Annotated in this window: 116 protein-coding genes, 1 tRNA gene and 2 pseudogenes (1 of these 119 cut by a window edge); 61 read left to right on the forward strand and 58 right to left on the reverse strand. The window is 65.8% G+C overall.

What is annotated here, in order from left to right:
- Window positions 1-312: EF-Tu C-terminal domain-related protein (locus F9929_RS20500; protein ID WP_456236797.1), on the forward strand; the 312-nt coding region annotated here is incomplete at its 5' end.
- A gap of 226 nt (window positions 313-538) precedes the next feature.
- Here the strand turns inward: F9929_RS20500 and F9929_RS20505 are convergent.
- Window positions 539-1,213 (reverse strand): hypothetical protein, encoded by a 675-nt coding sequence (locus F9929_RS20505; protein WP_152048418.1) that lies wholly within the window; start codon window positions 1,211-1,213, stop codon window positions 539-541.
- Window positions 1,210-2,145, reverse strand: a complete 936-nt coding sequence (locus tag F9929_RS20510) for a hypothetical protein (RefSeq protein WP_152048419.1) — start codon at window positions 2,143-2,145, stop codon at window positions 1,210-1,212. Before F9929_RS20510 ends, F9929_RS20505 begins: the two co-directional genes overlap by 4 nt.
- Window positions 2,146-2,262: 117 nt before the next feature.
- Here F9929_RS20510 and F9929_RS20515 point away from each other — a divergent pair, with 117 nt between their 5' ends.
- The 14 genes from F9929_RS20515 (at window position 2,263) to F9929_RS20580 (ending at window position 19,011) form a co-directional block, all read left to right on the forward strand.
- Window positions 2,263-2,976 (forward strand): hypothetical protein, encoded by a 714-nt coding sequence (locus F9929_RS20515; RefSeq protein ID WP_152048420.1) that lies wholly within the window; start codon window positions 2,263-2,265, stop codon window positions 2,974-2,976.
- A gap of 44 nt (window positions 2,977-3,020) precedes the next feature.
- Window positions 3,021-3,710, forward strand: coding sequence for a glycosyltransferase family protein (locus tag F9929_RS20520; RefSeq protein ID WP_152048421.1), 690 nt, complete (start codon window positions 3,021-3,023; stop codon window positions 3,708-3,710).
- A gap of 61 nt (window positions 3,711-3,771) precedes the next feature.
- Window positions 3,772-4,644 carry a 3-deoxy-manno-octulosonate cytidylyltransferase gene (locus F9929_RS20525; protein WP_152048422.1) on the forward strand — a complete coding sequence of 291 codons (873 nt, stop codon included), beginning with the start codon at window positions 3,772-3,774 and terminating at the stop codon, window positions 4,642-4,644.
- Window positions 4,641-5,531, forward strand: coding sequence for a 3-deoxy-manno-octulosonate cytidylyltransferase (locus F9929_RS20530; protein WP_152048423.1), 891 nt, complete (start codon window positions 4,641-4,643; stop codon window positions 5,529-5,531). Before F9929_RS20525 ends, F9929_RS20530 begins: the two co-directional genes overlap by 4 nt.
- 14 nt (window positions 5,532-5,545) lie before the next feature.
- Window positions 5,546-5,621: transfer RNA gene (locus F9929_RS20535), tRNA-Trp, on the forward strand.
- Window positions 5,622-5,753: 132 nt separating this feature from the next.
- On the forward strand, window positions 5,754-5,954 hold the full coding sequence (secE, locus tag F9929_RS20540) for a preprotein translocase subunit SecE (RefSeq protein WP_152048424.1): 201 nt from the start codon (window positions 5,754-5,756) through the stop codon (window positions 5,952-5,954).
- A 23-nt stretch (window positions 5,955-5,977) separates the two neighbouring features.
- Complete coding sequence (gene nusG / locus F9929_RS20545) at window positions 5,978-6,517, forward strand: transcription termination/antitermination protein NusG (RefSeq protein WP_152048425.1); 540 nt, start codon at window positions 5,978-5,980, stop codon at window positions 6,515-6,517.
- 150 nt (window positions 6,518-6,667) lie between these two features.
- Window positions 6,668-7,096: a 50S ribosomal protein L11 gene (rplK, locus tag F9929_RS20550; protein WP_152048426.1), complete on the forward strand. Its 429-nt coding sequence runs from the start codon at window positions 6,668-6,670 to the stop codon at window positions 7,094-7,096.
- Between the two features lie 2 nt (window positions 7,097-7,098).
- On the forward strand, window positions 7,099-7,800 hold the full coding sequence (gene rplA / locus F9929_RS20555) for a 50S ribosomal protein L1 (protein ID WP_152048427.1): 702 nt from the start codon (window positions 7,099-7,101) through the stop codon (window positions 7,798-7,800).
- A gap of 397 nt (window positions 7,801-8,197) precedes the next feature.
- Window positions 8,198-8,716 (forward strand): 50S ribosomal protein L10, encoded by a 519-nt coding sequence (gene rplJ, locus F9929_RS20560; protein WP_152048428.1) that lies wholly within the window; start codon window positions 8,198-8,200, stop codon window positions 8,714-8,716.
- A gap of 50 nt (window positions 8,717-8,766) precedes the next feature.
- The gene (gene rplL / locus F9929_RS20565) at window positions 8,767-9,144 is read left to right on the forward strand and encodes a 50S ribosomal protein L7/L12 (protein ID WP_152048429.1); all 378 of its coding nucleotides are present in this window, start codon (window positions 8,767-8,769) and stop codon (window positions 9,142-9,144) included.
- 300 nt (window positions 9,145-9,444) lie between these two features.
- The gene (rpoB, locus tag F9929_RS20570) at window positions 9,445-13,584 is read left to right on the forward strand and encodes a DNA-directed RNA polymerase subunit beta (RefSeq protein ID WP_152048430.1); all 4,140 of its coding nucleotides are present in this window, start codon (window positions 9,445-9,447) and stop codon (window positions 13,582-13,584) included.
- A 132-nt stretch (window positions 13,585-13,716) separates the two neighbouring features.
- Window positions 13,717-17,919 carry a DNA-directed RNA polymerase subunit beta' gene (gene rpoC / locus F9929_RS20575; protein ID WP_152048431.1) on the forward strand — a complete coding sequence of 1,401 codons (4,203 nt, stop codon included), beginning with the start codon at window positions 13,717-13,719 and terminating at the stop codon, window positions 17,917-17,919.
- A 381-nt stretch (window positions 17,920-18,300) separates the two neighbouring features.
- The gene (locus tag F9929_RS20580) at window positions 18,301-19,011 is read left to right on the forward strand and encodes a DNA helicase (protein ID WP_152048432.1); all 711 of its coding nucleotides are present in this window, start codon (window positions 18,301-18,303) and stop codon (window positions 19,009-19,011) included.
- A gap of 212 nt (window positions 19,012-19,223) precedes the next feature.
- On the opposite strand, the gene F9929_RS20585 is transcribed toward F9929_RS20580, so the two are convergent.
- Window positions 19,224-26,123 (reverse strand): apolipoprotein A-IV repeat region-like domain-containing protein, encoded by a 6,900-nt coding sequence (locus F9929_RS20585; protein WP_193227852.1) that lies wholly within the window; start codon window positions 26,121-26,123, stop codon window positions 19,224-19,226.
- Window positions 26,124-26,520: 397 nt separating this feature from the next.
- Between F9929_RS20585 and F9929_RS20590 the strand changes: the two genes are divergently transcribed.
- Window positions 26,521-26,895: an Hpt domain-containing protein gene (locus F9929_RS20590; RefSeq protein WP_193227853.1), complete on the forward strand. Its 375-nt coding sequence runs from the start codon at window positions 26,521-26,523 to the stop codon at window positions 26,893-26,895.
- Between the two features lie 92 nt (window positions 26,896-26,987).
- Window positions 26,988-27,308, forward strand: coding sequence for a 2Fe-2S iron-sulfur cluster-binding protein (locus F9929_RS20595; protein WP_152048435.1), 321 nt, complete (start codon window positions 26,988-26,990; stop codon window positions 27,306-27,308).
- 169 nt (window positions 27,309-27,477) lie between these two features.
- Here F9929_RS20595 and F9929_RS20600 read toward each other — a convergent pair whose 3' ends face one another.
- Window positions 27,478-28,095, reverse strand: a complete 618-nt coding sequence (locus F9929_RS20600; RefSeq protein WP_193227854.1) for a DUF922 domain-containing Zn-dependent protease — start codon at window positions 28,093-28,095, stop codon at window positions 27,478-27,480.
- A 140-nt stretch (window positions 28,096-28,235) separates the two neighbouring features.
- On the opposite strand from F9929_RS20600, the gene folP reads away from it, so the two are divergent.
- Together folP and folK are read left to right on the forward strand one after the other, a co-directional pair.
- Entirely contained in the window at window positions 28,236-29,066 is an 831-nt protein-coding gene (gene folP / locus F9929_RS20605; RefSeq protein ID WP_235919479.1) for a dihydropteroate synthase, read from the forward strand.
- Window positions 29,063-29,560, forward strand: coding sequence for a 2-amino-4-hydroxy-6-hydroxymethyldihydropteridine diphosphokinase (folK, locus tag F9929_RS20610; RefSeq protein WP_152048438.1), 498 nt, complete (start codon window positions 29,063-29,065; stop codon window positions 29,558-29,560). The genes folP and folK overlap by 4 nt, the downstream gene beginning before the upstream one ends.
- A 9-nt stretch (window positions 29,561-29,569) precedes the next feature.
- On the opposite strand, the gene F9929_RS20615 is transcribed toward folK, so the two are convergent.
- The 4 genes from F9929_RS20615 to F9929_RS20630 form a co-directional block, all read right to left on the reverse strand.
- Complete coding sequence (locus F9929_RS20615) at window positions 29,570-30,106, reverse strand: hypothetical protein (RefSeq protein ID WP_152048439.1); 537 nt, start codon at window positions 30,104-30,106, stop codon at window positions 29,570-29,572.
- A gap of 75 nt (window positions 30,107-30,181) precedes the next feature.
- A complete protein-coding gene (locus tag F9929_RS20620) occupies window positions 30,182-31,282 on the reverse strand; it encodes a YcjF family protein (RefSeq protein ID WP_152048440.1) in 1,101 nt (366 codons plus the stop codon).
- The gene (locus F9929_RS20625; protein WP_152048441.1) at window positions 31,279-32,724 is read right to left on the reverse strand and encodes a YcjX family GTP-binding protein; all 1,446 of its coding nucleotides are present in this window, start codon (window positions 32,722-32,724) and stop codon (window positions 31,279-31,281) included. The genes F9929_RS20620 and F9929_RS20625 overlap by 4 nt, the downstream gene beginning before the upstream one ends.
- Window positions 32,725-32,803: 79 nt before the next feature.
- Entirely contained in the window at window positions 32,804-33,328 is a 525-nt protein-coding gene (locus tag F9929_RS20630) for a SixA phosphatase family protein (protein ID WP_152048442.1), read from the reverse strand.
- A gap of 262 nt (window positions 33,329-33,590) precedes the next feature.
- Between F9929_RS20630 and dksA the strand changes: the two genes are divergently transcribed.
- Complete coding sequence (dksA, locus tag F9929_RS20635) at window positions 33,591-34,007, forward strand: RNA polymerase-binding protein DksA (RefSeq protein ID WP_152048443.1); 417 nt, start codon at window positions 33,591-33,593, stop codon at window positions 34,005-34,007.
- 141 nt (window positions 34,008-34,148) lie between these two features.
- Here the strand turns inward: dksA and F9929_RS20640 are convergent, their stop codons facing one another.
- Window positions 34,149-35,735 carry a flagellar biosynthetic protein FliO gene (locus F9929_RS20640; RefSeq protein WP_152048444.1) on the reverse strand — a complete coding sequence of 529 codons (1,587 nt, stop codon included), beginning with the start codon at window positions 35,733-35,735 and terminating at the stop codon, window positions 34,149-34,151.
- 203 nt (window positions 35,736-35,938) lie between these two features.
- Between F9929_RS20640 and cckA the strand changes: the two genes are divergently transcribed.
- Entirely contained in the window at window positions 35,939-38,488 is a 2,550-nt protein-coding gene (gene cckA, locus F9929_RS20645; RefSeq protein WP_235919481.1) for a cell cycle histidine kinase CckA, read from the forward strand.
- A gap of 3 nt (window positions 38,489-38,491) precedes the next feature.
- On the opposite strand, the gene F9929_RS20650 is transcribed toward cckA, so the two are convergent.
- Both F9929_RS20650 and F9929_RS20655 read right to left on the reverse strand, forming a co-directional pair.
- Complete coding sequence (locus F9929_RS20650) at window positions 38,492-39,433, reverse strand: pseudouridine-5'-phosphate glycosidase (RefSeq protein ID WP_152048445.1); 942 nt, start codon at window positions 39,431-39,433, stop codon at window positions 38,492-38,494.
- Window positions 39,430-40,416 carry a PfkB family carbohydrate kinase gene (locus tag F9929_RS20655; RefSeq protein WP_152048446.1) on the reverse strand — a complete coding sequence of 329 codons (987 nt, stop codon included), beginning with the start codon at window positions 40,414-40,416 and terminating at the stop codon, window positions 39,430-39,432. Before F9929_RS20655 ends, F9929_RS20650 begins: the two co-directional genes overlap by 4 nt.
- Before the next feature lie 159 nt (window positions 40,417-40,575).
- Between F9929_RS20655 and recA the strand changes: the two genes are divergently transcribed.
- The gene (recA, locus tag F9929_RS20660) at window positions 40,576-41,646 is read left to right on the forward strand and encodes a recombinase RecA (protein ID WP_152048447.1); all 1,071 of its coding nucleotides are present in this window, start codon (window positions 40,576-40,578) and stop codon (window positions 41,644-41,646) included.
- 213 nt (window positions 41,647-41,859) lie between these two features.
- On the forward strand, window positions 41,860-44,535 hold the full coding sequence (alaS, locus tag F9929_RS20665; protein ID WP_152048448.1) for an alanine--tRNA ligase: 2,676 nt from the start codon (window positions 41,860-41,862) through the stop codon (window positions 44,533-44,535).
- 57 nt (window positions 44,536-44,592) lie between these two features.
- Here the strand turns inward: alaS and F9929_RS20670 are convergent, their stop codons facing one another.
- On the reverse strand, window positions 44,593-44,976 hold the full coding sequence (locus F9929_RS20670; protein ID WP_152048449.1) for a PRC-barrel domain-containing protein: 384 nt from the start codon (window positions 44,974-44,976) through the stop codon (window positions 44,593-44,595).
- Window positions 44,977-45,134: 158 nt separating this feature from the next.
- Entirely contained in the window at window positions 45,135-46,349 is a 1,215-nt protein-coding gene (locus F9929_RS20675) for an NADP-dependent isocitrate dehydrogenase (protein ID WP_152048450.1), read from the reverse strand.
- Window positions 46,350-46,475: 126 nt separating this feature from the next.
- Between F9929_RS20675 and F9929_RS20680 the strand changes: the two genes are divergently transcribed.
- Complete coding sequence (locus F9929_RS20680; protein ID WP_152048451.1) at window positions 46,476-47,255, forward strand: RNA methyltransferase; 780 nt, start codon at window positions 46,476-46,478, stop codon at window positions 47,253-47,255.
- A gap of 23 nt (window positions 47,256-47,278) precedes the next feature.
- Window positions 47,279-48,043, forward strand: coding sequence for a glutamate racemase (gene murI / locus F9929_RS20685; RefSeq protein WP_152048538.1), 765 nt, complete (start codon window positions 47,279-47,281; stop codon window positions 48,041-48,043).
- A 3-nt stretch (window positions 48,044-48,046) separates the two neighbouring features.
- Here the strand turns inward: murI and F9929_RS20690 are convergent, their stop codons facing one another.
- On the reverse strand, window positions 48,047-48,556 hold the full coding sequence (locus F9929_RS20690; protein WP_152048452.1) for a hypothetical protein: 510 nt from the start codon (window positions 48,554-48,556) through the stop codon (window positions 48,047-48,049).
- Window positions 48,557-48,656: 100 nt separating this feature from the next.
- Here F9929_RS20690 and F9929_RS20695 point away from each other — a divergent pair, with 100 nt between their 5' ends.
- The 4 genes from F9929_RS20695 to F9929_RS20710 all read left to right on the forward strand — a co-directional run bounded on the left by F9929_RS20695 (window position 48,657) and on the right by F9929_RS20710 (window position 51,451).
- Window positions 48,657-48,815 (forward strand): YqaE/Pmp3 family membrane protein, encoded by a 159-nt coding sequence (locus F9929_RS20695; protein WP_150969019.1) that lies wholly within the window; start codon window positions 48,657-48,659, stop codon window positions 48,813-48,815.
- Window positions 48,816-49,032: 217 nt separating this feature from the next.
- Window positions 49,033-49,650, forward strand: coding sequence for a 30S ribosomal protein S4 (gene rpsD, locus F9929_RS20700; RefSeq protein WP_152048453.1), 618 nt, complete (start codon window positions 49,033-49,035; stop codon window positions 49,648-49,650).
- Window positions 49,651-49,751: 101 nt separating this feature from the next.
- Entirely contained in the window at window positions 49,752-50,630 is an 879-nt protein-coding gene (gene ttcA / locus F9929_RS20705; RefSeq protein WP_152048454.1) for a tRNA 2-thiocytidine(32) synthetase TtcA, read from the forward strand.
- The gene (locus F9929_RS20710) at window positions 50,627-51,451 is read left to right on the forward strand and encodes an inositol monophosphatase family protein (protein ID WP_152048455.1); all 825 of its coding nucleotides are present in this window, start codon (window positions 50,627-50,629) and stop codon (window positions 51,449-51,451) included. The genes ttcA and F9929_RS20710 overlap by 4 nt, the downstream gene beginning before the upstream one ends.
- 7 nt (window positions 51,452-51,458) lie before the next feature.
- Here F9929_RS20710 and F9929_RS20715 read toward each other — a convergent pair whose 3' ends face one another.
- From F9929_RS20715 to purC, 11 genes and pseudogenes are all read right to left on the reverse strand, one after another.
- Entirely contained in the window at window positions 51,459-52,736 is a 1,278-nt protein-coding gene (locus F9929_RS20715; protein ID WP_152048456.1) for a multidrug effflux MFS transporter, read from the reverse strand.
- Window positions 52,737-52,927: 191 nt separating this feature from the next.
- The gene (grxD, locus tag F9929_RS20720) at window positions 52,928-53,266 is read right to left on the reverse strand and encodes a Grx4 family monothiol glutaredoxin (RefSeq protein ID WP_152048457.1); all 339 of its coding nucleotides are present in this window, start codon (window positions 53,264-53,266) and stop codon (window positions 52,928-52,930) included.
- Window positions 53,267-53,348: 82 nt separating this feature from the next.
- Window positions 53,349-53,585 (reverse strand): BolA family protein, encoded by a 237-nt coding sequence (locus F9929_RS24560; RefSeq protein ID WP_235919488.1) that lies wholly within the window; start codon window positions 53,583-53,585, stop codon window positions 53,349-53,351.
- A 174-nt stretch (window positions 53,586-53,759) separates the two neighbouring features.
- Window positions 53,760-54,053: pseudogene (locus F9929_RS24565) on the reverse strand (type II toxin-antitoxin system death-on-curing family toxin); the annotation flags it as partial.
- A 2-nt stretch (window positions 54,054-54,055) separates the two neighbouring features.
- Window positions 54,056-54,253: a hypothetical protein gene (locus F9929_RS20730; RefSeq protein WP_152048459.1), complete on the reverse strand. Its 198-nt coding sequence runs from the start codon at window positions 54,251-54,253 to the stop codon at window positions 54,056-54,058.
- A gap of 59 nt (window positions 54,254-54,312) precedes the next feature.
- Window positions 54,313-56,535, reverse strand: coding sequence for a phosphoribosylformylglycinamidine synthase subunit PurL (purL, locus tag F9929_RS20735; RefSeq protein ID WP_152048460.1), 2,223 nt, complete (start codon window positions 56,533-56,535; stop codon window positions 54,313-54,315).
- A gap of 22 nt (window positions 56,536-56,557) precedes the next feature.
- On the reverse strand, window positions 56,558-56,965 hold the full coding sequence (locus F9929_RS20740) for a hypothetical protein (protein WP_152048461.1): 408 nt from the start codon (window positions 56,963-56,965) through the stop codon (window positions 56,558-56,560).
- The gene (locus tag F9929_RS20745) at window positions 56,953-57,354 is read right to left on the reverse strand and encodes a hypothetical protein (protein ID WP_152048462.1); all 402 of its coding nucleotides are present in this window, start codon (window positions 57,352-57,354) and stop codon (window positions 56,953-56,955) included. Before F9929_RS20745 ends, F9929_RS20740 begins: the two co-directional genes overlap by 13 nt.
- Entirely contained in the window at window positions 57,351-58,031 is a 681-nt protein-coding gene (purQ, locus tag F9929_RS20750) for a phosphoribosylformylglycinamidine synthase subunit PurQ (protein WP_152048463.1), read from the reverse strand. The genes F9929_RS20745 and purQ overlap by 4 nt, the downstream gene beginning before the upstream one ends.
- Before the next feature lie 13 nt (window positions 58,032-58,044).
- Window positions 58,045-58,287: a phosphoribosylformylglycinamidine synthase subunit PurS gene (gene purS / locus F9929_RS20755; RefSeq protein WP_152048464.1), complete on the reverse strand. Its 243-nt coding sequence runs from the start codon at window positions 58,285-58,287 to the stop codon at window positions 58,045-58,047.
- A gap of 70 nt (window positions 58,288-58,357) precedes the next feature.
- Window positions 58,358-59,122, reverse strand: coding sequence for a phosphoribosylaminoimidazolesuccinocarboxamide synthase (gene purC, locus F9929_RS20760; protein ID WP_152048465.1), 765 nt, complete (start codon window positions 59,120-59,122; stop codon window positions 58,358-58,360).
- A gap of 231 nt (window positions 59,123-59,353) precedes the next feature.
- Between purC and F9929_RS20765 the strand changes: the two genes are divergently transcribed.
- Window positions 59,354-59,668: a DUF1476 domain-containing protein gene (locus F9929_RS20765; protein WP_235919483.1), complete on the forward strand. Its 315-nt coding sequence runs from the start codon at window positions 59,354-59,356 to the stop codon at window positions 59,666-59,668.
- A gap of 7 nt (window positions 59,669-59,675) precedes the next feature.
- Window positions 59,676-60,443 carry an HpcH/HpaI aldolase family protein gene (locus F9929_RS20770; protein ID WP_193227855.1) on the forward strand — a complete coding sequence of 256 codons (768 nt, stop codon included), beginning with the start codon at window positions 59,676-59,678 and terminating at the stop codon, window positions 60,441-60,443.
- Here F9929_RS20770 and F9929_RS20775 read toward each other — a convergent pair.
- Both F9929_RS20775 and cls read right to left on the reverse strand, forming a co-directional pair.
- On the reverse strand, window positions 60,430-61,017 hold the full coding sequence (locus tag F9929_RS20775; RefSeq protein ID WP_152048468.1) for an RBBP9/YdeN family alpha/beta hydrolase: 588 nt from the start codon (window positions 61,015-61,017) through the stop codon (window positions 60,430-60,432). The two genes, F9929_RS20770 and F9929_RS20775, sit on opposite strands and share 14 nt — an antisense overlap.
- A gap of 47 nt (window positions 61,018-61,064) precedes the next feature.
- Complete coding sequence (gene cls, locus F9929_RS20780) at window positions 61,065-62,504, reverse strand: cardiolipin synthase (RefSeq protein ID WP_235919484.1); 1,440 nt, start codon at window positions 62,502-62,504, stop codon at window positions 61,065-61,067.
- Between the two features lie 111 nt (window positions 62,505-62,615).
- Here cls and F9929_RS20785 point away from each other — a divergent pair, with 111 nt between their 5' ends.
- Window positions 62,616-63,389, forward strand: a complete 774-nt coding sequence (locus F9929_RS20785; RefSeq protein ID WP_152048469.1) for an endonuclease/exonuclease/phosphatase family protein — start codon at window positions 62,616-62,618, stop codon at window positions 63,387-63,389.
- A gap of 13 nt (window positions 63,390-63,402) precedes the next feature.
- Here F9929_RS20785 and purB read toward each other — a convergent pair whose 3' ends face one another.
- The 3 genes from purB to F9929_RS20800 form a co-directional block, all read right to left on the reverse strand.
- A complete protein-coding gene (purB, locus tag F9929_RS20790) occupies window positions 63,403-64,710 on the reverse strand; it encodes an adenylosuccinate lyase (protein WP_152048470.1) in 1,308 nt (435 codons plus the stop codon).
- 79 nt (window positions 64,711-64,789) lie between these two features.
- Complete coding sequence (locus F9929_RS20795; protein WP_152048471.1) at window positions 64,790-65,797, reverse strand: P1 family peptidase; 1,008 nt, start codon at window positions 65,795-65,797, stop codon at window positions 64,790-64,792.
- Complete coding sequence (locus F9929_RS20800; RefSeq protein ID WP_152048472.1) at window positions 65,794-66,888, reverse strand: ABC transporter substrate-binding protein; 1,095 nt, start codon at window positions 66,886-66,888, stop codon at window positions 65,794-65,796. The genes F9929_RS20795 and F9929_RS20800 overlap by 4 nt, the downstream gene beginning before the upstream one ends.
- A gap of 101 nt (window positions 66,889-66,989) precedes the next feature.
- On the opposite strand from F9929_RS20800, the gene F9929_RS20805 reads away from it, so the two are divergent.
- The 5 genes from F9929_RS20805 (at window position 66,990) to F9929_RS24835 (ending at window position 70,166) form a co-directional block, all read left to right on the forward strand.
- Window positions 66,990-67,475, forward strand: coding sequence for a flavin reductase family protein (locus tag F9929_RS20805; RefSeq protein ID WP_152048473.1), 486 nt, complete (start codon window positions 66,990-66,992; stop codon window positions 67,473-67,475).
- Between the two features lie 72 nt (window positions 67,476-67,547).
- The gene (locus F9929_RS20810; RefSeq protein ID WP_152048474.1) at window positions 67,548-67,877 is read left to right on the forward strand and encodes an XdhC family protein; all 330 of its coding nucleotides are present in this window, start codon (window positions 67,548-67,550) and stop codon (window positions 67,875-67,877) included.
- Complete coding sequence (locus F9929_RS20815; protein ID WP_152048475.1) at window positions 67,877-68,566, forward strand: XdhC family protein; 690 nt, start codon at window positions 67,877-67,879, stop codon at window positions 68,564-68,566. The genes F9929_RS20810 and F9929_RS20815 overlap by 1 nt, the downstream gene beginning before the upstream one ends.
- Entirely contained in the window at window positions 68,563-69,567 is a 1,005-nt protein-coding gene (locus F9929_RS24830; RefSeq protein WP_328596011.1) for a molybdopterin-binding protein, read from the forward strand. Before F9929_RS20815 ends, F9929_RS24830 begins: the two co-directional genes overlap by 4 nt.
- The gene (locus tag F9929_RS24835; protein WP_328596012.1) at window positions 69,564-70,166 is read left to right on the forward strand and encodes a nucleotidyltransferase family protein; all 603 of its coding nucleotides are present in this window, start codon (window positions 69,564-69,566) and stop codon (window positions 70,164-70,166) included. Before F9929_RS24830 ends, F9929_RS24835 begins: the two co-directional genes overlap by 4 nt.
- Here the strand turns inward: F9929_RS24835 and F9929_RS20825 are convergent.
- Window positions 70,151-70,345, reverse strand: coding sequence for a DUF2256 domain-containing protein (locus tag F9929_RS20825; protein ID WP_193227856.1), 195 nt, complete (start codon window positions 70,343-70,345; stop codon window positions 70,151-70,153). The genes F9929_RS24835 and F9929_RS20825 overlap by 16 nt on opposite strands.
- 150 nt (window positions 70,346-70,495) lie before the next feature.
- On the opposite strand from F9929_RS20825, the gene F9929_RS20830 reads away from it, so the two are divergent.
- On the forward strand, window positions 70,496-70,780 hold the full coding sequence (locus tag F9929_RS20830; protein WP_152048476.1) for an usg protein: 285 nt from the start codon (window positions 70,496-70,498) through the stop codon (window positions 70,778-70,780).
- A 4-nt stretch (window positions 70,781-70,784) separates the two neighbouring features.
- Here the strand turns inward: F9929_RS20830 and radC are convergent, their stop codons facing one another.
- From radC to phaC, 3 genes are all read right to left on the reverse strand, one after another.
- Window positions 70,785-71,531 carry a RadC family protein gene (gene radC / locus F9929_RS20835; protein ID WP_328596013.1) on the reverse strand — a complete coding sequence of 249 codons (747 nt, stop codon included), beginning with the start codon at window positions 71,529-71,531 and terminating at the stop codon, window positions 70,785-70,787.
- 28 nt (window positions 71,532-71,559) lie between these two features.
- Window positions 71,560-72,411, reverse strand: coding sequence for a type I methionyl aminopeptidase (gene map, locus F9929_RS20840; protein ID WP_152048478.1), 852 nt, complete (start codon window positions 72,409-72,411; stop codon window positions 71,560-71,562).
- Between the two features lie 91 nt (window positions 72,412-72,502).
- Window positions 72,503-74,344: a class I poly(R)-hydroxyalkanoic acid synthase gene (gene phaC / locus F9929_RS20845; protein ID WP_152048479.1), complete on the reverse strand. Its 1,842-nt coding sequence runs from the start codon at window positions 74,342-74,344 to the stop codon at window positions 72,503-72,505.
- A 205-nt stretch (window positions 74,345-74,549) separates the two neighbouring features.
- Between phaC and F9929_RS20850 the strand changes: the two genes are divergently transcribed.
- From F9929_RS20850 to recJ, 5 genes are all read left to right on the forward strand, one after another.
- Window positions 74,550-74,960, forward strand: a complete 411-nt coding sequence (locus F9929_RS20850) for a hypothetical protein (protein ID WP_152048480.1) — start codon at window positions 74,550-74,552, stop codon at window positions 74,958-74,960.
- 40 nt (window positions 74,961-75,000) lie between these two features.
- A complete protein-coding gene (locus tag F9929_RS20855) occupies window positions 75,001-76,221 on the forward strand; it encodes an LL-diaminopimelate aminotransferase (RefSeq protein WP_152048481.1) in 1,221 nt (406 codons plus the stop codon).
- A 32-nt stretch (window positions 76,222-76,253) separates the two neighbouring features.
- Window positions 76,254-77,558, forward strand: a complete 1,305-nt coding sequence (locus F9929_RS20860) for a homoserine dehydrogenase (RefSeq protein WP_152048482.1) — start codon at window positions 76,254-76,256, stop codon at window positions 77,556-77,558.
- Between the two features lie 76 nt (window positions 77,559-77,634).
- Entirely contained in the window at window positions 77,635-78,618 is a 984-nt protein-coding gene (glpX, locus tag F9929_RS20865) for a class II fructose-bisphosphatase (protein ID WP_152048483.1), read from the forward strand.
- Complete coding sequence (gene recJ, locus F9929_RS20870) at window positions 78,618-80,450, forward strand: single-stranded-DNA-specific exonuclease RecJ (protein ID WP_152048484.1); 1,833 nt, start codon at window positions 78,618-78,620, stop codon at window positions 80,448-80,450. The genes glpX and recJ overlap by 1 nt, the downstream gene beginning before the upstream one ends.
- On the opposite strand, the gene F9929_RS20875 is transcribed toward recJ, so the two are convergent.
- Window positions 80,447-81,220, reverse strand: a complete 774-nt coding sequence (locus F9929_RS20875) for an SH3 domain-containing protein (protein WP_152048485.1) — start codon at window positions 81,218-81,220, stop codon at window positions 80,447-80,449. The two genes, recJ and F9929_RS20875, sit on opposite strands and share 4 nt — an antisense overlap.
- Before the next feature lie 142 nt (window positions 81,221-81,362).
- On the opposite strand from F9929_RS20875, the gene F9929_RS20880 reads away from it, so the two are divergent.
- A complete protein-coding gene (locus F9929_RS20880; protein WP_152048486.1) occupies window positions 81,363-82,115 on the forward strand; it encodes a pyridoxine 5'-phosphate synthase in 753 nt (250 codons plus the stop codon).
- Window positions 82,116-82,443: 328 nt separating this feature from the next.
- Here F9929_RS20880 and F9929_RS20885 read toward each other — a convergent pair whose 3' ends face one another.
- Window positions 82,444-83,415 (reverse strand): hypothetical protein, encoded by a 972-nt coding sequence (locus F9929_RS20885; RefSeq protein WP_152048487.1) that lies wholly within the window; start codon window positions 83,413-83,415, stop codon window positions 82,444-82,446.
- Between the two features lie 380 nt (window positions 83,416-83,795).
- On the opposite strand from F9929_RS20885, the gene F9929_RS20890 reads away from it, so the two are divergent.
- Window positions 83,796-83,993, forward strand: a complete 198-nt coding sequence (locus F9929_RS20890) for a hypothetical protein (protein ID WP_152048488.1) — start codon at window positions 83,796-83,798, stop codon at window positions 83,991-83,993.
- Window positions 83,990-84,304 (forward strand): DUF3572 family protein, encoded by a 315-nt coding sequence (locus F9929_RS20895; protein ID WP_152048489.1) that lies wholly within the window; start codon window positions 83,990-83,992, stop codon window positions 84,302-84,304. The genes F9929_RS20890 and F9929_RS20895 overlap by 4 nt, the downstream gene beginning before the upstream one ends.
- Here F9929_RS20895 and F9929_RS20900 read toward each other — a convergent pair.
- From F9929_RS20900 to F9929_RS20935, 8 genes are all read right to left on the reverse strand, one after another.
- Window positions 84,297-85,190, reverse strand: coding sequence for a hypothetical protein (locus F9929_RS20900; protein ID WP_152048490.1), 894 nt, complete (start codon window positions 85,188-85,190; stop codon window positions 84,297-84,299). The two genes, F9929_RS20895 and F9929_RS20900, sit on opposite strands and share 8 nt — an antisense overlap.
- Complete coding sequence (locus F9929_RS20905; RefSeq protein WP_152048491.1) at window positions 85,187-85,564, reverse strand: hypothetical protein; 378 nt, start codon at window positions 85,562-85,564, stop codon at window positions 85,187-85,189. Before F9929_RS20905 ends, F9929_RS20900 begins: the two co-directional genes overlap by 4 nt.
- Window positions 85,561-86,388: an HIRAN domain-containing protein gene (locus F9929_RS20910; protein WP_152048492.1), complete on the reverse strand. Its 828-nt coding sequence runs from the start codon at window positions 86,386-86,388 to the stop codon at window positions 85,561-85,563. Before F9929_RS20910 ends, F9929_RS20905 begins: the two co-directional genes overlap by 4 nt.
- On the reverse strand, window positions 86,385-86,588 hold the full coding sequence (locus F9929_RS20915) for a hypothetical protein (RefSeq protein WP_152048493.1): 204 nt from the start codon (window positions 86,586-86,588) through the stop codon (window positions 86,385-86,387). The genes F9929_RS20910 and F9929_RS20915 overlap by 4 nt, the downstream gene beginning before the upstream one ends.
- A complete protein-coding gene (locus tag F9929_RS20920) occupies window positions 86,588-87,613 on the reverse strand; it encodes a hypothetical protein (protein WP_152048494.1) in 1,026 nt (341 codons plus the stop codon). The genes F9929_RS20915 and F9929_RS20920 overlap by 1 nt, the downstream gene beginning before the upstream one ends.
- 251 nt (window positions 87,614-87,864) lie before the next feature.
- A complete protein-coding gene (locus F9929_RS20925; protein ID WP_152048495.1) occupies window positions 87,865-88,332 on the reverse strand; it encodes a hypothetical protein in 468 nt (155 codons plus the stop codon).
- Entirely contained in the window at window positions 88,329-88,679 is a 351-nt protein-coding gene (locus F9929_RS20930) for a hypothetical protein (protein WP_152048496.1), read from the reverse strand. Before F9929_RS20930 ends, F9929_RS20925 begins: the two co-directional genes overlap by 4 nt.
- Window positions 88,676-88,969 (reverse strand): hypothetical protein, encoded by a 294-nt coding sequence (locus F9929_RS20935; protein WP_152048497.1) that lies wholly within the window; start codon window positions 88,967-88,969, stop codon window positions 88,676-88,678. Before F9929_RS20935 ends, F9929_RS20930 begins: the two co-directional genes overlap by 4 nt.
- 233 nt (window positions 88,970-89,202) lie before the next feature.
- On the opposite strand from F9929_RS20935, the gene F9929_RS20940 reads away from it, so the two are divergent.
- Complete coding sequence (locus F9929_RS20940; RefSeq protein ID WP_152048498.1) at window positions 89,203-89,883, forward strand: hypothetical protein; 681 nt, start codon at window positions 89,203-89,205, stop codon at window positions 89,881-89,883.
- Here the strand turns inward: F9929_RS20940 and F9929_RS20945 are convergent.
- The gene (locus tag F9929_RS20945; protein ID WP_152048499.1) at window positions 89,849-90,115 is read right to left on the reverse strand and encodes a hypothetical protein; all 267 of its coding nucleotides are present in this window, start codon (window positions 90,113-90,115) and stop codon (window positions 89,849-89,851) included. The genes F9929_RS20940 and F9929_RS20945 overlap by 35 nt on opposite strands.
- Before the next feature lie 69 nt (window positions 90,116-90,184).
- Here F9929_RS20945 and F9929_RS20950 point away from each other — a divergent pair, with 69 nt between their 5' ends.
- The 5 genes from F9929_RS20950 (at window position 90,185) to F9929_RS20970 (ending at window position 94,256) form a co-directional block, all read left to right on the forward strand.
- Complete coding sequence (locus F9929_RS20950; protein WP_152048500.1) at window positions 90,185-90,562, forward strand: hypothetical protein; 378 nt, start codon at window positions 90,185-90,187, stop codon at window positions 90,560-90,562.
- A 212-nt stretch (window positions 90,563-90,774) separates the two neighbouring features.
- Window positions 90,775-91,125: a hypothetical protein gene (locus tag F9929_RS20955; RefSeq protein WP_152048501.1), complete on the forward strand. Its 351-nt coding sequence runs from the start codon at window positions 90,775-90,777 to the stop codon at window positions 91,123-91,125.
- Between the two features lie 11 nt (window positions 91,126-91,136).
- The gene (locus tag F9929_RS20960) at window positions 91,137-91,544 is read left to right on the forward strand and encodes a hypothetical protein (RefSeq protein WP_152048502.1); all 408 of its coding nucleotides are present in this window, start codon (window positions 91,137-91,139) and stop codon (window positions 91,542-91,544) included.
- Window positions 91,545-91,932: 388 nt separating this feature from the next.
- Window positions 91,933-93,984: a hypothetical protein gene (locus F9929_RS20965; protein WP_152048503.1), complete on the forward strand. Its 2,052-nt coding sequence runs from the start codon at window positions 91,933-91,935 to the stop codon at window positions 93,982-93,984.
- Between the two features lie 74 nt (window positions 93,985-94,058).
- A complete protein-coding gene (locus F9929_RS20970; RefSeq protein WP_152048504.1) occupies window positions 94,059-94,256 on the forward strand; it encodes a hypothetical protein in 198 nt (65 codons plus the stop codon).
- A 173-nt stretch (window positions 94,257-94,429) separates the two neighbouring features.
- Here the strand turns inward: F9929_RS20970 and F9929_RS20975 are convergent.
- From F9929_RS20975 to F9929_RS21005, 7 genes are all read right to left on the reverse strand, one after another.
- Window positions 94,430-95,187 (reverse strand): IS5 family transposase gene (locus F9929_RS20975; protein ID WP_152048505.1). Its coding sequence is split into 2 segments (ribosomal slippage): window positions 94,430-94,851 and window positions 94,851-95,187, totalling 759 coding nucleotides; the frame shifts between segments, so codons are not numbered across the junction.
- Window positions 95,188-95,268: 81 nt separating this feature from the next.
- Complete coding sequence (locus F9929_RS20980) at window positions 95,269-96,492, reverse strand: AAA family ATPase (protein WP_152048506.1); 1,224 nt, start codon at window positions 96,490-96,492, stop codon at window positions 95,269-95,271.
- Between the two features lie 6 nt (window positions 96,493-96,498).
- Window positions 96,499-97,455, reverse strand: coding sequence for a hypothetical protein (locus tag F9929_RS20985; protein WP_152048507.1), 957 nt, complete (start codon window positions 97,453-97,455; stop codon window positions 96,499-96,501).
- Between the two features lie 43 nt (window positions 97,456-97,498).
- Window positions 97,499-97,843 (reverse strand): DUF6634 family protein, encoded by a 345-nt coding sequence (locus tag F9929_RS20990; protein ID WP_152048508.1) that lies wholly within the window; start codon window positions 97,841-97,843, stop codon window positions 97,499-97,501.
- Window positions 97,844-97,912: 69 nt separating this feature from the next.
- Window positions 97,913-98,041, reverse strand: coding sequence for a hypothetical protein (locus F9929_RS24770; RefSeq protein ID WP_268915685.1), 129 nt, complete (start codon window positions 98,039-98,041; stop codon window positions 97,913-97,915).
- Window positions 98,042-98,166: 125 nt separating this feature from the next.
- Window positions 98,167-98,460, reverse strand: coding sequence for a hypothetical protein (locus tag F9929_RS21000; protein ID WP_152048510.1), 294 nt, complete (start codon window positions 98,458-98,460; stop codon window positions 98,167-98,169).
- A gap of 615 nt (window positions 98,461-99,075) precedes the next feature.
- A complete protein-coding gene (locus tag F9929_RS21005) occupies window positions 99,076-99,375 on the reverse strand; it encodes an ArsR/SmtB family transcription factor (protein WP_152048511.1) in 300 nt (99 codons plus the stop codon).
- A 259-nt stretch (window positions 99,376-99,634) separates the two neighbouring features.
- Here F9929_RS21005 and F9929_RS21010 point away from each other — a divergent pair, with 259 nt between their 5' ends.
- The gene (locus F9929_RS21010; protein WP_152048512.1) at window positions 99,635-100,222 is read left to right on the forward strand and encodes a transglutaminase-like cysteine peptidase; all 588 of its coding nucleotides are present in this window, start codon (window positions 99,635-99,637) and stop codon (window positions 100,220-100,222) included.
- A 49-nt stretch (window positions 100,223-100,271) separates the two neighbouring features.
- On the opposite strand, the gene F9929_RS21015 is transcribed toward F9929_RS21010, so the two are convergent.
- The 3 genes and pseudogenes from F9929_RS21015 to F9929_RS24915 form a co-directional block, all read right to left on the reverse strand.
- The gene (locus tag F9929_RS21015; protein ID WP_152048513.1) at window positions 100,272-101,039 is read right to left on the reverse strand and encodes an EipB family protein; all 768 of its coding nucleotides are present in this window, start codon (window positions 101,037-101,039) and stop codon (window positions 100,272-100,274) included.
- 170 nt (window positions 101,040-101,209) lie between these two features.
- Entirely contained in the window at window positions 101,210-101,473 is a 264-nt protein-coding gene (locus F9929_RS24910; RefSeq protein WP_407922265.1) for a MerR family DNA-binding protein, read from the reverse strand.
- A gap of 6 nt (window positions 101,474-101,479) precedes the next feature.
- Window positions 101,480-101,626: pseudogene (locus F9929_RS24915) on the reverse strand (MerR family DNA-binding transcriptional regulator); the annotation flags it as partial.
- A 158-nt stretch (window positions 101,627-101,784) separates the two neighbouring features.
- Here F9929_RS24915 and F9929_RS21025 point away from each other — a divergent pair.
- From F9929_RS21025 to F9929_RS21055, 7 genes are read left to right on the forward strand one after another with little or no spacing between them, the layout of a single operon-like run.
- The gene (locus F9929_RS21025; RefSeq protein WP_152048515.1) at window positions 101,785-104,316 is read left to right on the forward strand and encodes a heavy metal translocating P-type ATPase; all 2,532 of its coding nucleotides are present in this window, start codon (window positions 101,785-101,787) and stop codon (window positions 104,314-104,316) included.
- On the forward strand, window positions 104,313-104,915 hold the full coding sequence (locus F9929_RS21030) for a methyltransferase family protein (RefSeq protein WP_152048516.1): 603 nt from the start codon (window positions 104,313-104,315) through the stop codon (window positions 104,913-104,915). Before F9929_RS21025 ends, F9929_RS21030 begins: the two co-directional genes overlap by 4 nt.
- A gap of 19 nt (window positions 104,916-104,934) precedes the next feature.
- Window positions 104,935-105,378, forward strand: a complete 444-nt coding sequence (locus tag F9929_RS21035; RefSeq protein WP_152048517.1) for a DUF411 domain-containing protein — start codon at window positions 104,935-104,937, stop codon at window positions 105,376-105,378.
- Entirely contained in the window at window positions 105,375-105,857 is a 483-nt protein-coding gene (locus F9929_RS21040) for a copper chaperone PCu(A)C (RefSeq protein ID WP_152048518.1), read from the forward strand. Before F9929_RS21035 ends, F9929_RS21040 begins: the two co-directional genes overlap by 4 nt.
- Window positions 105,854-106,468, forward strand: coding sequence for an SCO family protein (locus F9929_RS21045; RefSeq protein WP_152048519.1), 615 nt, complete (start codon window positions 105,854-105,856; stop codon window positions 106,466-106,468). Before F9929_RS21040 ends, F9929_RS21045 begins: the two co-directional genes overlap by 4 nt.
- A gap of 40 nt (window positions 106,469-106,508) precedes the next feature.
- Complete coding sequence (locus F9929_RS21050) at window positions 106,509-106,967, forward strand: disulfide bond formation protein B (protein ID WP_152048520.1); 459 nt, start codon at window positions 106,509-106,511, stop codon at window positions 106,965-106,967.
- The gene (locus tag F9929_RS21055) at window positions 106,964-107,617 is read left to right on the forward strand and encodes a DsbA family protein (RefSeq protein WP_152048521.1); all 654 of its coding nucleotides are present in this window, start codon (window positions 106,964-106,966) and stop codon (window positions 107,615-107,617) included. Before F9929_RS21050 ends, F9929_RS21055 begins: the two co-directional genes overlap by 4 nt.
- 504 nt (window positions 107,618-108,121) lie before the next feature.
- On the opposite strand, the gene lspA is transcribed toward F9929_RS21055, so the two are convergent.
- Window positions 108,122-108,589: a signal peptidase II gene (lspA, locus tag F9929_RS21060; RefSeq protein WP_235919485.1), complete on the reverse strand. Its 468-nt coding sequence runs from the start codon at window positions 108,587-108,589 to the stop codon at window positions 108,122-108,124.
- Window positions 108,590-108,597: 8 nt separating this feature from the next.
- Window positions 108,598-109,452 (reverse strand): cation transporter, encoded by an 855-nt coding sequence (locus tag F9929_RS21065; RefSeq protein ID WP_235919486.1) that lies wholly within the window; start codon window positions 109,450-109,452, stop codon window positions 108,598-108,600.
- A gap of 69 nt (window positions 109,453-109,521) precedes the next feature.
- Between F9929_RS21065 and F9929_RS21070 the strand changes: the two genes are divergently transcribed.
- On the forward strand, window positions 109,522-109,938 hold the full coding sequence (locus F9929_RS21070; RefSeq protein WP_235919487.1) for a MerR family transcriptional regulator: 417 nt from the start codon (window positions 109,522-109,524) through the stop codon (window positions 109,936-109,938).
- A gap of 359 nt (window positions 109,939-110,297) precedes the next feature.
- Here the strand turns inward: F9929_RS21070 and F9929_RS21075 are convergent, their stop codons facing one another.
- Window positions 110,298-110,575 carry the 3' end of a cytochrome c biogenesis CcdA family protein gene (locus F9929_RS21075; RefSeq protein ID WP_152048524.1) on the reverse strand. Its footprint extends 454 nt past the window's final position, so 278 of the gene's 732 nt are visible here — the last part of the coding sequence; the start codon falls outside the window, past its right edge; the stop codon is at window positions 110,298-110,300.

A 110,575-nucleotide genomic window follows, 5' to 3' on the forward strand; every position in this document is an offset into this window, starting at 1 on the left:
GTTCTGTGCAAGCCGGGTTCGGTGAAGCCGCACACGCGCTTCATGGCCGAGGCCTACATCCTGACCAAGGAAGAAGGCGGCCGCCACACGCCGTTCTTCACCAACTACCGTCCGCAGTTCTACTTCCGCACGACCGACGTGACGGGCGTGGTCACGCTGCCCGAGGGCACCGAGATGGTGATGCCGGGCGACAACGTGACGATGGACGTCAAGCTGATCGTGCCGATCGCCATGGAAGAAAAGCTGCGCTTCGCCATCCGCGAAGGCGGCCGCACCGTCGGCGCCGGTATCGTCTCATCCATCGTCGAGTAAGACGCTTCTCTTCTGAAAACGAAAAAGGCGGGTCGGAAACGGCCCGCCTTTTCTTCTGCGCTCAGAGTCTGTTTGGGAACTTCCCGGCGGAGGGCCGACGAGGGGTTTTGTGACGCTCGCGAGGCACCAAACGCAGTCGATGCCGGTGGCATCGGCGAGGATTGGTAACGATGCGACGACGGAAAAGCACCGCCGGACCGACCCGGCGGAGTTTCCAAACAGGCTCTTACGTCTTGAGCCGAAGTCCGGTCAGTTCGGCGAGTTCCGGCTCGGTGGTCGCCACGCGCGGATCGCCGGCGAAATGCGACAGAACCAGCCGATCCTCCTCCACCTGCAAACGGTGGCGTCCGAGCTGGTCGTAGGAATGGCCGGTCTGGGTGAGGGAGATTCCGGCGAGCACCACTTCCGGCACCCCGAACAAAAGGCCGTAGCACGCCGCCGCGACGCCGTTGCTGACCTTGCCGAGATCGCCGATCTCCTTCAGCGACATGCCGCTGACGAGCCTGACGATCTCGTCCCGGTCGAAGCGGGTAAGGGCCGATACGTGACCGATATGGCGATAGGGCTTGTCGAGAAGGTAAAGGCGGATGAAGCGGGTCGGGCGGTCGCGCAGCCAGATCAGCCCTTCCGTATCGATCTTGTCGTGTTCCAGCCAGGACTTCTTGGATGCGCGGAAGGTGAGGGCCGCGCGGCCGAGCCCGAGTTCCGCAGCGGTCTTCCCCGCATTGTTGATATCGATGCGCGCGTGAGTGCGAAAAAGGTCCGGCGGCAGCGTCGGCGTCGGGGCCGCGCCGAGAATCAGCCACGGCCGATCGAGAAGCTTCAGCTTCCTGAGCCACGCTTCACGGCGACGTTTGAAGCGGTCGAGCGGATATCGGCGGTCGAAGCGGTATTCCTTCACGGCGCCGCCTGCGGCTTCGTCGCGTGCGACGGGTCGAGTTCGTCGGGAAACTGCTCTTCGATCGCGCGCATCGCCTGTGCGTAGACGTCGGATTTTTTGCGCTGCCAGCCCTTGGCGGTCCAGATCACTGCGTCCTCGTTGAAATCGAAATCCGCGAGCGCCTTCGGCATCTGCGAGACCTGCAGGCCGTGGCGGCGCTCCATCCGGTCGGTGAGGTAATGAATAACGGTCTGGTCCACGTGATAAAGCGGCTTCAGTTGCAAGGCCGCCGCGATGGACCGGGCGAGGGCGCGCGCGAAATGCCCGCCTTTCTCCGTCGGCTCGATCCCCAGTGCGCTGGCGAGGATGCGCCGCCCGACGTCCTTCGGACTATCGCGCTTGATCAGAACGACGTCGGCCTTGCCGCGCTCGGCATCGAAGGCCGGCCAGATCGGACGAACGGCGATGCCGTCGATATCGAGGCAGAGGACGGGGCCGCCCGAGGCTTCCATCACGAGATCGGCAATCAGGAAACGCACGGAAGCATAGTAGATCGTCGGATAGACCAGCGTTTGCGCCAGCTTTCCGCTGTCGGCCGTCCACGAAAGTCGAACATGTTTCAGGGACGCCGCGAGCTTTCGGACATGCTCTTGCGTTTGCGGCGAAGGTTCGCAGAGATGAAGGTGGAAGAACTCCGTTCGCCCATGCCGCTCGATCGAGTGCAGCATGGTGATGGCGAAGTTCCAGTAATAGTAGTCGTTGCAGGCGGCGACGAGACAGCCCTGGCGAGCGTCCTTCGGGAACTCGCCCCGGACGTCATCGCGAAAAGCCCGATAGGCCGGAGCGTAACGTTCCAGCTTCGCGGCGGCTCGTTCGGTTCGCCAACGCAAGCGGAACCTCGTCCAGGCCGGATGCCATTTCTTCTTGATGACGACGGGTTCTTCGATCTGCAAGCCGGTTCCCTGAAGCTTCGTGGCCGGAATGTCTCCACGCTGCATAATGGCACTTGGCCGTGAAGACGAGGCCTTGCCCTGTTGAAGCTTGCCGAACGATCCAGCATCAATGCCGCCATGACCAAACTATCGCCGCGAATGCATCGACGACATGAGAATTGGCTGCGGGAGCTTGGCATCCTCGGGAAACCTTGGCTCATCCTCGGCGGCGCGCCGAACCCCGTTCTGCCGCCCGAACTTCTCGAGCATCACGCGCGAATCGATATCAACAATTCCGGCCTGACCGCCGCCAATCTTGGGTTGAGTGCGGCCGACATCACGTTTCGGCGGGCGAAGGCGAACTGGGCGGCGTGGCCGGAATTCAACACGCGCGGGCTGATCTGGTTCACGAGAACGCCGACGCCGCTTCTCCGCTTCCGCCTTCTGACCAAGCACCGGAAGGCGAGGGTGGAGAAGCTGATGCGAATGCCGAAAGCCGATCGAACAGAGCTCGTGGAAAGCTTCGTCGGGCGGGAGATTCGCGCCGTCGGCGACCAAGGCAAACCCTCCAACGGCATCGTCGCGATCTGCTACGGCCTCGCCTTCGGCGCGCCGGAAGTGGTGATCGCCGGCGTCTCGCTATCGCGCTCCGGCCATTCCTACGACAAGCTCGGCCGTCCGCGAAAGCAGGTGGCCGAGGATACCTATGCGCTTGAACGGCTGGCATCGGACCCGCGCCTTTCCACCACCGAGCCGGAACTGGCCGATGCCATGGGTCTCAGGCTCTGGCGACCGCCCATTGCTGCCGATCCGGCAAAAGGGCCAGTTGTGGCCGAGCCCTCGCGCAGTTAAGACGCGGGTCTCGCAACGCCGGAACGCAAGGGAGCGTACCGCTCATGTCCGCAGAGATCGCTCGGGTCTTCATTGGCTTCGATTCCAAGGAAACGATCGCCTATCACGTCCTTTCCCAGAGCATTCTGGAGAAATCCACGATCCCGGTTTTGTTCTCGCCGATCGTTCTCGACAATCTGAACGGCATCTTCACGCGCGAGCGCAATCCGCTTCAGACGACCGAATTCTCCTTCTCGCGCTTCCTCGTGCCGGCGCTCTCGAACTTCGAGGGCTGGAGCCTGTTCATGGATTGCGACATGCTGATGCGTGCCGACATTGCCGAATTGTGGAAGCTGCGCGACGACAAGTATGCCGCGATGTGCGTGAAGCACGATTATCAGCCGAAGGTGGAAACCAAGTTTCTCGGCCAAACGCAGACCAAGTACGAGAAGAAGAACTGGTCGAGCGTGATCCTCTTCAACAACGCCAAGTGTCGCGCGCTGACGACCGACTATGTCAACACCGCGACCGGCCTTCAGCTTCATCAGTTCAAGTGGCTGGAGAATGACGACCTGATCGGCGAACTGCCGCCGGCCTGGAACTGGCTCGTCAATGAATACGACCACAACCCGGACGCCAAGAACGTTCACTTCACCGATGGCGGCCCGTATTTCAACGAATATGCCAAGGACGACTACGCGGACGAATGGTTCGCGGCGCGCGAGCGCACGATGCACGTCACGCAGCGTTCCTGATCGGCCCCATTGCCGGCGACCCGGGCGGCGGTTTTTCGCCGTTCGGCATCGAGGATGCCAGATGGCCGACTTCCCGATCTCCAGCCTTTCATCGGACCCGCACGCTTTCTTCGCCGGGTTCGATTCGATCGTGCTCGTCGCCAACAGTCGCGATGCCGCGAGCGTCTTGACGGCGCCCGGCTTCGGGGCTCGGCCGCTCTTCGTCTTCTTCAACCGCGTTTATCGAATTCTCGACCAGCCGGCGGTGCGCGACTGCATCCTGATCTCGCGATCCTCGCCGGTGGGCGCCAGCCTCGTTTACCGCCGGGAACTCGACGACGTCATGTCGCTGGTGCAGGGGCCGCGGTTCCACGGCATCCTGAACGTGCGCGCCCGCGACAAGGAAATGCTGTCGCCGGTGGAGGACTTCAAAGGCCACCCCATCGGCTTTCTCGATCTCGTGGACCTCGCCCGCCGTTTCTACCCGGCAGGCCGGCGGATGCCCAGCACCGGCTTTGCCTTCGCGCTCTGGCTGGCGCAGCAGAAGCTGCCGATCCCCATCCATCTCGCCGGCTTCAGCGGCGTGCGCGAAGCGCAATGGCGCGTCTTCGACGCCCATGACTGGACGTGGGAGCAGATCGTCCTGAACATCATGTTCAAGAAAAAGCTTCTGCATCCTTTCCTGACCGGCGAGTATTTCGACCGCTGGCCGGTGGAAGCGCTGACGGCGGAATTCCCCGACATCACGCCGGCCGAGTTCTCCATCACCTCGAACGAGGTTCTGTCGCACCGCCTCAGCGGCACCAACCGGGTGATCGACCACATCTATTCGGCCCTGCGGTTCCAGCTCGCGATCCGCGACCTGATGCGCCGGTTGCGGCCTCGCTCGCGCAAGCAGCGCACCCGCGACAAGCTTCTTGCCGAACAAAGCAAGGCAGGCGGCAACGCGGCATGAGTGGCGAGAGTCTTCCGACCGACCTCGCCGAATGGGCGACCGTCTTCTCGCGATTTGCCGACGTGGTGCTCGTCGCCAACAGCGACGACGTGGATCTCGATGCTCTGCGAGCCGCTTTCGGTCCGCGAACGCTCTTCGTCTTCTTCAACAAGACCTACAAGGTGCTGGACGGCCCGTTCGAGCGTCCGTCGCTTCTCGTCGCGCGCTCCAGCGAGGCCGGTGCCAATATCGTGTATCGCCGGGAAGTCGAGAAGGTGCTGAAGCCCTTCGACAGCGAGGCGTTTCTCGGCATCGCCAATCTGCGCGTGTCCGAACGCGAGAACTTCAGCCGCCCTGAGGAGTTCGGGTCGCGCGCCGTCGGTTTCCTCGATCTGTCGGGCGTCTTCGCGACGATCTATCCGGGTACGCATCTGCCGACGAGCGGCTTTGCGCTGGCACTCTGGCTCGCAGAGCAGCGCCTCGGCATCGGTATCCATCTCGCCGGCTTCACCGCGCGGCGCAGTGCGCGCTGGAAGCTTTTTGCCGACCACGACTGGACCTTCGAGCAGACGGCGCTTCGGTTGTTGGCGAATGCCGGTCTAATCCGCCTCACCGGAGAACGCGCGGGCGACCTGCCATTCACCCGTTTCGCCGAGCGTTTCCCGGAGATCGACCGGGCCGACATCGCCATCGTGGCGGCCACCGTCGTCGCGGATCGCCTGGCGAATACCGACCGGGCGGTGGATCGACTTTTCTCGCTGACGCGCCTGCAAGGTCGGCTGGATACTTGGTTGCGCTCAATGAAGCCGCAGACCCGCAAGGAGCGTTTGAGGAAAACGCAGGCGGAAGAGGGCGGTTCGCAGCCGCGCGACACGAACGGGCTTGCAAAAACGTCGCGATCCGACTAATCGGAGCAGGCGATAGGGGTATAGCTCAGTTGGTAGAGCGGCGGTCTCCAAAACCGCAGGCCGTGGGTTCGAGCCCCTCTGCCCCTGCCATCTCACGAAAATCCAGCTTGCTTTCCATCAGGGCTTGTGAATCACCTAAAGCCCCGTTATGAAGCGGCATCTTAAGAATTTGGGCGCGCGGGGTGGTCTTCGCTTCGACGCGCCTTCCGCCGTGAGCGCTGTATGGCTGCAAAAAGCAATCCTTTCACCTTCCTGACGCAGGTCCGCACCGAGACCTCGAAGGTTGTGTGGCCTTCCCGTCGTGAGACGATGATCTCGACGGTCATGGTCATGGCGATGGTGGTGTTCGCGTCCGCGTTCTTCTTTGTCGCGGACATGGTGTTCGCCTACGTGATGGGCCTGCTTCAGGGCGCGAGCTTCTGACAAGCCGGGAACAATCGAGACACATGACCGCTCGCTGGTACATCGTTCAAGCTTATTCGAACTTCGAGAAGAAGGTCGCCGACTCGATCGAGGAGCAGGCTCGCCAGAAGGGTCTGTCCGACCTCATCGAGCAGATCGTCGTTCCGACCGAGAAGGTGGTCGAGGTTCGTCGCGGCAAGCGTGTCGACGCCGAACGCAAGTTCTTCCCGGGCTACGTTCTTCTGAAGGCCGAGCTCACCGATCAGGTGATCAGCCTCGTGAAGAACACGGCCCGCGTCACCGGCTTTCTCGGTGAGGACCGTCACTCGCACAAGCCGGTGGCGATCTCGAACAAGGAGGCCGAGGCCATCCTGCATCAGGTGCAGGAAGGCGTCGAGCGTCCGAAGCCGACCGTTCTGTTCGACATCGGCGAGCAGGTCCGCGTGTCGGATGGGCCCTTCGCGTCCTTCAATGGCGTGGTCCAGGAAGTCGATGCCGAGCGCTCGCGGCTCAAGGTGGAAGTTTCGATCTTCGGGCGCGCGACGCCCGTGGATCTCGAATTCGGTCAGGTCGAAAAGGTCTGATCGAAAGCGGGGCGGGGCCTTCGAGGCGCCGCTTCGTTCATGCGCGGAAGGTGAAGCCGGCAGAGCCGTCCGGCTTGAGACCGCACCGCGCGACTGCAACCCGCCGTTCCTCCTCGGAAGAAGGGCGGACGATTCAACGAGGCAGAGGCTATGGCTAAGAAAATTGCAGGCCAGCTCAAGCTGCAGGTGAAGGCTGGTTCGGCGACCCCGTCGCCCCCGATCGGTCCGGCCCTCGGCCAGCGCGGCATCAACATCATGGAATTCTGCAAGGCGTTCAACGCGCAGAGCCAGGAAATGGAGAAGGGTTCGCCCGTCCCGGTCGTGATCACCTACTACCAGGACAAGTCCTTCACCTTCGTCATGAAGACGGCTCCCGTGAGCTACTTCCTGAAGAAGGCTGCGAACATCCAGTCGGCTTCCAAGCTTCCGGGCAAGGATGTCGCCGGCAAGGTCACGCGCCAGCAGGTTCGTGAGATCGCCGAAGCGAAGATGAAAGACCTGAACGCGAACGACGTCGACGCAGCCATGCTGATGGTCGAAGGTTCCGCCCGTTCGATGGGTCTCGAGGTGGTGGGCTGACGATGGCTAAGATCGCAAAGCGCGTCGCGAAGTCTCGCGAAGGCATCGACCGCATCAAGCTCTACTCGCTTGACGAAGCCGTTCAGCTCCTGAAGGAGCGTGCAACCGCGAAGTTCGACGAGACCATCGAGATCGCGATGAATCTCGGCGTTGATCCGCGCCACGCCGACCAGATGGTCCGCGGCGTCGTCAACCTGCCGAACGGCACGGGCCGCACGGTTCGCGTCGCGGTGTTCGCTCGCGGCGCCAAGGCCGACGAAGCGCGCGCCGCCGGTGCCGACATCGTCGGTGCGGAAGAGCTGGTGGAGCAGGTCCAGGGCGGCCAGATCGATTTCGATCGCGCCATCGCGACCCCGGACATGATGGGCCTCGTTGGTCGTCTCGGTAAGGTGCTCGGCCCCCGCGGCCTGATGCCGAACCCGCGCGTCGGCACCGTGACGCCGGACGTCACCGCCGCCGTCAAGGCGTCGAAGGGCGGCGCCGTGGAGTTCCGCGTCGAGAAAGCCGGCATCATCCACGCCGGCGTCGGCAAGGTGTCGTTCGACGCCAACGCCATCGCCGAGAACATCCGCGCCTTCGCGGATGCCGTGCAGAAGGCCAAGCCGTCCGGCGCCAAGGGTATCTACGTCCAGCGCGTGTCGATCACCTCGACCATGGGCCCGGGCGTGAAGGTCGACCTGTCGTCGCTGTCCGCGACGGCCTGATCGGATCGCCTGCTCGCCGAGCGGGCTTACAATGGACGAGCGACGCACCCATATGCGTCGCTCACCCTCAACGAATTCCGGGACGCTCGCGCCCCGGATCAGGGGAAACGGAAACGTTTCCTCGACCTGTCCGAGATTGCAGGCGACGCACGGCCTTTTGGTTGTTCGTCTTAAAAGGCGAAAGCCTGCATGAGATGGGGTGTTCGATTTTGAAATGTCCGGGTTCGCCCGGATTTTGGTTCGGACTCTCAGAATGCCTTGCGCCGCTCGCGGGTTCCCACGGGAATCCGGGCGCTAAGGGGACAGGACCCTCGAGCGCCGCCTCCGATTTTGGGGCGGCATAAGGCAACCGGCGAAAGCTTGTGATTCAAAGCTTTCGTCACACTGGAGAGTGGCAGTGGACAGAGCGGAAAAGCGCGAGTTCGTCGCCGAGATGCACGAGACCTTCAAGGGCTCGGGCTCCGTCGTCGTGGCTCGCTACGCCGGCCTCACTGTCGCGCAGATGAACGATCTTCGTTCCAAGATGCGCGCACAGGGAGCGACCGTCAAAGTCGCGAAGAACCGCCTCGCCAAGATCGCTCTTCAAGGCACGGACGCCGAAGGGATCACCAATCTGTTCGTGGGGCAGACGCTCGTCTGCTACGCGACCGATCCCATCACGGCTCCGAAGGTCGCCAACGACTACGCCAAGGGTAACGACAAGCTCGTGATTCTCGGCGGGGCGATGGGTACGACCACCCTCGACGCGGAAGGGGTGAAGGCTCTCGCCTCGCTTCCGTCGCTCGATGAACTGCGTGCGAAGCTTGTCGGCATGATCCAGACGCCGGCTCAGCGCATCGCTTCCGTGGTTGCGGCACCGGCGGCTCAGCTCGCTCGCGTGTTCGGGGCTTATGCCAAGAAGGACGAAGCGGCGTGAGGCTTGTTCCTCGCTCCAACCTGATTGTTCGAACCTAAGGAAACATGACCATGACCGATCTCGCCAAGATCGTTGAAGACCTGTCGAAGCTGACCGTCCTCGAGGCGGCCGAGCTTTCCAAGCTCCTCGAAGAGAAGTGGGGCGTTTCCGCCGCCGCTCCGGTCGCCGTCGCGGCCGCCGGTGGTGCTGGCGCCGCCGCGCCGGTCGAGGAAGAGAAGACCGAGTTCGACGTCATCCTCACCGATGCCGGCGCCCAGAAGATCAACGTCATCAAGGAAGTCCGCGCGATCACCTCGCTCGGCCTGAAGGAAGCGAAGGATCTCGTCGACGGCGCGCCGAAGCCGGTCAAGGAAGGCGTTTCCAAGGACGAAGCGGCCAAGATCAAGGACCAGCTCGAGAAGGCTGGCGCCAAGGTCGAAGTCAAGTAAGTTCGAGGGCTTCGGTCCTTGCGCTTATCCGCGCAATAACGGTCAGCGGGACGGCTTTTGCCGTTCCGCTTTCCGTGTCCCTGAGGGGACGAACGATCGGGTGTCGACAGATGCCTGTGATGTGCGGGTCTTCCGACCGCCGTGAGCGGTGGTTCGGAGACTCGGGCGCCGCCCCGGCGGCAACCGATGAATGCGATGCCCGCAGGCGGTGCGCTACCCGTCGCCAGCGGATCTCCCTTCCGGAAGGGAGATATATGTCAGTGCCCCGCTGGTCCGGCGCAGCGGTATGAAGGAGCGACGATGTCTCAGACGACGACGTTCAGCGGTCGCAGGCGAGTGCGCAAGTTCTTCGGGTCCATCCCCGAAGTTGCGGAAATGCCCAACCTCATCGAGGTCCAGAAGGCCTCCTACGATCAGTTCCTGATGGTCAAGGAACCCGCTGGCGGCCGCCCCGACGAAGGCCTCCAGTCCGTTTTCAAGTCCGTGTTCCCGATCTCCGACTTCTCGGGTCAGGCGATGCTCGAATTCGTCAAGTACGAGTTCGAGGCGCCGAAGTTCGACGTCGACGAGTGCCGCCAGCGCGACCTGACCTTCGCTGCGCCCTTGAAGGTGACGCTGCGCCTGATCGTGTTCGATATCGACCCGGACACCAACTCCAAGTCCATCAAGGACATCAAGGAGCAGGACGTTTACATGGGCGACATGCCGCTCATGACGTCCAACGGCACGTTCATCGTGAACGGAACCGAGCGCGTGATCGTCTCGCAGATGCACCGTTCGCCGGGCGTGTTCTTCGACCACGACAAGGGCAAGTCGCATTCCAGCGGCAAGCTGCTCTTCGCCGCGCGCGTCATCCCGTATCGCGGTTCCTGGCTCGACATCGAGTTCGATGCCAAGGACGTCGTCTATGCGCGCATCGATCGCCGCCGCAAGATCCCCGTGTCCAGCCTTCTCATGGCGCTCGGCATGGACGGCGAGGAAATCCTCTCGACCTTCTACGACATCGTGCAGTTCGAGAAGGACAAGAACGGCTGGCGTGTTCCGTTCTCCGTGGAACGCGTGCGCGGCCAGAACGCGGTCGTTGATCTCGTCGACGCCGACACCGGCGAAGTGCTGGTGGAAGCCGGCAAGAAGGTCACCGCCCGTCAGGCCCGGCAGCTCAAGGAGCGCGGCGTCAAGGCGCTGCGCGCGACCGAAGAGGACCTCTACGGCAACTACCTCGCCGAAGACGTCGTCAACTTCCAGACGGGCGAGGTCTATCTCGAAGCCGGCGACGAAATCGACGAGAAGACCCTCAAGGTCCTGATCGACGCGGGCTATGACGAGATTTCGGTGCTCGACATCGATCACGTCACCGTCGGCGCGTATATCCGCAACTCGCTCGCCGTCGACAAGAACGAGAGTCGCCAGGACGCGCTCTACGACATCTACCGCGTCATGCGTCCGGGCGAGCCGCCGACGATGGAAACGGCGGAAGCCATGTTCCATTCGCTGTTCTTCGATCCGGAGCGTTACGACCTTTCGGCGGTCGGCCGCGTCAAGATGAACATGCGTCTCGACGTCGACGCCGAGGACACCGTGCGCGTTCTGCGCAAGGAAGACATCATCGCGGCGGTGAAGACGCTCGTTGGCCTGCGCGATGGCCGTGGCGAGATCGACGACATCGACAATCTCGGCAACCGCCGCGTCCGCTCGGTCGGCGAGTTGATGGAGAACCAGTACCGCGTCGGCCTCCTTCGCATGGAGCGCGCGATCAAGGAGCGCATGTCCTCCGTCGAGATCGACACGGTCATGCCGCAGGATCTCATCAACGCGAAGCCTGCGGCAGCCGCCGTGCGCGAGTTCTTCGGTTCCTCGCAGCTTTCGCAGTTCATGGACCAGACCAACCCGCTTTCCGAGATCACGCACAAGCGTCGTCTCTCGGCGCTCGGTCCGGGCGGTTTGACGCGCGAGCGCGCCGGCTTCGAGGTGCGCGACGTGCACCCGACGCATTACGGCCGCATCTGCCCGATCGAAACGCCGGAAGGCCCGAATATCGGTCTCATCAACTCGCTCGCGACCTTCGCCCGCGTCAACAAATACGGTTTCATCGAAAGCCCGTATCGGCGTGTGGTGGACGGCAAGGTGACCGGTGAGGTCGTGTACCTGTCCGCCATGGAGGAAGCCAAGCATCACGTCGCGCAGGCGAACGCGATCCTGAGCGACGACATGACCTTCGCGGAAGAACTTATCGTCTGCCGCCATGCCGGCGACGTGATGATGACGCCGCGCGAGAACGTCGACCTCATGGACGTGTCGCCGAAGCAGCTCGTGTCGGTGGCGGCCGCGCTCATCCCGTTCCTCGAGAACGATGACGCGAACCGCGCCCTCATGGGCTCGAACATGCAGCGTCAGGCCGTGCCGCTGGTGCGCGCCGAAGCGCCGTTCGTCGGAACCGGCATGGAGCCGATCGTGGCGCGCGATTCCGGCGCCGCCATCGGCGCTCGTCGCTCGGGCATCGTGGATCAGGTGGACGCGACCCGTATCGTCATCCGCGCTACCGAAGAGGTCGAGGCCGGCAAGTCGGGCGTCGATATCTATCGCCTGATGAAGTTCCAGCGCTCCAACCAGTCGACCTGCATCAACCAGCGTCCGCTGGTGGCGATGGGCGATCGGGTTCGCAAGGGCGACATCATCGCGGATGGTCCCTCGACCGATCTCGGCGATCTGGCGCTCGGCCGGAACGTGCTCGTCGCGTTCATGCCGTGGAACGGCTACAACTACGAGGACTCGATCCTTCTTTCCGAGCGCATCGTCGCCGACGACGTCTTCACCTCGATCCATATCGAGGAGTTCGAGGTCATGGCGCGCGACACCAAGCTCGGCCCGGAGGAAATCACGCGCGACATTCCGAACGTTTCGGAAGAAGCGCTGAAGAACCTCGATGAAGCCGGCATCGTTTATATCGGCGCCGAAGTGCAGCCGGGCGACATCCTCGTCGGCAAGATCACGCCGAAGGGTGAAAGCCCGATGACGCCGGAAGAAAAGCTTCTGCGCGCCATCTTCGGCGAGAAGGCGTCCGACGTTCGCGACACCTCCAGCCGTATGCCGCCCGGCACCTACGGCACGGTGGTCGAGGTCCGCGTGTTCAACCGTCACGGCGTCGAGAAGGACGAGCGCGCCATGGCGATCGAGCGCGAGGAGATCGAGCGTCTCGCCAAGGATCGCGACGACGAGCAGGCCATTCTTGACCGCAACACCTACGGTCGCCTGACCGAGATGCTGAACGGCAAGGTGGCTGTGGCCGGACCGAAGAGCTTCAAGAAGGGCTCCACGGTCACGCCCGAGCTGATGCAGGAGTTCTCCCGCTCGCAATGGTGGATGTTCGCCGTCGAGGACGAGCGTCTGCAAGGCGATGTCGAGTCTCTGCGCAACCAGTACGACGATGCCAAGAAGACGCTGGAAGCGCGCTTCATGGACAAGGTCGAGAAGGTGCAGCGCGGCGACGAACTGCCCCCCGGCGTCATGAAGCAGGTGAAGGTCTTCGTCGCCGTCAAGCGCAAGATCCAGCCCGGCGACAAGATGGCCGGCCGTCACGGCAACAAGGGTGTCGTGTCGCGGATCGTGCCGGTGGAAGACATGCCGTTCCTCGAGGATGGCACCCATGTCGACATCGTGCTCAATCCGCTCGGCGTGCCTTCGCGCATGAATGTTGGGCAGATCCTCGAAACGCACCTTGGCTGGGCCTGCGCCGGCATGGGCAAGCGGATCGGCGAACTCTACGAGACCTATCTCGAAAGCAAGGACGCCCAGCCACTCCGGCAGGAGATCGCGGGGGTTCTCGGCACGTCCGAGCGCAACGAGAAGGTCGCCGGTTTCGACGACGACGGCGTGATCACGCTCGCCAAGCAGATGCGCAAGGGCGTGTCGATCGCGACCCCCGTCTTCGACGGTGCGGTCGAGCTCGACATCGTGGAGATGCTGGAGAAGGCCGGTCTCAACGGTTCGGGCCAGGTCACGCTCTATGACGGGCGTACCGGCGAGGCTTTCGATCGGCAGGTGACGGTCGGCTACATCTACATGCTGAAGCTGCACCATCTGGTGGACGACAAGATCCACGCCCGCTCGATCGGCCCGTACTCGCTCGTCACCCAGCAACCGCTCGGCGGCAAGGCGCAGTTCGGCGGACAGCGTTTCGGCGAAATGGAGGTCTGGGCGCTGGAAGCCTACGGCGCCGCCTACACTTTGCAGGAAATGCTGACGGTGAAGTCGGACGACGTGGCAGGCCGCACCAAGGTCTACGAGTCGATCGTGCGCGGCGACGACGCCTTCGAGTCGGGCATTCCGGAGAGCTTCAACGTTCTCGTTAAGGAAATGCGCTCGCTCGGCCTGGACGTCGATCTTTCGAACACGACCGAACCGCCGACGCCCCTGGAACAGCTTCCCGACGCCGCGGAATAATCGGCATAATCCCGACCGCGCTCAATTATCGCGGTCTTGAGAGCGCCCTTCCGGGCGCTCCCGCCATCAGATTTCCGCACGCGTCGCTTAAGCGATGCATAGGGGGCCAGCCGCCCCAACAGGAGACAGACCGTGAACCAAGAGGTCATGAATCTCTTCAATCCTCAGGTGCAGGCGCAGACGTTCGATTCCATCCGGATCTCGCTCGCGAGCCCTGAGAAGATTCTTTCGTGGTCCTTCGGCGAGATCAAGAAGCCGGAAACCATCAACTACCGCACGTTCAAGCCCGAGCGCGACGGCCTGTTCTGCGCGCGCATCTTCGGCCCGATCAAGGACTACGAGTGCTTGTGCGGCAAGTACAAGCGCATGAAGTACAAGGGCATCATCTGCGAGAAGTGCGGCGTGGAAGTCACGCTGTCGCGCGTTCGCCGCGAGCGCATGGGCCATATCGAGCTCGCCGCGCCCGTTGCCCATATCTGGTTCCTGAAGTCGCTTCCGAGCCGCATCGGCACGCTGCTCGACATGACGCTGAAGGACATCGAGCGCGTCCTTTACTTCGAGAACTACATCGTCACGGAGCCGGGCCTCACCGCGCTGAAGGAGCACCAGCTCCTGTCGGAAGAGGAATACATGCTCGCCGTCGACGAGTATGGCGAGGACTCCTTCACCGCGCTCATCGGCGCCGAAGCCATCCAGGCCCTGCTTGCGGGTATGGATCTTGAAAGCATCGCCGCGCAGCTTCGCACGGACATCGCCGAGACATCTTCGGATCTGAAGATGAAGAAGCTGATGAAGCGTCTGAAGATCGTCGAGAACTTCCTCGATTCCGGCAACAAGCCGGAATGGATGATCATGCGCGTCGTCCCGGTGATCCCGCCGGACCTGCGTCCGCTCGTTCCCTTGGACGGCGGCCGCTTTGCGACCTCCGATCTCAACGATCTTTATCGCCGCGTCATCAACCGCAACAACCGCTTGAAGCGCCTGATCGAGCTTCGCGCGCCCGGCATCATCGTGCGCAACGAAAAGCGCATGTTGCAGGAAGCCGTCGACGCCCTGTTCGACAACGGCCGTCGTGGCCGCGTCATCACCGGCGCCAACAAGCGTCCGCTGAAGTCGCTGTCCGACATGCTGAAGGGCAAGCAGGGCCGCTTCCGTCAAAACCTCCTCGGCAAGCGCGTCGATTATTCCGGCCGTTCCGTGATCGTGACGGGCCCGGAACTGAAGCTGCACCAGTGCGGCCTGCCGAAGAAAATGGCGCTGGAGCTGTTCAAGCCCTTCATCTACGCACGCCTCGACGCGAAGGGTTATTCCTCGACCGTCAAGCAGGCCAAGAAGCTGGTCGAGAAGGAGCGTCCGGAAGTCTGGGATATCCTGGACGAGGTGATCCGCGAGCATCCGGTTCTCCTGAACCGCGCTCCGACTTTGCACCGTCTCGGCATCCAGGCCTTCGAGCCCATCTTGATCGAAGGCAAGGCGATCCAGCTTCATCCGCTGGTCTGCACGGCCTTCAACGCCGACTTCGACGGCGACCAGATGGCCGTGCACGTGCCCTTGTCGATCGAGGCGCAGCTCGAAGCCCGCGTCCTCATGATGTCGACCAACAACATCCTGCATCCCGCGAACGGCCAGCCGGTCATCGTGCCGTCGCAGGACATGGTTCTCGGCCTCTACTACCTGTCGATCATGAACGAGAACGAGCCGGGGCAGGGCATGGCCTTCTCCGACTACGGCGAGCTGGAGCACGCGCTCTATTCGAAGTCCGTGACGCTCCACACCAAGATCAAGGGCCGCATCCGTTCGGTGGACGCCGAAGGGAACGAGACCTCCAAGATCTACGAGACCACGCCCGGCCGCATGCTCATCGGCCAGCTTCTGCCCAAGAGCCATCGCGTTCCCTTCGACATCTGCAACGAGCTGATGACGAAGAAGAACATCTCCCGCATGATCGACCAGGTGTATCGCCACTGCGGTCAGAAGGAGACGGTGATCTTCTGCGACCGCATCATGCAGCTCGGCTTCCGCCATGCCTGCACGGCCGGCATTTCCTTCGGCAAGGATGACATGCTCATCCCCGAAACGAAGGAGAAGATGATCACGGAAACGCAGACGCTCGCGAAGGAATACGAGCAGCAGTACAATGACGGCCTGATCACGCAGGGCGAGAAGTACAACAAGGTGGTCGATGCCTGGGCCAAGTGCACGGACAAGATCGCCGAAGAGATGATGGCCCGCATCAAGGCGGTGGAGTTCAACAAGGAAACCGGCCGTCAAAAGCCGATGAACTCGATCTACATGATGTCGCATTCGGGTGCGCGTGGGTCCCCGACCCAGATGCGCCAGCTCGCGGCCATGCGCGGGCTGATGACCAAGCCGTCCGGCGAGATCATCGAAACGCCGATCATCTCGAACTTCAAGGAAGGCCTGACCGTGCTCGAGTACTTCAACTCGACCCACGGCGCCCGCAAGGGGTTGGCCGACACCGCCTTGAAGACCGCGAACTCGGGCTACCTGACGCGTCGTCTCGTCGACGTGGCGCAGGACTGCATCATCACGCAGACCGATTGCGGCACCGAGAACGGTTTGACGATGCAGCCCATCGTCGATGCCGGTCAGGTGGTCGCGACCATCGGCCAGCGCGTGCTGGGCCGTACCGCGCTCGGCGACATCGTGCATCCGCTGTCCGGCGACGTGATCGTCGAAAGCGGCCGTACGGTCGAAGAGGCCGATGTCGAGAAGATCGAGAAGGCTGGCATCCAGTCCATCAAGATCCGCTCGGCGCTGACCTGCGAGGTCCGCACCGGCATCTGCGCCATCTGCTACGGTCGCGATCTGGCGCGCGGCACGCCCGTCAACATGGGCGAAGCCGTCGGCGTCATCGCGGCACAGTCGATCGGTGAGCCGGGCACGCAGCTCACCATGCGCACGTTCCACATGGGCGGCACGGCGCAGGTGGTGGACTCCTCGTTCCTTGAGGCGTCCTACGAGGGCACGGTTCAGATCCGCAACCGCAACGTGGTGCGCGATTCCGACGGGCGTCTCGTGGCGATGGGCCGCAACATGGCCGTCCTGATCATGGATCAGGCGGGCAAGGAGCGTGCGTCGCACCGCGTGACCTACGGCAGCCGCATCTTCGTGGACGACGGCGACACCGTTCGTCGTGGCCAGCGTATCGCGGAATGGGACCCCTATACCCGCCCGGTCATGACCGAGCTCGACGGCATCGTGGAGTTCGAGGATCTGGTGGAAGGCGTTTCCGTTTCCGAGCAGGCAGACGAAGCGACGGGCATCACCAAGCGCGCCGTTATCGACTGGCGCGCCAGCCCGCGCGGCACGGGCCTCAAGCCCGCGATGGTCATCCGCAAGGAGGACGGAACGGTCGCCAAGCTCGCGCGCGGCACCGATGCCCGCTACTTCCTGTCGGTGGATGCCATCTTGTCCGTCGAGCCCGGCAGCCATGTGAAGGCCGGTGACGTTCTTTCGCGAATTCCGATGGAATCGGCGAAGACCAAGGACATCACCGGTGGTCTGCCGCGCGTCGCCGAACTCTTCGAAGCGCGTCGTCCGAAGGACAATGCGATCATCGCCGAGATCGACGGCACGGTGCGCTTCGGGCGCGACTACAAGAACAAGCGTCGCGTCATCATCGAAGCGCATGAGGACGGCGTCGAGGCGGTCGAGTACCTGATCCCGAAGGGCAAGCCTTTCCATCTTCAGGAAGGCGACGTCATCGAGAAGGGCGACTACATCCTCGACGGCAACCCGGCTCCGCACGACATCCTGGCCATCCGGGGCGTCGAGGCGCTGGCTTCCTATCTCGTCAACGAGATCCAGGAAGTCTACCGCCTGCAGGGCGTGCTTATCAACGACAAGCACATCGAGGTCATCGTCCGGCAGATGCTGCAGAAGGTCGAGATCACCGAGGCGGGTGATTCAGGCCTGATCCCGGGCGATCACATCGATCGGATCGAACTGGCGGAACTGAACGAGCGACTGGCGGACGACGGCAAGAAGCCGGCGGTCGGCAACCCGGTGCTCCTCGGCATCACCAAGGCCTCGCTGCAGACGCCGAGCTTCATCTCGGCGGCGTCCTTCCAGGAAACCACCCGCGTCCTCACGGAAGCGGCGGTCGCCGGCAAGATGGACACGCTTCAGGGCCTCAAGGAAAACGTCATCGTCGGCCGTCTCATCCCGGCCGGTACGGGCGGAATCATGACCCAGATCCGGCGCATCGCCGGGTCGCGCGACGACCTCATCGTCGAGGATCGCCGTTCGAAGGCTGCGAACACCGAGCAGTCGGATCGCCTGCTGACACAGATGACCGACGCGGCTGAGTAAGCCTCGTTCGACATAGCTGTCGCCCGAGAGGGCGGCAGAGCAACTCAAAAACCCCGTCGATTTTCGGCGGGGTTTTTCTTTGGCGCAAGCTCATGGCAACCGTCGCCCGGCGCGCCTTGCGCATTGCGAAGATGGTGACACGACAGGTTCTCGCGGGACGCGCGATCATTCGGGGTGCGGCCGCCGTGACGAGCGCAGGTTCGAAGCAGCAACTTGTCTGTGAAGTCATGACGCGATAGCCTCATGACCATAGGCTCGGCCCGCGCCTCCTCCCTCCAATCGGGGAAGTACCGTCGTACGGGGCTAAAGACCATCGAACCATCTGTTCGGGCATACGCATGAGGAGGGGTTGCGGTTTCCGCCCGGAATGGAGGTTCCGCCATGCGCTTTTCCGCGCCGGTCCCTCGATTGAAACGTCGAGCCAGACGCATAGTCCGTGACGAAGGCGTCGCTCTCCATGCAGCGTTGGATCGCGTTCTGCAAAGCGAAGGATTCGCTCGGTGGAGTTTGTTGTCCGCACGGGTGGGGAAGGAAATGTCCCCGACGACTTTGCTGTCAAAACTCGTTGAAGGAGATTTCCTGCTGATCGGGGCTCGCCCCGGACACGGCAAGACCCGGCTCGGTCTGCAACTCCTGATCGACGCTGTTCGTGAGAGGCGCCGCGCCGTCTTCTTCACATTGGAATATAGCGAACGGGAAACGCGCGATCTCCTCCGGGCATTGGCGCGAAACGAGGATGCCGTTGACGGTGTGGAGATCGTTGCATCCGACGACATCTGCGCCGGCGCCGTCCTTCGGCTGCTTTCTGGTTCACCTCGCGGCACCGTCGCGATGATCGATTATCTGCAGATCCTCGACCAGCAGCGAAGCAAGCCTCCTTTGTCGGAACAGATCTACGTCCTCCAGCAATTTGTCCGATCGAACGGGCTCATCATGGGTTTCATCAGTCAGATCGACCGGACCTTCGATCCGTTGCTTAACCCGTTGCCCGATATGCGGGATATCCGGCTCCCCAATCCAATCGATACGTCTTTCTTCTCCAAGGCATGCTTCCTGCATGGAGGCATGATGCAGTTTCGGAACATGACATGAGCGATGCTGCCGGGACGCCGAAGGGTGACCCGACATTACCTCTGGGAGCTGTCGGTCGAAGGCTGCGTAGCGAAGAGCGGTTGGAGAGTTCTTCCGCGAAACGAAAAGTCTTCCATCCAGATGGTGCCTGAAAACGCGGGCGCCTGAAACGAAAAGGGCGGTCTAGTGACCGCCCTTTTCACCAACTCGATGCGTCGTCGACCTTCCAAAGATCAGGCGTCGAAGCGGCCCGAAGCGTGTGCCAGCATCGTGTAGACCTTGCCCGTATCCGAGGCGAGATAGCCGCGCGTCCGGGTGTTGTCGCGGTCGGCGCGGGCGATGTCGGACAGGAGCGATTCGAAGTCCGTGATGTAGCGATCCACCGCCATGCGGAACTCGCCGTCGCGCTGGTACTTGCGACGGATCTCGTCGAAGGTCTGCTGACCCTTCAGCGTGTAGAGGCGGCGCGTGAAGACGTTGCGCTCGCCGCGACGGTAGCGATCCCAGAGTTCCACCGAAACCTCGTGATCGATGGCCCGCGCGATGTCGACCGAAAGCGAGTTCAGCGACTCGACCACATGCTCGGGCGAGCGGGACGTCGGCTGTGCCTGCGGCTGGGCCGAGGTCGCGACCGGCGCTTCCGCCTCATCTTCTTCCGTCGATGCACGACGCAGGAGGTCGGACACCCAACCATTGCCGCGCGCCGGTTGGCTGACGACCTGGCTCGGGCGCGGCTGCTCCACCGGAACGGGCGGGGCAACGGGAGTGGCGGGAGCCGGAGCCACCGTCACCGGCGCGGCCTGCTGAGCACGAGGCGTGGGTGCGGGCGTCGGGGTACGCTCGATTTCCAGTTCGCTGCGAAGGTCACGGGCGAGGTTGCCGTCGGTCGAGTACCGCGCCGTGGCACGGGCGTCGACGACGGGAGCACGGACCGGTTCCGGGGCAGGAACACGGGGGCTCGGCGCCGTCGGGGCAGGACGCGCTTCCTCGCGCTGAGCCGCGGGAGCGGACGGACGACGGCCACCGACATCGAGAGCGCGGCCCGACTGGGACACGATCTCGCTGAGATCCCGCAGGGCGCGGATCTGATCGGCGACCGCACGGCGCATGGCTTCCGTGCTTTCGCGGGTTTCCTCGGGCAGTTCGAACACGCCGCGCTTGATCTCGCCGCGGGTCGTCTGCAACTCCTCGCGGATCGTGTCGGCGGTGCGGCGGATTTCGTCCGTGGCATTGGAGAACCGCTGCGTCGCGTCCTCCACCACGTCCCGCACGGCGTCGCGGATCAGCGTCGTTACGGCTTCCGACCGGCTTTCCACTTCCTCGAACTGCTTGCCGGCTTCGTCCACCGACGACTGCATCTCGGAGGTGACGCGGGTCGAGAGGAGGCGCGAACGCTGTTCGGTGCGCTCGAAGAGGCCGTCGAGGACGCCTTCGAAGGAGCGCATCAGTTCGCCGATCTCTTCCGAACGCTTGACGAGCCCGGTCGACAGATCTTCCAGCCCGCCCTTGCGCTCGACCAGCGTGGTTTCGAGCTGACCCTGCGCCGCTTCGAGAAGCCGCGTGGCTTCGCCGAGCGAATTGCCGTGTTCACCGAAGCGCACTGCGATGGCGCGAACCTGCTCCAGTGTGTGCATGGAAAGGCGGTCGAGGCGGGCCATGTTGCCGTCGAGGACCTGCGTCGAGGACTCGATCGAACCGGCCGTGCGTTCGGCGCTTTCGGCAAAACGCTCGCCCGTTTCCCTAAGGGCGCTGTCGATGGCGCCGAGGTTGGAGGACGCGTTCTCCACAAGGCCGCGCAGGTCGCCGTTGGTTTGCGACAAGCGGTCGATCAGCGAGCCGACGTCGCGGGCCAGAGCTTCGCGAGCTTCCGTCGCGCCCTGAAGCACGGCATTGCCGGCATTCGAGAGCTGAGCCGCGATCTCGCCGCTCTTCTCGGCGATCGCATCGCGGGCTGCATCCGCATCGCGGACAAGGATCGCGGAGGCGCCAGTAACGTCTTCGCGCAGCCGCCCTGCGATCTCGGTGACGTCGGAGCGCATGGTCTCCGCCGCATTGCGCAACTCGTTCCGGATGCTAGCTGTGGCGGCATCCACGTCGCCGCGCAGCGTGTCCGACGATCCGCCAAGCGCCTTGGAAAGGCTGTCGGACAGAACTGCCATCTCGGTTGCGAAGCGCTCGACACGATCGTCGAGGGTGCGGGCGATGGCATGTCCGCTGTCGGACAAGCGATCGGCGATGCCGGAATATTCGCTGACGAAGGCTTCCGCGCTGCCGCCGATCTCCGCACGGGCGGAGTCCGTCCGCTCGCGGATCGCATTGGCCGCGCTGCCGATCTCGCCGGCGATGGCGAGAGCGTCTTCGCGCAGATCGCCCCGCGAGCGTTCGCCGGCCTCCCGCAGCCTGTCGGCGGCGGCGTTGACGGCATCGGCGATGGTGGTCGCCTGGACGTCGATCTCGCCACGCGCACTGGCGGCATCGTCGCGCAGCCGGTCGGATGCCTCGGCGATGGCGTTGGAAAGGGCGAGGGCTTCGTCGCGGAACTCGCCGCGTGAATGCTCGCCCACACCGCGCAGCCGCTCGGCGGCCGCGTTGATGGCGTCGGCGATGGTCGCCGCCTGCGTGTCGATCTCGCCACGGGCGTTGAGAGCGTCGTCGCGCAGCCGGTTGGAGGCTTCGGCAACGGCTCCGGCCAAAGCCAGCGCATCGTCCCGGAACTGGCCGCGAGACTGTTCGCCGGCGTCGCGCAGCCGTTCGGCAGCAGTCCCGACCGCTTCCGCGATCGTGGTGGCCTGGCTGTCGATCTCGCCGCGAGCCTGTGCCGCATCATTGCGCAGCCGGCTGGACGCTTCGGTGACGGCGACGGCGATGGCGAGAGCCTCGTCGCGGAACTGGCCGCGCGATTGTTCGCCTGCATCGCGGATGCGGTCGGCGGCCAGCGCCACGGAGTCGGCGACGGCTGCAGCCTGAAGCTCGATCTCGCTGCGGGCCTGCGTCGCGTCGTCCTTCAATCGTGCCGAGGCATCGACCATGGCGAGCGCCACGGCGCCGGCCTGCTCGCCGAAGAGCTGGCGCGCGGCTTCGGCATCCGCACGCAGCCTTTCGGCCGCGCGGTCGATGCCGCCGACGAACTCGGAAGCGAGGGCCGAGAGGTGGTCGCGGGCCGCATCCGCCTCGCTGCGCATCGCCAGCGAAGCGCCGCCGAGCTGCGTGGCGAAGACGGTGGAGTCCTGGCCGATCTGCTCGCGGGCTTCCTGCGCTTCGCGGCGCAGCTCGCTCGACAGGGTGGCGAGGTTGGCGACGATGGCTTCGGCATTGGCCGAAAGATCGCCCGCCGAGCCTTCGGTGGTGCGGCTGAACTCGGCCGCGACCTCGGAAAGGCGAGCCGCGAAGTTCTCAGCTTCGCCGGCAAGGCTCTGGCGAGCCTCCGCTCCGGCACTGCGGAAGGCGTTCTCGATGTCGGACACATGGCCGGCGATCGCCTGGCTTTCGCCTTCGAGACCCTTGCGGGCCTTCTCGGCTTCCTCGGTCATCGCCGCCGTGGCGGCGGTGATGGAGGTGCGAAGCGTTTCGGCGATCAGCGCCGTGCGGTTGGTGAGGGTGCGATCCACGTTGCCGAGACCGCGCTCCAGAACGGAAGCGATGGTTTCGGTGCGCTGATCGAAGGCGGTCGCGACGGAAGCCGTGCCCTGCTCGATGACGGATAGGAAGTCCTCGCGGCGTGCTTCCAGCGAACGGGACACGTCGCCGACGCTCTGCTCGATCACACGGCGAATGTCGTCCGCGCGGTCGTTCAGCGTGGCGCTGGCCGATTGCGCGGCATCCTCCAGAACGCGGGCGATGCCGTCGCGCTTGTCTTCCAGGGCGAGGTTCAAGCGCTCGTCGATGCCGGTGATGACGCCCGTCATCTGGTCGGCGGAACGATCGATACGCTCCAGAAGCATGGACGCGCTGCGGTCCGCATCGGCGGTGAAGCGGCCGGTGCGCTCGTCCAACCCGTCGATCAGGATGCGGCGTGCGTCGTCCACCACCGATTGCAGAAGGGCGGCCTGACCGGCGATGCCTTCGCGAAGGTCGGCGGCGCGACCGTCGAAGCCGTCCACCAGCAGGCCGCGCGCTTCATCGAGGATGAGCCGCAGATTGGCGGCGCGATCGTCGAGGCTGGCGCGGATCTCGGCGTTGCGCTCGTCCAAGGTGGAAGCAAGGCCGTGACGCTGCTCGGCAAGACCATCGCCGAGGCCCGAGCGGAAGTCCTCCACCGTCTGGCGAAGCGCGTGGATCTGGCCTTCGAGCTCGTCCGCCACACGGCGCACCGTGTCGCCGAAGACGCCGCCGACGCCCGCCATGCGCTCGTCGATGATCGACAGGAGGCGACCCTCGTTCTCTTCCGCAACCTCGCGAATGGTGCGGGTGCGCTCGTCCAGCGCGGTGCGAAGTGCCAGGCTGCGCTCGTCGAGCGAGGCGAGACTGCGCTCCTCGGCGTCGCGCACCAGACCTTCGATGGTGTCGACCTGACGCGATACCGCCGTGCTGAAGCCGCCGGTGCGGTCGTCCAACGCGGCGATGAGTTGCGAGGAGGACCGATCGAGATTGCCGACGAGGATGTCGGCGCGCTCGGAAAACAGCCGCTCCAGAAGCTGGCGACGCTCTTCCAGCGCCGCTTCCAGAGCGCGGCTGCGCTCGTCGGTGCCGGTGGTCAGCGTCGTTTCGGCGCTCGCGAGGGCGCCGGTTAGGCGCTCGACGCTGGCTTCGATCGTCGTGGCGATGGTGCCGGAGCGCTGATCGAGGCTGCTGATCAGGCTACGCTCGGCGCCGGTGAAGGTTGCCTCCAGATCTTCGCGGCGCTGGCCGAGGGTCGAGGCGATCTCGTCGAAGCGGGCGCCGACGGTCGCCTCGATTTCGCGAGCCTGATTGTCGAGCGATGACGACACGCCGCTCAGACGGTTTTCGAGAAGCGCCTGGATGGCCGCCGCCCGCTCTGCGAACAGCGCCTCGGCGCGGGCAAGAGCCTCGCCGGTGCCGTTCGCCATGTCCGCCTGTCCGTTCTGGAAGGCGGCGACGATTTCGCGGCTGCGATCGGTCAGGGCGCGGGCGAACTCGCTCGAGCGGTTCTGGAGGGAAGACGAGATGCGCTCGCCAGCGTCGACGATCGTCGCGGCCCGCGCTTCCAGCGATTGCACAAGCGCCGGCCCGCGCTCTCCAAGCGCGCCGTCCAGACGGTCGAGACGCTGGTCGATATCCTCGATCAAGATCGCGCCGCGCTCCGACATGATCGTGCCGGCCCGATCGCCGCTTTCGTCCAGCGAGCGGGCGAGATGCGCCGCGAAGCGGTCGCTCTGCTCGTTCAGAAGCCGCATCCGCTCGTCGAGGGTGCTTTCCACGGAAGCGATGAGGTTCTGGGTCTTCGCCGAGAACCCATCGGTCCGCGTGCCGAAGTCGGAAGCAAAGGCGCCGGCGAGGCGCTCATGCTCCTCGCGCAGCTTGGCTGAGCCCTCGTCGAAGGTCGCGGTCAGCCGCTCCACGAAGGCAGCGGTATCCTGCGAAACGCGGCCTTCGCGGTGGTCGAGCCCTTCCGTGACATTGGCAAGGAAGCGCTGGTTCTCGGCATCGAGACGCTCCGAGCGCTCGTCCAGCGTGGTGGTGAGAGCGGTCAGGAAGCCGACATGCTCGATATGGAGGCCATCGCCGCGGCTTTCGAGAAGGCCGGCGACTTCCTCGCGGATGCCTTCCATGCGGCGGCCGAGTTCGGCGCTGGCGCCGGACAAGCGGGTGATGAAGCTTTCCGAGCGCGCTTCCAGATCGCTGGCACGCACTTCCAGGGCGCTCACGATATCGTCGCCGGTGCGGCGCAGACGCTCGGCAGCGGCCTCGGTGGTTTCGCCGATCCGCGTCAGCAGCCCATCGGCATTACCGGACAGGTTTTCGGCGGCGAAGCGGTTCTGCTCGTCGAAAAGGGCGGCGAGATTTTCGCGACGCTCCTCGTAGGACCGGGCGATCTCGTCACTGCGCTCGCGCAGCATGGCGTCAAGCTGCTGCGAGGCATCCTCGATCCGGCGAAGGATCTCGGAAGACGCACCGTCCACCTGGGACACGAGCTTCTCGTGCGAGCCGACCACGGAGGAGCGCAGCTTCTCGGCATGCGACAACATCGCCTCACGCTCGTTCGACAGATCCTGAACTAGCGAGCGGATGCGGACCTCGTTGTCCGTATAAGTACGCTCCAGAGCCGAAACCTCGGAATGAACCATGGTCTGGAGTTCGGCGGTTCGGGCGAGGGCACGCTCGACGCCTTCGCCGAGACCCGCGATCTCGCGCCGCACGGCTTGGCCGACGGTCGCGATGCGATCGGTTGCGCCGGCTTCCGGGTCCGACAAACGCAGCGCGACTTCGGCGAGCGATCGGCTCATCAGCCGCATCTCGGTGGAACGGCGGATCATCGACGCGAAGGCGAAGATCGGCGGAATGGGGATCAGCGCCGTGGCCAGCGCGATCGGCAGCGCCGGCGCGGTGAAGATGGCGTCGCCATAGGTGCTGTAGCCGAGGAGCCCGACGAGACCGACCCAGGCCGTGGACACCGCGCCCGCGAGATAAAGCGGCGTCTTGGAAGCTGTTCGGTTGAAGAGGGCCTGCGCCATCACGCTGGTGCGGCGGGCTTCGTCGTTCGCCGGCTGGAACGCAGGAACCGACGGCTCGTCGCGCGGCAGTTGCGGTTCGGCTTCCTTGAAGGCTTCGGCGCGAAGATTAGGCGGGGTGGGGCGGGGGAAGGCATCGGGTTGTGCCGAGCCGCTGCGGCGCAGACCGGCGGCTCCCACGGCGGATACCATGCCGACGCCTGCGGCCATCACCATGGGTTCGACCGCCACATTGCGGTTCTCGCCGAAAGCGGCGGCAGGCTGGATGGCTTCGACCTCGGATTCTTCGATGGCCGCGGCCGTTGCTTCCTGCAACTGGCGATCGAACTCCTCGAAAGCGAAATCGATGTCCACGCTGTCGGGCGCCAGCGTTTCGGTTTCGACATGCCCGGTCACCTCGGCGCCCTTGCCGTCGTCATCCAGACTGAAATCCGACTCCAACGCCGCTTCCAGCTCGCTCAGGGCTTCGTCCGAAAGAAGTTCGGAAGTTTTGATCTTGGCCATGTGCCGTCGCGCCTCGCTACTCTCCGCGCTGGAGCCGTCCGCCTCGGCTCTAGCTGACGCTCGCATGATCCTTGCGGATCGAAGCAAACGTTCGAACTCATTTGCTTATCCCTGCGGCTCGAAAGCCGGTCGAGCGGGATAATTCTTCACCAGATATCGTAGAGAGGACGGCTTTCGATGCAAACCGTGAATCACGCCAATCTCTACAAGTTTAAACATACGGTTAACGCCATACGGAGGCGATAAGGAAAATCCGAAGGCGCAGCATATACGGATCGGGGGAGTAAGAAGACCGGATTCATCGCTTATCCACCATTGTCGGCGAGGGTCGGAAGGATTGGCGCTGCCGCTTTCGGCACCTGCCGCCATGCCGAGCGACCCATCGAAGGTATTTGAAATGCTCCGACGTCTCGTGCGCAGATCGACGTCTCGTTCGGATGTGCCAGTCGAGGATCGGCCATCCAAGGGCAGGCCGATCGATCTCGTGCATCTGGCGCGCCAGACGCTGGGCGACCGGGAGCTGGAGCGCGAGATCCTCCAACTGATGGCCTGCCAGGTGGAAAGCTGCGATGCCCGCATCGATCTCGCCACGGCCGCGGAACGCCGTTCGCTCGCCCATGCCATCAAGGGCGCGGCGCGCAATGTCGGCGCTTTCGCTCTCGGCGACGCGGCCGAAGCGGTGGAGGAGGAGCCGGCGGACGACGGGCGGTTGCCGGCGATGAAAGCCGAGCTGCGGCGCGCCGGTTCGTTCATCCGCACGCTTCTCGGCTGAGCCGGCCATCCGCCGACGGTTGACTTCGGCGGGCCGAGGCTCCACCCGAGGAAGCGGAACAACGCCGATCCCAGATCCGAGCGAACAGCACCATGACCCGATTGATCTTCGTTTCCAGCGGCGGCGAGCGCTACGAACTCGATGCCGCGAACGGAACCACGGCGATGGAAAACGCCGTTCGCAACTTCGTGCCGGGCATCGAGGCCGATTGCGGCGGTGCCTGCGCCTGCGCGACCTGCCACGTCTACGTGGACGAGGAATGGACGGAGGTGGTCGGCGAACCGGAATCCATGGAAGAGGACATGCTGGACTTCGCCTGGGAAACCAAGCCCAACTCCCGGCTTTCCTGCCAGATCAGGATGCGTGACGATCTCGACGGCCTCGTCCTCCACGTGCCCGCCCGCCAGGCCTGACGACCTCGAGCGCCCGACAATACCTCGCGGGGTCGGTTGACCAGATCTTTTCGTCGCCCGCGTCGTTTCCAAGCCTCGCCGATGCCGCCGGCATCGACTGCGTTTGGCAACTCGCGGAGCAACAAAAATCTCTCGGCCATCCTCCGCCCGGAGGCATTGTCAGGCACTCTCAATCAATCGCGGCCTTCGCGGCATCGATGTTGCGCTTCAGAAGCTTCTTCAACCGGTAGTTCACGTCGCGGCCTTCGCGGAAATCGAAGTCCTTCTGCGCGCGCTCGTGCTGGCGCAAATATCGGCTGGTGGTGGCGTTCACCGCCGCTTCCATCGCGTCGCAATCGCGGCGAGGGCCGAGGTTGCGCACGGCCGCTTCCATGCGGCGCAGATATTCCCGCGCGATCTTGGCATGATCCTCCTCATGGCGCGCGATGTCCTCGGCCAGCGTGCGCCAGACGATGACGGTGGAAGCGGAGGCCGATTTCGGCGGTGTCCAGCGCGGCAGGATCTTCACGAGCTTCAGATTGAAATCGACGCGCGAGATGCGGCACACGCCGCCATTGGGCAGATAGGTCACGGTGCCGCCGAACTTCACCTGCGTCGCGCCGGGATGCCGGTCGTTGCCGCCGCCCGCCGTTGGGCCCTTGCGGTTCAGTTCGCGGTCCAACTGCTCCAGGGTCGTGCCGCGCAGCGTGAAATAGGTGGTCCGCTCGTTGATCGCCGCCGCTTGCGCCCCTGCCGTTCCCACGAAGATGCCGAGCGCGAAAAAGAGACCTCCACCGATCCGTTTCATGGCTGAATCCTTGGAGCTTGCAGTTGACGGGAAGGGTAAAGGATCGCCGCGCGCGGACAAGGCTCTTGCTCTCGATCCGCACCGGCATCTATCGGCAAGGTGAACCATCGGAAACCATGCGGGGCCGAGTGAAACCGATCATGAACTGGCGCGTCGGTCACGGTGAGGTGATCGAGCTCGGCGCTTCCGCCCACCTGATGGGCATCCTCAACGTCACGCCCGACAGCTTTTCCGATGGCGGGCGGTATCTCGATCCAGCAGCAGCGGTGGAGCAGGCCCACCGGCTGGTGGAGGCTGGCGCCACGATCGTCGACATCGGCGGCGAGTCCACGCGGCCGGGCGCCGAGCCGGTCGAGGCGGAGGAAGAACAGCGACGCGTCCTTCCGGTCATCCGCGCGCTGGCCGGTTCGGGCATCGTCCTGTCGATCGATACCTACCGCGCCTCGACAGCGCGCGCGGCGGTGGAAGCGGGGGCGCACATCGTGAACGATGTTTGGGGAGCGCAGCGCGAGCCGGAGATCGCGATGGTGGCGGCCGAGACCGGCGCAGGGCTTTGCCTGATGCATTCGAGCCGCGATCGCGACACGCTGCCCGACCCGATCTCCGATCAGGTGGCTTTCCTCACCCGCTCGCTGGAGATCGCGGCCGAGGCCGGCGTTCGCGATGAAGCGATCGTGCTCGATCCCGGCTTCGGCTTCGGCAAGGGACCAGCCGAGAACTTCGCGCTGATGCGGCGCTTCGGCGAATTGACCGCCGTGTTTCGCCATCCCTGGCTCATTGGAACTTCGCGCAAGCGTTTCATCCGGCAGGCAGTCGGCGAGGGAGGCGACACCGATATCGGCACGGCGGCGACGAGCGTCATCCTGCGCTTATCGGGGGCGTCGATCTTCCGGGTCCACGATGTCGGCGCCAATCGACACGCGCTGGCCGTCGCCGACGCCGTGCTGGCCGCGCCGGAGCGGAGCATATGAGCACGGCCTATCTCGGGCTTGGCGGCAATATCGGCGATCCCGTCGCGAACATGCGCGCGGCCTTGCAGGATCTGGGGCAGCGCCGAGGCATCGAACTGAGAGCGGTGTCGCGCCTTTATAGAACCCCGCCCTGGGGAAAGACCGACCAACCCTTCTTCTTCAACGCGGTCGCAAGGATCGAGACGGTTCTGGAGGCCCGGGAGCTGCTGGCCACCTGCCTCGACATCGAGCGAGGGCTCAAGCGCGAGCGCATCGAACGGTGGGGGCCGCGCACGATCGATATCGATATCCTGGCGGTGGAGGGCGTCGAGATGAGCGCCGAGGATCTGACGATCCCGCATCCGCGCATGACGGAGCGGGCTTTCGTTCTGGTGCCGCTTTCCGACGTGGCCGCGGACTTGGCGATCGATGGACGCCCCATCGCCGCCTATCTCGCCGGGCTCGATCTCGGCGGCATCGAGCCGGTCGGCGATGCGAAGGCATGGTGGCGCTGAACGGGCGCCTCAGTTCTCCAGCGCGGTCTGCTTCACCAAGGGTTCGCCGCGCTTGAGGTTCATGCCGATCACCGGCACCAGTTCGCCGCCGACGCGCACCGAAACCGTGATGGCGAGGACGTCCTTTTCCATCAGCTTGGCGACCATCGCACCCTTCAACTGCTTGCGGTTGAGGCCGAACACCACCGTGTTGCCGTCGACATTGCCGGAGATGATGTCGAGACCCTTGCCTTCGGCGCCGTCGAGGAACGAGCCCTGATAGCCGGCGGTGTTGCGGGCGACTTCGGCGCGCATCTTCTGCGAAAAGAGGCCCATGCGGCACGAGCCGTCGAGCGCCATGCCGGGCGACTTGGCGTTATCGATGCCATCGAAGGTGCAGACGAACTTCGTGCCTTTGTATTTGCCGGCGACGATCTCGCCGGGGCCGGCCCATTGGCCGACGACCTTCCTGAAGAACACGTCGTCTCCGGCTGCCGAAGCGGGCGCAGCGGAGGCGGTGGCGAGAGCGGCGGCGAGAACGAGACCGGCGGCGAATCCGTGCGACATGACCGAACCTTCCGGACGTGGCGAAAAAACGAGGCTGACCCCACGCTTATCGCCCGGAATGGTTAAGCGATGCTTTCAAACGCCGCCGATGGGCGACGAACCGGGCCGCTGCGGCTTGCGCGCATCACCCTGCAGGGCGGTCAGATCGCCCATGAAATCGGCAATGCGCGGCCGCTGCGACCTGATGAAGGGAAGGGGGCGGCAAAGGTCCATCGCGGCGATGCCGACCCGCGCCGTGAGAAGGCCGTTCACCACCCCTTCGCCGAGCCGGGCGGAAAGCCGCGCCGCCAAGCCGTGACCGACGACCTGCCCGACGATGCTGTCGCCGATGGAGATCGAGCCGGTGACGGCGAGATGGCCGAGAACGTCGCGCGTCAGCTTCACGAGGCCGATCGCTCCGGGCCGCGCCCCGTAGAGTTCCGACATCTGGCGGATCAGCCGGATGTTCTCGAAAAGGACATAGGAGATATCGACGATCGCCTTCGGGCTTACGGCGGTCACGACCGAGACCCGCTTGGCGGAGGTCATGACCAGGGCCCGCGCCCGCCGGTCGATGGGAAGCAGGAGTTCGCGCTCGGCAAGCGTCAGGAGGTCGCGCCCGTCGATCACCTCGTCCTTCAACGCGGCGAGGCGCGTTCGCCCTTCCGCCGTTTCGGGATAAGCGGCCAGGAGCGTCGTGAGGCGCGACACGACCGCCGTCGCCTCCGAAGCGGAGTCGAGTTCGAAGGCGCGCGCGGCCGCCTTGCGTTCCTCTTCCACCGCCTTCAACCGCATCAGGCCGGCGATCTCGCGGGCGACGACGCCGAAAGCTCCGAGCGCCAGAAGCACTGCCAGCGCGACGGCCAGCCAGCCGAGCCAATCCGCGCGAGTGAAGAGGTTGCGGACGAGATCGTCCACCGCAAGGCCGACCGCGACCGAGACGAGCGCGCCGAGCGCGGCGAAGAAAAGCTTGGCGAAGGGAAAGCCGCGAGGTTTGGGCGGCAGGATCGCTTCCGCTTGCCACTCCTCGCGTTCAAAGATGTCGGCCGCATCGAGCTCTACGGCGGATAGATCATCGAGCGCGCGGGGAGCGCGGTGCAACTCAGTTTCCGCCAGCTTTTCGGCGAGCGGCCGGTCGTCTTGCGAGGCATCGAGACGAAAGGCGGCGGGGGCGCGGCGGGTCGGCTCGTCGCTCATGCGAGTTTGTCTCCCACCAGGAACTGAAGGGCGCGGTCGAGCCGGATATGCGGCAGCGACAGGGCGATCCCGTCCGCGCTGCGTTCGATGCGCGGCGGCCGGAAGCGCACGAAACTGATCTGCGGCGATTGAACACCGGCCGAAAAAAGCCGCCCCGGATCGGCCGGCAGATCGCCCGGAAAGATCGCCGTCTCGCGCGACCCGTCGAAGAGTTCGCCAGCGATGCTTTCGCCCGCCATCGGCGTGCCGACGATCACCGGCAGGCGTTCGCCGCGATCCTCGACGCTGGCCTCGCGCGTTGCGCGAACCGCCGCAAGCGCCAGCATGTCCATCGTCGCGCCGGAGAGCTTGGCCTGCGCGGCGGCTTCTTCCACAAGCCGGCGGACAACCGCTTCCAGCCGGGCGTGGCTGTCGCGATGCAGGTGATCGGCTTTGGTTGCGGCGACGAGGATGCGATCGATGCGGCGGGTGAGGAACGAACCGAGCCAGGAGGCGCGTCCCGGCCGGAAGCAAAGGAAGATTTCCGTCAAGGCGGTGCGAAGATCTTCCAGGGCGGCAGGCCCGGCATTGATCGCCTGCAACGCGTCGACGAGCAGGATCTGGCGGTCGAGCCGCGCGAAATGCTCGCGAAAGAACGGCTTCACCACGATCGACTTGTAGCCCTCGTAGCGGTTGGCGAAGAGAGCCGCGAAGGAGCCTTTTGGATAGGTGCGATCGGGTTCGACCGGCAGCGGCGCGAAGGTAAGCGCGGGCGAGCCCTCCAGATCGCCCGGCATCAGGAACCGGCCGGGGGGAAGCGTGGAAAGTGCGGTCCGGTCGGCACGGCAGGCCGTCAGATAATCGGCGAAAGCGCGGAACAGCGCCTGCGCGCGTTCCTCGTCGGCCGGGGCGGCAGGATCGGTTTCACCGAGAAGGCCGAGGAAGCGCCCCGCCATGGCCTCGCGCTGCGGCAGGCGGGCACGCTCCAGCGCTTCGCGGGAAAAGGTTGCGTAATCCTTGTCGATCAGCGGCAGATCGAGCAGCCATTCGCCGGGATAGTCAACGATGTCGAGCGACAGCCTGCCCGGCGACAGGAAGCGCGAAAAGGCGGAGGCGGACTCGTAGTCGATCGTCAAGCGAAGTTCGGAGATCGCGCGGGTCGACTGCGGCCAGATGCGCTCCTCGATCAGCTTGCGGACATGCTCCTCGTACTGGAACCGCGGCACGCCGATATCGGGCTGTTCCTCCAGCCGCGCGCCGGAAATTCGCCCGGTGGCCTGCGCCTCGAAAAGCGGCATCCGCCCGCCGTGGAGGAGATTATGAACGAGGGCCGTGATGAAGACCGTCTTGCCGGCCCGCGACAAGCCGGCGACGCCGAGCCGCAGGGTCGGCTGGAAAAGCGATGTGGCCCGGTCGGAAAGATTGTCGAAGGCAATACGCGCCTCGTCGGCGATCGTTGGCATGTCTCGACAAGCTTCCTCAAACGCTGCTCACCGCCCGGCATATAGGCGCGACGCCCGATGACCGGTAGGGCGGGAGCCGTCAGGTTGAAAGCTCGTTGGGATCGAGGAGCGCGCGGAGATATCCCGTCCCCGGCCGGATGTCGGCGAGCGCTCCGTCGAACTCGATCGCGGCAAGGCTCGCAGGCCGGAAATTGCCGGCAAGGCTCCGCATCGCTCGCGGCTCACCTTCCCGCGCGAGGAGCGCAACGAGTTCGGACGCCATCGGATTGTGTCCGACGATCATGACGGACCGCGCGTCGCCCTGGCGTTTCACGATATCGAGATAGGTCGAGACATCGCCCGAGTAGATCTCGTCGCTATATTCAATCTCAGTGTTCGATTCTGATCGATGAACAAGATCGAGCGTTTGGCGTGTTCTGGCCGAGCCCGAGCAGAGGATGCGCGCGGCATCGAAGCCCCGCCGCCCGATCTCGGCATGGATGATCTTCCCCTCACGCCGGCCGCGCTCGTCGAGTTCGCGAGAATAATCGTCCTGACCGGAAACTGCCTTTGCCGCATGGGCATGGCGCAAGACGAGAAGAAGGGTCTGGGAAGCGGTAGTCATGAAGTTGCACCTATGGCGGCCATGCCGTGCCGGCAACCGGCGTCAGGCTCACATCAGGGGAGATGGATGATAATGGCGTGAAAACTGCCGCCATGACAGGCGGCTATGTACCTTGAATGAAGTTTGGAAATGCAAGCCGGATACAAGCTTAACTTCTTGCTTTCATAGCAAAGGTTAGCGACGAAATGTTGCTGGAATGCTTCTTGTTCCCGCAACCTCCCGTCGCTATAAGCCCGCCGACTGCCCTGATTGGGAATGCGATATGAGCGAAGTCCTGCATATCGAGGCCGGCATCCTGGATGACGGCGCGTTCATGAACGAGCGGCAGCGGGATTATTTCCGCAAGAAGCTCCTGGCATGGAAGGCGGAGATCCTGCGCGAGTCGCGCGAAACTCTCGACGCTCTCGCCAACGACAACTCCAACCTCGCCGATCTAGCCGATCGTGCTTCCTCGGAAACCGACCGGGCGATCGAACTTCGGGCCCGCGACCGCCAGCGCAAGCTGATCTCTAAGATCGACGCGGCGCTGGAACGCATCGAAGATGGTTCCTACGGTTACTGCGAGGAAACCGGCGAGCCGATCAGTCTGAAGCGCCTGGACGCACGGCCGATCGCGACCATGTCGCTGGAAGCCCAGGAGCGCCACGAGCGGCGCGAGAAGGTTTATCGCGACGAGTGACCATCGGTCGCCAAACGACATGAAAAAAGGCGCCTTTCGGGGCGCCTTTTTCGTTTCTGGTCGTACAGCCGATTCAACGTGTCTGCCGAAGCGTTCACAGTCTTTGAACGAGCCCTTCGGCAGCTTTCTTGGAGACCGGCGTCAGGGACGCCGCTCGCCGAGATCGAAATCGTTGAGAAGGCGCTCCATCTCTTCTTCGAGAGTCAGGGGACGTTCGGGCGCCTTCGCCTGCACGACCTGTTGAACCGGCTGCAAGGGCGCCGCTGCCGGCATGGTTTGCGGCGGCGTCGAAACGGGTTCGCTCTGGCGGACCGGGGGCGCGGTAGGCACTTCCTCTTCCGGCCAATCCAGCGAATCGAAATTGCTGTTCAGCTTCTGCGAAAGTTCCTCTTCCAGCGAGAGTTCCTGAGGCCGCAGCGCTTGTGGTCGTTCCGGGCTGGGCGGAAGCGGCACGGCGGGCACTGCCGCAGGCATCACAGGCGGGACGGGCGGCTGAACAGCGGGCGGAACCGGTGCTTGCGGAATGCTCGGCGAAGGCCGTTCCGGGGCGGAGGGCACACCTCGGCTCGGCTCGAAATTCGTGCGGCGCGACTGGATCGCGGTGGCGAAGCTGCGCACGGCGAGCGGCCGCTTGTCCGTCTCTTCGGAAACGGGCGGCACGATCGCCTGCAACGCGCGGGGTTGCGGCTCGGCCTTATCTTCCATGTCATCGACGGGCGGCGCGACCGGCAACGGCTTCGAAGCGTCGGGAATATCGGAAGCCGGCCCGACCCGCGGCACTTCGAAGGGCTCGGGAAGCGGCGGCGCAGCGGGCTCTTCGCGCGGCTCGGGCAAAGGCGGCACCACCGGGGCGAAGGCGAACGGGGCGGGCGGCGCCATGCGCGGCGGCGGCGCGGCAACAGGGAGTTCCTGCGGTTCCGGTTCGGCCGGCGCGGCCGGGCGCGGCGGGTCCGAACGGCGAAGGAACGCCGGGATCTTCGGCTCGGAGGTCTCGGCTTCCCGCGTTCTCGCCGGCCGGGCCGGTTCGGGCGCGGCGATCTCCGGCTCCGGCGAGCGCTGCGGAGCCAGTGTCACCGGCGCGACGAGAGGCAGGACAGGCGGTTCGGGACGGCGGGGCGGCGTGACCGGCTCCACCGGCAAAACGGGAGCCGCCGGAATGAAGGGTGCCTCGTCGCGAACCGGTTCGTCACCTTCCGGCGCTGCGGGCTCGTCGTGGTCGTCGCGCACGGGAACCATGCGCCTCGCCCCCTCGTCATGGCGCGGTTCGGGGCGCGGCACCTGGCGACGCAGCGGACTGGTGCCGGCCGCGTGACGCGGCTGCGGGACGGCGACGGGCGGGCGCAGGGGAGCAACGGGGCTCGGCGCGATGGCCGGAATCGCTTCGCTTCGGCCTTCGATGGGGTCGATCGATGGCTGGCGAAGCGAGGGCGGGGTTCGCAGAATGCCCTTCTCGACCACGAGATCGTTCTGGCCGCCGATCAGGACGAGATGCTCAACTTCGTCGCGGCGCACCAGCACCAGCTTGCGGCGCTGGTCGATCGCGGTGACGTCGAGAACCGCCAATCGCGGACCGCGCTTGGCATTGGTTCCGACGGGGCCGGCTCCCATGACGCGTTTGGCGAGCAGAAGAACGCCCACCACCAGGACAAGGACCACCACGGCCGCGAGCGCATAGCTCGTCAGCGGCCCCATACCCGCGCCGACGGAATCGGAAAGGCCAGACCCCATGTTTCGCTCCTCGCAAATCGCGCGAATGTAGACCGGAAACTCCCGGCCGCGACAAGGCCTTTCGGGGCGATCTTCATATTTGCCGATATCGGGCGATCCAGCGCCGCGATAGCTTACCGGTTCTAGAATGATGCGCCGCCCCGACCGAGCGCGCCTTTCGATAAGGCGCGGCCTCGGCTAGAACGCCTGTCCGAGCTTAAAGCATGAGACCTAAATTCGCGATGGACGGAGCCTCCGGCGACATGAGCGACAAGCCCTTTGTCGACAGGAGCGGGGAAGCCACGGGCGTGCGCCGCCTGCTGGTTCTCGGCGGATTTCTGCTTTTCCTCGCCGCGATCATCGCATTGTTCGATCACGTTTATGGCGGTTTCGCGCTGATCGCGATCTTTTCGGTTCTCGCCATGGTGGGCATCGCCGCGATCTTCGGTTTCGCGCTCGGCCTCCTGTCGTTCAGCGGCAAGAGCGGCGAATCGGGTATCGCCGCGCGCTTCCTCGACACGCTGGAAACCGGCACCCTGGTGGTGGATCGCAAGGGGCGCATCCTTTACGCCAATCGCGCCTATGGCGAAGCGACCGGGTCTCCTGCGCCCGACGAGGTGAAGACGCTGGAGCGCATCCTGGCGCGCGAGCGCGAAGGCTCCGAGGTCGTTTATCGCCTCGCGAACCGCGCCGGGAAAGGCGAAGCGGCGCATGAGGAATTTCGTTTGGAGCGCGATCTGGCCGGCCGGCCGGGGCGCGAGCCGCGCTGGTATCGCCTGTCCGTGCGCCCGGTCGATGTGGAAGGCGCTCCGGCGCATGCCTGGCAGATCGCCGACATCACGGCCGAGCGCACCGAGCAGGAACTCTTCTTCCAGAATCTGCAGAACGCCATCGATTATCTCGACCACGCGCCGGCCGGCTTCTTCGCCGCCGATGCCAAGGGCCGGATCACCTATGTCAACGCGACGCTGGCCGCCTGGCTCGGCTTCGATCTGGCGTCCATCAAGCCTTACGAGCGCTCCGTCGAAAGCCTCCTCGGCAAGGACATCGCCGGTTATCTCGCCGGCGACGACGGGCTGAAGCCCAAGCGCATCGATGCGACGCTGCTCGGCTTCGACGGCCGGCCGATGTCCGTGCGTCTTCATCTCGAACACGGTTCCGCTGCCGAAGGCGCCGCCGGTGCGGTTCGCGCCATCGTGGTGGGCCGCGATTCGGAAGCGCCGGACGAGAACGCCGTGCAGGCGGCTGAGTTGCGCTTCGCGCGGGTCTTCAACGCTTCGCCGATCGCCATCGCCTCGCTTGACGAGGAAGGGCGGGTCCTGCGCGCCAACGAAGCCTTCGAGCGCCTCTTTGCGCGCTCGTCGAGCGGCCCGAGCGGCATCGCCGACCTCGTGCGCGAGGAAGGGCGCGACCAGCTTCGACAGGCCATGTCCGGCGCGCGCCGCCACCGCAGCGTGGCCGCCCCGCCGATCGATGTTCAGATCGCCGGCGAACCGGTCCGCTCGCTCCGCCTTTACTTCAGCGGCACCTCGGTGCCGGCCGATGGCTCGCGCGAAAGCGTCATCGTCTACGGCGTCGACATCACCGAACAGCGCACGCTGGAGGAGCAGTTCGCCAAGGCGCAGCGGATGCAGGCGATCGGCAACCTTGCCGGCGGCATCGCGCACGACTTCAACAACGTCCTGACGATCATCACCGCGTCGGTGGACTTCCTTCTTCTCAACCAGCGGGCGGGCGATCCTTCGTTCCAGGATCTTCTTCTCATCAAGCAGAGCGCGAACCGCGCGGCCTCGTTGGTGCGTCAGCTTCTCGCTTACTCGCGTCGCCAGACCATGCGCCCGAAGATGCTGAGCCTCACCGATGTCGTCGCCGACATGCACCTTCTCCTGAGGCGCATCTCCGGCGACATCGTCAAGCTGGAGCGCCACCACGCGCGCGATCTCTGGCCCGTGATGGCCGATATCGGCCAGTTCGAGCAGGTCCTGACCAACCTCGTCCAGAATGCGCGCGACGCCATGCCGGAAGGCGGAACGATCACGATCTCCACCCGCAACGTGCACGAGTCCGAGGTCAAGCATTTCAACTATGCCGAAATGCAGGACGGGGACTTCGTGCTGGTGGAAGTCGCCGACACGGGCACCGGCATGCCGCCCGAAGTCGCCGAGCGGATCTTCGAGCCCTTCTTCACCACCAAGGAGATCGGCAAGGGCACGGGCCTCGGCCTGTCCATGGTCTATGGCATCATCAAGCAGTCCGGCGGCTTCATTTTCGTGGACTCGGTCGCCGGCCAGGGCACGAACTTCCGCATCTTCCTGCCGCGTCACGTGCCGAACGAGGTTGCCGCGGCCAAATCCGACGCGCCGTCCGGTATCCCGACGATCGCGCCGGAAAACGCCGATCTTTCGGGCACTGCGTCCATCCTTCTCGTGGAGGACGAGGATCATGTGCGCGCCGGCAATGTCCGCGCCCTGAAGATGCGCGGCTACGAGGTCTACGAGGCTTCCTCGGGCGTCGAGGCGTTGGAGGTTCTGGCGGAACTCGGCGGAAACGTCGATCTCGTCGTGTCCGACGTGGTGATGCCGGAAATGGACGGGCCGACGCTGCTTCGCGAAATGCGCAGCCGCCAGCCGGACCTGAAGTTCATCTTTGTCTCAGGCTATGCCGAAGATGCCTTCGCGAAAAACCTGCCGGAAGGGGAAAAGTTCGGCTTCCTCGCCAAGCCTTTCTCCCTCCGTGAACTGGCTGTCGCCGTGAAGCAGATGCTGGACGAATAACCTTCAGCGGGCCGAAAGCGCCTGCGCGAGGTCCGCGTTGGCCAAAGATACGGCGATTCGCGAAGCCACGCGCACGTTGTTTCTGACGAGGGCGATGTTGGTGGCGAGCGATCGCCCTTCGCTGAGCTCGAACAAGCGCTGAAGCAGGAACGGCGTCACCGCCTTGCCGATGATCCGCTTCTCGCCCGCTTCCCGCAACGCCGTATCGATCCAGACGGCGACGGTTTCTTGGCGGAGTTCGTCCTCGCTCGGCACCGGGTTGCCGATCAGCATTCCGCCGCCGATGCCGAGTTCCTCGCGGGTGCGCTGGAAGGCGGCGATGGCTTCCGGAGAATCGAGTCGCAGCGGGGCGGGGATGCCCGAACGGCGCGACCAGAAGGCCGGAAGCTCGTCCGTTCCGAGGCCGACCACCGGCACGCCTTTGGTTTCCAGAACTTCCATCGTCTTCGGCAGGTCGAGGATGGCCTTGGCGCCGGCGGAAACGACGATCACCGGCGTGCGGGCGAGTTCGTCCAGATCGGCGGAAATGTCGAAGCTGGACTCGGCACCCCGATGGACGCCGCCGATGCCGCCCGTGGCGAAAACCCGGATGCCGGCGAGATGGGCCGCGATCATGGTCGCTGCAACGGTTGTGGAGCCCGTGCGCTTGGCTGCGACGGCATAGGCGAGATCGGCGCGCGACAGCTTCATTACGTCCTTTGCCTGCGCCAGCCGTTCGAGATCGTCCTCGTTCAGACCGACGCGCAACTGGCCGTCCAGAACCGCGATGGTCGCGGGCTCCGCCCCTTCCTCCCGCACGATGGCCTCCACCGCCCGGGCGGTCTCCACATTCTGCGGGAAGGGCATGCCATGCGTGATGATGGTCGATTCGAGCGCGACTACCGGCCGCTCTGAGGACAAAGCGTCGGCGACGGGGGCGGAGGGCGTGAAGCCGGGATGGGTCATGAGTTCTCGTCCGTTGTTTCGGGAATGCTCAAGGCCGGCGCGGGCATGGTCGCGGCCAGTCGCTCGATCTCTTCCAGGCTCGCGCCGTTCTCGCCCAATCGGGTCGAGATGTGGAGGCTTGCCGCCGCCATGCCATGGCGCACCGCTTCCGCAAAGGACGCGCCACGCGCCAAGGCAAGGCTTGCGACCGCCGCCAGCGTATCGCCCGCGCCGGTGACATCGTGAACCGAGCGGACAGGCGGCGGCGCTTGCAAGGTGAGGGCCGACCCGTCGAAGATCGCCGCCGCGCCGGCCCCATCCGTGATGGCGGCCCGGCGGCAGCCGAGTTCGCGCAACGAGCCGACAAGCGCTTCCACCGGTGCCGCGCCGTCCATCCCGCAAAGGCTGGCGGCTTCGGCGCGCGACATAAACACGGCGGCGAGCCGGGGCAGGGCGTTGCGCAGGCGCCCGACTTTGGCCGGTGAGACCGCAATCGCCGTGACGGGCCGCTCGCCGGCCGCTTTTGCCAGGGTTTCGATGGCGGTGGCGGGAAGGTTCGCGTCCAGCATCAGGGCATCGCTCTCGGCCAAAGCCTCCCGCAGATGGCGTCGGCGAAAGACGCGGGGCTGCATCAGATCGTAGAGCTTCATATCCGCCAAGCCGCCGACGAGATCGCCCCGGTCGTCGAGAAGCGCAGTATAGGTCGGCGTCTGGCGATCCAGCCACGTCATGGCCAGATCCTCGACTCCGAGTTCCGCCAGCATGTCCGTGACCGCGATCCCATCGCGATCACCGCCGCGCGCGGAAACGAACCGCACCGGCGCGTCCAGTCGGCGCAGGGCGCGCACCGCGTTCAGCATCGCGCCGCCCGGCGTCTCGATGAAGCGGCCGGGATTGGAAGCGCCAAGCGCGAAGGCGCCGTCCGAGCGTCCTCGGCGGTCCATGTGAGCGGCACCGGCCACGAAGAAGCGCGGTGACCTTTCGAGAGATCGCGCGTTCACCATGTCACAAGCATCCCCGGGTGCAGGAGCGCAGCCGAATCACTTGAGAGATTCGCGTGCAAGCGCGTCTCGCACCTTGCGATATGAGAACAAAAAGAGTACATAAACTGCATCGACGGTGCGATTGCACCGGACTCCAACTGATGGAATAAGGTGGCTCATATGGCGCAGAAGACGCTTCGCCTCGTCGAGGAAAATTCCGTGGACAAGACCAAGGCACTCGATGCCGCGCTTTCGCAGATCGAGAGGGCGTTCGGCAAGGGCTCCATCATGCGGCTCGGTGCAACCGAGAAGCTGGACATCGAAACGGTGTCGACCGGATCGCTCGGTCTCGACATCGCACTCGGCATCGGCGGCCTGCCCAAGGGCCGTATCGTGGAGATCTACGGGCCGGAATCGTCGGGCAAGACGACCCTCGCCCTCCACACGGTGGCCGAAGCCCAGAAGAAGGGCGGCGTTTGCGCCTTCGTGGATGCCGAGCACGCGCTCGATCCGGTCTATGCCCGCAAGCTCGGCGTCGATCTGGACGACCTTCTGATCTCGCAGCCCGACACGGGCGAGCAGGCTCTGGAAATCGTGGACACGCTCGTGCGCTCCGGCGCAATCGACGTTCTGGTGATCGATTCGGTCGCCGCGCTCACCCCGCGCGCCGAAATCGAAGGCGAGATGGGCGAATCGCTGCCGGGCATGCAGGCTCGTTTGATGAGCCAGGCGCTGCGCAAGCTCACCGGCTCGATCAGCAAGTCGAAGTGCATGGTGATCTTCATCAACCAGATCCGCATGAAGATCGGCGTGATGTACGGCTCGCCTGAAACCACGACGGGCGGCAACGCGCTGAAGTTCTACGCCTCCGTTCGCCTCGACATCCGCCGCACCGGCGCGATCAAGGAGCGCGACGAGGTCACGGGCAACCAGACCCGCGTGAAAGTGGTGAAGAACAAGCTCGCGCCGCCCTTCAAGCAGGTCGAGTTCGACATCATGTACGGCGAAGGCGTGTCGAAGCTCGGCGAATTGATCGATCTCGGCGTGAAGGCCGGCATCGTGGAGAAGTCGGGTGCCTGGTTCTCCTACAATTCGCAGCGTCTCGGTCAGGGCCGCGAGAATTCCAAGCAGTTCCTTCGCGACAACCCCGAGGCATCGGCGGAGATCGAGGCGGCGATCCGCCAGAATGCCGGGCTTCTGGCCGAGCAGCTTCTGACCGATACCGGCGGGGCTGAGGACGACGGCGAATAAGCATCGCGCTACTGCGCTCCAGCATCGAACGCCGCCCGCGTCCTCGCGAGGCGGCGTTTTCGTTTTGCCGCACGTGATGGACAGGTTTTGCCGGCATCGTTAAAACCCGGCGCTTGAAAGGCGTGCGGCTTCCGTCACGGAGGTCCGCGCGCGCAACATGCGGAGGGCGTCGTATCGGTCGCCGCCGTCGAACCACATCTCGAAAGGCTTGCGATGAGCGGCGTCAACGACATCCGGTCGACGTTTCTGAACTACTTCGCCGCGAACGGCCACGAGCCCGTCGCTTCGTCGCCGCTCGTGCCGCGCAACGACCCGACGCTGATGTTCACCAACGCCGGCATGGTGCAGTTCAAGAACGTCTTCACCGGTCTGGAAAAGCGCCCCTATAGCCGCGCCACCACGGCCCAGAAGGTGGTTCGGGCCGGCGGCAAGCACAACGATCTCGACAATGTCGGCTATACCGCCCGGCATCACACCTTCTTCGAGATGCTCGGCAACTTCTCCTTCGGCGATTATTTCAAGGAAGAGGCGATCAACCACGCCTGGAACCTCGTCACCGGCGAGTTCGGGCTCGACAAGTCGCGCCTTCTCGTCACCGTTTATTCCGAGGACGAGGAAGCCGCGACGCTTTGGAAGAAGATCGCCGGCTTTTCCGACGATCGCATCATCCGCATTCCGACCTCGGACAATTTCTGGCAGATGGGGGATACCGGCCCCTGCGGTCCTTGCTCGGAAATCTTCTACGACCAGGGCGAATCGGTCTGGGGCGGCCCACCCGGCAGCGCGGAGGAAGACGGCGACCGGTTTCTGGAATTCTGGAACCTCGTTTTCATGCAGTTCGAGCAGCAGGCGCCCGGCCAGCGCGTTCCGCTGCCGCGTCCGTCGATCGACACCGGCATGGGCCTGGAGCGCATGGCAGCGATCCTGCAGGGCGTTCATTCGAACTACGACACCGATCTCTTCCGCACGCTCATCGCCGCCATCGAGGACGTGATCGGCTCGAAGGCGGAAGGGGATGCGCGAGCGAGCCATCGCGTCATCGCCGACCATCTGCGCGCCACCGCCTTCCTGATCGCCGATGGCGTGTTGCCGTCCAACGAGGGGCGCGGCTACGTGCTTCGCCGCATCATGCGCCGCGCCATGCGCCATGCGAAGTTGCTGGGTGCGCGGGACCCGGTGATCTACAAGCTCCTGCCGACCCTGATCGCCGAGATGGGCCGCGCGTATCCCGAACTCGCGCGCGCCGAGGCGCTGACGACCGAGACGATCAAGCTGGAGGAAAAGCGCTTCCTGACCACGCTGGATCGAGGTCTCGCTCTGCTTGGAACCGCGACCGAGACGATGTCGGCCGGCGACATGCTGGACGGCGAAACGGCGTTCAAGCTCTACGACACCTACGGCTTCCCGCTGGACCTCACGCAGGATGCCCTGCGCCAGCGCGATATCAGCGTCGATCTGTCCGGCTTCACCGATGCCATGAACCGTCAAAAGGCGGAAGCGCGGGCGAGCTGGGCCGGTTCGGGTGAGAAGGCCGCCGATACCGTTTGGTTCGAGATCCGCGAGCGCGAGGGCGCGACGGAGTTCCTCGGTTACGAGACCGAGCGGGCGGAAGGCGAGGTCCGCACCATCGTGAAGGACGGCGGCGAGCTGAAGGAAGCGAAAGCCGGCGATGAAGTGTCGGTGGTCGTGAATCAGACGCCGTTCTATGGCGAGTCCGGCGGCCAGGTCGGCGATACGGGCACGATGTCGGGCGAGGGCGTGCGCTTCGAGGTGAGCGATACGCAGAAGGTGGCGAACGGGCTCTTCATCCACCGCGGCCGGGTTTCGGAAGGCGTGCTGAAGGTCGGCGCGGCGCTGGAACTCGTCGTGGATGGCGATCGGCGATCGAAGATTCGCGCCAACCATTCCGCCACCCATCTCCTGCACGAAGGTCTGCGCGAGGTGCTGGGAACCCACGTCGCGCAGAAGGGCTCGATGGTGTCGCCCGATCGGCTGCGCTTCGACTTCTCGCATCCCAAGCCCATGGACGCGGCCGAACTTTCCCGCGTGGAAGCGATGGCCAACGACCTCATTCTGGAGAATGCCGGCATCACGACGCGGCTGATGGCGGTGGACGATGCCATCGCGCTCGGCGCGATGGCCTTGTTCGGTGAGAAGTACGGCGACGAGGTGCGCGTCGTTTCCATGGGCGGAGCGAAGGAATCGGGTGGGAAGGCCGCCTATTCCATCGAGCTTTGCGGCGGCACCCATGCGCGGGCCACCGGCGATATCGGCTTGGTTCACATCCTGTCGGAAAGCGCGGTCGGCGCGGGCGTGCGTCGTATCGAGGCGCTGACGGGCGAGGGCGCCCGCAGCTACCTTCAGGAGCAGGATGCGCGCGTTCGCCGCGTCGCCGCCGCGCTGAAGACAACGCCTGCCGAAATCGGCGACCGCGTGGAAGGCTTGGTGGACGAGCGCCGCAAGCTCGAACGCGAAGTCACGGAGCTTCGCAAGAAGCTGGCGCTCGCCGGCGACGGCGCCGGACAGTCCGGCGGATCGACCGCGCGAGAGGTCGGCGGCGTGTCGTTCCTCGGGCGTGTATTGGAAGGTGTTTCGGCCAAGGACCTGAAGGGTCTCGTGGACGAAGCCAAGGGCTCGCTCGGCACGGGCGTCGTCGTTTTCGCGGGCGTCGCGGACGGGAAGGCCAGCATCGTCGTCGGCGTCACGCCCGACCTGACAGACCGGTTCAACGCGGTCGATCTCGTTCGTGCCGCGTCGGAAGCCATCGGCGGCAAGGGCGGGGGCGGGCGTCCGGACATGGCGCAGGCCGGCGGCCCGGATGCCGCCAATGCGGGCGCAGCGATCGACGCCGTGGAGAAGGCGCTCGGCAGCCAATCCGTGGCTGCCTGACTTCGGTCATTCCGAAAATGTTCCGGGGGCTTCTGCCCCCGGTTTCGTTTGGGGCGGTCAGTCGTCCCAGCGCGGCAGCGTGGCGACTTCGGCCGCGCTCGATGTGAGAAGCGCGCCGCCTTGCGCCATCTGGAAGCGATCCAGCGGAATGGCGACATCGTCGCGGTCGCCGAAGCCCGCGCCGTCCTCGAAATCCACGACGAGGGCGGTTGGCGTCGTGGGATCGGTGCCGATCACTTCCTCCACCTCGCCGATCTTCTGCCCGTTCGCGCCGACGACAATGAGGTCCTTCACGCCGTCGACGGTCATGTTCCAAGGCGCCATGAGCGTTCCGTCGGGCACCTCCACGAGGCGAACCGCCGTTTGCGCATTGGCAGCACCCGTCAGGGCGCCGAAGGCGATGGCGAGGCAACCGAGGCGTCGCGAAACGTAACCGGACATTCTCTTCTCCTTGAGCGTTCTCCGGCCTTAACTCGGGAACCGCCTTCCCGTTTCCGGCAAACGTAACGGTTCAAGGAGAATCGTTGCCGACAAGGCGACCAAAGAAAAAGCCCGGCGCGATGGCCGGGCTTGTTCCATTCAGCGAAGCTGGTCGGCCCTCAGGCCGCCATCTCCTTCTTCAGGTTCTCGTCGATCTTGTCGAGGAAGCCCGTGGTGGACTGCCAGCGCTGATCCGGTCCGATCAGGAGGGCGAGATCCTTGGTCATGTCGCCGGCCTCGACGGTCTGGATGCAGACGCGCTCAAGCGCCGCCGAGAAGTTCTTCAGATCGTCGTTGTTGTCGAGCTTGGCGCGGTGCGCGAGGCCGCGCGTCCAGGCGAAGATGGAGGCGATGGAGTTGGTGGAGGTCTCCTGGCCCTTCTGGTGCTGGCGGTAGTGGCGCGTCACGGTGCCGTGCGCGGCTTCCGCTTCCACGGTCTGGCCGTCCGGGGTCATGAGAACGGAGGTCATCAGGCCGAGCGAGCCGAATCCCTGCGCCACGATGTCGGACTGCACGTCGCCGTCGTAGTTCTTGCAGGCCCAGACATAGCCGCCGGACCACTTCAACGCGGAAGCCACCATGTCGTCGATCAGGCGGTGCTCGTAGGTGAGCTTCCGGCTGTCGAACTCGGCCTTGAACTCGGCGTCGAAGACTTCCTGGAAGATGTCCTTGAAGCGGCCGTCATAGGCCTTCAGGATCGTGTTCTTGGTGGACAGGTAGACCGGGTAGTTGCGCAGGAGGCCGTAGGCGAAGGACGCGCGGGCGAACTCGCGGATCGATTCGTCGAGATTGTACATGGCGAGCGCGACACCGGCGCCCGGTGCCTTGTAGACCTCGTGCTCGATCGTCTGGCCGTCCTCGCCGACGAACTTGATCGACAGGGTGCCCTTGCCGGGGAACTTGAAGTCGGTCGCGCGGTACTGGTCGCCGAAGGCATGGCGGCCGACGACGATCGGCTGCGTCCAGCCGGGAACGAGGCGCGGCACGTTCTTCATGACGATCGGCTCACGGAAGATGACGCCGCCGAGGATGTTGCGGATCGTGCCGTTCGGCGACTTCCACATCTTCTTCAGGCCGAATTCCTGCACGCGGGCTTCGTCCGGCGTGATGGTGGCGCATTTCACGCCGACGCCGTGGCGGGCGATGGCGTTGGCGGCGTCGATCGTCACCTGATCGTCGGTGGCGTCGCGATGCTCCATGCCGAGGTCGTAATATTCCAGATCGACGTCGAGATAGGGATGGATCAGCTTGTCCTTGATCGCCTGCCAGATGATCCGGGTCATCTCGTCGCCGTCGAGCTCCACGACCGGGTTTTGGACCTTGATCTTCGCCATAATTGCTTCCTCGTGGGCGTTCAGGATGGGGCGGCTATAGCATCGCCTCCCTCAAGCGCAAAGGCGCATGCCGGACTTGGCCGCAGCTTCCGTAGACGCTATCGGAACAGGTGAAGGAGAACCGCCTTGGCAGGAACCGACCGCACAGTAGAAACCCTCGCCGGTGGACCGGCCATCGTGCTGGTGGAGCCGCAACTCGGCGAGAATATCGGCATGGTGGCGCGGGCCATGGCCAATTTCGGCCTGTCGGACCTGCGCCTCGTCGCCCCGCGCGACGGCTGGCCGAACGAGAAGGCGCGGGCGGCAGCGTCCCGCGCCGATCATGTGATCGATGCCGCCAGGGTCTACGACACGGTGCGCGACGCGGTGGCCGACCTGACATGGCTTCTGGCGACGACCGCCCGACCGCGCGACAGCGTGAAGCCGGTGCGGGGCCCGAAGGCCGCGAGCGCCGCGCTTCGAACCCGCATCTCCGCCGGCCAGCCCGCCGGCATCCTGTTCGGGCGCGAGCGCTTCGGCCTGTCGAACGAGGAAGTGGGCTTGGCCGACGAGATCGTGACCTTTCCGGTGAACCCGGCCTTCGCCTCGCTCAACATCGCGCAGGCGGTGCTTTTGATGAGCTACGAATGGATGCAGTCCGGCGGCGAGGAAGGAGCGGAGGAAGCGCCGCGCTTCGCGCCGGCCGAGGCCGAGCCGGCGGAGAAGGGCGATCTCCATCGGCTTCTCGACCATGCCGAGGGGCTGCTCGACCGTCTCGGCTACTTCCGTCCGCCGGAGCGCAAGGTGGCCTTGTCGGAAAAGCTGCGCACCACGCTGACCAAGGCGAACTTCAACCGCATGGAAGTCCACGCGCTCCACGGCGTCCTGAAGCATGTGGAACTGAAGCTGAACAAGGACGAGTCGTGAGCGCAGCCGATCAGCCTGTCCTAATGTTTGATAGCGGTATCGGCGGTTTGACGGTGCTACGAGAGGCTCGTGTCCTTATGCCCGATCGTCGCTTCGTGTATGTCGCGGACGACGCTGCTTTTCCCTACGGCGATTGGGAAGAGGAAGGACTTCGCGCTCGGATAGTCGACCTCTTCGGCCGACTGATCAGCGATCATCAGCCGGTTCTATGCGTCATTCCCTGCAATACCGCCTCGACGCTTGTCCTCGCCGATCTTCGTAAGGCTTATCCGGCGATGCCGTTCGTCGGTACTGTTCCAGCCATCAAGCCTGCTGCCGAGCGGACGCGCTCCGGCCTCGTGTCAGTGCTTGCGACACCCGGAACCGTAAAGCGGCAGTACACCCGTGACCTTATCCAACAATGGGCTTCCAAGGTCGAGGTTCGGCTTGTCGGCAGCGTCCGGCTCGCTGCCCTTGCCGAAGCCTATATGCGTAGTGGGTTCATAGACGAAGAAATCGTCCGATCCGAAATCGAGCCCTGCTTCGTGGAGGAGGACGGACGGCGCACCGACATCGTCGTTCTGGCCTGCACGCACTACCCGTTTCTGGCGAATCGGATGCGCAAGGTCGCCCCCTGGCCGGTAGACTGGCTCGATCCTGCCGAGGCGATCGCGCGGCGGGCGATGTCGCTGCTCGATCCGGCAACGGTGGAGGACGCACCGCGCCTTCCCGATAAAGCCGTTTTCACGTCCGGCAGGATCGAGCCGGTGTCCCGGCGGTTGATGCAGGGCTTCGGTCTGGTGGTCTGACCGTCAGCCCTGGTTGAAGGTGACGTTCGACGTTTCCTTGTCCGCGCCGTCCACCTTGTCCGTCACGACCATGGAGAAGCGGCCATTGCCGGCATTGCGGATCGTCATCGTGGCGTTGCGGTCGCCATAGATCGGCACGGCATAGGTGATCGTCAAAACGAGGGCGTCGCCGCGCTGGGTGCCTGCCACCTGCGCCGGGCCCTTGGTCGAGCCCGTATAGGTGCCGGTAAAGCGCCGCGTCGCGGGATCGTAGCGGATATCGGCGCCGATCTTGCGGGTGACGATCACGGCTGCCCGGCAGGTGCCGTCGATGGAGACGCGGTTGGCGGAGGGGCGGCTGCCCTCGACCCGGCACGTGACCTTGCGCGGCGACGCATCGACGTCGCGCTGGATCTGGCCGGCGCCTCGCCACGAGCCGTCGAAGCGCTGGAGAAAGCTTGCATCCGCGCGAGCGCTCGGTGTGGAAAGGACCAGCCCGCAAAGGCCGGCGACGAGGAAGGGGATCTGACGCATCGCAATCCGTTCGGGCGTTGGGTTCCGATCGGAACGCCGTGGACGGGGATGCGTTCGCCTTGGAGCGCAACAAGTCGGTTTCACGACCAACGGAGCTTCGATGGATCTCATCCGCATCGTCATCGCGATCTTTCTTCCGCCGGTCGCGGTTTTCACCCAGGTCGGGCTCGGCAAGCACTTCTGGATCAACCTGCTTCTCACTCTTTGCGGCTGGCTCCCGGGCGTCATCCACGCGGTCTGGGTAATCGGAAAGTATTGATCCGCAAGGCTCCGGGCCGGTTGACAGCTTCCGCTCGATTGCCGTAGAGACCTGCCAACGGTCGTGCCGCAAGGCGCGGCCGTTTCAACGTGTCCCGTGGATGACGGTCTCTCGTGTCCGTCGTTCTGTCAGTCCGCCACAGCGCGGGCAGAGGAGGGCGCGTTTCCCGGCCCGGTCGGATCGGCTCCGTCCGGGTGTTTCGTTTTGAGGAAATGCGATGACAAAGCGCGCAGAGTCCAAGTACAAAATCGATCGCCGCATGGGCGAGAACATCTGGGGTCGTCCGAAGTCCCCGGTGAACCGCCGCCAGTACGGCCCCGGCCAGCACGGCCAGCGCCGCAAGGGCAAGGTTTCCGACTTCGGCCTGCAGCTTCGTGCCAAGCAGAAGCTGAAGGGCTATTACGGCGACGTCTCCGAGAAGCAGTTCCGCAAGGTCTACGAGGAAGCGTCCCGCCGCAAGGGCGACACCTCTGAGAACCTGATCGGCCTCCTGGAAAGCCGTCTGGACGCGATCATCTATCGCGCGAAGTTCGTGCCGACCATCTTCGCGGCCCGTCAGTTCGTGAACCACGGCCATGTGAACGTGAACGGCGTTCGCACCAATATCGGTTCGTTCCGCTGCAAGGCCGGCGACGTCATCGAGGTGCGCCAGAAGTCGAAGCAGCTCGTGGCCGTGATCGAGGCGACGCAGCTCGCCGAGCGCGACGTGCCCGACTACATCGAGGCGGATCACAACAAGATGGTCGCCACCTTCCAGCGCATTCCGGGCCTGTCGGACGTGCCGTACCCGGTGCAGATGGAACCGAACCTCGTCGTCGAGTTCTATTCGCGCTGATTCTTCGGCGCCGAATATCGACCTGATCGAAGGCCGCTCGAAAGGGCGGCCTTTTGCTTTTGCGGCGCGGGCTTTGTATGCCCTCAGCCGAAGGAGGGACCATGCTGGACAGGGTCGCTGAGAACGAACCGGAAGCCATCGAGGCGGAAGACGACGGGGCTGCGCACCCGCTGTTTCGCGATGCGCCCAAATCGGTCGCGTTCCGCAAGCTGCGCAAGCGTCTCGTTCGGCAGGTGCGGGAAACGGTCGAAGCCTGCGCCATGGCGCGGCCCGGCGCGCGCTGGCTGGTGGGCATTTCCGGCGGCAAGGATTCCTACGCCCTTCTCGCCATTCTTCTCGATCTCAAATGGCGCGGCTCCCTGCCGGTCGACATCCTGGCCTGCAATCTCGACCAAGGGCAGCCGAACTTTCCGAAGCACGTCCTGCCCGATTTCCTCACCCGCCATTCCATTGCGCACCGGATCGAGTATCGCGACACCTATTCGGTGGTGAAGGAAAAGGTGCCGACGGGCGCCACCTATTGCTCGCTTTGTTCGCGGCTTCGACGCGGCAACCTCTACCGCATCGCGCGCGAGGAAGGCTGCGAGGCGCTGGTGCTCGGCCATCACCGCGAGGATTGCCTCGAAACCTTCTTCATGAACATGCTTCAGGGCGGCCGGCTTTCCGCCATGCCGCCGAAGCTTCTGAACGACGAGGGCGACATCCTCGTGCTGCGCCCGCTGATCCGCTCGGCGGAAGACGACATCGCGCGGTTCTCCGCCGCGATGGCCTTCCCGATCATCCCTTGCGATCTTTGCGGCAGTCAGGACGGGCTCCAGCGCAACGTCGTGAAGACCATGCTGGGCGAAATGGAAGCCCGCTTTCCTGGCCGCAAGGAGACGATGATCCGCGCCCTGTCCAACGTGCGGCCCGGACACCTCCTCGACCCATCGCTTTTCGATTTCGCCGCCCTTCAGCCGAGACAGGACCCAGCATCGTGACAGCATCCGTCGATATCGAAACGCTTGCCGGCATTCTGCGCGACGCTGCTGCGCGTGAGATCATGCCCCGCTATCGCAGCCTCGGCGCCGACGACATCCGCGAGAAGACCTCCGCCATCGATCTCGTGACGGAAGCCGACGAAGCGGCGGAGCGCTTCATCAAGGCGCGCTGCGCCGAGCATTTTCCGGATGCGTTGTTCATCGGCGAGGAGTCGGTCGCGGCCGATAAGGCGCTTCTGGCAAAACTCGCCGATGCGGATCTCGCGATCGTCGTAGACCCGATCGACGGCACCGCGAACTTTGCAGCCGGCTTACCCGCTTTCGGCGTCATGGCCTCCGTCGTATCGAAGGGACGCACCGTCGGCGGCATTCTGTTCGACCCCTTCGGCGGCGACTTTCTCCTCGCCGAACACGGGGCGGGGGCCTTCATGGACCGCAAGGGCGAGCGCTCGCGTATCGCTCTCGCGCCTGCCGTTCCCTTAGACGAGATGATCGGTGCGGGCGGCGTCAGCTACTTCGCCAAGGAGCGTCGACGCGCCATCTTCTCCAATCTCGCCAAGGTCCGGCTCGTGGCCAACTACCGCTGCGCGATCTTCGAATATTGGGCGATGGCGACGGGAAGCGTCCATTTCCTGTTCTTCGGCAACCTCATGCCCTGGGACCACCTCGCCGGCGCGCTGATCGTCTCGGAAGGAGGCGGGGCGGTTCGTCGGCTCGATGGTTCGGCCTATCTGCCGAGCCATGTCGATGGCGGCCTTTTGGTCGCCACCGACGAGTCGAGCTGGAAGGCTCTCGATCAGGCGCTCTTCGCCGACGCCTGATCGTCCCTCATTCGGCCGGGGCCTGCGCCTCGGCCTCTGCCATATGATCGTGGCTTTCGCCCGGCCGCGCGAAAAGCCGCCCGCCTTCCGCCCAGACCACGCAAAGCAGCGCGCCGAGCGACAGAACCAGGAAGCCGCCGAAGAGCGGCGTCACCGAGCCGTCGTAGAAGTGCCCGATCAGCGCGCCGAGCAGGCCGCCCCCGAGCGTCTGCACGCAGCCGAGCACGGAGGATGCCGTTCCCGCGACATGGCCGAGCGGGTCCAGCGCCAGCGCGTTGAAGTTCGTGAAGATGAAGCCGAACATGCCGAACGACAGGATGGTGAGAACGAGGAAGACGCCGAATGGCGGCGTTCCGAACACCAGGGTCACAAGGAACTGAAGGGCGGAAAGCACTACGAAGATACACAGCGCGCCGTGCGAAAGGCGACGCATGCCGAGACGCTCCACGAGCCGCGAATTCGTCAGCGACGCGGCCGCCATGAAAAGCGCCGAGGCCGAGAAGTAGAGCGTGAAGAGCGGCCCGATGCCGAAGACCTGCGTATAGATCTGCTCGGCCTGATTGATGAAGCCGAACAGCCCGCCGAGAATGAAGGCGGTGGCGACCGAATAGCCGAGCGTGCGGCGGTTGGTGAGAACGATGCGGAAGGCCTCGATCGTGCGCCGCGGCGTCAGGTCCCGTCGATCCTCCGGATGCAGCGTTTCAGGCAGGCGCAGATAGGCCCAGAGCGTCACCAGGGCGGCGAACAGCCCGTTCAGGATGAAGATTTCCTGCCAGCTTCCGAAGGTCATGATCGCGACCCCGATATTGGGCGCGATCACCGGGATCGTCATGAACACCATCATGATCAGCGACATGACGCTGGCCATGCGCGCGCCGCCGAAGCAGTCGCGCACGATGGAAACGGCCAGCACGCGCGTCGCGGCTGCGCCGATGCCCTGCACGGCTCGGAAGAAGAGAAGCGTGCCGAAGGTCGGCGAAAAGGCCGCGCCGATCGAAGCGGCCGTATAGATCGCGAGACCCACGAACAGGATCGGCCGCCGGCCGAAGCGATCCGACAGCGGACCGTAGACGATCTGCGCCGCGCCGAAACCGAGGACATAGGAGCTGATCGCCAGTTGCCGCTCGTTCTCCGTCGCCACGCCAAGCGTCGCGCCGATCTGCTGAAGGGCTGGTATCAGGATGTCGATCGCCGCGGCGTTGAGGGCCATGAGCGAGGCGACGATGGTGACGAATTCCCAATAGGGCAGGCGCTGCGCTGCGCTGGGGCGAGACGCGACGGACATAGGCAATCCTTTCGGCTTGCGCGCAGAGATACCTGTCGATCCGCCATTTGCAAGGATGGCCGCGGCTTTAGCCGTCGCCGGTCGATCACTTCATGGCGTCGCGAAGCAACGAAGCGCGACCGGATTGCTCAGAAACGAAAAAGCCCGCGAGCGGGTCGCGGGCCTTTTCGTTATCGCAGACTGACGTCGATTCAGGCCGCAGCCGGCGCCAACGCGACGCCCTTCTCGGCGAGGAAGTCCTTCAGTTCTTCGGCCTGGAACATCTCCTTCACGATGTCGCAGCCGCCGACGAACTCGCCCTTCACGTAGAGCTGGGGAATGGTCGGCCAATCCGAATAACCCTTGATGCCCTGGCGCAGCTCATCCGACGACAGGACGTTGATGCCCTTGTAGTCGACGCCGACGTAGTCGAGGATCTGGACGACCTGACCCGAGAAGCCGCATTGCGGAAAAGCCGGCGTGCCTTTCATGAAGAGAACGACGTCGTTCGTTTTCACCTCGTTGTCGATCCACTCGTTGATGCCGCTCATCGGTTCTGTCCTGTGTTCCGCCCTGGCGTTGGGGCTGGGGTCCGTCCCTAGATACGACTTCGAGGGACGGGATTGAAGGGGCTCAGGGTTTGGGCGCGCTGGTCTGGAGCGCGAGGGCGTGGAGTGCGCCGCCCATGTTGCCCTGAAGCGCCTGATAGACCATCTGATGCTGCTGCACCCGGCTCTTGCCTCGAAAGCTCTCCGAGACGACCTCGGCAGCGTAGTGATCGCCGTCGCCGGCCAGATCTCGGATCGAGACCACGGCATCGGGAATGCCCTGCTTGATCATGGTCTCGATGTCGTGGGCGTTCATGGGCATGACGGTCCTCCGCATATGCAAGTCCGGTATGCCCGGCTCGTTTGAAGGATAGTAGGGAGCGCGCAGCCGGTGATCAACGCGCGATCGGCTTCGCATTCGTTTCGATCCACACCGAGAGCGCGTCTTCACCGATCTCGCCTGCAGCGAGACTTTGTCGGTTCGAAAGAGCTGATCGTCGTTCGAGACGATGTCGTAACCGTTCTGTCGGACGACAAGGTAGGTTGCCGCAAGCGACGTGCGCTTATTGCCATCAAAGAAGGGATGATTCTTCGCGAGTCCAAACCCGAGTGATGCAGCGGTTTGCCAAAGCGTGACATCGCTTCCCCCATAGGCCAACACGTTCTCCGGACGTGCCGGGGCTGAGGTGAGCAATCCCTCGTCGCGGATGCCGGGCAACCTGCCGAATCGCTCGATCTGTCGGCGATGCGCGGCGAGGACGACTTCCTTGCTTGGAAGAATGAACGTCATCGCTACTGCGCCAGTTTGCGAAAAACCTCTGAGCGTTCGTTCATGATCGTTTCAAGGAGGTTCATGGAGTCTTCCATCGACGCATGCCGATGATCGATCGAGTTCACCTCCGGTGTCGAATCGTTCGGAGTCTCGTCGCTGGACTGCCGATGATCGCCGTTGTCGGTATGTCTCGAATATTGATCGCGTTCCATGGTCATGTCCGAGGCTCCTGCGAGCTTCGGACTGATATATGCCTCTGGCATCGAACGTCCAAACCTCAGCCGGCTGCAGTGCCGGTTGCGACTTCTCCGGACATATAGGTTGGGAACCAGCTTTCGTGCGCGACGGTGAGGTCTTGGACGGAAACCGAGAGCCGGCCGGCCACGACGAGCGACGTTCCCGCGACGGTTCCGAGTTGTCGCGCCGGAACGCCGAGGCTCTCCGCGCGCGACAGGACGCCCGCGGCGTTATCGGCCCCAATCGCGACCACGTAGCGCGCCTGATCCTCGCCGAAGAGGAGGGCATGGCCGGCACCTTCGCCCACGTCCACTTCTGCGCCGAGGCCGGAGGCGATGCACATCTCGGCGAGGCAGACAGCCAAGCCGCCATCCGACAGGTCGTGGCAGGCGACGACCTCGCCGGAGCGGATGAGGGAGCGGACGAAATCGCCATGGCGCTTTTCCGCGTCGAGATCGACGCGCGGCGCATCGCCATCCTCGCGGCCTTCGATCTCGCGCAGATAGATGGTGCTACCCAGATGCGATCCATCGGTGCCCACGAGAACGAGCGTGTCGCCCTCTTTCATGCCGCCGATCCGCGCCGTCCGGGTGCGGTCCTCGATCAGCCCGACGCCGCCGATGGTGGGCGTCGGGAGGATCGCGGTGCCCTGCGTCTCGTTGTAGAGCGACACGTTGCCGGACACGATCGGGAAGTCGAGCGCGCGGCAGGCTTCGCCGATGCCTTCCACGGCCTTGACGAACATGCCCATCACGTTCGGCTTTTCAGGGTTGCCGAAGTTCAGGTTGTCGGTGGCGGCGATCGGCTCGGCCCCGACGGCGGTGAGGTTGCGCCAGGCTTCCGCCACGGCCTGCAAACCGCCCTGATAGGGATTGGCCTCGCAATAGCGCGGCGTCACGTCGCTGGTGAAGGCGAGCGCCTTGGTGGCGTGACCATCGACGCGCACCACGCCGGCATCACCGCCCGGGCGCTGCAGCGAGTTACCCTGGATCAGCGTGTCGTATTGCTCGAACACCCAGCGCCGGGAGGCGATGTCGGGCGAGCCCATGATCTTCAGAAGCGTCGCACCATAGTCCGTGGGCTCGGCGAGATCGGCGGCGTGAACGGCCTTCGCCGGTTTCGGCTCGATCCACGGGCGGTCGTATTCCGGCGCTTCGTCGCCGAGCTCCTTGATGGGAAGGTTCGCTACCTCCACCCCCTCGAAGAGGATGCGGAAGCGCAGGTCGTCGGTGGTGCGGCCACAGACGGCGAAGTCGAGGCCCCATTTCACGAAGATCGCCTCGGCCTCGGCATGCTTCTCCGGGCGCAGCACCATGAGCATGCGCTCCTGGCTTTCCGACAGCATCATCTCGTAGGGGCTCATGTGCGCCTCGCGCGCCGGCACCTTGTCGAGATCGAGTTCGATGCCGAGATCGCCTTTCGCGCCCATCTCGACCGCCGAGCAGGTGAGGCCGGCCGCGCCCATGTCCTGGATCGCGACGACCGCGCCCGTCTGCATGAGTTCGAGGCAGGCTTCGAGCAGGCACTTCTCGGTGAAGGGGTCGCCGACCTGCACGGTCGGGCGCTTTTCCTCGATCTTCTCGTCGAACTCCGCCGAGGCCATGGTCGCGCCGCCGACGCCGTCGCGTCCCGTCTTCGCGCCGAGATAAACCACCGGCAGGCCGACGCCTTCGGCTTTCGAGTAGAACACCGAGTCGGTGCGGGCGAGGCCGGCTGCGAAGGCGTTGACGAGGCAGTTGCCGTTGTAGCGCGGGTGGAAGTTCACCTCGCCGCCGACGGTCGGCACGCCGAAGGAGTTGCCGTAGCCGCCGACACCGGCAACGACCCCCGCGACCAGATGGCGGGTTTTCGGATGATCCGGCGCGCCGAAGCGCAGCGCGTTCATCGCCGCGATGGGGCGCGCGCCCATGGTGAAGACGTCGCGCAGGATGCCGCCGACGCCCGTCGCCGCGCCTTGGTAGGGCTCGATATAGGAGGGGTGGTTATGGCTCTCCATCTTGAAGATGACGCAGAGGCCGTCGCCGATATCCACGACGCCGGCATTCTCGCCGGGCCCCTGGATCACCCGGCTGCCCTTCGTCGGCAGCGTGCGCAGCCAGCGCTTGGACGACTTGTAGGAACAGTGCTCGTTCCACATCGCCGAGAAGATGCCGAGTTCCACGATCGTCGGCTCGCGTCCGATGAGGCCGAGGATGCGCTCGTATTCGTCCGGCTTCAGACCGTGGGCGGCGACGAGCTCCGGCGTGATGGCGATGGCGGACATGAGCGAACTCTTCAGATGATTTTCAGGTCGCGACCCAGCGTCGGCCGCGCTCGCGGCAGACGGCCGTCGCAGTGGCGGATCGCAGGATCGTGTTGTCGTCGGCGGCTTGGCTGATCGCTTCCTCGAAGACGCGCCGCGCGAAGACGAGAAGCGCGTAGTCCTTGCCCGAGCGAAGGCACAAGGCGTGGCCTTCCGCATCCGAACGGACGAAGCCGACCGTGCGTTCGGCGCCTCGGCGACGAAACACGCTGACCGCCGTATCCCGGGCGTAGCGGATTTCCGTCGGACTCAAGGCCGGCTCGGCGGGCGCGGTCGAGACCGGCTCGGCACGCCATTCGAAAGTCTCAACGGTTCCGCTCGCCCAAACGCAGCCTGAGGACAGCGGAAGCAGCGCCGCGATGGCCAGCGCCAGCGGCCTCAGGCGGAACATCCCGCCGCCCCGCCATTCCATCGACGGATATCGGCGCCGACGCGGGAGCCGAGGCCCGAATCCATCACCGGACCATAGGTCAGAATTTCCGCCGAGCCGTCGCGCCCTTCCACGACGAGAAGCGGCTTGGCTTCCGGCCGGCCCTTCGGCACGAGCAGAAAGCGCGGACGGCCCGAGAACGAGGACAATTCCGGCGCGAGGCTGTAGCGGGCGAAGGCCGGATCGCCCGACTTGAACCAGCAGCGGTTGGCAGCAAGCGTCACGCGCTCCATGCGGTCCAGTGCGGACTGCTTGCGAACGGGGTTCACCACCGGCGCCTGCCGCGCCGTGGAGCAGGCTGAGGCGAGAAGGGCGAGCGAACCCAGCGCCAGGACCGCGGACGCCCTCACGCCGCCAGACCCTTCACCATTCCGAGCGCGCTTTCGAAGATGCCGCGCCCGTCAGTCCCGCCATGTTCCGGCTCGATCAGGTTCTCGGGGTGCGGCATCATTCCAAGCACGTTGCCGTTCTCGTTGATGATGCCTGCGATGTCGCGCACCGCGCCGTTCGGGTTCGTGCCCTCGGCATAGCGGAACACGACGCGGTTCTCGCCATGAAGCCGCTCGATGGTGGCGTCTTCCGCGAAATAGTTGCCTTCGTGATGGGCGACGGGGCAGCGGATGACCTGCCCTTGTGCGTAGGCGGAGGTGAAGCGCGTCGAGGCGTTGACCACTTCGAGCTTCACTTCGCGGCACACGAAACGCAGGCTCGTGTTCATCATCAGAGCGCCTGGCAGGAGGCCGGCCTCGCAAAGAATCTGGAAACCGTTGCAGACGCCGAGCACAGAGACACCGCGTGCCGCCTGTTCGGCCACGGCGCGCATCACCGGCGAGCGGGCGGCGATGGCGCCGCAGCGCAGATAGTCGCCATAAGAAAAGCCGCCCGGCACGACGATCAGATCGACATCCGGCACGGCGGTATCCGTCTGCCAGACGGTGACGGGCTCCTGGCCGGAGATGGTGCGCAAGGCCGCGATCATGTCGCGGTCGCGGTTGAGGCCCGGAAGAAGAACGACGGCGGTTTTCATTGGAAACGTCCCGTCAGACGATCTCGACAGAATAATTCTCGATCACCGTATTGGCGAGGAGCTTGTCGCACATGAAGGACAGGTCGGCCTTGGCTTTTTCACGGTCGTCGCCGTCCACTTCGACGTCGAACACCTTGCCCTGCCGGACTGAGCCGACGCCGGCGAAGCCGAGGGTGCCGAGAGCACCCTCGATTGCCTTGCCCTGAGGGTCGAGAACGCCGTTCTTCAGCGTGACGACGATGCGCGCCTTGATCACTTGATATGCCTGTCCCGCGAGTAGACGAGTTTGAGAGCCGATGCCGGCCGCGAACCTTTGCGCCGCCGCCTTACTTGACCAGCACCGGCCCCGTGGGGCGGGGCGGCTCGTTCTCGTTCATGATGCCGAGACGGCGCGCGACTTCCTGATAGGCCTCGACCAGCCCGCCCATGTCGCGGCGGAAACGGTCCTTGTCGAGCTTCTCCTGGGTCTGCACGTCCCAAAGGCGGCAGGAATCGGGGGAAATCTCGTCGGCCACGATGATGCGCATCATGTCGCCTTCGAACAACCGACCGGTTTCCATCTTGAAGTCGACAAGCTGGATGCCGACGCCGAGGAAAAGGCCGGACAGGAAGTCGTTGACGCGGATGGCGAGCGCCATGATGTCGTCGATTTCCTGCGGGGACGCCCAGCCGAAAGCCGTGATGTGTTCTTCGGAGACCATCGGGTCGTCGAGAGCGTCCGCCTTGTAGTAGAACTCGATGATCGAGCGCGGCAGCACCGTGCCTTCCTCGATGCCGAGGCGCTTGGCGAGCGAACCCGCCGCGATGTTGCGCACCACGACTTCGAGCGGAATGATCTCGACTTCCTTGATGAGCTGCTCGCGCATGTTCAACCGACGGATGAAGTGCGTCGGGATGCCCATCTTGTTCAGATGAGAGAAGATGTATTCCGAGATGCGGTTGTTGATGACGCCCTTGCCATCGACCACCTCGTGCTTCTTCTTGTTGAAGGCGGTGGCGTCGTCCTTGAAGAACTGAACGAGAGTGCCCGGCTCCGGTCCTTCGTAAAGGATCTTGCCCTTGCCCTCGTAGATACGGCGGCGACGTGTCATCAATATTGCTCTATCCGGAAAATGACGCCTGGCCAGGGGCGTCCGAGGTTCCATCTCTGTCGCGTGAATAGACCATACGGCCCCGCGAAACAATGCTTGAGCCGGGTACGGGCTGGTCCGGCTTCCATGTTGGTTTCCAAAGGGCGTGTTGCAACAGGCCGGGAGGGCCCGGAGCGAGGCCAAGCACGATGAAATCGGGCTTCGCGGTGCGGCAGGGAGGAGAACGGGATGATGTTCGAGGAGCGGGAGCGCGACTTCGAGAATCGCTACTTCCACGATCAGGAGATGCGGTTTCGCATCAAGGCGCGCCGCAACAAGCTCGTCGGCCTTTGGGCGGCGGACCGTCTCGAATTGCGGGGCGAGGAAGCGGAGGCCTACGCGCAGGACGTGATTCGCGCGACCTTCCAGAAGACCGGCGACGAGGATGTCGTCGCCAAGATCAAAGGCGATTTCGAACGCGGGCAGGTGGGACTGTCCGAGGCCGAAATTCGCAAGGCGCTCGCCGAGCAACTCCCGCTCGCCGAAAAACAGATTCTGTCGGAGTAGGGTATCCGTGTCGCTTCCCGTTTTCCGCGAGCGCCTGAACGAGGGTTTCGTTCTTTCGGGCTGGTCCAGCGCCACCGATCCGTCCGTCCACGCCGCGCTGCTGCAAGCGCCGATCGACGCCATGCTCTTCGACATGCAGCACGGCCTGCACGACACGGCGAGCATCGCCTCGGGTATCGCCGTCGCCGCCCGCTTCGGCAAGCCGGCCGTCGTGCGCGTGCCCATCGAGGACCGGGGGATGGCGTCGCGTGCCTTGGATATGGGCGCTTCCGGCGTGGTGATGCCGATGATCGAAACGGTGGAGCAGGCGGCCGCCTTCGTATCAGCAGTGAAGTATCCGCCGAGAGGCCTTCGATCCTTCGGACCGGCGCGGGCCGTATCGCTGCATACCGATAACGATTACGACGCCTATACCGCCGTCGCCGACCGCGAAACACTGGCCTTCGCCATGATCGAAACCCGGTCGGCGATCGACAATCTGGAAGAGATCGCGCGCCTCGACGGGCTAGACGGCTTGTTCGTCGGCCCGTCCGACCTTTCCATCGCCTTGTCGGGGAATGGGCGCCGCGCTCCGCAAGGGCCGGAATGCCGGGAAGCGATCGCGACGATCCTCTCCGTGGCACGGTCGGCGGGCAAACATCCCGGCATCTACGCGGCCACGGTGGAGGAGGGGATCGTCTACCGCGACATGGGCTATGCCTTCGTGGCGGTGGCGTCCGATCTCGGACTTCTGGCGGGCGCGGCGGATGCGATGGCCCGCGCTATGAAGGCTTGATGGTCCAGTCGGGCACCGGATCGGTCGACAAGCGCGACACGAACTTGCCGAAGACCAGAAGGCCTTCCGGCCAGGGGCCATGCCCGCTTTCGTTGTTGAGATGGCCCGAATTGCCGGCATCGATCAGGAGCGAGCCCCAGGCGGCGGCGATATCCTCGGCGACCTCGTAGTCGCAATAGCTGTCGTCGCGGCTCGCCACCACGGCGGAGGGGAAAGGCAAGGGTTCGCGCGGATAAGGGCCGAAGGTCATCAGATGCTTCGGCCGGATCTGGGGATTGGCGACATCGGGTGGCGCGACGAAAAAGGCCCCCGCCACGTGATGCCGGAATTGGTGCACGGCCTGAACGCAGGCCGCGACGCCAAGCGAATGCGCCACAAGCACCACGGGCCGGGTGGAGGCGTTCACGGCCTCGGCCACCGCTTTCGTCCAATCCTCGCGCACCGGCTTCGACCATTCGGCCTGTTCCACGCGCCGCGCGGTCGACATGCGCCGCTCCCAGCGCGTTTGCCAATGTTCGGGTCCGGAGCCCTGATAGCCGGGGACCATCACGATGTCTGCCTGAGATACGCGCATGGACTTGGAGTCGCAGAGGGGCGCCTTGAAATCAAGCGCCGGCATTGTCACAAAAGCGGGCTGACGAGCCGCATGGCATTTTCGGCGAGTTGGGTGAAGAAGCCGCGCTTCTCCCATTCCTCGATCGTCAGACGCCGGCTCTTGGCGCGGTAGTCGTCCTCGATGCGCCGAAGCTGGCGCACCACGCCGGCATCGTAGACCACGAGCGTCACTTCCGAATTCAGTTCGAAGGATCGCCGGTCCATGTTGGCCGAGCCGATCAGTGCGATGTCGTCGTCGATCGACAGATGTTTGGCGTGGAGGAAACGCTCCCGGTAGAGCATCACCTCGACGCCCGAATAAAGCAGCTCGTCGTAGTAGGAGCGCTGCGCGTGGTCGATGAAGAAGCTGTTGGTGGTGGCGGTCATGAAGAGCGTCACCTTCACGCCCTTCGCCACGGCGGTTCGCAGCGCGAGCGACAAGGGCTCGTTCGGAATGAAGTAAGGCGTCGTCAGGACGACGCGGTCGCCCGCCGCATGGATGAGGTCGGTGAAAAGCGTGTCGATGCCGCTGTCGGGATGGTCGGGTCCGCTCGGCAGAACCTGCGCCCGCACCTTGCCTTCGGTGGCTTCCGGCCAGGGCATGATGTCCTGGTTCGAGATGTCCTCGTCGGTTTCCAGATACCAGTCGCCGACGAAGACCGACTGGAGTTCCAGCACGACGGGACCCGTCACCCGCGCCATGACCTCACGATAGAAGGTGTTCGGCTCGTATTCCATCCGGTGCATGTTCTGCGAGCCGACCCAACCGACGAGACCGTCCACCACGACGATCTTGCGGTGGTTGCGAAGATCGGCCCGCGTCGCCCGCCGCCAGATGCGCCAGGGCAGGATGAGATGCACCTCGACGCCGGTGCCCGCGAGCCGGCGCATGATCGCGCCGCGGTGGTTGGCCGAACCCACCGCATCGATCAGAAGACGGCATTTGACGCCGCGACGCGCGGCGCGCTCCATGGCGCTGAGGAGACGGTTTCCCGCCTCGTCGTCCTGCAGGATGTAGAACATCACATGGACATGGCTTCGCGCGGCTTCGATGTCGCCGGCGATGCGGTCCACGACGCGGTTGTAGTCGGCGTCGAGCGAGATCGTGTTGCCGGCGACGCAGGGGAGCTGGCCGATGGAGCGCACGAGACGCGCCGCCGTCCGGCTTTTTGGGGGCAGGGAGGCGGCTGCGTCCGACACGTCGCCTGGAATGTCCTGCGACGCGCGCTTCACGAGGCCGGGCACATGCTTGATGCGCTCGCGCCGCCATTTCGGATGCCGGGCGTCGCCGATCAGGAAGTAAAGGGCGAGGGCGGCGAAGGGCTGGAAGAAAAACAGGAGAAGCCAACCCTGCGCGGCGGCCGGCGAGCGGCGAAACGGGATGACCACCAGCGCACCGATGACGATGCTCCATGTCACGACCGCCAGCCCGATCGACCACATGCTCCACTCGAACTGGCCCGTCACGTCCCCTCTCGGCTTTGAGTTGTTGCGTTCCCGGAAGGCATCCCGCCCGGACGCCTTGCCCATGTCGCCCCCGCGTCGCATATGGAGCGCGATCGCGAGAGGAAGAGGCCGATGGTCCGCATCGTCTACGCCAATCTTGGATACCTGCGCGAGATCGACGGCTCGCTCGCCCACCATATCCGCCGGGCGCATCACCACTTCTTCACGCCGCGCGCGGCGCAGATGCGAAGCCTCGCCCTCGTCAAAGGGGCCCTCAAGAAGTTGCAGCCCGATCTTTCCTGCTTCGTGGAGATCGACCAGGGCTCGCTGACCAACGGTTTCTTCGACCAGTTCCCGATCCTGCGCGAGGATCATCACCTCACCGGCACCATCGACAACAAATACAGCGCCACCCGCAAATACCGGCGTCTGTCGATCTCGCGCGGCAAGTCCAACGCCTTTCTCGCCAATCGGACGGTGGATTTCACCCGCCGTTACCTCGACTACGGCAAGAAGCGGCTGGTCTACGATATCGACATCGAAGGCATCCGCGTTCTGGTCGTGCATTGCGCGCTGACGAAGCGAACCCGCGCCGCGCAATACGAGCAGATTTCCGGCTGGATCGCCGAGCGCGACATGCCGACGGTCGTGGTGGGCGACTTCAACGCCATGTGGGGCGAGAGCGAGCTTGCCCCCCTCCTGCAATGCGGCCGGCTCGTCCACGCCAACCGCCTGCTCGGCCCGACCTTCCGCTTCGGGCCGTGGCGCGCGGCGCTCGACACCTGCCTGATCTCGGCCGATCTCGAACGCCATTGCCGGATCGAGATCATCGATCAGCCCTTCTCGGACCATAAGATGTTCAAGATCGACGTGGCACGCGAAGGCGAGATCGCTCTCGCCTCCTGACGCTTGAGCCCGATCAGTTCGCGCCGAAGACCCGCGCGAAGATCGTGTCGACGTGCTTGGTGTGGTAGCCGAGGTCGAACTTTTCGCGCAGCTCCGCTTCCGGCAGGGCCTTCGTCACGTCCGGGTCGGCGAGCAGCTCGGTGAGGAAGTCCTTGTTCTCTTCCCAGACCTTCATCGCGTTGCGTTGGACGAGGCGATAAGCGTCCTCGCGGCTGCAGCCGGCCTGCGTCAATGCGAGAAGCACGCGCTGCGAATGGACGAGTCCCCGGAACTGGTTGAGGTTGCGGTCCATCCGCTCCGGGTAGACGAGGAGCTTGTCCACGACGCCGGTGAGGCGGGCGAGGGCGAAGTCGAGCGTGATCGTCGCGTCGGGGCCAATATAGCGCTCCACGGAGGAATGCGAGATGTCGCGCTCGTGCCAAAGGGCGACGTTCTCCATGGCCGGCATCGCGTAGGCGCGCACCATGCGGGCAAGGCCCGTCAGGTTCTCGGTCAGAACCGGATTGCGCTTGTGCGGCATGGCGGAGGAGCCCTTCTGGCCGGGCGAGAAATATTCCTCCGCTTCCAGCACCTCGGTGCGCTGAAGGTGACGGATTTCCGTCGCGAGGCGTTCGATGGAGGAGGCGACGACGCCAAGGATCGAGAAATACATGGCGTGACGGTCGCGCGGGATGACCTGCGTCGAGACCGGCTCGGGCTTCAGGCCAAGGGCCGCCGCGACATGCTCTTCCACGCGCGGATCGATATTGGCGAAGGTGCCGACGGCGCCGGAAATGGCGCAGGTCGCGATCTCCTCGCGCGCGGCGACGAGACGCTGGCGGCAGCGCTCGAACTCGGCATAGGCGAGCGCGAGCTTGACGCCGAAGGTCGTCGGCTCGGCATGGATGCCGTGGCTGCGGCCGATGGTGACCGTGTCCTTGTGCTCCAGCGCGCGGCGTTTCAAAGCCGCCAGAAGCGCGTCCATGTCCTTCAGAAGGATGTCCGTCGCGCGCACGAGCTGGACGTTGAAACAGGTGTCGAGCACGTCCGACGAGGTCATGCCCTGATGAACGAAGCGGGCGTCGGGCCCGACGATCTCGGCCAGATGCGTCAGGAAGGCGATGACGTCGTGCTTGGTTTCGCGCTCGATCTCGTCGATGCGCTCGATTTCGAACGTCGCCTTGCCGCCTTTTTCCCAGATCGTCTCGGCGGCGCTTTTCGGAATGACGCCGAGTTCGGCCAGCGCGTCGCAGGCATGCGCCTCGATCTCGAACCAGATGCGGAACTTCGTTTCCTGCGACCAGACGGCCGACATCTCGGGGCGGGAATAACGGGGGATCATGGGCGGCTCGCTCGGGTTCGCGGGAAACGGGACTGACGTCCTGGCATTGCCCGCGCTCTAACAGAGCGCTCGCCGCGCCTCAACGCACCTCGCGCCATGCCGGCCGGCGATCCCCCGGCAAAGGCGTGGCGGCGAAGACGCCCCGAGCGATCGCCCGCGCCATCGTCGCGGCGGCCGCGATGCCGAGCAGGAGGCCATCGCGAGGGCTGATTTCCATCGTGCTTCGGCCGGTCGCCAAGGCGAAAACGAGGTCGCCGTCGAAATCGAGATGCGAGGGCCAAAGGGCGCGGCTGAAGCCGTCATGAGCGGAGATCGCAAGCCGCTTGGCCGACGCCTTGTCGAGCCGCGCATCGGTGGCGATCACCGCGATCGTCGTGTTCGCGCGCTCGACCGCGTCGAACTTCGTGACGGGGGCCGTGGCATCGGCTGGCCAGGGATGGGGCAGGCCGAGACCGCCGAACTCGTTCCCGATCTCGAACGGCGCGGCGTGAAAGAAATGGGTGTCGCCGATGGTGGCCGAGCCGAGAGCGTTGACCGCGACGAGCGCCGCGACCGTGACGCCGTTCGGCAGAAGCGTCGATGCCGAACCGAGGCCGCCTTTGAACGTCGCCGTGGTGGCGCCGGCGCCCGCGCCCCGGCTGCCTAGATCGAAGTCGAGGGCAGCGGTCCGCGCTGCCTCGTATCCGAGTTCACGATAGGGCGGGTAGCGATCCCAGGCGGTGTCCGGCTTCAGATCGAAGAGGATCGCGCCCGGCACGATCGGCACACGCTGGCTGCCCACCTGAAAACCGCGACCCTGTTCGCGCAGCCAGGCCTGCACGCCGGACGCCGCATCGAGCCCGAAGGCCGAGCCGCCGGAAAGAACGAGCGCGTCCACCGCCCGCACCGTCATCTCGGGCGACAGCAGATCGGTTTCGCGCGTGCCCGGCGCGCCACCGAGCACCTGCACCGCGCAGGTCGCGGGCTCCTCGCAGATGACGGCGGTGGAGCCACTCCCCAGCCGCGCGTCCTCGGCATGGCCGACGAGGAGACCTGCGACATCCGTCAGAAGGTTGCGCGGACCTGCGCGCCACTCGAAGCCGCTCACCCGTTCGGCTCCTCTTCGCCGAAGTCCTGCCCGTCGAAGCGGAAGGTGCGGAAGAGATCGAGATTCGAATCGCCATGTTCGTCGAATCGAACATCCCCGAGCGGCGTGGAGAAGGGGTGTTCATCGAGGATGACGGAGAGCGGGCGTTTCGATGCGTCAGCCTCTGCGACGGTGACCTGCGCGATCGTCGCCGCGACGAAAGCGGGGCCGAAATATCCCTGACGTTCGGTTGCATCCGCCCGTCCCGGTCCCGCTATGGACGGGAAGCGCGTTTGGGGCGCGACGGCGTGGGTGCCGACGGGCAGTTGGGCCGTTTCGCTCGGCTCGTCCAGAAAGGATTCGCCGCCGAGCATTTCGAGGTTCACGCCGCTGGCTGCCGCGTCGCGTGCGATGATCGCGGCGTCGGTGCGCTCCCCCGCGACCACGAAGCGCGTCACGCCGCTGCGCAGGAGACGCCGGGCGATGCCGAACTGCTTTTCTTCCGCCGGCCTGAACGTGTCGATCACCGCCGGACGCAGTTCCGCCGCCTCGATCTTCGAGCGCACCGCGTCTGCGAGACCGCGACCGTAGATGGAGCCGTCATCCAGAATGCCGAATGGCCCGTCGCGCCAGCGGGCTAGTACGAAGGCGGCAAGGGCGGTGGCTTCGGCATCGCTTCTGGGCGCAAGGCGCCAGATAAGGTCGCCGGTGCGTCGGCGTTGGGCGGTGAAGCGGTCCGCGCGCACGCCGATATCGATCGCGGCGATTCCGGCCGCGCGCAAGATCGGCAGGGCCGTTTCCAGCGACTCGGTGCAGATGAAACCGACGACGACGGACACCTTCTCCGCCGCGAAGCGTTCGGCGGCCGCGCGACCGCCCTCGGCGGTGCATTGGGTGTCGGCCTCCACCGTTGTGGCCCGGCCTCGCATGGCCGCTTCCGTGCCTTCCGTCACTTGCCGGCCGAGAACGGCGTTCGGGCCCGACGAAGGCGCGGCGACGCCGATGCGCGGCAGTTCCTGGGCGTGACTCGGCAAGGCGAGGGCGAGAAGAACGGGAAGGGCGCGTGTCAGCGTCATGGCGGACGAGAGTAGAGGGGCCGGAGCCGTTTGCACAGGCTTGCTTCGCCTTGGCGCATCTGCGAGGCCTCGTTTGGTGATGCGGGCTTGCCGAGTGCAGTTCTGCGCCGACCTTTTCGGGAGCGTAGCTGAAGACGATGACGATCGAGCCAAAGGCGTTTCGGGACGCGATGAGCCGCTTCGCCAGCGCCGTTCACATCGTGACCACCGACGGAAAGGCCGGTCGGCGCGGCGTGACGGCGACGGCGGTCGTCGGCGTGTCGGACGATCCGGCAACGCTTCTCGTTTGCTTGAACGCCGCGAGTCCGCAGAACCACTTCTTCGGCGAGAACGGCAATCTCGGCATCAACGTGCTCGCCGCCGAAACGGGACAGAAGGTGGCTCAGGTCTTCGCGGGGAGTTCCGGCGACAAGGCATCGGATCGATTCGCGAATGGCGAATGGGGCGTCGGCGAAACGGGAGCGCCGCTTCTCGCCGATGCGCTCGTCGCCTTCGATTGCCGCATCGTGGAAGCGCGGCGCGTGGCGACCCATCACGTGCTGCTCGCCGAAGTGGTAGGCCTGCGCCTTGGCCCGGATGCGCCGCCGCTTCTCTACCATGCGCGGGGCTACCGCCTGCTTTGAGGCCCCTTGCGGGTTGGTTGCGTGCAGCCATATTGCCGGAAACAGCCGAACGCGAGGAGGGAAGGAGCGTCCATGCCGCGAGTCATTCCCGACCTCGACGTTCTGAAAACGGCCGAGACATGGGCGGCCGAGGGGCGGTCCCTGGCGCTTGCCACAGTCATCGAAACCTGGGGCTCGGCGCCGAGGCCGACCGGCAGTCATCTGGTGGTGGACGCCGAGGGTCGATTCGAGGGATCGGTTTCGGGAGGCTGCGTCGAAGGCGAAGTCGTGACGGAAGCGCTCGACGTAGTGGAGACCGGCAAGCCGCGCCTTCTTGAATTCGGCGTCGCCGACGAGACCGCATGGCGCGCGGGCCTTTCGTGCGGCGGCCGCATTCGCATCTATGTCGAGAAGATCGGCTGATGCGGACGGAGATTCTGCGGAAGCTCAACGCAGAGCGTGCGGCACGCCGTGGAAGCGTGCTCGTGACGCATCTGGCCGGTGGCGAGCAGAGGTTGGTGCCGGAAGCCGAGATCGCGGGCGATGCTCTGGCCGGCGAGCTGGCGCAGGCCCTCGCCACGGGCAAGTCCGGCATCGTCCAGACGCCGGGCGGCGAAGTCTTCCTCAACGTTCATGTTCCGTCGCCGCGCGTTGTCGTGATCGGCGCGGTGCATATCGCGCAGGCATTTGCCCCGATGGCGCGCATCGCCGGTTTCGACGTGACGATCGTCGATCCGCGCACCGCCTTCGCGACGCCCGATCGTTTCGAGGGCGAAGAGGTGGTCGCGGAATGGCCGGAGCCGGTTCTGTCTCGCCGGCCGCTCGACGCCTATACCGCGCTTGTCGCCGTCACCCACGATCCGAAGATCGACGATCTTCCGCTGCAGGAAGCGCTGCGGGCGGGTTGCTTCTATGTCGGCGCGCTCGGCAGCCGAAAGACGCATGGCCGGCGCGTGGAACGGTTGCTGGCGGCGGGTTGCAGCGAGGCCGAGATCGCGCGGATCGAAGCGCCGATCGGGCTCGATATCGCTGCCGCGACGCCCGCCGAAATCGCGGTCGCCGTGCTTGGCTCCGTTGTGAGGGCTTTGCGCCGACGAGGCGCGCCGGCGTGAAATTCGGGTCCGTGCCGGTCACTGAAGCCGAAGGCGTCATCCTTGCCCATGCCGCTGGTCTGCCGGACGGCCGCATCGCCAAGGGAACGCGGCTGGGACGCGACGAACTGGCGCGTCTTGCCTCCGGCGGCGTCGCGACCGTGATCGGCGCGATGCTCGCGGAAGGGGATGTGCCCGAGAACGATGCCGCGGCGGTGCTCGCTCAAGCCCTCGCCGGCGGCGCGGTTCGGGTGGCGCCCGCAGCGACCGGCCGCGCCAACCTTTTCGCGGAAGAAAACGGCCTTTTCCTCGCCGACCGGCAGGCCGTGGATCGTCTCAACGAGATCGATCCCGGCATCACGCTCGCGACCCTGCCCGAATATGCCCCGGTGACGGCAGGGCAGATGATTGCGACGGTGAAGATCATTCCGCTGGCATTGTCCGGCATCGCTGTCGCCCGAGGGCTGGAAGCGATCGGCGCGAGCCCCCCGCTGAGGGTCGCCGCCTATCGACCCGCTCGCGTGGCGCTCGTTCAAACGATGCTTCCAGGCATCAAGGACAGCGTTCTCCAGAAGACGAAACGCTCTCTCGATGCGCGGCTGGCACCGTCGTCCTCGAGCCTCGTCGAAGAGCAGCGCTGCGCGCACGATCCCGATGCGCTCCGAGAAACCCTCCTGAGACTGCGTCCGGCGGAACTGGTGGTGATCTTCGGCGCTTCGGCGGTGATCGATCGCCGCGACGTCATTCCCGCCGCGATCGAGGATGCCGGGGGTGCCGTACACCAGTTCGGCATGCCGGTTGATCCCGGCAATCTTCTCCTGTTCGGCACCTTTCGCGACAACCCAATTCTCGGTGCCCCGGGCTGCGCGCGCAGTCCGAAAGAGAACGGTTTCGACTGGGTCTTGAACCGCTTGCTGGCCGGAGTTGAAGTGTCGCCTCAGGATATCCGCCGGATGGGCGTCGGCGGCCTCCTCGGCGAAATCCCGACGCGGCCTTCCCCGCGCGCATTGGTTGGGGAATGAGAACTCGCATCGAAGTTCTGCTGCTTGCGGCCGGCCGCTCCAGCCGCACGGGCGATGCCCATAAGCTGTTGGCCTCCTTCGATGGCGAACCGCTCCTTCGCCGGATGGCGCGTATCTCCTGCGAAGCTGGTGCCAGCGGCGTCAGTGTGGTGGTCGGTCATCGCGCCGAGGAGATGCGGAGCGCGCTTGCCGGATTGCCGGTAAAAGTCGTTTATAATGGTCGGTTTGGAGAAGGGCTTTCAACCAGCTTGGTAGCAGGTTTCGCCGCTGCCGCTGAAAATTCGGAGGGCGTTCTGGTGATGCTCGCCGACCAGCCCATGCTCACCAGCTTCCATCTCGGATCGCTGATGGACGCGTTCAGCCCAACCGGGCATGGCTCGATCGTCGCGGCGACAGACAATGGAAAGCGCTTCAACCCCGTTATCATCTCTTCGATATATCGCGCTCAAATCGTTCGACTGACCGGCGACCTCGGGGCGCGTTCCGTGGTCGCGGCGCATCCCGAGGCGGTTCGGGAGATAGAGATCGGGCGAGCGGCAAGCTTGGATGTCGATACGCCGGAGGCCATCGCGGCCGCCGGGGGTCAGCTTCGACCCTGACGCGGCGTTTCCTCGGTTTCCTCCGATCGGCGGGTGGACTTAGCATCTTTCCGGCACCGTTCGGAGCAGTAAAGCACCTCGTCCCAGTTCGCCCGCCAGCTTTTACGCCAGACCATCGGCCGTCCGCAGTGCCGACACGGCTTCACCGGCAGGTCGCCTTTCGCTTTCATTCTTGCCATTGAAGAACCTCCTCTCGGGAAGGCGACGAACCCTCACGATCTTCGACTGCCTACCAACTGATCGTGATTAAGCTTCGATCAATAATGCGGGCGCAGCATCTCTCTGCCGAACGGGCATCGCTCGTCGGCACGAGAGATGGAGCGTCACAGATGCAGACCCGTCCTGCCGCCGATCCCGATTTCCAGAAGATGCTGAGGGGCTTCAGCCTGACCACGGCGAAGATCCTCTACCGGATGCCCGATCATCCGAGCCTGCTCCAGACCTTCATGTGGCAGTTCGCCGATATCGCGCCGGACTATCCTCGGCTGATGCGTTTCCTCGATCACTGGCGGCGGGAGGTCGATGCCTCGATCCATTCGGTGGAAGTCATGCACAAGGGCCTCATCGCCCCGCACGAGATTCGCATGGCGCGCGAGGTCGGCCACCTGCACTGATCGGTCAGAAGAGCTTCAAACCCTTCAGACTCGTATGACCCGAGCGGCCAACGATGACGTGGTCGTGCACCGTGATGCCGAGCGGCCGCGCCGTTTCGGCGATGGTGCGGGTCATCTCGATATCGGCGCGTGACGGGGTGGGGTCGCCGGATGGATGATTGTGCACGAGGATGATCGCGCTGGCCGAAAGTTCGAGGGCACGCCGCACGACTTCGCGCGGATAAACGGGCGTATGGTCGACCGTTCCCACATGCTGCACCTCGTCGGCGATCAGCGCGTTCTTCTTGTCGAGGAAGAGGATGCGGAACTGCTCGCGCGTCTGGTGCGCCATCGCGGCGGTGCAGTAGTCGATCACCGCCGACCACGAGGACAGGACTTCGCGCGAACGGACCGCCGAGCGCATCGCGCGCTCGTTGACGGCGGCGACGATGCCGAAATCGAGCGCCGTCGCTTCGCCCATGCCGAAAACTTCCCTCAGCCGCGCCGGGGGCGCGTTCAGGACCTCGCCGAGGCTGCCGAAACGCGCCAGCAGCGCCTTGGCGAGCGGCTTCGTATCGCGGCGGGGTATGGTGCGGAACAGAAGGAGTTCGAGCAGCTCGTAATCGGCAAGCGCGCTCGCGCCGCTGACTGAAAAACGTTCGCGCAGGCGGTCGCGATGGCCATGCTGATGGTTGGCGGGGGCGGCATCGCGATGTTTCGGTGCCGGGGCGGGCGCTTCCAGAAGATCGAGCGCCGGCGACCCGTCGTCCATGGGCATGCCGTCGCGCCGCGTCATGGTGTCAACGGGCCGTGCCGTGCTGTCCGCCGATGGCGAGGCCCGGCGTATCGAGGCCGCCCGGCGAGAAGGTGAAGACCTCGCAGCCGGTTTCGGTGACGCCCACCGTGTGCTCGTATTGCGCCGACAAGCTGCGGTCGCGGGTAACGGCCGTCCAGCCGTCGCCCAGCACCTTCACATGCGGCCTGCCGAGATTGATCATCGGCTCGATGGTGAAGATCATGCCGGGGCGCATCTCGGCGCCTTCGCCGCGCCGCCCGTAATGCAGGACGTTCGGCGCGTCGTGGAAGATGCGGCCGACGCCGTGGCCGCAGAAGTCGCGCACGACCGAGCAGCGCTCGCCTTCCGCGAAGGTCTGGATGGCTGCGCCGATATCGCCCATATGCGCGCCCGGCTTCACCTCAGCGATGGCCAGCATCAGCGAGTGGTAGGTCACTTCGCAGAGACGCTCGGCCGCGCGCTTCACCTTACCCACCGGATACATGCGCGACGCGTCGCCGTAATAGCCGTCGAGAAGGAAGGTCACGTCGATATTGACGATGTCGCCGTCGCGCAGCGGCTTGTCGTTCGGGATGCCGTGGCAGACGACGTGATTGATCGAGGTACAGACGCTCTTCATGTAGCCGCGATAGTTCAAGGTCGCGGGAAGGGCGCCGTTGTCGAGGCCGAAGCGCAGAACGAAGCGGTCGATCTCTTCCGTCGCGACGCCCGGCTGGACGATGTTCGCGAGTTCGTCCAGGCAGCGCGCCGTCAACTGGCAGGCGCGGCGCATGCCCTCGAAGGCCTCCGCGTCGTAAAGGCGGATGGCTCCCGTGTTGCGGGCGGGGAGGACCTCGGCTTCGAGATAGCTCGTCATGGTGAAAATGCTTTTCCTGGGCTGGTGCCAGCGAGTTGAGGTGATGTCGCACCAATGACGCGATGCTTCAAGCCCGCCGGGACCATCCTCCTCAAGACTTGACGCGCACGAAGGAGCCGGGCGCGTCCTCGATGGGTTTGAGCTTCCGGCCGCCAGGTTTGCGCGCCTTCACCTGCTCGCCCGATTGCGCGGAGATCCAGCCTTGCCAATGCGGCCACCACGAGCCCTTGGTTTCCGCCGTGTGTCGCAACCAGTCCTCGAAGGGCACGTCGGCGCTGGGAGCCGGCCCGGTCCAGTATTGATACTTCATCCGATCCGGCGGGTTGACGACGCCCGCGATGTGGCCGGAGCCGCTGAGAACGAAGGTGACGTTCGGCCCGAGGAAGCGGCTGCCGGTATAAACGCTGAGCGCCGGCGCGATATGGTCTTCCTTGGTGGCGAGGTTGTAGATCGGGATATCGACGCCGGTGAGGTCCACCCGCTGGCCGCCGATCTCCATGCGGCCGGTGGCCAGCCGGTTCTCCAGATAGCAGTTGCGCAGGTAGAACAGGTGGTTGGCGCGGGGCATCCGGGTGGAATCGGCGTTCCAATAGAGAAGGTCGAAGGGCATCGGCTCCTTGCCCTTCAGGTAGTTGTTGACGAAATAGGGCCAGATCAGGTCGCCGGCCCGCAGCATGTTGAAGGCGGTCGCCATCCGGCTGCCGTCGAGATAGCCTTTCGTCTGCATCGTGTTGTCGAGAGAGGCGAGTTGGTCCTCGTCCACGAAGACCTTCAGGTCGCCGGCATGGGTGAAGTCGATCTGCGTGGTCAGAAGCGTCGCCGACTTGATGCGATCGTCGCCGACCGTCTTCAGGTAAGCAAGGGATGCGCCGAGAAGGGTCCCGCCGACGCAATAGCCGATCGTGTTCGCCTCCGCCTGCCCCGTGGCCTTTTCCACCGTGTCGAGCCCGAACACGATCCCGTCGTGGATGTAATCGCGCCAATCCTTCGCGGCGTGGCTTTCGTCCGGGTTCACCCAGGAGATCACGAACACCGTGTGGCCCTGTTCCACCGCCCACCGGATGAAAGACTTCTGGGGGCTGAGGTCGAGAATATAGAACTTGTTGATCCAGGGCGGCACGATGAGGAGAGGGCGCTCGAACACGGTCGGGGTCGAGGGCTCGTACTGGATGATCTGGCAGACCTCGCTTTGGGCGATGACCTTGCCCGGCGTCATCGCCATGTCGCGCCCGACTTCGAAGGTCGAATAATCCGCCTGCCGCAGCCGCAGGCTGCCGCGCCCCGCGGCCATGTCCTCGGCGAACATGCGCATGCCGCGCACGAGGTTCTCGCCGTTGGAGCGCACCGTCTCGCGCATCAGTTCGGGATTGGTCATGATGAAGTTCGAGGGCGACAGCGCGTGGCTGATCTGGCGGACATAGAACGCCGCCTTGTTGCGCGTGTGCTCGTCGATGCCGTCGGCGTCCTGAACGAGGTCCTCGGCCCAGGAGGAGGTGAAAAGATAGAAGCGCTTCAGCGAATCGTAGAACGGATTCTTCGACCATTCCTCGTCGGCGAAGCGCTTGTCGGCCCGGATGGCGTCGGGCGTCGCCGGTTCCTCGCCGCTCAGCCGCTTCATCGTGTCGCCCCAAACGCCGAGATACCCTGCCACGAGGTTCGACTGCGCTTCAGCCATGCGGCGCGGGTCTGAGACCCAGAAGTCCGCGACCTTCGACATGGTGGCGAAGAGTTCGGGAATGCTGATCGGCCCGGAATCGACGTTTTCGCCGCGCTCTCGCGGTTCCACCCAGGCCGAGGCGGCCTTGCCGAGAAACTCGATCACATGGGCCATGTTGCGGGTGAATGCTTCCGGATCGCGGAGAATATATCCCTCGTCCGTCCGGCCCTCCGCGTGCCCAGCGTCCGGTCTTGAGCCTTCTCCCGTCGTCGCCATGACTGCGTTCCTCCGCTCGACGTCACGCGTTTCCAGTTCGGACGTCCGCCGCCCGCCATTCGTTCCCATCCTGCAGTCGGACATCCATCCGCAGCAAGAAGGCATCGCCGTTTCGCGACGGGTTTCCGGTGCGTCGCGATTCGGTTATGAGGTTAGTCAGGTTTCGCGTTTCGAGGTAGCGAAGATGACGGCATGGACGAGGTGTTTGTTGCTGATCGGCGTGGCGGCTCTCGGGCCGCTGGCCGGCTGCAACATTCTGCCGCCGCCGGAAGGCCCTTCGCTGCTGGCTCAGCGCCCGGATCGCAGCTTCGGCCCTTCCTCGCAGCGTCTAGATGAAAACGGCTATCCGCTGCTCGGCGCCTTTCCGGGCCAGGCCGCCCCGCAGCTCGACAGCGCGGCGGTGGCGAGCGATCGCGACGGTCTTCTTTCCGCCGCGCGGCAGCAGAACAATCAGGTTCGCTCCGCTTCCGCCGAGTATCAAAGCTCGGTCGCGGCGGCGCGCAAGATCCGCGCCCAGCACGAGAAGGACGTGAACGCGATCACGTCCATCGAAGTGCAGCGCAATGCCGCCCGCAAGAGCAACGAGGACGTTCTGCGCCAGATCGAAGGGCGCTGAAGCGAGAAAGGCGCCCGCAAGAGGCGCCGGGATGAGAGCGATGAGCGAAGAGTTCCACAAGATCCGCCGGCTGCCGCCATACGTCTTCGAGGAGGTGAACCGCCTCAAGGCGGCCGCACGAGCGCGTGGTGCCGACATCGTGGATCTCGGCATGGGCAATCCCGACCTGCCGACGCCGCAATTCGTCGTGGACAAGCTTTGCGAGGCGGTTCAGGACCCCCGCACCCATCGCTATTCTTCCTCCAAGGGCATTCCCGGCCTTCGCCGGGCGCAGGCCAACTATTACGAGCGCCGTTTCGGCGTGAAGCTCGATCCGAACCGGCAGGTCGTGGCGACGCTCGGCTCCAAGGAAGGCTTCGCCAACATGGCGCAGGCCATCACCGCGCCCGGCGACGTGGTGCTTTGCCCGAACCCCACCTATCCGATCCACGCTTTCGGCTTCCTGATGGCCGGCGGCACGATCCGCTCGATCCCGGCCAAGCCGGACGACGAGTTCCTGGCGGCGGTGGATCGCGCCGTGCGCCATTCGATCCCCAAGCCCTTGGCGATCATCCTCAACTATCCATCGAACCCGACGGCCTATGTCGCCGATCTCGACTTCTATGCGGAAGTCGTGGCGCTGGCCCGCAAGCACGAGATCATCGTCCTTTCCGATCTCGCCTATGCCGAAATTTTCTTCGAGGAAACGCCGCCGCCTTCGATCCTCCAGATTCCGGGCGCGATCGACGTGGCGGTGGAGTTCACCTCCATGTCGAAAACCTTCTCCATGCCCGGCTGGCGCATGGGATTTGCCGTCGGCAACGAGCGCCTCATCGCCTCGCTTGCGCGCGTGAAATCCTATCTCGACTACGGCGCGTTCACGCCGATTCAGGTGGCGGCGACCGCCGCCTTGAACGGAGGCGACAACGCGATCGCCGAGGTGAGGTCGGTCTACAAGCGCCGCCGCGACGTTCTGGTGGAAAGTTTCGGCCGTGCCGGTTTCCCGGTTCCGCCGCCGTCCTCGACCATGTTCGCCTGGGCGCCGATCCCCGAGCCCTACCGCCGCCTCGGCAGCCTGGAATTCTCCAAGCTGTTGGTGGAAAAGGCGGATGTGGCGGTCGCGCCCGGCATCGGCTTTGGCGAACACGGCGACGACTTCGTGCGCATCGCGCTGGTCGAGAACGAGCATCGGATCAGGCAGGCGGCGCGCAACATCAAGCGCTTCCTTGCGCCGCAGCAGGAAGCGCGGCAGAACGTCGTTCCGCTCAGCCAGACGGCCTGAGCGTTCCGAGCCTTCTGCCTTCAAGGAACCCGATGTCCAGCCCGTTGAAACTTGGCGTTGCCGGTCTCGGCACCGTTGGCGCCTCGCTCGCCCGCCTGATCGTTGAAAAGGGCGGGCTCTTCGCCGAACGCGTCGGGCGGCCGATCACCGTCTCGGCGGTCACCGCGCGCGACCGCTCCAAGGATCGCGGGATCGACATCTCAGGGCTGCAGTGGTTCGACGATCCCGTCGCGCTCGCGGCCAAGGGCGATATCGACGTTTATGTCGAACTCGTCGGCGGGTCCGAAGGCGCGGCGCTGGAATCGGTGAAGGCCGCGCTCAATCGCGGCCTGCCGGTGGTGACGGCGAACAAGGCGCTTCTCGCCCATCACGGCGTGTCGCTGGCCAAGCTCGCCGCGCGCAAGAACACGACCATCGCCTTCGAGGCCGCCGTCGCCGGCGGCATTCCGGTGATCAAGGCCCTTCGCGAGGCGTTGCGCGGCAACACGGTCAGCCGCATCTACGGCATTCTGAACGGCACCTGCAATTACATGCTGACGCGCATGGAGCGGGAAAGTTTAAGCTTCGAGGCCTGCCTCGCCGAGGCGCAGCGGCTGGGTTACGCCGAAGCCGACCCGACCTTCGACATCGGCGGGTTCGATGCCGCGCACAAGCTGACGATCCTGACCTCGCTCGCCTTCGGTTCCGAGATCGACCTCGAATCTGTCTTCATCGAGGGCATCGAGCAGATCGCCAGCGAGGATATCGAGGCGGCGGCCGAACTCGGCTTTCGCATCAAGCTTCTGGCCGTCGCGCAGCGCACCGAAACCGGCATCGAGCAGCGCGTTCACCCGGCGATGATCCCGTCGAGTTCGGCGCTGGCTCAAGTCGACGGCGTAACGAACGCGGTCGCCGTGGATACCGACCTTCTCGGCTCCATCCTGCTGGCAGGCCCCGGAGCCGGCGGCAACGCCACGGCTTCCGCCGTTCTATCGGACATTCTCGACATCGCGAGCGGGACGCGCATCGCGACCTTCGGCGTTCCGCCGACGAACCTCCAGCCTTATCGCAAGGCGCGGATGCGCTCGCACGAGGGCGGCTATTATATCCGCCTGACGGTCCACGACCGCGTCGGCGTCTTCGCTTCCATCGCGCGGCGCATGGCGGAAAGCGCGATCTCGCTGGAATCCATCGTCCAGCGCAAACGCGCCGGGCATGAAAGCGACGAGGTCGCGCCGGTGATCCTCATCACCCACGAGACCACCGAGGCGGCGGTGCGCAAGGCCATTGACGCCATCTCGCGCGATGGACATCTCTCGGGCGAGCCGCGCATGATCCGCATCGAGCCGCTCGACTGATACGGCCTCCATTCGCCGGCGTCTTGAAGGCGTCGCGCGGACCGGCGAACGAGAACCCGAACGGGGAACATCGACCTTGAGCGCAGCATCGGCGGAACGAATCGACCGGGGTCTCACCATCGAGATCGCGCGCGTCACCGAGCGTGCGGCCGTGGCCGCAGCCACGTGGCGCGGGCGCGGCGACGAGAAGGCGGCCGATCAAGCGGCGGTCGATGCCATGCGCTCTGAACTCAACCTCCTGCCGATCGACGGCCGCATCGTCATCGGCGAAGGCGAGCGCGACGAAGCGCCGATGCTCTTTATCGGCGAAACGGTGGGAACGGGGCAGGGTGTTTCCGTCGACATCGCGCTCGACCCGTTGGAGAGCACGACGGTCTGCGCCAAGAACCTGCCGAACTCGCTCGCGGTGATCGCCCTTGCGGCGCGCGGCAGCCTTCTGAACGCGCCCGACGTCTACATGGAGAAGATCGCGATCGGCCCCGGCTATCCCGAGGGGCTGATCGATCTGTCGCGCCCAGCCCCGGACAACATCGTCGCGCTCGCCAAGGCCAAGGGCGTGCCGATCTCGGAGATAACCGCCTGCATTCTCGACCGGCCGCGCCACGCGCAACTGATCGAGGACGTGCGCTCCACCGGGGCAGCGATCCGTTTGATCGGCGACGGCGACGTGGCGGGCGTGATCCATACGTCCGATTCGGAAAGCACGGGCATCGACATCTATCTCGGCATCGGCGGCGCGCCGGAGGGCGTTCTGGCGGCGGCGGCGCTTCTGTGCGTCGGCGGGCAGATGCAGGGTCGCCTGCGCCTCGACACGCTGGAAAAGCGCGCCCGCGCCGAGGAGATGGGCATCAACGATCCGAACCGCATCTACTCGCTGACCGACATGGCCAATGGCGACGTGGTGTTCGCAGCGACCGGCGTCACCGACGGCAACCTTCTCAACGGCGTGCGCTTCTACCGCGACCGTATCGAGACTCATACGATCGTCATGCGCTCGACCTCCAAGACCAACCGCGAAATCCGCGCCCGCCATTTCGACCGGACGAAGTTCGGTCTTTGATGCGGGCGCTCGCGGCCGGTTATCGCGAGGTTCCCGCGCGGGACCCGAAGGCGCCGCGCCTGTTTCTGGGCGTCGAGCGCTCCATCCTCGGACAGCGCTGGCTGCATTCCCTGGATGAGCGCGGCGAGGCTGCGACGCTGCGCATGAGTCAGGAAACCGGCATCCCCGAACTGGTGTGCCGGGTGCTCGGCGCGCGCGGCATCGCGACGGAGGCGGCAGCGGCGTTTCTGACGCCGACGATTCGCGACCTGATGCCCGATCCGTCCACGATGACGGACATGGATGTTGCAGCAAGCCGCATCGCCGACGCGGTGGAGCGCTCGGAGCGGATCGCGATCTTCGGCGATTACGATGTCGATGGCGCCGCGAGTTCAGCGCTGTTGTGGCGCTATCTTTCCCATTTCGGCCTTGCGCCCCGCATTCGCATCCCCGACCGCATCATCGACGGTTACGGCCCCAATCCCCGCGCCATCGGCGAACTGGCGGACGAGGGCGCGAGCCTGATCATCACCGTGGATTGCGGCACGACGAGCCACGAGGCGCTGGCGGAAGCAAAGCGTCGCAGCGTTGATGTCGTCGTGCTCGATCATCACCAGACAGGCGAGGAGCTTCCTCCCGTTCGCGCCATCGTCAATCCGAACCGGCAGGACGACCTGTCCGGTCTCGGCCCGCTGTGCGCGGCCGGCGTCGTGTTCATGACGCTGACCGCCGTGTCGCGCGAGCTTCGGCGGCGCGGCCGGTCGAGTTCCGATCTGCCCGATCTCCTGTCGCTTCTCGATCTCGTCGCGCTCGCCACCGTTTGCGATGTCGTGCCGCTCGTCGGGCTGAACCGAGCCTTCGTGGTGAAAGGTCTCGAAGTCATGCGGCGGCAGGAAAAAGCGGGCCTTCGGGCCCTTGCGCGCGTCGCGCGTTTGTCGGGGCCGATCGACCCCTATCATCTAGGCTTCATTCTCGGCCCCCGCATCAATGCCGGCGGGCGCATCGGGCAAGCGCATCTCGGCGCGCGGCTTCTGACCGTGGAGAACGAGGCGGAAGCGACCGAGCTTGCGGACGAGTTGCATCTCCTCAACGAAGAGCGGCAGGGCATGGAACGCCGCATGCTAGCCGAGGCCGACGAGGAGGTTGTAGCCGAGATCGGGACGGGCGAGGGGCCGGGCGTTCTCGTCGGCGCCAGGGAAAGCTGGCATCCCGGGATCGTCGGCCTGATCGCCGCGCGGTTGAAGGAGCGCTATCGCCGCCCCGCCTTCGCCGTCGCGTTCGATCGCTCGGGCCGGGGCACGGGCTCCGGCCGTTCCGTTCCAGGTTTCGATCTCGGGGCCATGGTTCGGCGCGCGGTGGATGCCGGCATCCTGGTGAAGGGCGGCGGTCATGCGATGGCTGCGGGCCTGACGATGGAGCGCTCGCGGCTCGGCGACTTCCGGGCCTTCGCCGAGGAAGAAGCGCAAAGGCTGGCCGATGCGCTTCCATCCCAGAACGACCTGAAGCTCGACGGCGCGTTGAGCGCGACGGGGGCGACCGTCGACTTCGTCAACCGCCTCGAATCGGCCGGTCCCTTCGGCTCCGGTCACCCGCAGCCGGTGTTCGCCCTTCCGCGCCACTCGATCGCCTCCGCGTCGGTCTTTTCCGGCAGTCATGTGCGCGCCGCCTTGAAGGGTGCCGATGGCAATATCGTCTCGGCGATCGCCTTTCGCGCGGCGGACACGGATCTCGGCAAGCGCCTTCTGGCCGGCGGAGAGATGCTTCACGTCGCCGGGACAGTGTCCATCGACCGTTATCGGGGGCGCGAAAGCGTCAGCCTGCGGATCGTAGATGCCGCGGAGATTCCCCGCTAGCGCAGCAACGTGCCGGCATCGGATGTCGCTTCGCCGGCGAGGAAGCGGCCGTCCACCCATCCTTCGGTGTTCGAGCCTTCGCTGCGCACATAGCGCCAGCCGCCGGCCGAGCGCATCACGAGAACCGACGACCCCGAATCGACGGCTCCGAGTTTTGCGGAATCGCCGTTCGGGGCTGCGTGGACGACGAGTTCGCGCGTCGCGTGGCGCTGGCCGCCGGAAGGCAGCGATGCCACTCGCATGCCGCTCGTGCCCATCGCGAGGGGCGGCACGGGGACGATGCGGCTCGGCGTCGGCTCCGGTCGTGATTTGGCGACCGGAGCCGCCGGAACTGCGAACGGCTGGCCGATGTCCGCCTTCGGCTGAGGCGCGAACATGGTCGCGGCGGGACTGGGTTTCGGGATCGCCGCGTATTGAAGCGGCGCGGGACGGGGTGCCGGCGCGATCGAGCCGGTACGATCGGCTGAGACCGAGGCCGAAGATGAGGCCACGCGATGCGATGACTCGGACTTCGGAACAGGGCGGCTGAAAACGTTTTCCTTGATGAGGCCGGCGACTTCGTCCCGTGGATCGAGCGCCGGCAGCTTGGCGTGAAGCGAATCCATCGTGGATCGAGCGTATCGAGCGGGTCGCCCGTCCGAAATCGCCCAGGCCGCGACCACCCCCACTGCCGCGAGCCAGCCGACCGACGGCAGGCCGAAACCCTTCGCCCTGGCTTTCGGCGCGGCGGCCTTTCGCGGCGCGGCCTTCTTTTTCGTCCGACTGGCCAATCCCGAACCCCCGATCTTTCGAGGCGAAGAATGGAGCCTCGCAGTTAACAGGACCTTTTTCGAACCGGCCGCCATTGTCTCGGGAAGGCTCGGCGTGACATTTGCCGATGCATCACGGGCGCGCTTTCGAGGAGGGTCTTCCATGAGCCAGAACCGGCCGAAGCTTTCGGTGAACGTCAACGCCATCGCCATGCTGCGCAATCGCCGGGACCTGCCATGGCCGGACCTCGCGCGCCTTTCGCGGATCGCTCTGGAGGCGGGTTCTCACGGCATCACCATCCACCCGCGCCCCGACCAACGGCATATCCGTTTCTCCGACGTGCCCGTTCTCGGCCGCGTCGTCGCCGAACACGGTCGGGGGGCCGAGTTCAACATCGAGGGATATCCGTCCGAAGATTTTCTGAAGCTCGTGCTCGACGCGCGCCCGGATCAGGTGACCCTCGTGCCCGACGATCCGACGCAGGCGACGTCCGACCACGGTTGGGATTTCGCGGCGAATCGTCAGTCTCTCGCCGAAGTCGTGGCCCGGCTGAAGGACGGCGGAATGCGAGTCTCGCTTTTCGCCGATCCCGCCCCGAACGGTCTGGAGATCGCCGCGCAGATCGGTGCTGATCGGGTGGAATTCTATACCGGCCCATACGGCGCCACCCATTCCGATCCGGCCGCGCGGCAGCTCCGCCTGGAGGAATTGGCGCGGGCAGGGAAGGCGGCGACCGAGGCCGGGCTCGCCATCAACATCGGCCACGACCTCACGCTCGAAAACCTGCCGCCCCTCATCGCCCACCTGCCGAACGTGGCCGAAGCCTCGATCGGTCACGCACTCACCGCCGACGCGCTTGAACTCGGCATGGCCGGAGCCGTCCGCGCCTATAGTCGCGCACTGCAAGGCGGATAAGGGCTGGCCCTTACCGCATTCGAGGAAGAGGATGGAGATGCGACCCGAGAGCAAATCGGCGCCGCATCCGGCAATAGAACCACACGAAGCGCGTTACAGCAGCCGCGTCGGTCGATTTTGCGTGACAGTTCAGAATGGGGCGGTGGGCGATGACAGGCTCGAACTGCCGACATCCTCGGTGTAAACGAGCAGGCGCGGACGTTTATCCTCGAATCTTAATGGATTGCCGGAGGATCGTAATTCCGGCGAAGGATCGGTCCATCCTCGTCGCTACCGGCAATCCTTTGTCCCTCCGGGAGGGAGTCGGGAGGGAGTCGGCCGGCAAGGATTACCGCAGAACGGCCGCGATCACCACGGCCGCCGCCAAGCCCCAGACCGCGATCGCCAAGCCTCGGATCCGCCGGCCGATGTCGCCTCCGTCCGGCGCGACCGTCGCGACCGGGGCAGGGGCCTCGACCCACTCCGACTCCTCCTCGCGAACCGCCTCAGCCCGCCTCGACGAGATGCCCACGGTCAGATTGGACACGTAGACCCGAGCCGACCCTCCCTCGAGCATCGCATACGTCTGATCGTGCTCCGGCCTCGCGAGGGCCTCTTCAACCTCGTCTTGATAGAGCAGAGCCATGAGATGCAGTCGCAGCGCCGGCGGCGTCGTCCGACCCGCGAGTTCGGCCGCGAGACCCTCCAGAAGGCTGCTCCGCACCACGACGTCGAGAACGAGATGGTCGTCGGCCGATTCGAACGGTCCGTCGCCGCGTGGCATGTCGCGGTCCCAATGCATCAAGACGCCGACATAGTCTTCCTGGCCGATCGACCTCAGACCGACGCGGACGCGGTCGAACGTGCGGTCGTAGTCCGTCTGCGGCTTGCCGTCCCTAGCAGCGGAAAAGACGCGGACGCTTCGGTCGCCGACGATTCGGCCCCACCCGACGAGGCGGCGGGCATCGGGGACGTTCGATTTCGCGACTTCCCGGACCTGGATCTGCTCGAAGGAGGCCTTTTCTTCCGGCGTCATCGACGCGTAGCCGGTCGAGGCCTTCGCCCGCAGCTCGGCGTCGCCGGGCGCGTCCGCGACGTCCCGGGCTTCGCTCAGGCTCGAGAACACGCGGAGAAGGTCGTAGGCTTCCACGTCGATCTCGAGAAAACGCCAGTCGCGGTGATAGAACAACGGCCGGCCGTCGCCGCCTTCGCGGCGGATGCCCATGGGATTTATGAACGTCCGCTCTTCGCGGGGGAGGGGCGGCGAGGGTCTGCGGGCCACGGCTGACTCGGGAAAGAGGAGTTCGCGCCAGGATGGCACGGTCCGCAACTTCCGTCGCCCCGCATTTCGACCCATCTCTCGGATCGAAACATGGGTCAACTTCGCCGAAACGTGGGCTGAAACGGAAAGGGCGCCGCCGGCTTCCCTCGCCGGCGGCGCCCCCACATCCCCTCGACCCCGAACCGCGGAGCCGGATATCCAACAGGCTGCATTCCTCGCAGCTGACGAACGCGGCGCCCTTCCTCGGCGACGCTCCCCCTCGACATAGGCCCCGCCGCCGCCCCCTTCAAGTCCGACTTCGGAACGTCCCTGCACGTCGGTTAACGGCATATCCACAGGTGAGAACGTATGGAGAACAAAACCTCGACTCCGCCGGCACGCGGAGTCAGACCTCCCCGACCGAATTGGAGGCGCCCCTAATGTCCAGACTCGCCGAGAAGCTCATCGACTTGCCTCTCACGGACGACCTCGAAGCCGCCGTCGACGCCGCCATCGCGACGGCCGGCGGGGACCAGCGCACGGCGATTCGGTCCCTGATCCTCGGCCAGCGGTCCTTGATGGAGGCCTACGGGGCGAGGATCAGCGCGGGCTACATCCGCCGGGGAGCTCGCCGGTGATCCGCGAGCGCGAACCCGTCATCGACGCCCCCGAAATCGGCGTCCAAGCCCTGACCTTCATCGCGTCCCATCAAGACCTGATCGACAAGTTCGTCGAGGTGACGGGCTTCGCGATCGGCGACCTCCGCCGGCTTGCGACGCAGCCGTCCTTCTTCGTCGCCGTCCTCGACTTCTTCCTCGCGCACGAGCCCGATCTCCTCGACCTCGCGTCGCAGCTGCACGTGCGGCCGGAGACGATCGGGTGGGCGCGGAACGCCCTGGCGAAGCAGGCCGGCATCGCCCCGGAGGACTTCGCCGGCGCCGCTACATGAAGACGTTGGCCAGCGCCGCGTCGTCCTCGTCGTCCTCCCGCGTTCGGGCGTCGAGCTCGGCCTGCCGGACCTCCTCGGCGATCCGGCGCGCCTCCGACGCCTTCCATTCCGCGTAACGCTCCGGCGCCGGAAGCCCTCCTTTCCTCACCCGGACGAGCACACCGTCGTCAGCCTTCCAGACGAGCTCGAAGAACGGACGGACCCGCTCGACAAACCGCGTCGTCCACCGGCCGTGCAGCATCTCGCCGACCTCGATCTGGCACCGGCTGTGCCCGCTGATCCAGAAGCAGTCGCGCTTCGGATCTGCCTTCCTCGATCGGCCGAGATCGTGCCTGCGGACAGCATTGGCCGCGGTGACGATGTGGTCCGAGCCCGACACACCATGGAAGCGCACCCGTTGCCAGTCCTCCGGCGCGTCGGCCTTCCAGTACCGCTGCAGGCATGTCCTCATGCCGTCCCGTGTCGGAGCGAAGACGAACATCCCGTCCGAAGCCCGGGAGACCCATGCCTCCCTCAGCTTCGGCAACTGATTTCCCTTCATCCCGCCGTCGATCCCGACGACCTTCCAAATCGGCACTAAATCGAGGTTGCCGACGATCTCCGCATCGACGACGATCAGATTCATCACGACGTCGGTGCCGATCGCCGCGACGGCGGCCGCGACCCGATCCGAATCGACGACGATCCTGTGGGTGCGGGCATGCCGCTTCCCGCGGTTCGGCTTCACGATCGTCTCCACCGAGGTCGAGATGCGGGGAGAGACGCCCGGAAGGAATACAAATTCCGGCGCGTCGACACGGCGGGCGAGATGATCGTTCGGCGCCGGCACCAGGTAGATGTCGTGCAGCTCGGCGAGGCGGCGGCGGAGGGGCTCGTTCTCGATCACGGCACCATCGCTCCCGGCTCGTCCTCGACCGCGTACCCGGCATCGATCATGATCTGCCGTCCGATCGCCGGTGCGACTTCCTCGGCCAGCGTCCATTCCTCCGGCGTCCCCGGACGGCCGTTCGGCCCGCGTACGTCGTCCAGCTCGCCGAAATCCACGCGGGCGACGCATTGCGTCCGGCCGGCCGACGTCCGGAGCGCGAGGTAGCCGCCCGTCTCGTGCGGGTCGAAGACGAGGAAGGTGCCGAGTTCGGAGATCTCCATTCGCATCTCTTCCGCGAGGTCGATGCGGGCGCCAGCGAGACGGACGTGCTGCCATCGCCGCCCGTCAGAGAGGGCAATGTCTTCGATAATGGGCTCGGGCTGCATGCTCATGCCGCGCACCTGTCGCGGCTGAGCCCCATCGCCTGCCTCTTGATCGCCCGCGGCCGCCGGCACCGATCGGCCAACGCTTCGCGCAGCTCCGGCGTCAACTCGTAAGGCAAGGCCCGCTTGTACCATCCCCGGGATGCGATCTTTTTCGGGATCCCCAGCCGGGCCGCGATTCGATGCACCGTCGACGCCGAGACGCCGGCGAGATGGCCGAGGCGACCCGCCGACGCCGTTTCGCCGACACGTGGCAGCTCCGGCTCCCAAGGCATCTTCGAAAAGACGGAGATGGCGTGCGTCAGGCGCTCGTGCCTCCGGTTCCACTGCTCCTGGGCGATGATGTCGGCGTGGACGAGACCAGTCGATTCGCGCCGACGACGCTTCTCGACCCTCTGGAGCCCATATTCGGCTTCCTGGGCTTCGCGCTCCAGCCATTGCCCGTGAAGTTCGGCGACGGCCGCCCCGACGAGGAGCATGTCCATCGACCACGCCGATCCGTCGCCGCCGTTCCAGACGTAGGCTCGGAGCGGTCTGCCGGCATCCAGCTCCGGCGCGACGATGCGGGCGAGATGGCGCGGCACGTGGCCGAGCCGATGCTCGTTCTTCCACCAGACCTCGACGGCGTTTGGATCGTGCGCATTTTCCGGCACCCGCACCAGATGGAGGCGGCCGCCGACGGCGGGACGGACCCGGCCTTCGAGCCCGTCGTCCTGGTCGTAATCGTAGAACTGCAGCCCGGCGACGTGCGTCGCCATCCAGGGTTCGCCGGCATCGATGCGGGGCGCCTCGATCCCGACCGGGGTCTCTAGGAGGCCGGAGAGGTCGATCATTGCGTCCGCTCCCTGACGAACCTGCGGATCGCTGCTCGGATGTTCCGCGTCGTGTGACCGACGTCGTGGTGATGACCGTGACCGAGCGTACCGACGAGACGACCGGCGATCCGGATCGCGGTGTTGCGCTTTCGCTCCTCGATCGTCCACGGAAGCGGGCAGGCTTCGAGTTCCCGGCGGATTAGCGGGCTCAGGCGCATCACATCGCCCTCCCGTTCGAGAGCGTCCGCTCGACGAGCTCCGGATCGCCCGCCCGCGGCTTCTCGCCCTTCATCGGCGGGATCGCGGCGAGCGACCGTGCGACATCGCGGATACGGTCCGGCTGCCACGGGTCACAGCCCTCGGCCGACAGCCAGCCGTGGCCGACGCGCCAGCCCAGGTCTCCGCCGGCACTCGCACGGCTGATCGGGGTGCCGGGCGGAATGGCGGCGACGATGGTGGCCTCGATGCCGGCGTACGGCTCGAACTCGCGGTCGAGGGAGAACGGCTTCTTCGGCTCTGACGCGAGACCCTGCAGCGCACTCTTGATCGCCGCCATGACATCGACCTTACCTGGCGCGATCTCGTCGATCCGCTTCTGAAGGTCGGCTGCTCCTCCGCGAATGACACCGATGGCCTTGGCGAACAGGTCCACCGTCTCTTCAGCCGTCAGGAGCGGCACGCCGTTGACGGTCGGGCGTTCGACCTTCACGACGTTCGGATCCGCCAGGACCTCGTCCACGGTCTTGCCCTGCGCCGCCGCGTACCGAGACATGCGCTCGGGCACGGGCAGCTCGTCGGCCGACAGGCAGGGTTCGCCGTCCACGGTCGGCCTCTTGTTCCAGGGCTTGAAGGCGTCGATCGCGTCGAGGTCGGGCCACGTGCCGTCGAACTGCCAGCCGCGGTCGTCGATGGTGATGTGCGCCGGCGGTCGCTTCGCCGACAGATCGATCTGCCGGTGGATACGGTCGCCTTCCTCGGCACCGAACTCGCCTGCCAACCGGTCGAAGAGCCATTGCGCGACGGCATTCGTCCCGCCCGATTGCGACAGCCGGCTCGATACGACGACGACCTCGAACCGCTCGTCCTCGACGAAGTCGCGGAGGAACTGCATCGACCCCGGCGTCGGCGGGTCCGAGATCGTCGCCGCGTCGGTCCAGGGCGACGAATACGAATGGATCACGCCGTCGAAATCGAGCGCGACGAGCTTGCGGTGGGGCTTCCGGGTAATCTTCTGTTCGGTCACTCTGCATTCCTCGCGTTTCGCCCGGACCGGCCTCTGTGCGCCGGCGGGGCCTTGGGATCGATGTCAGGTCTAGGTCTGCCGGCTCCGGACGGCCTCGATGCGCCGCCTGAGTCGGTCGGTGGGTGTCTCCGAGGCCGCCGCTGCGCGCTCCTCGAGCCTCGCGACCAGACGCTCAACGAGGGCCTGGTCTTCGGCCGAGAGGCGGGAAATACGTGCGGGCAGACCGCACCCATTCCGGGTCGCGTGGGCGGTCACGACAGGAGCCGGAGGCCGCGATCGTGCGCTGCGGCGAGGATCTCGCCGACCTCGTCGTCTCCGCCGCGCTCCGCCGCGTCGAGGGCGTCGAGGATATCCTTGTCCGATGCCTCTACTACGCTGTTGCGGACGAGCTCGACGCGGAGGGAGTCGAGGATCGCAGAGCGGACGTTCCGCAGGATGGTCGCGTCCGTCTCGCGGGAGGGCTCGCCGAAATGGTACTCGGAGACTTCCGTGGTCCCGAGCCGGGCTCGGAGCTGGAAGGCGCCTTCGCCGAACTGGTCGCACCTGGTGATGCAGGTCTCGTCGACCCCGACGAGGAGCCGCGACGCGGACTGGCGCTTGCGCTCCAGGTAGGGGTCGAGACGGGCCAGAGCGTCGTTCGCGATTGCGGTGGCGTCGGCGCAGGTGCTGGTCGAGGAAATCGTGACCAGGGCGTCGCGGACGAGCGAGAGCGTGTTCATGCGGACTCCTGTGCGGTTGCGCCTCGGACCCTGCCGACGGCGGACGAAAGAGAGGACGGGAGAAACACGCCGAGCCGCGACATGCGGACCTGGATCGCGTCCGGCGTGCGCCCCATCGCGGTCGCGATGTCCTCGACGGAGCGGCCGGCGGCGCGGAGCGGCCGGAGGGCGGCGTCGTCCCTTCTCGTCCAGCGTCGGCGACGGCTCGACGCGCCGAGCAGCCGGGCGCGCCACTGGACGGCGGAAGGAGAACGGTTGAGTTCGGCGCCGATCTTGTCGTGCCGCATGCCGGAGCACGCGAGCGCGTAGAGCCTCTCGTCCTCGGCTTCGGTCCAGCGACGGCTCACGACGCCGCCCGCCCGGTATAGAAGTCGACTGCTTCGACGGGGACCTGAAGGCGCCGGGCGATGCGGCTCGACGCCCAACCCTCGGCGGCGGGGTCCCGCATGCGCTCGCGGGTCGGGGCGAGGATGCTGTCCCAGGACGTCACGCCGAGCCGGGAGGCCATCGTCTGCACGCCCGTCACGGGCCTGCCGAGGACCTCGGCGACGTCGCGCACCGAGCGGCCGACGCGCAGCATGTCGCGCAGCTTCGTCTTCTCTTCTTCCGTCCATGCCGGGCTGAACCGCTTGTCCATCTGCCGTTCCGAAGCAACCATTTCGGGGAAAGATAGGCATGGGAAGTATGAGGGGCAACTTGAAAGATGACGTCGGATCGTTCGCCTTTGGATCTGGAAACGCAATCCTTTCAATGAGAAGGATATAGATCGTTCGACATTCGAAGGATTTTGGACGTGCAGAAATAGGACTTCAGGAAAACTTTCTTCACGCTGTTCTATGGTCCGGTCACAAACCAAGGAAAGGAAGTCCGATGCGTGCTCTGCTCTCGAAGATTCTGGCCGGCGTCGCCCGCCTGGTGCTCGTTCCTGTGGAAATCGTGGTCGGGGGGATCCGGACGGTCATGAACGTCCTCAGGCCGGCTCGGAACACCGCGAGCCTGGACGTCGCCGAGGACGTCGTCGGCGAGGATTCTCCGGACGATCAGCTCGCGGCGCTCGCGGCCGCCCGGGAAGCCCGGAAGGCGGCGGCGCAGGTGCGACGGTCGGAGCCGGAGAGAGTGCGGCTGGCGGCGAAGGAGCTCTCGGAAGGTCGGGCCGTGTCGCGGGCCCTGTTCGACCCCGCGGTCGCGGAAGAGCGGGAGGTCCTCGAGTGGCTACAGGGCCTGGGGGCGTTCCACCTCGGCCTGCTGATCAACGCGAGGGACAGCGAGATCGAGGATCACCTGCGCGGCGACGGCTACCGCGGGATCCCGCTGCTGCCGGCCGACGAGCGTCGGGCCGAAGAGGAGCGCGAGGCGAAGCGGCTGCCGACGGAGGTCGAGTGGTGCCAGATCCTGATCGACAGAAGAGTGCGCAACGGCGACAGCCCGGACGGGGATCAGATGGACGACATCCTGCGCGAAGCCCGCGACCTCGTCCGGACCCGTGCCCGCGTCGGCGATCACCTTCCTCGGCGCGTCAACGCGGAGCGGAACTACGACGAGGCCGCGTAGAAGCCTGCGCGGCTTCGAGCTCCCCGATGCGGGCGAGGGCCAGTTCGAGCTCGAGTGCCAGGGCGCGGCTGATGCCGCGCTCGCGGCGCAGGTGTCGGGCCATCAGATCGATGGCGTCCGGCGCGCTGCGGTCGATCTGGCGCTCGGCCTGCGCCGCGTTGAAAGCGGCCATCGCGAGGCTCTGGATGCCGCCTTCGAGGCCGCGGCAGAATCCGTGAGGGTTGTACGACATCGGTCGATCTCCGGCGGGACGCGGGCGGCACCGGCCGGAGGCATCTCACGAAGCAGAGGAGAGCACGAAATGCAGAAGGAAGGGTTAATGCCTGACCGCGTCCCAACGAAATTCCGCACTCGGGAAGAGAGGCGCCGGCAGGCCGAGTACTCCGCCCGCCATCGCGCCGCCCACGCCGACGAACCGGACATGAGGATCGTCGATAGGGCACTGGTCGAGGCGATCGGTCTCTATATCCAAGCGCTGCCGCCGGCCGAGGCGAAGGTCCTCGCGCCGGCCCTTGCGGCGAGCGCGATCGCGGGGCTGGAGTACGCAGGCTACTCGAAGAAGGCGGCTCGGAAGGCGGTCGGCCGGCGCGTGCTCTACTTCACCTCGGAAGCGTGCCAAGGCATTGTCAAGGCTGCGAAATATCGGGCGGAGGCGACGTCCGGAGATCTCAGGGCGTGAGATGGCAACTGCGACGGCACCCCCGTTACTCCCTCATTCTCCGTGAGAGAACGAGGGGCCGCATAACGCTTTTCACACAGCCCGGCAGAACCGTCTGCGATCCGTAAAATGCCTGCTGTTAACCGGCAGGATTTTTCTTGCTTTCGTCTTTCTTGCTCCGCCCCGATGTTCGCATCCGAGCCCGCTCTACCGCGAGCGGCAGGAGAACGCCGATGCCGCACCGGAGCACACCCGAAACCGCCGCCGCCGAGTCCGCCGCCCGCCGCCGTGCCGCTCGTCTCGTCCACATGCACGTCGTCGGCAACGTGCCCGCGAGTTACGGCAACTTGCCAACTTCCCTTAGGGAACGCTTGTCCGGCTATCAGGCTGCATGGTTCGACGACGTGCTCGAAGCGGCGGCGGAAACGGCGGCGTGCGAGCTCAATCCCTCCGCCTGGGACGACGGCGGCCTGCCGCCGCCGACGGATACGGAGCTCGCGGCACTGGTCGACGCTGCGGTGATGGAGGCCTTCGAAGACGAGGAGGCGCCGGCGCCCGCGTTCGGCTCCGGGATGCGGATGTGATGGAGAGGGCTATGGACGACGAGATCGAGGTCGACGAGGTGACCGAGCTCGAGGACCCGCTGGCGGGTCTGCGGACGGACGAGCAGCGCGACCGTGCCAGGCGCATGCGTCCCGGCTTCTCGCACGCGATCGCCGCGTGCGGCCTGTCGACGGAAGAAGCAATGGCCTACCTGGGTCAGAGCCGATCGGCGATCGAGAAGAAGCGCGCCGGCGTCCTCGCCATGACGCCGGACGACGCGAAGGCGCTTTCGGCGTTGTGGCATCGGATCCGGACCGGCAGGGTCGAAGGCTTGGATCCGGGGCCGTTCGGCATGGCGGTCACGATGCTTGTGCTGTCGGGGAAGCACATTCCGAAACGCGTTCCCCGCGGCCGGCCGAGGTACGTGCCGTTGGAGGCTCCGGCGGATGCGCCGTCATGATCGTGAAGGGTCCGCCTGAAGGGGCCCGGGCGGTCCGCGATGCGGAACAGGCGGTTGCGCAGGGACGGAAGCGCCGCCGAGATCGAGATAAGTGATTCCGGGGTCGAGATAAGTGTCACGGCCTTGGACATAACGCTCCCGGCGGCGACGGCGGAGGCGAATAACCTAACAGTGATGGGTATTTAGCGGGAAAATGGGCCCTTGCCGGAGGTCGCCGGATCTGCCTATTTTCGCCTCAGAAACGAAAAGGGCCCGCCTGGCAGCGAGCCCTTTTCAGACAGAAACCTGGCCGGTGAGGGACAGGGCATTGGATGGGCTGCTTATAGCGCCTCGGCGCGAAAGCGGCAACCCCGATCCCTCGCTCGGCCTACACGGATCGGGTAGGGAATTGGACTACGGACACGAACACGTCGAAGACCTCGAGGCCGAGAAGCTGCGCCAGCCGCCGCTCTGCCTTCGGTGGGAGATTCGGGGCATCTGCAAGGAGCTTCGCCGGATCCTGGGATGCTCCGAGGAAGAGGCGGCGATCATCGCCGACATCGTCCAGAACGCGCTGAAGGGCAAGCCGGAGACCTCCTACAGCCGCGACCGCAGCTTCTACCTCGCCGCCGACGCGCCGAGCGTGATGCACACGTACCGCCGCATCGTCCCGACCGTCGATCTGATGGACGAGAAGGGCTGGATCGACCATGACAAGAGAGCGCCGTCGATCCGCGGCTGCGGCTGCGGCTGGCGCAGCGCCATGGCGCCGAAGCGGATCCTGATCGACGCGTACCAGGAGGCGGTCCGCGTCCGCGGCAAGCCCGTCCCCTTGAAGCCGATCCGGTCCGTGATCCTGCGGAACGCCGCCGGCGAATCCATGCCGCTGCCGAGGACGCGGAAGGTCGAGCGGATGGAGGCGGAAGTCGATGCGGTCAACGCCTTCCTCGGCGAGGACGACATCAGCGAGTTCGGGTACATGCGCCGCATCTTCAACGTCGACCTCGACCGCGGCGGCCGCTGGTACCCGGTCGGTGGCGCGTGGCAGGTCATGTCCGACACGGAACGGTTGGAGATCCTCATCCGGGACGAGCCCGTGGCCGAGATCGACATCGGGACGATGCATCCGGCCATGCTCTATGCCGAGGTCGGCGCGAAGCTCGAGGGAGACGCGTACGACCTCGTCGGTTGGCCGCGGAAGCTCGCCAAGATGGCGATGCTCGTCATGATCAACGCCGACAACATGCGCGAGGCGGCGTACTCGCTCGCCCGCAAGGCCGCGATGGCCGAGGTCGCGGAACGTGGATCCAAGGATGCCGAGCAGAAGGCGCGACTCCTGATCGCGGACGTCCGGAAGCGTCACAAGGCGATCGAGCGGGCGTTCTGCTCGGACGCCGGCGCCCGGCTGATGCGCAGGGACTCGGACATCGCGACGAACGTCCTCAAGGCCATGATGAAGGCGGGCGAGCCGTGCCTGCCGGTTCACGACAGCTTCATCGTCCGCGAGAGCGCCGCCGACGTCCTCGAGGAGGTCATGCGCGATGCCGCGAGGGCCGCCGGGCTGCCCGACATCGAACTGAAGAGGACGGTTTCCGCGAACGCGAAGGTTGGCGGGGAAAAGGCAACGGAATCAATGCGGTTGGGTCATAACGTTCTGACATACCCTTCTTCTTCTCTTCCTTCTTCTTCTCTCTTTCCGGTCGAATCCCAGGAGTCGAACGCTGCGGTGCGAGCGAGCGCAGCGAGCGAGCCCCATCCCGAGGCCGAAGACCGATCGTCCCTTCGTATTTCCTTCGCTGCCGTCCTCAACGCCCCCGCAGAAGCCCGCACGTTGGATTCCGACGTCGACCCGTCCGAAGACGCATCCAACGTCGAATCCCCGACAGGATCGCCTGACGTCGAACGTCACGACCCTTCCTCCGTCCGTTCCCTGCGCTCGTTTCCGTGGGATCGCTCCTCGGTCCTGGCATCTCTCGAACTTCGCCGGCACGACCGCGCCGTCGCCGCTGCCATGGCCGTCTCTGGTCCCGCTGCCGATCCCTGCATCGACTGGTCGTCGCAGATCGGCTTCGGCCTTGCGCAGTCCACCCACAACGGCGCGACGTGGACGTGGTCGCTGCCGGGACGTCGCGAGTGTGTCGTCTACCTGTGGAACGGGGCCGAGAGGGACGCCGTCATCCCCGTCGCCGATCAAGCCGCCGCCGGTCGCGTCGTCGAGACCTATCTCCGAACGCTCGCAGGCGTCGGCCGTCGTCTCCGCGTCGAGGTCAGCTATGCCGGCCGCTACGACCTCGGCATGTCGTTCGAGGAGAACGCCGCCGTCCACAGCCCCGTCACCGATACCCTTCATCGGCCCTCGATGGTCGTCGGAGCCCCCGACGTCGCGAATGACGACGAGCCGCCGTTCCAGACCGACCTGCCGTGGTACGACGACGAAGAGGAGATGCAGCTGGCCGCGTGACCCAGCCGGCAACGTCGCCTCGAAACCAGCCCTGCGGTGCGCGCAGGAAGGATCTTCCGACACGGAGGTCGTGCATGCCGGCGCCAAGGACGACGGCTACAGTAGGCGGCTTGGACGGCATGGCCGCGGCCTTCGACGCGCTCGGCGACGCCCTCGGGCGCGAGGCTCAGAAGGGCCTGAACGAGGTCGCCACGAACGCCATCAAGAGACTGTCCGACGTGGTCGACCGCGAGGTCGACGGAGGCGCCGTCCCCTTCACGAGGGTCGCTTGACGGGCCGGTCGTCGATGTCGATGCGCCGCGGCCGCTACGCCGACGGCGACGATGAGGCCGAGTCCGACGTGCACGTGAACCCGCTTCAGAGCCGGTATCTGAAGTACCTGTTGGGCGAGGAGCAGGTCCGTAGAGCGGGTGATACGGGCGTCGCTAGGGTCAGGACTCATAGCTCACAGCCAGAACAGGACGGTGGCTGCGAGGACTATGGCGGAGAAGAAGACGGTTGGGCATCGGTCGTAGCGGGTCGCGACGCGCCGCCAGTCCTTCAGTCGCCCGAACATGATCTCGATGCGGTTGCGTCGCCTGTAGCGGCGTTTGTCGTGGCGCACAGGAGCATTGCGAGACTTCCGCCCGGGAATACAGGGTTTGATGCCCTTCGCCTGTAAGGCGTCCCGGAACCAGTCGGCGTCGTAGCCCCGATCCCCCAGCAGCCACTGAGCCTTCGGCAGATCGTCCAGAAGCGCCGCTGCCCCGGTGTAGTCGCTGACCGGCCCGGCGGTCAGGAAGAAGCTCAGCGGGCGTCCGTTCGCATCGGCCACGGCATGAAGCTTGGTGTTCATGCCGCCTTTGGTGCGGCCAATCAGGCGTCCAAGCCCCCCTTTTTGACCGCCAGGCTCGATGCCGTGCGGTGCGCCTTCAGGTAGGTCGCGTCGATCATGATTGTCTTGCGCTCGGCACCGGCTGCGGCCAGCCCCTCCATCATGCGGACGAAGACACCCATCTCGCCCCAGCGCTTCCAGCGATTGTAGAGCGTCTTCGCGGGACCACAATCCTTCGGTGCATCCCGCCATCGTAGGCCGTTGCGGTTGACGAAAATGATCCCACTCAGCACGCGGCGGTCATCGACCCTCGGTCTGCCATGGCTCTTGGGAAAGAACGGCCGCAACCGCGCCATCTGCTCGTCCGTCAGCCAGTACAGGTCGCTCATATCCAGTCCCCCCGCGGAGCCTGAATCAGACGGTACGCCTCAAATCAATGGGTCCTGACCCTAGGCCAGTGCGTGTCGAGGTCAGCCCGAGTGGGTGCCGGCGCCGGTGCGATCGAGGTCTGCGGTGCGGAAGGGCGGGATCGGACCCAAGGCCTCGAGAACCGCTTCGGCGTCCAGGTGACCGGCGTCGAAGAGGCGCTCCGCGCATCGACGGATGGCGGCCTCGTTCTGCGTCACGAGCCGGTCCGCCTCCGCCTCGCAACGAAGGAGAAGGTCGCGGGCGGACGCGGCAAACCCGGGAACGCACGCCAGCATCGTGAAGTCCTGCTCGGGATCACCCAGCCACATGGGGCCCAGGGTGTCCAAGCCCCAGGACGCCTCGATCCCGAAGGCCGCCCGCGTCGCCAGCGCGAGGTCGGACGTCGCCGAACCGCCGGCGCCCGCGGAGATCGAGCCGAGAAACGCCTTTTCCGCCGCCCGGCCGGCGAGGAGGTAGACGACGATCCCCATCACCTCGGAGCGCGTCGTCGTCCTCGCCGTCGGAATCAGTTGCGTAACACCGCCGGTGTCGTGGATCGTCAGGGCGTGGACCGTACCGATGGAGCAGGCCACCGCGGCGCAGGCATGCGCGGCTTCGTGGATCGCGATGCGGCGACGCTCGTCGGCAGGAACCTGCACGCGCCCTTCGCGGACGGCGGCGAGGAGGTCGGCGACCTCGATTCCGCGTCCGGCACGGCGGGCGGTGCCGCGAGCCTGCCGCACCCAGGAAGCGACCGACGCGCCGCTGCCGCCACGTCCCGCGAGCGCGATCGGCAGCAGATCGGCGCTCGGCAGGTCGTCGCCGAGCTGCGTGCGCAGGATGCCGACCAAGGCGGGGACGTCGGGCATCTCGATCCGCGCCACCCTGTCCAAGCGGCCGGGCCGCAGGATGGCCTTGTCGATGCGGGACACGTGGTTGGTGGCGGCGAGCACGACGACGCCGGTCCGGTCGCTTGCACCGTCCAATTCTTCGAGGAGCCCGTTCACGACCTGGGCGCCGTAGTCCCTGGCGCGAGGATGAAAAGCCTCGCGATCCCCGATGCCGTACAACTCGTCGATGAAGAGGATGGAAGGTGCGGCGGCACGGGCGTCCGAGAAGCATTTCTTCATCGCGGAAAGGCAGTCGCCGAGATGGCCGTCGCCGGTCGACTGCCACTGCGCCAGGGAGCCGATCACGAGCGGCAAACCGGCCGATCTCGCGAAGCTCCTCGCGAAGAGGGTTTTGCCGGTACCCGGCGGTCCGGCGAGCACGAGACCGCGGGGCATCGCCTCCTAGCCGATCGTACCTTCGCGATAGGCGCGGAGGTCGGCGAGCATTTCCAAACCAATGGTCTTGGCTTCGCCATAGCCGTGCAGATCGGCAAGATCCGGTAACTCCTGCCCCCTGGAAAGACGGCGAAGGACGCTCGAACGAAGTCGCTCCAACGACCCCGCCGCGCCGCGCTGGGCGGAGACGGACATGCGGAGGTCGTCGAGCGTCACGGCGCCGACCCAAGCCTCCGCCGGAACCTCCGTCGGATCGCCCGTGACCGCCTGGACCAGGACGGAAAGGAGCGGCGGACTCCAACCTCCGAAACTGACCACCCGGTCCGCCACGGCACGCAGCGGCTCGGGCACGGCACGCGCGGCGGCCACCGAGAGCGCACAGACCGGAATCGCGATCGACAGGGCGACCAGGGCGCGCCGCTCCAGGATGGCACGGCCACGGGTGTCGACGTCGCAGAAGAGGATGGCGGCGCGGCGGCGGTCGACGCCGGAGCGTCCGGACGCGCCGACGGCGTCCAGCGCGCCCATCGACATGACCTGCGTCGAGCGACCGAGGGCGCATACGCGAAGCACGCGGTCGACGATCTCCATCATGCCGGCGTAGGGCACCTCCACGACGAGGACGGGCGATTCACGGCGCAGGGCGCGCAGCGTGCCCGGCGCCTCCTCGAAACGAGCCGCGAGGAGGATCGCGGTCGCCGCCTCGTCGACGGACAGGGTGACGACCGGGGCCGGCGCCTCCCCCGTGTCGACCTCCTCGTCGAGACCGAACTCGGCCAGGTCGCCGGTGTCGAGGAAGGTCGACGGCGAGCCGGCGGTCGAGGCTTTCCCGGCATCGACGAGGAGCATCTCGACGAAGGTCCGGGCGAGGGCGCCGGTGCCCGTCGTCGGAGGCGGGGGCGGCGGCGGGGAAACGGACCCGGTCGGGGCGGGGTCGAAGTCGTCGATCACGGCGTCGAGCATGGGGTGGGCTCCTCGAATCAGGAACGGAAGGTGAAGCGGGACGTCACGAGCGGCGTGAACTCGGAGGACGCGGCGCCCCCAGGCGCCACAGGCGGCTGTAGGTGCGGATCCAACGGCGCTCGTGGTCCATGGCGAAGACGCGGGACGTCACCGCCGCACGATCGGGCAGGATCGGATGCGACGAGACCATGCCCCCGATAGGGATCGAAGTCCGGTCGGGAACGGTGATCCATGCGTCGACGAGCGGCGCCGCTTCGAGGTCGTCGGACGAGGGGCCTTGGCCGGCGGCGTAGGTGCGCAGATCCGCCAGGAGACGCTCCAGGCACTCGAGGTCCCGGGTCTCGAAGCACGGCGGAATGCCGGGCACGTCGTAGGGAAAGGTCGACAAGGATGCCTCCTGTGACGGTGGGACGGGAAAGGGACGGCAGGCGGAGCCGCGGGTGGGGCGGCCGTCGTTTCAGGGGTCCGGCGGGTGGCGCAGCAGCCAGGCGGCGACGAGGCGGTTGGCGGCGGTGTCGGGCTCGCCCAGACCGGCGAGACGCGCGGCGAGGGCGTGTCGGTCGGTCGGTGGGAGCCGGTGCCTCATGTGTATCGCGAAGGCGACGAGCGTCGTCCCGTCGACGGAGGGCGTCCGGCCGTCCGGGGCGAGGGACCCTGTCGGCGAGTTGGCGGGCCGCGGACGCTTCCCCTCCATGGAGGTCACGGCCCCCGTCACAGGCGGCGCACGAGAAGTTCACGGTAGGGGAACGGACGGGGCGTCGCCACGAACTCGACGACGAACAGCCTCGCCCTGACGGCCTGCGCCACGACGTCGTAGGGGCGTGGGCAGATGCCGCTCAACATCTCGAGGACCGCGTCGAGCGTCATGACCGCGTCCGTCCCCGGCATCGCGAGGATCATGCGGTCGATGCCCGTGGAACGCTCCTCCTCGGAAGACCGTAGGGCCTGCGCGAGACGGAACCTCGGCTCGCCATGGCAGACGGGTCGGCGTGCGGTATCGAGCATCGTGGATCCTCCAGCGGCTGGGGATGCGGCGTCGTCTGGGAAGGCGCTCTCACGCCCTATATTTTGATAATAGTGAAAATATTCGGGCGTGCGGAAGCGTGCGCCCGGGACCTGGGAGGGGGGCCGCCCGACGATGTCATTCCATGGATCTCGTCGGACGGGATCGGCCTGTCCGGCGTCGCTCGCGCAGCGCCCGTGCCACGGCCGACAGGTCGGCCGGGCGAAAGCTTGCGGATGGAGTTACGAGAACCCTCTCGCGGAAGTCTGGAGAGGACAACGGGAACCGAGGGGCTCTGGAGAGGGCTCCTACGGACGTCCCTGGATGCGGGGCGTCCCCGCCGTCGGACCATCCCGACTCGACTTGCGGCCGTTCCGGCGGCGGCAAGCGAAGGATCGGGTCGGTCCTTGTAATTTCAACATAATCAAAATACCGACGCCGCCAAGAGGCAAATCTCTAGTCATTAGAGGAACGCCCGAACATCGTTAACGGCCCCTGAAGCTTCGCCAAACGGCGGCAGCGGCTCGAACGCGGCAAACAGGAAGGAGGTCGTAGGTCGATCGACGGGGCGGAGAGTGCTGCCGCAGACGACGGGTGAACCGTCCGTCGTCGAAGGGTCAGCGGCGGGATGACCCGGGGGCGGTCGCTTCGGTGGAAAGATACGACCCCAGCGCCATCACGGGATGCGGGACGGCGCGGCAGATCAAGGTGGTGCCGCGGCGCTCCTGGGTCAGGAGACCGACAGCCGCCATCTTCGCCAGATGATGAGACAACGTCGGTCCCGGGATCGCGACCGCCGCCTGGAGATCGCCGACCGCCATGCCCTCCTCACCGGCCTTCGAGAGCATGTGGAAGAGCCTCAGCCTCATCGGGCTGCCGAGGCACGTCATGATGGAGGCGGCTGTTTCGAATTCCATGAAACAAACATACGGGTCCACGTCCGCACGACAACCCGTGCTCCCGAGGCACCCGGCGGGAAGGTTGACGTCGCTGGCGCACGCCGTGCGTCTTTCATGCGGCGGTTTAGGTTCACGGATCGTTGTCCGGGAGCCGAGACGTGAAGGGCACCTTGACCATGAGTTCTTCGGACGAAGCTTTCTCTAAAAGTCGATCGATCGATTTGCGACGACCGAAAGCGGCGACGGCGAGGGTGGCTTATTCCTACGGAGGGCTCTCATGCCGAGCGTCATACGCTTCATCCTAGTCTCGTTCGTCCTCCTCGCAGGCGGCGGCGAAGCGGTCGCCGGGATGGATCTACGGGGCGCGACGACGCAGCCGGTCGGCCACTACGAGTTCTGCGGCCGGCATCCGGATCGTTGCCTTCCGGGAGACGGCGGGGCCCGGTCCATCTCCTTGACGAAGTCGGCGTGGAACGACCTCGATCGGGTCAACCGGGCGGTGAATCGGGCGATCGCCCCGCTCACGGACGAGGAGAACTACGACACGCCGGAACTCTGGACCTATCCCGTCACGGCCGGAGACTGCGAGGACTACGCCCTCCTGAAGCAGTACATGCTGGAGAGGGCCGGCTATCCGCGCTCGTCGCTCCTCCTGACGGTGCTCCGCCAGGCAAACGGCGACGGCCATGCCGTCCTGACCGTCGTCACCGACAGGGGCGACCTCGTTCTCGACAACCTGGACGAGGAGGTGAGGGATTGGAGCGCGACGCCATACGTCTACCTCAAACGGCAGTCGCCCAAGGATCCTGCGAAGTGGATCGCCATCCAGGACGGGCGCGATTTGCCGGTGGCGAGCGTGCGCTGAAACGGGCGGGCGGCCTCGAACCGACGCGAGACGTAGAGCCGGATACGCCTCAATTTCTCGATCCGGCCGGAGGCCTATCCCTGCCACACCTCGGCGCCTCGGGGAGGTCGAGCCGGGTCAGACGCCCGTGTACGATTCCCTCCGGCAGGACGATCGAGATGTCGTCGGCGACGCCGTTCTCATAGAGCACGAAGCTGCTCGTCGAGATCGGCCGTCCGTCGCCGTCCGCGTGCTCTTCGAAGAGGTCCTGGTAGACGACCCAGCGCCGAAGGCCCTTCAGCCCCGGACGCGGCATCGGTACCGCCGGATCGTCTTCGGCATGGCGTCGCGACCCGTCCCAGGGGAGGATGAGCGCGGCGGCCGCCAGCCGTTCCTCCGCCTGGATCCGCGCATCGTAGACCTCGGTCTCCACGAACCGCTCGCCCGCGATTGCGCGATCGACGAGAAGGGAGCGAAGGCCCACCGGAGAGATCGTCGAGGCAAGCTCGATCTCCTCCGTCTCGGGAGCATCCAGCCTGACCCTGATCCCGTCCGGCGAGCGCGAGGCGCTGCCCTCCGCGACGTCCCCCTCCTGTCCGAAATCCTGGGACGACGTCCGGAAGGACCAGGTGCCGGAGGCTTCTTGTTCGGACGAAACGAGGCGCTCGCTGCGGAACTCGACCTGGAGCTGATAGTCCAGCCGGAGGGTCGTGCGGGTCTCGAGATCGTAACGCCCGCATTCGGGAGGGGACAGGTTCCACGTCGAGGTGCCTTCGCCGCCGACCAGCCCCGCCGTGGGCGAGGAGACGATCATGGAATAGGCGGCTCTCGCGGGCACGATACCTGCCGCGTCGACCGGGGACCCAAGGAGGACGACCAGGAGGGCTGCGACGGACCGATCGATCGCCGCAGGCCTCGACCGAACCGCGGATCGTGAAGCTCGTGCCGACCGCCGATCCCGCCGCCTGGCGGCTCTGGGCGACGCGGAAGATCGCGGGCGGCGGGCCTTCAATGGTGGTCCGCCACGCAGCGCCCGTGGTCGCCGAGCACCTCGATGACCCGGCAGGTGTCGACGGAGGAGTTCGTGCAGTCGGCCATGCGTGCGATCTCCACGCGCAGCGCTGTCAGGCGTGCGATCTTGTGGTCGATGTCGGCGAGGTGGGCCCGTGCGATCTCGTCCGCGCCTTCGCAGGAACTCCCGGGATGACCGGACAGCGTCAGGAGCTGCCGGATGGGCTCGATCTCGAAGCCGAGTTCGCGGGCGTGTCGGATGAAGCGCAGGCGCCTGAGGTCGCCCTCGTCGAAGAGGCGCCGTCCGCCGTCCGACCTGGCGGTCGCCAGGAGCCCGATCTGCTCGTAGTAGCGGATCGTCGGAACCTTGATGCCGGAAGCCTTCGAGGCCTCGCCGATGGTGAGGTCGCGCATCGCATCTCCTCCTGATGTCCACCGGGGTAGCGCCGTGGAGCGGAAGGGGCAAGCGACCGCCGGACGGACAACCCGTCGCAGCCCGCATTTTTCCTCTTGCTCCTCTAGCCGCTAGAGGAAGTAGCCGTCGATCCAACAGAACGAACGGGATCGCCCAGATGTCCGAGACCCTCCAGTCACGCTTCCGCATAACCGGCATGGACTGCGCCGCCTGCGCCGCGAAGATCGACACCGCAGTGCGCGGGCTCGAGGGGGTCGTCGACGTCAGCGTCTCGGCCTCCGCCGGCAGGATGACGGTCGGCCACGTGCCGGAGGCCCGCATGGAAGCGGTCGCGGACCGCGTGCGCAGCCTCGGCTACGGGGCCACGCCCGAGGCGGCATCCGAACCGGTACCGCGCATGCTCCCGCAAGCCTCCGCGTCCTCCGCGCACGACCACGATCATGCGCACGCGGACGACCACGATCACGGGCACGACCACGCGGATCATGCCTCCCCGGATCGTGCCGAGGATGCCCGTCCGGCGCCTGCGCCGGAGGACGCCGGTCTGCGCGTCCGCGTGACCGGCATGGACTGCGCCGCCTGCGCGGCGAAGATCGACACCGCCGTGCGCCGGCTGGACGGGGTGAGGGACGTCGCCGTCTCGGTCTCCGGCGGATCGGTCCGGATCGCGCACGACGGACGCCTCGAGGCCGACGCCGTCGTCAGGCAGATCCGCAACCTCGGCTACGGCGCCGAAGCGGAGGCGTCGGCACCGGCGGGCGCCCTCGTCTCCGCTTCCGGACCGACGCCGCACGCCCACGACCATTCCGGCGGAGACGAGGCGGCCGGGCCCTGGTGGTGGACGCGCAAGGCGAGGCTGACGATCGCCTGCGGCGCCGCCCTCCTCGTCGCCACCGTAGTCGGGCACCTGTTCCCGCAGCTCGAGCGGCCGGCCTTCCTCGTCGCGCTGCTCGTCGGCCTCGTCCCCGTCGCGAGGCGCGCGTTCGTCGCCGCCCGCTTCGGCACGCCCTTCTCCATCGAGACGCTGATGACGATCGCTGCGGTCGGGGCCGTCTTCATCGGCGCGCAGGAGGAGGCCGCGACCGTGGTGCTCCTCTTCCTCGTCGGCGAGATGCTGGAGGGCGTCGCGGCGACCCGCGCCCGCCGCAGCATCCAGGGCCTGACGGCGCTTGTCCCAAAGACGGCGCTCCTCGAGGAGAACGGTCAGACCCGCGAGGTGCCGGCGGAGAGCCTCGTGGTCGGCGCGGTCATCCTGGTGCGTCCGGGCGACCGCATCCCGGCCGACGGGGCGGTGGTCGAGGGAACGGGCGAGGTCGACGAGGCCCCCGTCACCGGCGAGAGCGTCCCGAAGCGCAAGGCCGTGGGCGATCCCGTCTTCGCCGGGACGATCAGCGCCGGATCGGTTCTCCGGGTGCGGGTGACGGCCGCCGCGGCCGACAACACGATCGCCCGCGTCGTCAAGCTCGTGGAGGAGGCGCAGGAGTCGAAGTCCGAGACCGAGCGCTTCATCGACCGCTTCTCCAGGTACTACACCCCCGCCGTCCTCGTCGTCGGCGCCCTCGTCGCGCTCGTCCCGCCTCTGCTCTTCGGAGCGTCCTGGAACGAGTGGATCTACAAGGGTCTCGCGATCCTCCTGATCGGCTGCCCCTGCGCGCTCGTGATCTCAACACCGGCGGCGATCGCGGCCGGTCTCTCCGCCGGAGCACGGCGCGGCCTCCTGATGAAGGGCGGCGTGGTGCTGGAGACGCTCGGCAAGATCACGGCGATCGCCTTCGACAAGACGGGAACGCTGACGGCCGGCAGACCGGTCGTCACCGACGTCGTCGCGGTCGGGCGGCCGGCGCGGGACGTCCTGTCGCTCGCGGCCGCGCTGGAGAAGGGATCGAGCCATCCGCTCGCGCTCGCCATCCTCGACAAGGCGAACGCGGACAAGGCGCCGGTGCCCCCGGCCTTCGACGCGAACGCGATTCCGGGCGAGGGGGTGGAGGGCAAGGTCGGCGGCGAGACGGTCTTCCTCGGCTCGCCCAAGGCGGCGGCGAGGCGGCTCGACATCGGCGCGGATCGGCTCGCGGAGATCGGTGCGCTCAACGCGGAGGGCAAGACCGTGTCGGTCCTCCTCGCGAACGGCACACTTGCCGGCTTACTCGCCATGCGCGACGAGCCCCGTCCCGACGCGGTGGATGCCCTTGCGGGCCTCAAGGCGTCGGGCATCCGCCCGGTCATGCTGACCGGCGACAACAGGACCACGGCCGAGGCGGTGGCGAAGGGCCTCGGCATCGAAGCGCGGGCCGAACTCCTTCCGCAGGACAAGCAGAGGATCGTCCGCGAGCTGCAGGCCGAGGGCCTCAAGGTCGCCAAGGTCGGCGACGGCATCAACGACGCGCCCGCGCTCGCGGCCGCCGACGTCGGCATCGCGATGGGCGGGGGCACGGACGTGGCGCTGGAGACGGCGGACGCCGCGGCGCTCCACGGCCGGGTGCGCGACGTTCCCGACATGATCGCCCTCTCGAAGGCCGTCATGGGGAACATCCGCCAGAACATCGGCATCGCGCTCGGCCTGAAGGCCCTGTTCCTGGTGACGACCGTCGCCGGCATCACGGGACTGTGGCCGGCGATTCTCGCCGACACGGGCGCCACCGTCCTCGTCACCGCGAACGCCATGCGGGTCCTCGGCTGGAAGCCCCGATGAGCGCCGCCGTCGAAGACCTCCTCCGCTTCGGGCCGGCGATCCTCCTCGCCGTCACCGTCGCATGGCTCGCCCTCGCCACCCGCCGGACCTCCCGGGAGATCGGCGGGCGGGCCTTCGGCTTCGGCAGCGGGCTCCGCCAGCGGTCGGCGCGCCTGCTGTTCGTCGCCTCGATCGGCGGGGCGGCCGCCGCGCTCGTATCGCATGCCGTCGGTGACGCCCCGGCAATCTTCGCGCCGCTCGCGGGCGAAGCGTCCCTGGTCCGTCTCGCCGGGTTGGCCCTTGCCGTCGGTGGACAGGTCCTGACGATGGTGGCGCAGGGGAACATGGGGCGGCGCTGGCGGGTCGGCGTACCGCGGACGGCGCCCGACGCCCTGGTCACGACGGGTTTATTTGGCCTGTCCCGCAACCCGGTGTTCCTGGGGATGCTCGCGATGGCGGTAGGCCTCGCGGTGGCGGTGCCGTCCCCTGCAATGCTCGCGTGCGCGCTCGCCTTCTGGATCGCCTGCGAGGTCCAGGTCCGGGACGAGGAGCGCTTCCTCGAACGCTCCTTCGGATCCTCGTACGCCGCCTACCGGAGCGCCGTCCGGCGCTGGATCTGATTAAGAAAAGGACGAACCCATGGGACACGCACGGACGACGGTCCTCGCCGCCGCGCTCGCTCTGCTCTCCGGATCCGCGCTCGCGGCCCAGAGCGTCGACGTCTACTCGACGCCGGGATGCGGCTGCTGCAGCGGCTGGATCGAGCACCTCCGGAAGGCGGGTTTCGAGGTGCCGAACCACGATCTCGGCGCCGCCGACCTGGAGGCGAAGAAGGAGCAGGCGGGCCTGAAGCCCGGCCAGACCTCGTGCCACACGGGCTTCGTCGGCGGCTACGTCGTCGAGGGGCACGTACCGGCGGCGGAGGTGAAGCGCCTCCTCGCCGAGCGGCCCGATGCGATCGGCCTCACCGTTCCCGACATGCCTGCGGGAAGCCCCGGCATGGGGACGAGCGACGAGCCCTACGAGGTGCTCCTCGTCGCACGCGACGGCACGTCCACGGTCTATGCGAGGTATCCGAAGTGAGAGTTCCGGTACTTGCTGCCGCCGTCGCCGCCTGCCTCTCCGGTCCCGCTGCGGCGCACGAATTCAAGGTCGGCGACCTGACGATCGACCATCCGTCGTCACGGCCGACGCCACCGGGCGCGAAGGTCGGGGTCGGGTACCTCACCATCCGCAACGACGGCGCCGAGGCGGATCGGCTCCTCGGCGGCTCGGCGACCGTCGCCGGACGCTTTGAGATCCACGCCTCCACCGCGCAGGACGGCGTGGCGCGCATGCGTCGCGCCGAGAATGGGATCGTGGTGGAACCGGGGGCAACGGTGAAGCTCGCCTCGGGCGGCACGCACGTCATGCTGCTCGACCTCAAGGAGCCGATCGTGAAGGGGAAGTCCTTCGACGGTACTCTCGTGTTCGAGCGCGCCGGGACCGTCCCCGTCCGCTTCTCGGTGGAGGGGTTCGGTGCCGCGGCAGCGGCCCCCTCCCACGAAGGGCATAAGCCGTGAGGCTCCGCACCTTGCGCTTGTGGCTCTGGGGCGCGGTCGCCGCGACCGCTGGCGTCCTCGTCGGTGCGGCCTGGACCCTACCGGGCGGCACTCCGGCACCCGCCGCTCAGACGCCGGTCGCCGTTCCGATCGGCGGCGAGTTCGCGTTGGTCGACGAGGACGGGAAGCCGAGGACGTGGTCCGGGTTCCGCGGCAAGCCCGTCGCCGTGTTCTTCGGCTTCACGCACTGTCCCGACATCTGCCCGACGACGCTCGGCGAGCTGTCGGTGCTGCTCGCGGACCTCGGCCCCCGTTCGGACGACCTCCAGGTCGTGCTCGTCAGCGGGGATCCGGAACGGGATACGCCGGAGGTCCTGAACGCCTACCTCCAGTCCTTCGACCCGCGGATCGTCGGGCTGACGGGCCCGGAAGCTGAGATCGAGCGGGCCTTCTCCACCTTCAAGGCCTACCGCAAGAAGGTGCCGACGGAGGACGGCGACTACACGATCGATCACTCCGCCGGGGTCTACCTCTACGACCGGAACGGCGGCTTCGTCGGGACGCTCGACATGCACGAGGACACGAAGGTCCGGCGGGAGAAGGTGGAACGCCTTCTTGCGGCCGATGCCTGAGCGTAGCGACGTCACCGTGATCCGGACCGGAAGGAGCGATATGACGAGAGCAGCGCCGATCGATCCCCCGCACGTCGAAGGGGAAGCGCGGACGGATGTGCTCCTCGCCGGGGCGTGGATCCTGGCCCTCACCTCCAGCCTCGGCGCCCTGTTCGTCGGGGAGGTCATGGGGCAGGCGCCCTGCGTCCTCTGCTGGTACCAGCGGATCTTCATGTTCCCGCTCGCGATCGTGCTCGGGATCGCCTGCTTCAGGGGCGACGCCGCGGCTCGCGTATACGCGTTGCCGCTCTCCGCCACGGGTCTCGCCTTCGCGGCATTCCACACGCTCCTCTGGTTCGGGATCGTGCCGGAGTCGATCGAGCCGTGCGGCCGGGGGCCGTCCTGCACCGAGGCGGACATGACGATCCTGGGCGGGATCCCGCTTCCCGTCCTCTCCCTCGCCGCCTTCGCTGGCATCGCGCTTCTTCTGGTTTTCGCACATAGGAGGATCCGTCCATGAACCGCAGGACGTTCGTCGTCTCGACGGTGGCCGTCGCCGCTGCCGTGTTCGCCGGAGGCGCCGCCGTGTTCCGGCGCGGCGCGACGGCACCGGAGCCCGCCACGGCGGGGGCCGACCACCTCGTCCGGGCGCATTCGCCGGTGGTCGGCAAGGCCGACGCGAAGGTGACGGTCGCGGAGTTCTTCGATCCGTCATGCGAAGCGTGCCGCGCCTTCCATCCGATCCTCGAACAGATCCTCGGTGCCCATCCGGAGGACGTGCGCCTCGTCCTTCGCTACGCGCCGCTCCACGACGGCTCCGACGAGGCGGTGAAGATCCTCGAGGCGTCCCGCCGTCAGGACAAGTTCGACGCGGTGCTCGACGCGCTGTTCGAGCGCCAGCCAGAATGGGCGGTGCACGGGGCGCCGAACCTGGCCAAGGCGTGGGAGATCGCCGGGACGACGGGGCTCGACCTCGAGCGCGCCCGGAAGGACGCGGCGACGCCCGAGGTCGAAGCGGTGCTCCGGCAGGACGTCGCCGACATGGACGCGGCGAAGGTGGACAAGACGCCGACCTTCTTCGTCAACGGCCGGGCGCCGGCGCAGTTCGGTCCGCAGCCGCTCTACGACATGATCGTCGCCGAGATCGCGAAGGGAAGCGGGACGACCTGACGTACGTGCGCCGGCAGTCCGGAGCGGGCCGGACGTTGGCCTCGGCTTGTCACTGTGCGCACTCTTTCCGGCGACGACCCGACGAGCGGGCGGCGCCGGTAGGCGGAGGGGACACCATCAGGAAAGCGATCGTCCTGGCGGCGACGATGTTCGCCGTGCATCCGGCGTGGGCAAAGTGCTTCAACGGTCGCGGGCGCACGGACGACTGCTCCGGGCATGAAGCCGAAGATGAGTGGGCGCAGGACGACGTCGACGTTTCGACGGAAACCTCCTCCAGCCTGAAACGAATTCCGAACGAACGTCAGCTGCTTCGCATCGTCATGGGAGGACGACGAGGGCTTCAATGCCGACGACGCTGGCACCGATGTGCCACCATGCAAAAATGGCGAACCGCAAGCGGTAGGAACGTTTTTCGCGAGAAATCACACATCATGACAGGCGGCCCGAAAATAGTGGAAGCGTGATCAGCAATCTTATCGGAATTATCAGATCAAATAACGCGTTCTAGGATTTGCGGCGCTCAGTCCCCTCGTCCATGAACCGCATTGCGAAGATCGCGACCGCACCACAGCTGATCAACACGTCGGCCAAGTTGAAAACGAACGGGTGCCAATCTCCGAAATGGAGATCGAGATAATCCGTCACCGCGCCGTTCACTGCACGGTCGAGGAAATTTGCGAGCGCGCCCGCGATGATGACCGAAAGCGCCAGACGCTCGCGACCACGCGGCATCCCGTAGGCCCATATGGCGAAGCCGAGCGTCAAAAGGCCGGTGAAGGCCAGCAGGGCAAGCCTTCCGCGGTCATGATCGAACGAAAGCAGGCTGAACGAGACCCCTTCGTTGAAGGTCAGGCGCAGCGATATGAAAGGCAGGAAATCGACCGCAGAACCATAAGGTTCGAGACTGGTGCGCGCCCACGCCTTGGCGGCTAGATCGAGTGCGGCACCGGCCGAAACGACGACGATGCACAAGCCCCCCTTCAAGAACGCCCCGCTTGCACGAGGTCTTGCCTCGCATCGCGGATGATCGACCGCGCCGATTGCAGGAACAGGCCTGCGACCGCGAACGCGACGATCAAATCCGGCCACGGGCTGTTCAGCCACCAGACGACGACCGCCGCCGCGAGAACGGCCAGATTGCCGATGGCGTCATTGCGCGAGAACAGCCACACGGCGCGCACGTTGGCATCGCCCTTGCGGTGAGGGATCAGCACCACGGCCGCGAGGATGTTGACGATGCAGGCGACGAAGGCAAAGCCGCCCATCAGCAGCGTTTGCGGCTCGTGCTCGACAAAGGAGCGATAGACCGTCGAGCCGATGACACCGAAGCCGAGCAGGGCCAGGAACACGCCTTGCAAAAGTGCAGCCTTGGCGCGGGCAGCAAGGCCCCAGCCCACGGCGATCAGCCCGAGGAAGGAAATCGCGCCGTCCCCGATGAAATCGAGCGCATCCGCTTGCAGGGCCTGCGATCCGGCAAGGAAGCTGCCGACAATTTCGATGACGCCATAGCCCGCATTGAGAAGGACGACGATCCAGAGAGCGCGCTTATAGGCGGGCGTCACATGCGACAGGTCGGGGATTTTGTCGTCGTCGTCCGCATCCTCGTTCGTCGCGCCGATCCGGTCGAGCTGATAGCCCAAGCCCGTCACCGCCTGTTCGACCACAGGCAGGCGCTTTCCCGGATCATCGACATCGAGCGTCATGATCTGCGAGGCGATGGACACTTTCACATCCGCCACGCCCTCGACCTTCCGGGCCGCGCCTTCGACCCTGGCCGCGCAGGACGAGCAGTCCATGCCGGTGACATGATAGCGGATGCCGGTGGCGGCGCTCATGCTGCAAGTCCTCGTGGTTCCATGGCTTTCATGCTAGAACCTGTAGTGACTACAGGAGCAAGGCGGAAATTGCAGATCGGCGACTTATCCCGCGCCACGGGCGTGAACATCGAGACGATCCGCTACTACGAGCGGGCCGGTGTTCTGCCGCCCCCTGCGCGCCGACCCAACGGGCGGCGAAGCTATGGCGCAGCCGATGCGCGCCGCCTCGGCTTCATACGTCATGCCCGTGAACTCGGCTTCGATCTGTCGAGCGTCCGCGTCTTGCTGGCCTTGCAAGAGCAGCCCGAGGCATCATGCGAGGATGCGAGCCGCATCGCGCAAAGCCAGCTTGAGGCGGTCGAGAGCCGCCTTGCGCGCTTACTGTCGCTGCGCGACGAGCTATCGCGCATGATCTCGGAATGCGGGCGCGGCAGGGTGTCGGAATGCCGCGTGATCGAGGCGCTTGCCACGAGCCAGACGCACTCCCGCGACGGCCGGCTCTGAGAGAGTTTTCGGCCGACCTCCCGATCGCATTCACGCTCCTGGGAAGCGCATGGTCTCGACAGGCTTGCCCCGATGCCCGGTCGACCGAGCCACGATCTTTCCCGGGCGCCTCGCAACTCCCACGATCGACAACGTGGCGTCGACGGCGAAGTCCCGTCGGATGGCGGATCAACCGTGGCTCCCGGCCGACACCTTCCGGACCATCGATACTGTTCCGTCGGCCAGCGCCACGTACTCGACCTGGTCCGGTTCGCACTCGGAAGGAGTTGATGTACCCTGGTCTCCAAGCGGTCCTGCCACTGCCTGCGCAGCCGACGTTCGCGTTGGAGATCGACCGGGTCCCGTCGATGACGGTGCCCTTATCCAATCCGGCCGAGAATTGGAAAGTTCGTAAGAAGCCAGAATGCGGCCCAATTCAACGTTCCCGTCATCATCGCTAAGCCCATCGCGACCATGACGAAGCCGGAGCCGATCTTGAGGATCCGACCAGCCGTCCGCATCTCCCTCATTGTCCCGAGCAGGCTCTGCGTGAACATGGCGGAAAGGAAGAACGGTATGCCGAGTCCGAGCGAGTAGAGCGCCAGGAGAATGACCCCGTCGGAGGCAGTCGCGGACACAGCGCCGACTGTCAGTATGG

It is taken from the genome of Aureimonas psammosilenae (assembly GCF_009176975.1).
GTDB classification, from domain to species: Bacteria; Pseudomonadota; Alphaproteobacteria; order Rhizobiales; family Rhizobiaceae; genus Plantimonas; species Plantimonas psammosilenae.

Excerpts from the sequence above, each read along its gene's own strand:
- F9929_RS20515 (WP_152048420.1), top strand. The coding sequence starts at position 2,263 with ATGACCAAACTATCGCCGCGAATGCATCGACGACATGAGAATTGGCTG.
- F9929_RS20520 (WP_152048421.1), top strand. The coding sequence starts at position 3,021 with ATGTCCGCAGAGATCGCTCGGGTCTTCATTGGCTTCGATTCCAAGGAA.
- F9929_RS20525 (WP_152048422.1), top strand. The coding sequence starts at position 3,772 with ATGGCCGACTTCCCGATCTCCAGCCTTTCATCGGACCCGCACGCTTTC.
- F9929_RS20530 (WP_152048423.1), top strand. The coding sequence starts at position 4,641 with ATGAGTGGCGAGAGTCTTCCGACCGACCTCGCCGAATGGGCGACCGTC.
- secE (WP_152048424.1), top strand. The coding sequence starts at position 5,754 with ATGGCTGCAAAAAGCAATCCTTTCACCTTCCTGACGCAGGTCCGCACC.
- nusG (WP_152048425.1), top strand. The coding sequence starts at position 5,978 with ATGACCGCTCGCTGGTACATCGTTCAAGCTTATTCGAACTTCGAGAAG.
- rplK (WP_152048426.1), top strand. The coding sequence starts at position 6,668 with ATGGCTAAGAAAATTGCAGGCCAGCTCAAGCTGCAGGTGAAGGCTGGT.
- rplA (WP_152048427.1), top strand. The coding sequence starts at position 7,099 with ATGGCTAAGATCGCAAAGCGCGTCGCGAAGTCTCGCGAAGGCATCGAC.
- rplL (WP_152048429.1), top strand. The coding sequence starts at position 8,767 with ATGACCGATCTCGCCAAGATCGTTGAAGACCTGTCGAAGCTGACCGTC.
- rpoB (WP_152048430.1), top strand. The coding sequence starts at position 9,445 with ATGTCTCAGACGACGACGTTCAGCGGTCGCAGGCGAGTGCGCAAGTTC.
- F9929_RS20580 (WP_152048432.1), top strand. The coding sequence starts at position 18,301 with ATGCGCTTTTCCGCGCCGGTCCCTCGATTGAAACGTCGAGCCAGACGC.
- F9929_RS20585 (WP_193227852.1), bottom strand. The coding sequence starts at position 26,123 with ATGGCCAAGATCAAAACTTCCGAACTTCTTTCGGACGAAGCCCTGAGC.
- F9929_RS20590 (WP_193227853.1), top strand. The coding sequence starts at position 26,521 with ATGCTCCGACGTCTCGTGCGCAGATCGACGTCTCGTTCGGATGTGCCA.
- F9929_RS20595 (WP_152048435.1), top strand. The coding sequence starts at position 26,988 with ATGACCCGATTGATCTTCGTTTCCAGCGGCGGCGAGCGCTACGAACTC.
- F9929_RS20600 (WP_193227854.1), bottom strand. The coding sequence starts at position 28,095 with ATGAAACGGATCGGTGGAGGTCTCTTTTTCGCGCTCGGCATCTTCGTG.
- folP (WP_235919479.1), top strand. The coding sequence starts at position 28,236 with ATGAACTGGCGCGTCGGTCACGGTGAGGTGATCGAGCTCGGCGCTTCC.
- folK (WP_152048438.1), top strand. The coding sequence starts at position 29,063 with ATGAGCACGGCCTATCTCGGGCTTGGCGGCAATATCGGCGATCCCGTC.
- F9929_RS20615 (WP_152048439.1), bottom strand. The coding sequence starts at position 30,106 with ATGTCGCACGGATTCGCCGCCGGTCTCGTTCTCGCCGCCGCTCTCGCC.
- F9929_RS20620 (WP_152048440.1), bottom strand. The coding sequence starts at position 31,282 with ATGAGCGACGAGCCGACCCGCCGCGCCCCCGCCGCCTTTCGTCTCGAT.
- F9929_RS20625 (WP_152048441.1), bottom strand. The coding sequence starts at position 32,724 with ATGCCAACGATCGCCGACGAGGCGCGTATTGCCTTCGACAATCTTTCC.
- F9929_RS20630 (WP_152048442.1), bottom strand. The coding sequence starts at position 33,328 with ATGACTACCGCTTCCCAGACCCTTCTTCTCGTCTTGCGCCATGCCCAT.
- dksA (WP_152048443.1), top strand. The coding sequence starts at position 33,591 with ATGAGCGAAGTCCTGCATATCGAGGCCGGCATCCTGGATGACGGCGCG.
- F9929_RS20640 (WP_152048444.1), bottom strand. The coding sequence starts at position 35,735 with ATGGGGTCTGGCCTTTCCGATTCCGTCGGCGCGGGTATGGGGCCGCTG.
- cckA (WP_235919481.1), top strand. The coding sequence starts at position 35,939 with ATGAGACCTAAATTCGCGATGGACGGAGCCTCCGGCGACATGAGCGAC.
- F9929_RS20650 (WP_152048445.1), bottom strand. The coding sequence starts at position 39,433 with ATGACCCATCCCGGCTTCACGCCCTCCGCCCCCGTCGCCGACGCTTTG.
- F9929_RS20655 (WP_152048446.1), bottom strand. The coding sequence starts at position 40,416 with ATGGTGAACGCGCGATCTCTCGAAAGGTCACCGCGCTTCTTCGTGGCC.
- recA (WP_152048447.1), top strand. The coding sequence starts at position 40,576 with ATGGCGCAGAAGACGCTTCGCCTCGTCGAGGAAAATTCCGTGGACAAG.
- alaS (WP_152048448.1), top strand. The coding sequence starts at position 41,860 with ATGAGCGGCGTCAACGACATCCGGTCGACGTTTCTGAACTACTTCGCC.
- F9929_RS20670 (WP_152048449.1), bottom strand. The coding sequence starts at position 44,976 with ATGTCCGGTTACGTTTCGCGACGCCTCGGTTGCCTCGCCATCGCCTTC.
- F9929_RS20675 (WP_152048450.1), bottom strand. The coding sequence starts at position 46,349 with ATGGCGAAGATCAAGGTCCAAAACCCGGTCGTGGAGCTCGACGGCGAC.
- murI (WP_152048538.1), top strand. The coding sequence starts at position 47,279 with ATGTTTGATAGCGGTATCGGCGGTTTGACGGTGCTACGAGAGGCTCGT.
- F9929_RS20690 (WP_152048452.1), bottom strand. The coding sequence starts at position 48,556 with ATGCGTCAGATCCCCTTCCTCGTCGCCGGCCTTTGCGGGCTGGTCCTT.
- F9929_RS20695 (WP_150969019.1), top strand. The coding sequence starts at position 48,657 with ATGGATCTCATCCGCATCGTCATCGCGATCTTTCTTCCGCCGGTCGCG.
- rpsD (WP_152048453.1), top strand. The coding sequence starts at position 49,033 with ATGACAAAGCGCGCAGAGTCCAAGTACAAAATCGATCGCCGCATGGGC.
- ttcA (WP_152048454.1), top strand. The coding sequence starts at position 49,752 with ATGCTGGACAGGGTCGCTGAGAACGAACCGGAAGCCATCGAGGCGGAA.
- F9929_RS20715 (WP_152048456.1), bottom strand. The coding sequence starts at position 52,736 with ATGTCCGTCGCGTCTCGCCCCAGCGCAGCGCAGCGCCTGCCCTATTGG.
- grxD (WP_152048457.1), bottom strand. The coding sequence starts at position 53,266 with ATGAGCGGCATCAACGAGTGGATCGACAACGAGGTGAAAACGAACGAC.
- F9929_RS24560 (WP_235919488.1), bottom strand. The coding sequence starts at position 53,585 with ATGCCCATGAACGCCCACGACATCGAGACCATGATCAAGCAGGGCATT.
- F9929_RS20730 (WP_152048459.1), bottom strand. The coding sequence starts at position 54,253 with ATGACCATGGAACGCGATCAATATTCGAGACATACCGACAACGGCGAT.
- purL (WP_152048460.1), bottom strand. The coding sequence starts at position 56,535 with ATGTCCGCCATCGCCATCACGCCGGAGCTCGTCGCCGCCCACGGTCTG.
- F9929_RS20740 (WP_152048461.1), bottom strand. The coding sequence starts at position 56,965 with ATGTTCCGCCTGAGGCCGCTGGCGCTGGCCATCGCGGCGCTGCTTCCG.
- purQ (WP_152048463.1), bottom strand. The coding sequence starts at position 58,031 with ATGAAAACCGCCGTCGTTCTTCTTCCGGGCCTCAACCGCGACCGCGAC.
- purC (WP_152048465.1), bottom strand. The coding sequence starts at position 59,122 with ATGACACGTCGCCGCCGTATCTACGAGGGCAAGGGCAAGATCCTTTAC.
- F9929_RS20765 (WP_235919483.1), top strand. The coding sequence starts at position 59,354 with ATGTTCGAGGAGCGGGAGCGCGACTTCGAGAATCGCTACTTCCACGAT.
- F9929_RS20775 (WP_152048468.1), bottom strand. The coding sequence starts at position 61,017 with ATGCGCGTATCTCAGGCAGACATCGTGATGGTCCCCGGCTATCAGGGC.
- F9929_RS20785 (WP_152048469.1), top strand. The coding sequence starts at position 62,616 with ATGGTCCGCATCGTCTACGCCAATCTTGGATACCTGCGCGAGATCGAC.
- purB (WP_152048470.1), bottom strand. The coding sequence starts at position 64,710 with ATGATCCCCCGTTATTCCCGCCCCGAGATGTCGGCCGTCTGGTCGCAG.
- F9929_RS20805 (WP_152048473.1), top strand. The coding sequence starts at position 66,990 with ATGACGATCGAGCCAAAGGCGTTTCGGGACGCGATGAGCCGCTTCGCC.
- F9929_RS20810 (WP_152048474.1), top strand. The coding sequence starts at position 67,548 with ATGCCGCGAGTCATTCCCGACCTCGACGTTCTGAAAACGGCCGAGACA.
- F9929_RS20815 (WP_152048475.1), top strand. The coding sequence starts at position 67,877 with ATGCGGACGGAGATTCTGCGGAAGCTCAACGCAGAGCGTGCGGCACGC.
- F9929_RS24835 (WP_328596012.1), top strand. The coding sequence starts at position 69,564 with ATGAGAACTCGCATCGAAGTTCTGCTGCTTGCGGCCGGCCGCTCCAGC.
- F9929_RS20825 (WP_193227856.1), bottom strand. The coding sequence starts at position 70,345 with ATGGCAAGAATGAAAGCGAAAGGCGACCTGCCGGTGAAGCCGTGTCGG.
- F9929_RS20830 (WP_152048476.1), top strand. The coding sequence starts at position 70,496 with ATGCAGACCCGTCCTGCCGCCGATCCCGATTTCCAGAAGATGCTGAGG.
- radC (WP_328596013.1), bottom strand. The coding sequence starts at position 71,531 with ATGGACGACGGGTCGCCGGCGCTCGATCTTCTGGAAGCGCCCGCCCCG.
- map (WP_152048478.1), bottom strand. The coding sequence starts at position 72,411 with ATGACGAGCTATCTCGAAGCCGAGGTCCTCCCCGCCCGCAACACGGGA.
- phaC (WP_152048479.1), bottom strand. The coding sequence starts at position 74,344 with ATGGCGACGACGGGAGAAGGCTCAAGACCGGACGCTGGGCACGCGGAG.
- F9929_RS20855 (WP_152048481.1), top strand. The coding sequence starts at position 75,001 with ATGAGCGAAGAGTTCCACAAGATCCGCCGGCTGCCGCCATACGTCTTC.
- F9929_RS20860 (WP_152048482.1), top strand. The coding sequence starts at position 76,254 with ATGTCCAGCCCGTTGAAACTTGGCGTTGCCGGTCTCGGCACCGTTGGC.
- recJ (WP_152048484.1), top strand. The coding sequence starts at position 78,618 with ATGCGGGCGCTCGCGGCCGGTTATCGCGAGGTTCCCGCGCGGGACCCG.
- F9929_RS20880 (WP_152048486.1), top strand. The coding sequence starts at position 81,363 with ATGAGCCAGAACCGGCCGAAGCTTTCGGTGAACGTCAACGCCATCGCC.
- F9929_RS20890 (WP_152048488.1), top strand. The coding sequence starts at position 83,796 with ATGTCCAGACTCGCCGAGAAGCTCATCGACTTGCCTCTCACGGACGAC.
- F9929_RS20905 (WP_152048491.1), bottom strand. The coding sequence starts at position 85,564 with ATGAGCATGCAGCCCGAGCCCATTATCGAAGACATTGCCCTCTCTGAC.
- F9929_RS20910 (WP_152048492.1), bottom strand. The coding sequence starts at position 86,388 with ATGATCGACCTCTCCGGCCTCCTAGAGACCCCGGTCGGGATCGAGGCG.
- F9929_RS20915 (WP_152048493.1), bottom strand. The coding sequence starts at position 86,588 with ATGCGCCTGAGCCCGCTAATCCGCCGGGAACTCGAAGCCTGCCCGCTT.
- F9929_RS20925 (WP_152048495.1), bottom strand. The coding sequence starts at position 88,332 with ATGAACACGCTCTCGCTCGTCCGCGACGCCCTGGTCACGATTTCCTCG.
- F9929_RS20935 (WP_152048497.1), bottom strand. The coding sequence starts at position 88,969 with ATGGACAAGCGGTTCAGCCCGGCATGGACGGAAGAAGAGAAGACGAAG.
- F9929_RS20940 (WP_152048498.1), top strand. The coding sequence starts at position 89,203 with ATGCGTGCTCTGCTCTCGAAGATTCTGGCCGGCGTCGCCCGCCTGGTG.
- F9929_RS20945 (WP_152048499.1), bottom strand. The coding sequence starts at position 90,115 with ATGTCGTACAACCCTCACGGATTCTGCCGCGGCCTCGAAGGCGGCATC.
- F9929_RS20950 (WP_152048500.1), top strand. The coding sequence starts at position 90,185 with ATGCAGAAGGAAGGGTTAATGCCTGACCGCGTCCCAACGAAATTCCGC.
- F9929_RS20955 (WP_152048501.1), top strand. The coding sequence starts at position 90,775 with ATGCCGCACCGGAGCACACCCGAAACCGCCGCCGCCGAGTCCGCCGCC.
- F9929_RS20960 (WP_152048502.1), top strand. The coding sequence starts at position 91,137 with ATGGACGACGAGATCGAGGTCGACGAGGTGACCGAGCTCGAGGACCCG.
- F9929_RS20970 (WP_152048504.1), top strand. The coding sequence starts at position 94,059 with ATGCCGGCGCCAAGGACGACGGCTACAGTAGGCGGCTTGGACGGCATG.
- F9929_RS20980 (WP_152048506.1), bottom strand. The coding sequence starts at position 96,492 with ATGCCCCGCGGTCTCGTGCTCGCCGGACCGCCGGGTACCGGCAAAACC.
- F9929_RS20985 (WP_152048507.1), bottom strand. The coding sequence starts at position 97,455 with ATGCTCGACGCCGTGATCGACGACTTCGACCCCGCCCCGACCGGGTCC.
- F9929_RS24770 (WP_268915685.1), bottom strand. The coding sequence starts at position 98,041 with ATGAGGCACCGGCTCCCACCGACCGACCGACACGCCCTCGCCGCGCGT.
- F9929_RS21000 (WP_152048510.1), bottom strand. The coding sequence starts at position 98,460 with ATGCTCGATACCGCACGCCGACCCGTCTGCCATGGCGAGCCGAGGTTC.
- F9929_RS21005 (WP_152048511.1), bottom strand. The coding sequence starts at position 99,375 with ATGGAATTCGAAACAGCCGCCTCCATCATGACGTGCCTCGGCAGCCCG.
- F9929_RS21010 (WP_152048512.1), top strand. The coding sequence starts at position 99,635 with ATGCCGAGCGTCATACGCTTCATCCTAGTCTCGTTCGTCCTCCTCGCA.
- F9929_RS21025 (WP_152048515.1), top strand. The coding sequence starts at position 101,785 with ATGTCCGAGACCCTCCAGTCACGCTTCCGCATAACCGGCATGGACTGC.
- F9929_RS21030 (WP_152048516.1), top strand. The coding sequence starts at position 104,313 with ATGAGCGCCGCCGTCGAAGACCTCCTCCGCTTCGGGCCGGCGATCCTC.
- F9929_RS21035 (WP_152048517.1), top strand. The coding sequence starts at position 104,935 with ATGGGACACGCACGGACGACGGTCCTCGCCGCCGCGCTCGCTCTGCTC.
- F9929_RS21050 (WP_152048520.1), top strand. The coding sequence starts at position 106,509 with ATGACGAGAGCAGCGCCGATCGATCCCCCGCACGTCGAAGGGGAAGCG.
- F9929_RS21055 (WP_152048521.1), top strand. The coding sequence starts at position 106,964 with ATGAACCGCAGGACGTTCGTCGTCTCGACGGTGGCCGTCGCCGCTGCC.
- F9929_RS21065 (WP_235919486.1), bottom strand. The coding sequence starts at position 109,452 with ATGAGCGCCGCCACCGGCATCCGCTATCATGTCACCGGCATGGACTGC.